100 protein-coding genes (2 of these 100 running past the window's edge) are annotated in these 115343 nt (G+C 56.3%); 47 read left to right on the top strand and 53 right to left on the bottom strand.

Annotation, left to right across the window (positions count from 1 at the left end; all coding sequences use genetic code 11):
* The 6 genes from FHW16_RS18875 to FHW16_RS18850 all read left to right on the top strand — a co-directional run.
* On the top strand, positions 1-510 hold the 3' portion of the coding sequence (locus FHW16_RS18875) for an extracellular solute-binding protein (protein WP_182550818.1). It extends 729 nt beyond the left edge of the window; 510 of the gene's 1239 nt are visible here — the last part of the coding sequence; its start codon lies beyond the left edge, outside the window; the stop codon is at positions 508-510.
* Positions 511-621: 111 nt separating this feature from the next.
* A complete protein-coding gene (locus FHW16_RS18870) occupies positions 622-1503 on the top strand; it encodes a carbohydrate ABC transporter permease (RefSeq protein ID WP_182550817.1) in 882 nt (293 codons plus the stop codon).
* On the top strand, positions 1503-2348 hold the full coding sequence (locus tag FHW16_RS18865; RefSeq protein ID WP_182550816.1) for a carbohydrate ABC transporter permease: 846 nt from the start codon (positions 1503-1505) through the stop codon (positions 2346-2348). Before FHW16_RS18870 ends, FHW16_RS18865 begins: the two co-directional genes overlap by 1 nt.
* Positions 2345-3367, top strand: coding sequence for an SIS domain-containing protein (locus FHW16_RS18860; protein ID WP_182550815.1), 1023 nt, complete (start codon positions 2345-2347; stop codon positions 3365-3367). The genes FHW16_RS18865 and FHW16_RS18860 overlap by 4 nt, the downstream gene beginning before the upstream one ends.
* Positions 3368-3371: 4 nt before the next feature.
* Positions 3372-4307, top strand: a complete 936-nt coding sequence (locus FHW16_RS18855; protein ID WP_182550814.1) for a PfkB family carbohydrate kinase — start codon at positions 3372-3374, stop codon at positions 4305-4307.
* Positions 4304-5380, top strand: coding sequence for an ABC transporter ATP-binding protein (locus tag FHW16_RS18850; protein ID WP_182550813.1), 1077 nt, complete (start codon positions 4304-4306; stop codon positions 5378-5380). Before FHW16_RS18855 ends, FHW16_RS18850 begins: the two co-directional genes overlap by 4 nt.
* A 3-nt stretch (positions 5381-5383) precedes the next feature.
* Here FHW16_RS18850 and FHW16_RS18845 read toward each other — a convergent pair whose 3' ends face one another.
* From FHW16_RS18845 to FHW16_RS18785, 13 genes are all read right to left on the bottom strand, one after another.
* Positions 5384-6286, bottom strand: a complete 903-nt coding sequence (locus FHW16_RS18845; RefSeq protein ID WP_182550812.1) for an AraC family transcriptional regulator N-terminal domain-containing protein — start codon at positions 6284-6286, stop codon at positions 5384-5386.
* 136 nt (positions 6287-6422) lie between these two features.
* Positions 6423-7349, bottom strand: a complete 927-nt coding sequence (locus tag FHW16_RS18840; RefSeq protein WP_182550811.1) for an ABC transporter ATP-binding protein — start codon at positions 7347-7349, stop codon at positions 6423-6425.
* The gene (locus FHW16_RS18835; protein WP_182550810.1) at positions 7346-8161 is read right to left on the bottom strand and encodes an ATP-binding cassette domain-containing protein; all 816 of its coding nucleotides are present in this window, start codon (positions 8159-8161) and stop codon (positions 7346-7348) included. Before FHW16_RS18835 ends, FHW16_RS18840 begins: the two co-directional genes overlap by 4 nt.
* Positions 8158-9036 carry an ABC transporter permease subunit gene (locus FHW16_RS18830; RefSeq protein ID WP_182550860.1) on the bottom strand — a complete coding sequence of 293 codons (879 nt, stop codon included), beginning with the start codon at positions 9034-9036 and terminating at the stop codon, positions 8158-8160. Before FHW16_RS18830 ends, FHW16_RS18835 begins: the two co-directional genes overlap by 4 nt.
* Before the next feature lie 15 nt (positions 9037-9051).
* Entirely contained in the window at positions 9052-10029 is a 978-nt protein-coding gene (locus FHW16_RS18825; RefSeq protein WP_182550809.1) for an ABC transporter permease, read from the bottom strand.
* A gap of 54 nt (positions 10030-10083) precedes the next feature.
* Positions 10084-11736, bottom strand: a complete 1653-nt coding sequence (locus FHW16_RS18820; protein WP_182550808.1) for an ABC transporter substrate-binding protein — start codon at positions 11734-11736, stop codon at positions 10084-10086.
* Positions 11737-11768: 32 nt separating this feature from the next.
* Positions 11769-12794 carry a glycoside hydrolase family 3 protein gene (locus FHW16_RS18815; protein ID WP_182550807.1) on the bottom strand — a complete coding sequence of 342 codons (1026 nt, stop codon included), beginning with the start codon at positions 12792-12794 and terminating at the stop codon, positions 11769-11771.
* 36 nt (positions 12795-12830) lie between these two features.
* Positions 12831-13310, bottom strand: coding sequence for a GNAT family N-acetyltransferase (locus FHW16_RS18810; protein ID WP_182550806.1), 480 nt, complete (start codon positions 13308-13310; stop codon positions 12831-12833).
* A 246-nt stretch (positions 13311-13556) separates the two neighbouring features.
* Positions 13557-13925, bottom strand: coding sequence for a YbaN family protein (locus tag FHW16_RS18805; protein ID WP_182550805.1), 369 nt, complete (start codon positions 13923-13925; stop codon positions 13557-13559).
* A 126-nt stretch (positions 13926-14051) separates the two neighbouring features.
* A complete protein-coding gene (locus FHW16_RS18800; protein ID WP_182550804.1) occupies positions 14052-14477 on the bottom strand; it encodes a hypothetical protein in 426 nt (141 codons plus the stop codon).
* A gap of 165 nt (positions 14478-14642) precedes the next feature.
* Positions 14643-15335, bottom strand: a complete 693-nt coding sequence (locus tag FHW16_RS18795; RefSeq protein WP_182550803.1) for a hypothetical protein — start codon at positions 15333-15335, stop codon at positions 14643-14645.
* 503 nt (positions 15336-15838) lie between these two features.
* Positions 15839-16885 (bottom strand): glutamine synthetase beta-grasp domain-containing protein, encoded by a 1047-nt coding sequence (locus FHW16_RS18790; protein WP_182550802.1) that lies wholly within the window; start codon positions 16883-16885, stop codon positions 15839-15841.
* A gap of 602 nt (positions 16886-17487) precedes the next feature.
* Positions 17488-17742, bottom strand: a complete 255-nt coding sequence (locus FHW16_RS18785; protein ID WP_182550801.1) for a hypothetical protein — start codon at positions 17740-17742, stop codon at positions 17488-17490.
* A 166-nt stretch (positions 17743-17908) separates the two neighbouring features.
* Between FHW16_RS18785 and FHW16_RS18780 the strand changes: the two genes are divergently transcribed.
* From FHW16_RS18780 to FHW16_RS18770, 3 genes are all read left to right on the top strand, one after another.
* Entirely contained in the window at positions 17909-18541 is a 633-nt protein-coding gene (locus tag FHW16_RS18780) for a TetR/AcrR family transcriptional regulator (RefSeq protein WP_182550800.1), read from the top strand.
* Between the two features lie 258 nt (positions 18542-18799).
* Positions 18800-19747 carry a helix-turn-helix domain-containing protein gene (locus FHW16_RS18775; protein ID WP_182550799.1) on the top strand — a complete coding sequence of 316 codons (948 nt, stop codon included), beginning with the start codon at positions 18800-18802 and terminating at the stop codon, positions 19745-19747.
* Positions 19748-20330: 583 nt separating this feature from the next.
* Positions 20331-21419 (top strand): porin, encoded by a 1089-nt coding sequence (locus tag FHW16_RS18770; protein ID WP_182550798.1) that lies wholly within the window; start codon positions 20331-20333, stop codon positions 21417-21419.
* Between the two features lie 48 nt (positions 21420-21467).
* On the opposite strand, the gene FHW16_RS18765 is transcribed toward FHW16_RS18770, so the two are convergent.
* From FHW16_RS18765 to FHW16_RS18750, 4 genes are read right to left on the bottom strand one after another with little or no spacing between them, the layout of a single operon-like run.
* Positions 21468-22541 carry a CaiB/BaiF CoA transferase family protein gene (locus FHW16_RS18765; RefSeq protein ID WP_246711839.1) on the bottom strand — a complete coding sequence of 358 codons (1074 nt, stop codon included), beginning with the start codon at positions 22539-22541 and terminating at the stop codon, positions 21468-21470.
* Positions 22542-22588: 47 nt separating this feature from the next.
* Positions 22589-25678, bottom strand: coding sequence for an efflux RND transporter permease subunit (locus tag FHW16_RS18760; protein WP_182550796.1), 3090 nt, complete (start codon positions 25676-25678; stop codon positions 22589-22591).
* A complete protein-coding gene (locus FHW16_RS18755) occupies positions 25675-26760 on the bottom strand; it encodes an efflux RND transporter periplasmic adaptor subunit (protein ID WP_182550795.1) in 1086 nt (361 codons plus the stop codon). The genes FHW16_RS18760 and FHW16_RS18755 overlap by 4 nt, the downstream gene beginning before the upstream one ends.
* Complete coding sequence (locus FHW16_RS18750) at positions 26757-27902, bottom strand: efflux RND transporter periplasmic adaptor subunit (RefSeq protein ID WP_246711838.1); 1146 nt, start codon at positions 27900-27902, stop codon at positions 26757-26759. Before FHW16_RS18750 ends, FHW16_RS18755 begins: the two co-directional genes overlap by 4 nt.
* A gap of 103 nt (positions 27903-28005) precedes the next feature.
* Here FHW16_RS18750 and FHW16_RS18745 point away from each other — a divergent pair, with 103 nt between their 5' ends.
* From FHW16_RS18745 to FHW16_RS18735, 3 genes are all read left to right on the top strand, one after another.
* Entirely contained in the window at positions 28006-28665 is a 660-nt protein-coding gene (locus tag FHW16_RS18745) for a TetR/AcrR family transcriptional regulator (protein ID WP_182550794.1), read from the top strand.
* Between the two features lie 257 nt (positions 28666-28922).
* On the top strand, positions 28923-30098 hold the full coding sequence (ssuD, locus tag FHW16_RS18740; RefSeq protein ID WP_182550793.1) for an FMNH2-dependent alkanesulfonate monooxygenase: 1176 nt from the start codon (positions 28923-28925) through the stop codon (positions 30096-30098).
* A complete protein-coding gene (locus tag FHW16_RS18735) occupies positions 30095-31486 on the top strand; it encodes an FAD/NAD(P)-binding protein (RefSeq protein ID WP_182550792.1) in 1392 nt (463 codons plus the stop codon). The genes ssuD and FHW16_RS18735 overlap by 4 nt, the downstream gene beginning before the upstream one ends.
* Before the next feature lie 44 nt (positions 31487-31530).
* On the opposite strand, the gene sfnG is transcribed toward FHW16_RS18735, so the two are convergent.
* Genes sfnG through FHW16_RS18705 form a run of 6 tightly spaced genes read right to left on the bottom strand, consistent with a single transcriptional unit; the run spans position 31531 to position 38507 of the window.
* A complete protein-coding gene (sfnG, locus tag FHW16_RS18730; RefSeq protein WP_182550791.1) occupies positions 31531-32631 on the bottom strand; it encodes a dimethylsulfone monooxygenase SfnG in 1101 nt (366 codons plus the stop codon).
* Positions 32632-32670: 39 nt separating this feature from the next.
* Positions 32671-33882, bottom strand: coding sequence for an acyl-CoA dehydrogenase family protein (locus FHW16_RS18725; RefSeq protein ID WP_182550790.1), 1212 nt, complete (start codon positions 33880-33882; stop codon positions 32671-32673).
* A gap of 23 nt (positions 33883-33905) precedes the next feature.
* The gene (locus FHW16_RS18720) at positions 33906-34904 is read right to left on the bottom strand and encodes an ABC transporter permease (RefSeq protein ID WP_182550789.1); all 999 of its coding nucleotides are present in this window, start codon (positions 34902-34904) and stop codon (positions 33906-33908) included.
* Between the two features lies 1 nt (position 34905).
* On the bottom strand, positions 34906-35925 hold the full coding sequence (locus FHW16_RS18715; protein ID WP_182550788.1) for an ABC transporter permease: 1020 nt from the start codon (positions 35923-35925) through the stop codon (positions 34906-34908).
* Positions 35915-37462: a sugar ABC transporter ATP-binding protein gene (locus FHW16_RS18710; RefSeq protein WP_182550787.1), complete on the bottom strand. Its 1548-nt coding sequence runs from the start codon at positions 37460-37462 to the stop codon at positions 35915-35917. The genes FHW16_RS18715 and FHW16_RS18710 overlap by 11 nt, the downstream gene beginning before the upstream one ends.
* Positions 37463-37478: 16 nt before the next feature.
* Complete coding sequence (locus FHW16_RS18705) at positions 37479-38507, bottom strand: sugar ABC transporter substrate-binding protein (protein WP_182550786.1); 1029 nt, start codon at positions 38505-38507, stop codon at positions 37479-37481.
* Between the two features lie 376 nt (positions 38508-38883).
* On the opposite strand from FHW16_RS18705, the gene FHW16_RS18700 reads away from it, so the two are divergent.
* Positions 38884-40113 (top strand): SfnB family sulfur acquisition oxidoreductase, encoded by a 1230-nt coding sequence (locus FHW16_RS18700; RefSeq protein WP_182550785.1) that lies wholly within the window; start codon positions 38884-38886, stop codon positions 40111-40113.
* 15 nt (positions 40114-40128) lie between these two features.
* A complete protein-coding gene (locus FHW16_RS18695; RefSeq protein WP_182550784.1) occupies positions 40129-41520 on the top strand; it encodes an LLM class flavin-dependent oxidoreductase in 1392 nt (463 codons plus the stop codon).
* A gap of 1 nt (position 41521) precedes the next feature.
* Here FHW16_RS18695 and FHW16_RS18690 read toward each other — a convergent pair whose 3' ends face one another.
* The 8 genes from FHW16_RS18690 to FHW16_RS18655 all read right to left on the bottom strand — a co-directional run bounded on the left by FHW16_RS18690 (position 41522) and on the right by FHW16_RS18655 (position 50194).
* A complete protein-coding gene (locus FHW16_RS18690; protein WP_182550783.1) occupies positions 41522-43468 on the bottom strand; it encodes a beta-N-acetylhexosaminidase in 1947 nt (648 codons plus the stop codon).
* Between the two features lie 25 nt (positions 43469-43493).
* A complete protein-coding gene (locus FHW16_RS18685; protein ID WP_182550782.1) occupies positions 43494-43970 on the bottom strand; it encodes a GNAT family N-acetyltransferase in 477 nt (158 codons plus the stop codon).
* A gap of 16 nt (positions 43971-43986) precedes the next feature.
* Entirely contained in the window at positions 43987-44928 is a 942-nt protein-coding gene (locus tag FHW16_RS18680) for an ABC transporter ATP-binding protein (protein WP_182550781.1), read from the bottom strand.
* Positions 44925-45740 (bottom strand): ABC transporter ATP-binding protein, encoded by an 816-nt coding sequence (locus FHW16_RS18675; RefSeq protein ID WP_182550780.1) that lies wholly within the window; start codon positions 45738-45740, stop codon positions 44925-44927. The genes FHW16_RS18680 and FHW16_RS18675 overlap by 4 nt, the downstream gene beginning before the upstream one ends.
* Positions 45737-46639, bottom strand: coding sequence for an ABC transporter permease (locus FHW16_RS18670; protein ID WP_182550779.1), 903 nt, complete (start codon positions 46637-46639; stop codon positions 45737-45739). The genes FHW16_RS18675 and FHW16_RS18670 overlap by 4 nt, the downstream gene beginning before the upstream one ends.
* Positions 46636-47619, bottom strand: a complete 984-nt coding sequence (locus FHW16_RS18665; protein ID WP_182550778.1) for an ABC transporter permease — start codon at positions 47617-47619, stop codon at positions 46636-46638. The genes FHW16_RS18670 and FHW16_RS18665 overlap by 4 nt, the downstream gene beginning before the upstream one ends.
* Positions 47619-49361, bottom strand: a complete 1743-nt coding sequence (locus FHW16_RS18660; RefSeq protein ID WP_182550777.1) for an ABC transporter substrate-binding protein — start codon at positions 49359-49361, stop codon at positions 47619-47621. Before FHW16_RS18660 ends, FHW16_RS18665 begins: the two co-directional genes overlap by 1 nt.
* 257 nt (positions 49362-49618) lie before the next feature.
* On the bottom strand, positions 49619-50194 hold the full coding sequence (locus FHW16_RS18655; RefSeq protein WP_182550776.1) for a nucleoside 2-deoxyribosyltransferase: 576 nt from the start codon (positions 50192-50194) through the stop codon (positions 49619-49621).
* Positions 50195-50420: 226 nt separating this feature from the next.
* Between FHW16_RS18655 and FHW16_RS18650 the strand changes: the two genes are divergently transcribed.
* Positions 50421-51503, top strand: a complete 1083-nt coding sequence (locus FHW16_RS18650; RefSeq protein ID WP_182550775.1) for a porin — start codon at positions 50421-50423, stop codon at positions 51501-51503.
* A gap of 137 nt (positions 51504-51640) precedes the next feature.
* On the opposite strand, the gene FHW16_RS18645 is transcribed toward FHW16_RS18650, so the two are convergent.
* The 4 genes from FHW16_RS18645 to FHW16_RS18630 form a co-directional block, all read right to left on the bottom strand.
* Complete coding sequence (locus FHW16_RS18645) at positions 51641-53038, bottom strand: amino acid permease (RefSeq protein WP_182550774.1); 1398 nt, start codon at positions 53036-53038, stop codon at positions 51641-51643.
* A 271-nt stretch (positions 53039-53309) separates the two neighbouring features.
* Positions 53310-54779 carry an efflux transporter outer membrane subunit gene (locus tag FHW16_RS18640; RefSeq protein WP_182550858.1) on the bottom strand — a complete coding sequence of 490 codons (1470 nt, stop codon included), beginning with the start codon at positions 54777-54779 and terminating at the stop codon, positions 53310-53312.
* A gap of 102 nt (positions 54780-54881) precedes the next feature.
* The gene (locus FHW16_RS18635; protein ID WP_182550773.1) at positions 54882-58034 is read right to left on the bottom strand and encodes an efflux RND transporter permease subunit; all 3153 of its coding nucleotides are present in this window, start codon (positions 58032-58034) and stop codon (positions 54882-54884) included.
* Positions 58035-58043: 9 nt separating this feature from the next.
* Complete coding sequence (locus FHW16_RS18630) at positions 58044-59321, bottom strand: efflux RND transporter periplasmic adaptor subunit (RefSeq protein ID WP_182550772.1); 1278 nt, start codon at positions 59319-59321, stop codon at positions 58044-58046.
* 330 nt (positions 59322-59651) lie between these two features.
* Between FHW16_RS18630 and FHW16_RS18625 the strand changes: the two genes are divergently transcribed.
* Positions 59652-60341, top strand: coding sequence for a response regulator transcription factor (locus FHW16_RS18625; RefSeq protein WP_182550771.1), 690 nt, complete (start codon positions 59652-59654; stop codon positions 60339-60341).
* Entirely contained in the window at positions 60341-61642 is a 1302-nt protein-coding gene (locus FHW16_RS18620; RefSeq protein WP_182550770.1) for a HAMP domain-containing sensor histidine kinase, read from the top strand. The genes FHW16_RS18625 and FHW16_RS18620 overlap by 1 nt, the downstream gene beginning before the upstream one ends.
* Before the next feature lie 57 nt (positions 61643-61699).
* Here FHW16_RS18620 and FHW16_RS18615 read toward each other — a convergent pair whose 3' ends face one another.
* The 11 genes from FHW16_RS18615 to FHW16_RS18565 form a co-directional block, all read right to left on the bottom strand.
* Complete coding sequence (locus FHW16_RS18615) at positions 61700-63850, bottom strand: carboxy terminal-processing peptidase (RefSeq protein WP_182550769.1); 2151 nt, start codon at positions 63848-63850, stop codon at positions 61700-61702.
* Positions 63851-64066: 216 nt separating this feature from the next.
* Positions 64067-64966 (bottom strand): ribokinase, encoded by a 900-nt coding sequence (locus tag FHW16_RS18610; protein WP_182550768.1) that lies wholly within the window; start codon positions 64964-64966, stop codon positions 64067-64069.
* Between the two features lie 18 nt (positions 64967-64984).
* The gene (locus FHW16_RS18605) at positions 64985-65632 is read right to left on the bottom strand and encodes a TenA family protein (protein WP_182550767.1); all 648 of its coding nucleotides are present in this window, start codon (positions 65630-65632) and stop codon (positions 64985-64987) included.
* 4 nt (positions 65633-65636) lie between these two features.
* Positions 65637-66479, bottom strand: coding sequence for a BtpA/SgcQ family protein (locus tag FHW16_RS18600; protein WP_182550766.1), 843 nt, complete (start codon positions 66477-66479; stop codon positions 65637-65639).
* A 52-nt stretch (positions 66480-66531) separates the two neighbouring features.
* Positions 66532-67296 carry a glutamine amidotransferase gene (locus FHW16_RS18595; protein WP_182550765.1) on the bottom strand — a complete coding sequence of 255 codons (765 nt, stop codon included), beginning with the start codon at positions 67294-67296 and terminating at the stop codon, positions 66532-66534.
* Between the two features lie 42 nt (positions 67297-67338).
* Complete coding sequence (locus FHW16_RS18590; protein ID WP_182550857.1) at positions 67339-68361, bottom strand: phosphotriesterase family protein; 1023 nt, start codon at positions 68359-68361, stop codon at positions 67339-67341.
* A gap of 50 nt (positions 68362-68411) precedes the next feature.
* Positions 68412-69413, bottom strand: coding sequence for an ABC transporter permease (locus FHW16_RS18585; protein WP_182550764.1), 1002 nt, complete (start codon positions 69411-69413; stop codon positions 68412-68414).
* Positions 69410-70225 carry an ATP-binding cassette domain-containing protein gene (locus tag FHW16_RS18580; protein WP_182550763.1) on the bottom strand — a complete coding sequence of 272 codons (816 nt, stop codon included), beginning with the start codon at positions 70223-70225 and terminating at the stop codon, positions 69410-69412. The genes FHW16_RS18585 and FHW16_RS18580 overlap by 4 nt, the downstream gene beginning before the upstream one ends.
* The gene (locus FHW16_RS18575; RefSeq protein WP_182550762.1) at positions 70222-71175 is read right to left on the bottom strand and encodes an ABC transporter substrate-binding protein; all 954 of its coding nucleotides are present in this window, start codon (positions 71173-71175) and stop codon (positions 70222-70224) included. Before FHW16_RS18575 ends, FHW16_RS18580 begins: the two co-directional genes overlap by 4 nt.
* 40 nt (positions 71176-71215) lie before the next feature.
* Positions 71216-72238 carry a substrate-binding domain-containing protein gene (locus tag FHW16_RS18570; protein ID WP_182550761.1) on the bottom strand — a complete coding sequence of 341 codons (1023 nt, stop codon included), beginning with the start codon at positions 72236-72238 and terminating at the stop codon, positions 71216-71218.
* Between the two features lie 382 nt (positions 72239-72620).
* Complete coding sequence (locus FHW16_RS18565; protein ID WP_182550760.1) at positions 72621-73256, bottom strand: Spy/CpxP family protein refolding chaperone; 636 nt, start codon at positions 73254-73256, stop codon at positions 72621-72623.
* Between the two features lie 218 nt (positions 73257-73474).
* Between FHW16_RS18565 and FHW16_RS18560 the strand changes: the two genes are divergently transcribed.
* From FHW16_RS18560 to bamA, 4 genes are all read left to right on the top strand, one after another.
* Positions 73475-74200: a response regulator gene (locus FHW16_RS18560; RefSeq protein ID WP_182550759.1), complete on the top strand. Its 726-nt coding sequence runs from the start codon at positions 73475-73477 to the stop codon at positions 74198-74200.
* Positions 74197-75456, top strand: a complete 1260-nt coding sequence (locus FHW16_RS18555) for an ATP-binding protein (RefSeq protein ID WP_182550758.1) — start codon at positions 74197-74199, stop codon at positions 75454-75456. Before FHW16_RS18560 ends, FHW16_RS18555 begins: the two co-directional genes overlap by 4 nt.
* A 231-nt stretch (positions 75457-75687) precedes the next feature.
* Positions 75688-76299: an invasion associated locus B family protein gene (locus FHW16_RS18550; RefSeq protein ID WP_182550757.1), complete on the top strand. Its 612-nt coding sequence runs from the start codon at positions 75688-75690 to the stop codon at positions 76297-76299.
* Between the two features lie 367 nt (positions 76300-76666).
* On the top strand, positions 76667-79024 hold the full coding sequence (gene bamA, locus FHW16_RS18545) for an outer membrane protein assembly factor BamA (RefSeq protein WP_182550756.1): 2358 nt from the start codon (positions 76667-76669) through the stop codon (positions 79022-79024).
* A 10-nt stretch (positions 79025-79034) separates the two neighbouring features.
* Here bamA and FHW16_RS18540 read toward each other — a convergent pair whose 3' ends face one another.
* A complete protein-coding gene (locus FHW16_RS18540; RefSeq protein ID WP_182550755.1) occupies positions 79035-80207 on the bottom strand; it encodes an ABC transporter permease in 1173 nt (390 codons plus the stop codon).
* A gap of 204 nt (positions 80208-80411) precedes the next feature.
* Here FHW16_RS18540 and FHW16_RS18535 point away from each other — a divergent pair, with 204 nt between their 5' ends.
* The 5 genes from FHW16_RS18535 (at position 80412) to FHW16_RS18515 (ending at position 84956) form a co-directional block, all read left to right on the top strand.
* A complete protein-coding gene (locus tag FHW16_RS18535) occupies positions 80412-81926 on the top strand; it encodes a sensor histidine kinase (RefSeq protein ID WP_182550754.1) in 1515 nt (504 codons plus the stop codon).
* Positions 81923-82552, top strand: coding sequence for a response regulator transcription factor (locus FHW16_RS18530; protein ID WP_182550753.1), 630 nt, complete (start codon positions 81923-81925; stop codon positions 82550-82552). Before FHW16_RS18535 ends, FHW16_RS18530 begins: the two co-directional genes overlap by 4 nt.
* 97 nt (positions 82553-82649) lie before the next feature.
* Entirely contained in the window at positions 82650-83018 is a 369-nt protein-coding gene (locus FHW16_RS18525; protein ID WP_182550752.1) for a response regulator, read from the top strand.
* A 132-nt stretch (positions 83019-83150) separates the two neighbouring features.
* Positions 83151-83915: an alpha/beta hydrolase gene (locus FHW16_RS18520; protein ID WP_348643905.1), complete on the top strand. Its 765-nt coding sequence runs from the start codon at positions 83151-83153 to the stop codon at positions 83913-83915.
* Between the two features lie 114 nt (positions 83916-84029).
* Positions 84030-84956 carry an alpha/beta hydrolase gene (locus FHW16_RS18515; RefSeq protein ID WP_182550750.1) on the top strand — a complete coding sequence of 309 codons (927 nt, stop codon included), beginning with the start codon at positions 84030-84032 and terminating at the stop codon, positions 84954-84956.
* 9 nt (positions 84957-84965) lie between these two features.
* Here the strand turns inward: FHW16_RS18515 and FHW16_RS18510 are convergent, their stop codons facing one another.
* From FHW16_RS18510 to FHW16_RS18495, 4 genes are all read right to left on the bottom strand, one after another.
* Positions 84966-87266, bottom strand: a complete 2301-nt coding sequence (locus FHW16_RS18510; RefSeq protein ID WP_182550749.1) for an FdhF/YdeP family oxidoreductase — start codon at positions 87264-87266, stop codon at positions 84966-84968.
* A 21-nt stretch (positions 87267-87287) separates the two neighbouring features.
* Positions 87288-88139, bottom strand: a complete 852-nt coding sequence (locus FHW16_RS18505; protein WP_182550748.1) for a formate/nitrite transporter family protein — start codon at positions 88137-88139, stop codon at positions 87288-87290.
* A gap of 114 nt (positions 88140-88253) precedes the next feature.
* Positions 88254-89480, bottom strand: a complete 1227-nt coding sequence (locus FHW16_RS18500) for an oxalate decarboxylase family bicupin (RefSeq protein ID WP_182550747.1) — start codon at positions 89478-89480, stop codon at positions 88254-88256.
* A 497-nt stretch (positions 89481-89977) separates the two neighbouring features.
* Positions 89978-90496: a DUF992 domain-containing protein gene (locus tag FHW16_RS18495; RefSeq protein WP_182550746.1), complete on the bottom strand. Its 519-nt coding sequence runs from the start codon at positions 90494-90496 to the stop codon at positions 89978-89980.
* A gap of 470 nt (positions 90497-90966) precedes the next feature.
* Between FHW16_RS18495 and FHW16_RS18490 the strand changes: the two genes are divergently transcribed.
* From FHW16_RS18490 to FHW16_RS18445, 10 genes are all read left to right on the top strand, one after another.
* On the top strand, positions 90967-91584 hold the full coding sequence (locus FHW16_RS18490) for a hypothetical protein (protein WP_182550745.1): 618 nt from the start codon (positions 90967-90969) through the stop codon (positions 91582-91584).
* 29 nt (positions 91585-91613) lie between these two features.
* On the top strand, positions 91614-92315 hold the full coding sequence (locus tag FHW16_RS18485) for a glycosyltransferase (RefSeq protein ID WP_182550744.1): 702 nt from the start codon (positions 91614-91616) through the stop codon (positions 92313-92315).
* Between the two features lie 247 nt (positions 92316-92562).
* Complete coding sequence (locus FHW16_RS18480; RefSeq protein ID WP_182550743.1) at positions 92563-92835, top strand: hypothetical protein; 273 nt, start codon at positions 92563-92565, stop codon at positions 92833-92835.
* A gap of 108 nt (positions 92836-92943) precedes the next feature.
* A complete protein-coding gene (locus FHW16_RS18475; protein WP_182550742.1) occupies positions 92944-93852 on the top strand; it encodes a LysR family transcriptional regulator in 909 nt (302 codons plus the stop codon).
* Positions 93853-94035: 183 nt separating this feature from the next.
* Positions 94036-94980 carry an ABC transporter permease subunit gene (locus FHW16_RS18470; RefSeq protein WP_182550741.1) on the top strand — a complete coding sequence of 315 codons (945 nt, stop codon included), beginning with the start codon at positions 94036-94038 and terminating at the stop codon, positions 94978-94980.
* Positions 94977-95795: an ABC transporter permease gene (locus tag FHW16_RS18465; protein WP_182550740.1), complete on the top strand. Its 819-nt coding sequence runs from the start codon at positions 94977-94979 to the stop codon at positions 95793-95795. The genes FHW16_RS18470 and FHW16_RS18465 overlap by 4 nt, the downstream gene beginning before the upstream one ends.
* Entirely contained in the window at positions 95792-97423 is a 1632-nt protein-coding gene (locus FHW16_RS18460; RefSeq protein WP_182550739.1) for an ABC transporter ATP-binding protein, read from the top strand. The genes FHW16_RS18465 and FHW16_RS18460 overlap by 4 nt, the downstream gene beginning before the upstream one ends.
* Positions 97424-97445: 22 nt before the next feature.
* Positions 97446-98990, top strand: a complete 1545-nt coding sequence (locus FHW16_RS18455; protein ID WP_182550738.1) for an ABC transporter substrate-binding protein — start codon at positions 97446-97448, stop codon at positions 98988-98990.
* 57 nt (positions 98991-99047) lie between these two features.
* Entirely contained in the window at positions 99048-100499 is a 1452-nt protein-coding gene (locus FHW16_RS18450; protein ID WP_432652052.1) for a M20 family metallopeptidase, read from the top strand.
* Positions 100500-100682: 183 nt separating this feature from the next.
* On the top strand, positions 100683-101312 hold the full coding sequence (locus FHW16_RS18445; protein ID WP_182550736.1) for a DedA family protein: 630 nt from the start codon (positions 100683-100685) through the stop codon (positions 101310-101312).
* On the opposite strand, the gene FHW16_RS18440 is transcribed toward FHW16_RS18445, so the two are convergent.
* Positions 101309-101575, bottom strand: coding sequence for a helix-turn-helix transcriptional regulator (locus tag FHW16_RS18440; RefSeq protein ID WP_182550735.1), 267 nt, complete (start codon positions 101573-101575; stop codon positions 101309-101311). The genes FHW16_RS18445 and FHW16_RS18440 overlap by 4 nt on opposite strands.
* A gap of 257 nt (positions 101576-101832) precedes the next feature.
* Between FHW16_RS18440 and FHW16_RS18435 the strand changes: the two genes are divergently transcribed.
* From FHW16_RS18435 to FHW16_RS18410, 6 genes are all read left to right on the top strand, one after another.
* Positions 101833-102564: a FadR/GntR family transcriptional regulator gene (locus FHW16_RS18435; RefSeq protein WP_182550734.1), complete on the top strand. Its 732-nt coding sequence runs from the start codon at positions 101833-101835 to the stop codon at positions 102562-102564.
* A gap of 99 nt (positions 102565-102663) precedes the next feature.
* Positions 102664-104169, top strand: coding sequence for an ABC transporter substrate-binding protein (locus tag FHW16_RS18430; RefSeq protein ID WP_182550733.1), 1506 nt, complete (start codon positions 102664-102666; stop codon positions 104167-104169).
* A 72-nt stretch (positions 104170-104241) separates the two neighbouring features.
* Positions 104242-105189 carry an ABC transporter permease gene (locus FHW16_RS18425; RefSeq protein ID WP_182550732.1) on the top strand — a complete coding sequence of 316 codons (948 nt, stop codon included), beginning with the start codon at positions 104242-104244 and terminating at the stop codon, positions 105187-105189.
* Positions 105186-106061 (top strand): ABC transporter permease, encoded by an 876-nt coding sequence (locus tag FHW16_RS18420; protein WP_182550731.1) that lies wholly within the window; start codon positions 105186-105188, stop codon positions 106059-106061. Before FHW16_RS18425 ends, FHW16_RS18420 begins: the two co-directional genes overlap by 4 nt.
* A gap of 18 nt (positions 106062-106079) precedes the next feature.
* Positions 106080-107861 (top strand): gamma-glutamyltransferase family protein, encoded by a 1782-nt coding sequence (locus FHW16_RS18415; RefSeq protein ID WP_182550730.1) that lies wholly within the window; start codon positions 106080-106082, stop codon positions 107859-107861.
* A gap of 4 nt (positions 107862-107865) precedes the next feature.
* Positions 107866-109719: an ABC transporter ATP-binding protein gene (locus FHW16_RS18410; RefSeq protein ID WP_182550729.1), complete on the top strand. Its 1854-nt coding sequence runs from the start codon at positions 107866-107868 to the stop codon at positions 109717-109719.
* 142 nt (positions 109720-109861) lie between these two features.
* Here FHW16_RS18410 and FHW16_RS18405 read toward each other — a convergent pair whose 3' ends face one another.
* On the bottom strand, positions 109862-111172 hold the full coding sequence (locus FHW16_RS18405) for an MFS transporter (RefSeq protein WP_182550728.1): 1311 nt from the start codon (positions 111170-111172) through the stop codon (positions 109862-109864).
* Positions 111173-111577: 405 nt separating this feature from the next.
* On the opposite strand from FHW16_RS18405, the gene FHW16_RS18400 reads away from it, so the two are divergent.
* The 5 genes from FHW16_RS18400 to FHW16_RS18380 form a co-directional block, all read left to right on the top strand.
* Positions 111578-112063 (top strand): DMT family transporter, encoded by a 486-nt coding sequence (locus tag FHW16_RS18400; protein ID WP_182550727.1) that lies wholly within the window; start codon positions 111578-111580, stop codon positions 112061-112063.
* Entirely contained in the window at positions 112060-112527 is a 468-nt protein-coding gene (locus tag FHW16_RS18395; RefSeq protein ID WP_182550726.1) for a DMT family transporter, read from the top strand. Before FHW16_RS18400 ends, FHW16_RS18395 begins: the two co-directional genes overlap by 4 nt.
* A gap of 439 nt (positions 112528-112966) precedes the next feature.
* On the top strand, positions 112967-114199 hold the full coding sequence (proV, locus tag FHW16_RS18390; RefSeq protein ID WP_182550725.1) for a glycine betaine/L-proline ABC transporter ATP-binding protein ProV: 1233 nt from the start codon (positions 112967-112969) through the stop codon (positions 114197-114199).
* 14 nt (positions 114200-114213) lie between these two features.
* Complete coding sequence (locus FHW16_RS18385) at positions 114214-115125, top strand: ABC transporter permease (protein WP_182550856.1); 912 nt, start codon at positions 114214-114216, stop codon at positions 115123-115125.
* 42 nt (positions 115126-115167) lie between these two features.
* A protein-coding gene (locus tag FHW16_RS18380; protein WP_182550724.1) for a glycine betaine ABC transporter substrate-binding protein crosses the window boundary here: on the top strand, positions 115168-115343 show its 5' end (the start). Its footprint extends 697 nt past the window's final position; 176 of the gene's 873 nt are visible here — the first part of the coding sequence; the start codon lies at positions 115168-115170; its stop codon lies beyond the right edge, outside the window.

The raw sequence follows: 115343 nt of genomic DNA, 5'->3' as shown, positions 1-115343 counted from the left end.
TTTCTTGAGGAGGATGTACGCCGCGTGTTCCAGAACGGCGAAGCTGCTTTCGCACTCAACTGGACCTACATGTACAATATGGCCAACGACCCGAAGGACAGCAAGGTTGCCGGCAAGGTCGGCGTCGTTCCGGCACCGGGTGTCGACGGCAAGAGCACCGTGTCAGCCGTCAACGGCTCCATGGGTCTTGGTATCACATCCACGAGCAAGCATCCCGACGAGGCCTGGAAGTACATCACGTTCATGACGTCGCAACAGACGCAGAACCAGTACGCCAAGCTGAGCCTGCCGATCTGGGCCTCGTCCTATACCGACCCGGCTGTGTCCAAGGGGCAGGAGGAGCTGATCGCTGCCGCGAAGCAAAGTCTTGCAGCGATGTACCCGCGCCCGACAACGCCGAAGTATCAGGAACTGTCGACCGCTCTGCAGCAGGCCGTGCAGGAATCGCTTCTCGGCCAGAACAAGCCGGAAGACGCTCTCAAAACAGCCGCAGAAAACAGCGGACTGTGATGTAATGTGAAGGCGGCGCGTTAGCTGCCTTCATCCAACACCTCCCTTTCCGTCATCCTCGGGTCAAGCCCGGGAACGACGGAGAGGGATTAACCGGGCAGGCATTATTTTATGACGAGCAATTGGATTACGACACGCGCCTGGCTTCTGATGCTGCCGCTCCTCATCGTCATGATTGCGATTATTGGCTGGCCTCTAGTCGACACCGTGCGTCTGTCATTCACAGATGCCAAGCTGGTTGGCACTGAAGGCAATTTCGTCGGCTTCGACAATTATGTAAAAATGCTGTCCGGTTCGAATTTTCAGCGGACTTTGATCACCACCACCCTGTTTGCCGTCCTCTCGGTCGGGGCCGAAATGGTGATCGGCGTTCTGGCAGCGCTGCTCCTCAACCAGCAGTTTTACGGCCGGTCCATCCTGCGCGCGCTGATGATCCTGCCATGGGCCCTGCCCACGGTGGTCAACGCCACCCTGTGGCGGCTGATCTACAACCCCGAATATGGTGCGCTCAATGCCGCCCTCACACAGATCGGCCTCCTCGACGCCTATCGCTCCTGGCTCGGCGAGCCCGGAACGGCGCTGACTGCCCTGATCGTTGCCGATTGCTGGAAGAACTTTCCGCTGGTGGCTCTGATTGCACTTGCTGCGTTGCAGGCCGTGCCGCGTGATATCACGGCCGCGTCCATGGTGGATGGAGCCGGCGCGTGGGCCCGATTCCGCTTCGTCATCATGCCCTATCTTGCTGGTCCGCTGATGGTTGCGCTGGTCCTGCGCACCATCGAGGCATTCAAAGTTTTCGATCTCATCTGGGTGATGACCCGCGGCGGACCGGCCAACAGCACCCGCACGCTCTCGATCCTTGTGTATCAGGAAGCATTCTCGTTCCAGCGAGCGGGATCGGGTGCGTCCCTTGCACTGATTGTCACGCTTCTCGTTACCGTCCTTGCCGTGGCTTATGCGGCATTGATCCGCAAAAGCGCAGGAGCCACCTGATGGAACGCCGCAGTCTGACAGCCACCATCTTCGTCTACGCCGCAGCCCTGTTGCTGGCGGCAGTCATCCTCGCGCCGGTGGTCTGGCTGTTCATCATGAGCATTTCATCGACCACCGACCTGATCACCAAGCCCTTGCGGTGGTGGCCCGAGACCATTGACCTGTCGCGCTATGGCGTTCTCCTGTCGAGCGTTGCCAACAGCGCCGGACAGGCATTCGTCGCCTCGCTGTTCAACAGTCTTGAGGTCGCAGGGATGGCAACGGCTGCCGCACTTCTGGTGGCGGTCCCATCTGCCTGGGCGGTGTCACGCACGCCAGCTATCGGATGGTCGCTTTACGCTGTTATCGCCACCTATATGCTCCCGCCAGTAGCATTGGCCGTTCCACTCTACATGGCATTGTCTGCCCTTGGCCTTCTGAACAACGTTTTCGGACTGGCTTTGGTGTATCTCACCATTCTTGCGCCGTTCACCACATGGCTGATGAAATCCGGTTTCGATTCCATTCCACGCGAAATCGAAAGCGCGGCCACGGTCGATGGCGCACGGCTTGACCAGATCCTGCGCCTGATAACGCTGCCGCTTGCCGCGCCTGTCATGGCAACAGCGGCGCTCTTCGCCTTCCTGCTTGCCTGGGACGAATTCTTCTATGCCCTGCTGTTTACCTCCGATCAGCGGGCAAAAACCCTCACCGTCGCCATTGCCGATCTCGCAGGCGGACGGGTCTCCGATTACGGACTGATAGCCACAGCGGGTGTGCTGGCCGCCCTGCCCCCGCTGATCATCGGTCTCTTTATGCAGCGTGCCCTGATTTCGGGCCTGACCAATGGCGGCGTCAAAGGATGAGCATGACTTCTGAACCAAACCGGCCAGCGGGCCTTGTTGCGATTGAAAAGGAAATGGCGCGGCAGAATGCCGATGCAATTGCTTCCTTCGAAGCCGCGAAGCCGCTTGCCGCAACCATTGCCCAATCGCTGCGCAAAAACGGATGCCTCTTGTTGCTCGGCATGGGCGGTTCCCACGCTGTCAGCCGCGCCGTCGAGCCACTTTATCGCAGTTTGGGTATTGATGCGGTTGCGATGCCGCTGTCGGAGCAGCTTGGACAGCCGGTGCCTCTCACCGGCAGGACCATTCTTGTGACATCGCAGTCCGGCGAAAGTGCTGAAGTGCTGCGCTGGTTTGCCGAGGCCGGCATACTTCCCGATACGTTCGGCCTGACACTCGAAGGCGGATCGACACTCGCGCGTACAGTGCCCTCGCTTGTGGGTGCGGGCGGTACAGAAAATGCGTTTGCCGCGACCCGCAGTCTTACTGTCAGCTTTGCACTGCATCTTGCCGTTTTGACCGCGCTGGGTGACGACCCGTCCGCAGCGCTCAATCGCCTTGAAACAGGCAGCGGGATAGAGATCAATGCGGCCGTGACAACACTCAGCGGCGTCTCCTCGGTGGTTGCATCGGGCCGCCGGTTGCAGGGTGTCGCCGAAGCCATCGCATTGGGCCTGACCGAACTGTCGCGCATACCCTGCTTCTCGCTGGAAGGCGGGCAATTGCGCCACGGACCAATGGAAATGCTCGGACCAAAGGTTGGTGTTGTGCTTTTCCGTGCCAACGATGCAACCGCCGAACTGGTTGCCCGAATGGCAATGTCCGCTTCCGAAGCCGGATCGCCTGTCGTGGTGTTTGATGCCTCGGGAGAAGAGCCGGTCAACGGCGTCACCACGATCAATGTCGGTGAAGCCACCGGTATCGCCGCCATTTTCGCGCTGCTGCCCGCCGCGCAACGTTTCATGATCGCTTTTGCGGGTGAACGGGTTACCAATGTCGGGACACCCGTCCGCTCGACAAAGATTACGCGGAGCGAATAGATACATGCGCCCGCTGGCTGTTGTTGGAAATGTGAACGTCGATCTGATTTTGGGCCCTGCCGATCCATGGCCGACGCCCGGAACCGAGATCATGGTCGATTACGATGAACTGCGCGTCGGCGGCTCGGCCGGCAATTCGGCGCTGACCTGGGAAGGGCTCGGGATCGACTTTCAGATCGCGGCCAATGTCGGCACCGACCAGTTCGGTGAATGGCTGCACAAGGAATTCGGCGAGCGCGGCAGGCGCTGGCCGGTTGCACCCACAGGCACCACGCTGTCCGTCGGTATCACGCATCCCAATGGAGAACGCACGTTCTTCACCACACGCGGACACCTCGGCGCGCTGTCCTGGCCGGAAGTCCGCTCGATGCTCGACACGCAGCGGTTGCGCGGCGGCTATATCCTCCTGTGCGGCTCATTCCTGACCGATACGCTGGTTACGGACTACGACGCATTGTTTGATTGGGCCGACGCAAACGATATCCGCGTCGCGCTCGATACGGGCTGGCCGATCGGCGGCTGGACCGAGGCCAACCGCGAGGCGACCCGTAAATGGTTGTCGCGCTGTCACTGCGCCCTGTTCAACGAGGTGGAAACAACGCGCCTCGCCAACAGTATCGAACCCGCGGAGGCGGCGTTGAAACTCAAGGCATTGATGCCGGAAAGCGCCATCGTTGTGGTGAAATGCGGATCGGCCGGTGCGCTCGCCGTCGGACCCGACAATGCAGTAGTCAAAACCGTGGCACCGCTGGTTTTTGTTGCCGACACAATTGGCGCGGGCGATGTCTTCAATGCGGCGTTTCTGGCGGCGCTTGCCCGAGAAATGCCCCTGCAGCACTGCATTGCCGCCGGTGTTCACGTAGCGTCCAAAGCCATCTCGACCGTACCCCGCCGCTATGACAGCCATGACCTCGATACCATACCGGAGAATGCGCTATGAGCGCCCTTGAACTCATCGACATCCGCAAGCGCTATGGCACTGTAGAGACCCTGAAAGGCATTGACCTGTCGCTGGCCAGCGGCGAGTTTCTGGTATTGCTCGGCTCGTCCGGCTGCGGGAAATCCACGCTTCTCAATATAATTGCAGGGCTCGCCGAAGCCACGGAAGGCGACGTGCGTATCGGTGACCGCTCGGTCACGGGCGTGCATCCGAAGGACCGGGATATCGCCATGGTGTTTCAGTCCTACGCGCTCTATCCGAACATGTCCGTCGCCCGTAACATCGGCTTCGGGCTGGAAATGCGCAAGGTTCCCGCTGCGGAGCGCGCGGAGGCCGTTCAGAAGACAGCAAAAATCCTGCAGATTGAAAACCTGCTCGAGCGCAAGCCTTCCGAGCTATCCGGCGGCCAGCGCCAGCGCGTTGCCATCGGCCGGGCGCTTGTGCGCGATCCGCAAATCTTTCTCTTCGACGAGCCGCTATCCAACCTCGATGCAAAACTGCGCATGGAAATGCGCACCGAACTGAAGCGTTTGCATCTGATGCTTGGAACCACGATTGTCTACGTGACCCATGACCAGATCGAGGCCATGACACTGGCAACGCGGATCGCCGTTATGCGCGACGGCCAGATCGAGCAACTGGCAACACCTGACGAAATCTACAACCGCCCAGCCACCCGCTATGTCGCGAGCTTCGTCGGTTCACCGCCGATGAATATGCTGGAAGCCACCGTGGCCGATGGCATCGCCCATATTGATGGCTCGCTGAGCAGCCTCGCCCTGCCCGACGATATCAAGGAGAAAGCCGGTCAGGCGCGCGATGTGGTAATCGGCATCCGCCCTGAAAGCCTGAGCCTCGCAGCAACCGGGGACATGGCCTTTGGCATCGATGCAATGGTTGAAGTGGTGGAATTGACCGGGCCTGAACTGGTCGTCACATCGACAATCGGCAACCAGCGTCTGACCGCCAGCCTGCCGCCAAAGTCCAAGGTTACTGCCGGTACCGCCCAGCGCTTTGCCATCGATGCCGGTGCCCTGCACATCTTTGACAAGGCAACCGGCAAGCGGCTCTGAGGTTTAGCCTTCCAGAAGGTATTCCGGCACATCCTTCAGCCGGGCGATATCGCGCAGCGGCGGCTGACCAAACAGGCGGGCATATTCGCGGCTGAACTGCGACGGGCTGTCATAACCCACCGCATGGCCCGCCGTCGCTGCATCCAGCGACTGGCTGAGGATGAGCCGGCGCGCCTCCTGCAGCCGCAACTGCTTCTGATACTGCAGCGGGCTCATCGATGTAACGGCCTTGAAGTGCTGGTGGAAGGATGACGGGCTCATATTGGCTTCGGATGCCACATGCTCGATGCGCAGGGTCTTGCGGAAATTGCGCTTGATCAGGCCGATGGCTTTGTTCACCTGATGCAGGCGGCTTTCCGACTGGGCGATCTGGCGCAAGCGCCCCGATTGTTCCCCGGTGAGCAACCGGTACAGCAGCTCGCGCTCGGTGAGCGGCGCCAGCATGGGGATGTCTTTGGGCGTGTCAAGAAGACGGATAAGACGGACAACGTTATCGAGCAGTTCCGGTCCCATGGGATTCAACGACATGCCGCGATCGGGGAGCTGATTGCTGAAGCTGTCTTTGGGCGCCTCAAGCAGCAATGCGCTGAGCATGGTGGGATCAAGATCAAGGCGCAACGAGAGATAGGGCTCTTCTTTCGAGGCTTCGATGACATGCCCGACAATCGGAAGATCAACCGATACAGTCAGATAGGTGGCTTTGTCATAATAATAGACCTCGTCACCCAGCATGGCGCGCTTTCGGCCCTGGGCAATGACACAGACGGCAGGTTCGTGCACGACGTGGTTCGGCTCTGACGGAGCTGTAGCCCGTGCGAGATTCAGACGCGGAATATCCGTCGAAAACAGCCCATCGGCGCCCGTGTGCTTTTCGATCAATTGTGCAAGCTCGGTAATTTTTTCCACGGCGGGTCTCCTCGGGTAATGCCCACCCTATCTAGGTGTCATCACACGTACGAACCAGAGCCAAACCAGCGGGTTCGGATCGATTTGGAGGATTGTGCAATCATCCGGCAGTTTCAGTCAATCGCAATAGCGGGCTTTACGCCGCCCTGCTGCTCGCGACCTGGCGGATGAAATGATCCGTCTCGATAGCAACGATGCGATCCTGCGGAACGGCAGATAAACGCCTGATATCCTCGACATCTGTCGATTTGAGCTGTGCTTTCGGATCATCAAATGGCATCTCGGGATCAGGTACCGCCGACAGAAGGAGCCGTGTATAGGGATGCTGCGGGTTGTCGATGACCTTGTTGACGTTGCCCCATTCAACGATCTGCCCCGCATACATGACGACGATGTCCTCCGCGACATACCGAGCCGTGGCAATATCATGGGTAATATAGAGCAGCGCGAGCTTCATATCCCGCTTCATCTCGTTGAGCAGATTGAGGACGCCGAGACGCACGGAAACGTCGAGCATCGATGTCGGTTCGTCAGCAACGATTACTTCGGCACCAACCGCCAGTGTTCGGGCGATATTGACCCGCTGGCGCTGCCCGCCTGACAGTTCATGCGGGTGTTTGTGCGCGACGATTTTCGGATCGAGCTTGACCCGGGTCAACAGTTCTTCGATCGCTGCATCGATCTGTTTGCCCCTGAGATCACGCCGGTGTAACTGCAGCGGACGGCGCAAATGGTAATCGATGGTGTGGGCCGGATTGAGCGAGGAAAACGGGTCCTGAAAGATCATTTGCACGGAGCGGCGATACCTAGCCAGCGCCTTGGCATTGTCGGTAGCAACAGGTTTACCCTTGAACAGCAACTGGCCTTCGCTCGGCGTATATTCCCGCATCACCAGCCTTGCGCAGGTGGTCTTGCCGCTGCCGGATTCACCGACAAGCGCGAGGGTTCGACCCGCATACAGCTCAAAGGAAACCGATTGCGCAGCATTCACCTTGAACGGCGCAGTGCCAAAGGACTTCGACACGCGGTCGAGTTCAAGGATAGGAGTTTCCGGAGCGTTCATGTCGGTGCCCTTTCCGTCGCAGGTTCGCCATGCAGGGAGGGGAAGGAAGCCCAAAGCTTTTTGGTATAGTCATGCTGCGGATCGCCATAAATGTTTTCCGCTGTGTTCTGCTCGACCAGCTTTCCCGCCAGCATGATGCCGATGCGGTCGCAGAACTGCACCATCAGGCCGAGATCATGGGTGATGAACAGCACGGAAAAGCCGAACGTGCGGCGCAGTTCGTTGATGCGCTGCAGGATTTCGCGCTGCACCACCACATCGAGCGCGGTGGTCGGCTCGTCCATCACCACAATCTTGGGGTTCAGCGCAAGGCAGATCGCAATAACGATACGCTGGCGCATGCCGCCGGAAAACTGGTGCGGATAGTCCTTCATGCGATCAGGAGGAATATCGACAAGACGCAGCATCTCCGCTGTCCGCTCGCGGGCTTGCGCCCGGTTCATCTTCTGGTGCGTGCGCAGCACGTCGTAAAACTGTTCCTGAATGCGCAGCACAGGATTGAGCGAATTCATCGCGCTCTGAAATACCATGGCAACTTCGCGCCAGCGAAAATCCCGCAGCTCTACCGGATTGAGATCGAGCACATCCCTGCCCTCGAGTAATATTTCGCCGGACCGGATCAACGCCGGAGGCTTGTGCAGACGGCTGATGGCAAAGGCAATCGTACTCTTGCCGCAACCGGATTCTCCAGCAAGCCCGAAGGTCTCGCCATGGGCGACGTCAAAACTGACATCATCCACCGCGCGAAAATCCGAGGTGTCACCGATATAGTCGACGGTGAGGTTCTTCACCTGAAGCAGCGGTGTGGTCACAGGCGGCCCTCCCCGGAGCGGATGAGCGCCGACCAGCGGCTCATGCTGTTTCCCGTGCGAAGACGCGGATTGGCAATCTCATCGACGGCAAAGTTCAGAAGCGACAGGCCGATCCCGAGAAGCGCAAGGGCAAAACAGGGCGTCAAAATATCCCACCACGCACCGACCGACAGGGCAGACGCTTTTTGTGCATTGTAGAGCATCATGCCCCAGGAAACGGTCTTGGGATCACCGAGACCAAGGAACTCCAGCGTGGCTTCCGTGATGATAGCGAAGATCACACTGCCGATGAAGTTGATACCGACGATGGAAATCAGATTGGGAAAGATTTCAAAGGTCATGATACGCCAGCGCGGCTCGCCCATCATTTCGGCGGATTTGACAAAATCCTTTTGCTTGACAGAAAGGGTTTCGGCGCGGGTGACGCGTGCGCCCCAAGCCCAGGATGTGAAGCCCAAAATGACCGCGATAACCAGCGGGCTGGCCTGACCGATGAAGGAGGCAAGCACAAGCAGCAGCGGCAGATTGGGAACCACCAGCACCATATTGGTGAAGAAACTGATGACTTCATCCGTCTTGCCGCCGCGATATCCGGCAATGATGCCAAGGGCTGTACCCAGTACGGTGATCAACAACCCTGCCCCGAAGCCGACGGCAAGCGACGTTCGAGCCCCATAGATGAGCCGGGCAAAGACATCCTGACCGATACGCGTGGTGCCGAGCCAGTGGTCGGCGGAGGGCGGCTGGTGCGGCCTGCCGACACGAGCTGCGGGATTGTACTCCGTCAGCAGCGGTGCCGCGAGTGCAATCAGGACGATGATCAGAAGAATGATCATGCCGACAAGAGCTTTGCGGTTGCGGACAAGTCCGGCGATGAGGGATTTCATGGCTCATGTCCTCCGCAGGCGCGGATCAAGCAGCACGTAGCTGATATCCACGATGAAATTGGCGACAAGCATGGCGATGGTCATGATCAGCAGTTGCCCCTGAATGACAGGATAATCACGGGCGAGGATGGCCTGATAGAGGATATTGCCAAGGCCCGGATAATTGAACACGACTTCGGTCACCAGCGAGCCGCCCAGCACTGTGCCGATGGCGATAGCGAGACTGCTCACCGTCGGCAGGAGAGCATTGCGTGCTGCATACCAGATCATGACCCGGCTGTCGGAAAGGCCCTTTGCCCGCGCCATGACGATATAATCTTCACCGAGAAGATTGATCATGTTGTTGCGCATGGTGACGGCAAAACCGCCTGTCAGAACGGTGCACAGGGTCAGCATCGGCAGGATGCCGTGGTAGAGGACACTGGCGATATAGGTGAGGGAAAACGAGGGATCGAGCGCCGGATCGGCGGAATAGCCAGTCGGGAACCAGTTGAGGGTGAAGCCGAAGAAGAAAAGTACGATGAGCGATGTGACAACCGCCGGAACGGATGTAGCGAAGATCGCACCAACGGATACAACCACATCAAAGACGCTGCCGCGCCGCCAGGCTGCCAGAATGCCAAGGAACGTCCCGAGCGTGAAACTGATGAGCGTGGCTGTCCCCATCAGGGCCACGGTCCAGATCAGGGCATGACCGAGGACTTCGGTGACCGGCAACGGGAAGTACTTGATCGAACGGCCAAGATCACCCGTAAAAATGCTCTTGAGATAGGTAAGATACTGCTGCCAGAGCGGCCCGTCGACAAAGCCGAACGTCAGTTTCAACGACTCGAGATTTTCCGCCGACAGTTCGGTGCCGGTGCTGGAAAACATGATCTGGATCGGATCCCCCGGCATGAGGCGCGGCAGGAAGAAATTGATCGTGGCAGCCGCAATGAAGGCGGCCAGATAGAATCCGAGGCGTCGAAGCAAAAAAGCCATATGCATCTCCCATCGCGGCGGAGACAGGTTTCACCCGCCCCCGCCTTGCGATGCCTACTTGACCGGCTCAAGCGCCAGAAGGTGAATGAGACGCGCCGGGTTGTTGCGTGTGATCGAAGGATTGACGAATGGATGATCCTTCGTCGACCAGCCGGTGAATCGCTTGGTATTGTACTGATACCAGTTCGGATTGTTGAACACCGGCATCATCGGCAGGTTTTCCGCCACGATACGCTGAGCCTTGTTCATCACGTTCTTCTGTTCAGCCGGATCAGCGGTGCGTGTGAAATCCACGAGCAATTTGGCGAGATCCGGATTGAACCAGCGCTGCGAGGTGAAGCGGGTCTTGCCCTTGTCCTGCTCGTTATAGGCGCGCTGATAGGGATAGTAGGGCGAGGCTGCGGCAGGCAGGCTGTTGATCGCCATATCGAAGCTGCCATTGATCAGGTTACCCGACCATACAGCCTCTTCCGGCGTGGCGATCTTTACATCCAGTCCCGCAGCCTGCATGCCTTCAATCGCGATCTGCACGGTGTCGATCCAGTCCGTCCAGGCATTGGGAACGATCAGCGAGAACGACAGTTTGGTGCCATCGGGATTGTCGCGGAAACCGTCACCGTCCTTGTCGGCATATCCTGCTTCATCGAGCAGCGCCTTGGCGGCATCGGTATCGTATTTGCCGTACTTGCCGAAGTCAGCGAGAACCGAGGGATCAGACCAGTTCTTGTAGAGCTCGCCCAGACCCGAGGGATCATCATTCAGCGTGGGATAGCCATAACCGGCCACATCGATCATTCCCTGCCGGTCGAGCGCCATGCTGACGGCACGGCGGAATTTTACATCATTGAATGCCTTGCGGTTATTTTCATTGGCCGTCTCCAGATTGAACAGGAATGCGACCATGCTGCCGGGCGTATACCAGTAGTGGAAATGCTCGGGGTCCTTAGCGACGTAAGTGTTTTCCACGTCCGGCAGGAATGACACGCCCCAATCGAGCGTACCATTGGCGGTGGCGGTGAGTATCTGGTTGTTGTCGGCCAATTGCGGAAAACGCATGCAATCGATCTTGAGTTCTGCAGCATCCCAATAATTCGGGTTGCGGCACTGGTCATAGGTCTGGCCGGTGAAACGGGCAATCTCGGTCATCGGGCCGCTGCCAACAGGGTTTTCGTTGGCGAAGGTCACTGGATCAGCAATATCCTTCCAGACATGCTCCGGAATGATCGGAACCTGTACCAGTTGATCCGCAGCAAGGGAGCTTGGATTGACCAGCGTGAACCGGACAGTCTGCGCGTCGACAATCTCGATACCATCGATGAACTTCCAGATGCTGACGAAATCGAGCGCCGGGAATTTCTTCAGATAGTCATAGGTGAATTTAACGTCAGCCGAAGTCAGCGGCTTGCCATCCGACCACTTCAAATCCGGACGCAGCTTGAACTCGATGCTCTTCAGGTCATCTGCCAGTTTGTAGCTTTCCGCCAGGCGATAGCTCGGCTTGTTGTTGTCAAAGCGGTTGAAGATGACAAGCGGCTCGTAGATGAAATCAAGCGTGCTCTGACGCGCGGACGTCTGGTTGAATGGATTGAAGTTGCGCACCCAGGTAGTGGCAGGCTCGATATTGACGGTCAGCACTGTCTGCGCCATGGCGGGCGTTGACAGAAGCATCATTGCAGAGGCTGCTGCAAACAAACGGTTTCTCGACATGCGTATTCCCCTGTTTTTATTGATCGATACGGTCAACTGACCAGCGCGCTGGCGAACATGTCTTCGACTTCCGCGTGCGCGGTCTTTACATCCACTTTCAACGAGCCGAGACGGGCATTGGCCGCCGCAATACGGCGGGCTGCGTCATCCGTCAGCGGGCGTGATGCCTTTGCTGCCGCTTCGCTGTCGGCAAGATCGCCGTGGCTGTGCAGGGCAACGTCAAAGCCCGCATCGAGAACCTGCGCGACCCGCTCGGGCATCGTGCCGGTCAGCGAATTCATGAATATGCAATCGGAAATGAGTACGCCGTCATAGGCGAGATCCTTGCGGATGACGTCAAGCATGATGGGCGAAACGGAGGCAGGCTGCTCCTTGTCATAGGCGGAGTAGACCACATGGGCCACCATCGCCCAGGGCGTATCCCTGAGATCAACGAACGGTTTGAAATCGGTCGCAAGAAGGGTTTCCTTGCTGGCGTCGACCACAGGCCGCTCCTTGTGCGAATCCAGCGTGGCACGGCCGTGGCCCGGAATATGCTTCATGACGGGCATGTTGCCTGTCTCAAGAAGCCCTTCGATGACTTCGCGGCCAAGGGCAGTCACGAGTTCCGGATCAGCCCCAAACGACCGGGCACCGATGACATCGCTTGTTGTATCGAACACCAGATCAAGCACCGGCGAGCAACCGCTGGAAAGACCCAATTCCGTCATCATTGTGCCCATGGCACGGGACGAGAGACGCAGGGCTTTTCGTGCCAGTTCAAGATCATGACGGGCAAGGCGGGCAAATTCGCCAAAGCTGCGGAACAGCGGCCAGGGGCCAGCATCCAGATGCTGAACACGACCGCCTTCCTGATCGGTAAAGACGGGCGCGTCGTCACGGCCGACGGCCTCACGGAAACTTTCGATCAACGCCTTGACCTGCTGTGGCTCGCGCTGGTTGCGGCGGCCGACGAAGAGGCCAAGCGGATTGGTTTCGCGAAACAGTGCGATCTCATCAGGCGACAAAGTTGGATTGGGAATGCCGACAAACAAGGCAAGAGGCAATTGGCTGGACACTGTATTCACTCCATAAGGTCTATGATTGAGAAGGGATCATGGTCGCTTGGCGCGCAGCATGCCCTGATAAACGCCTTTGTCTTTGGCTGGAATTTCGATGGCACCGGCCGCCTTGGCATAGAAATCCACCGGCCCGGCATCGCCGATGAAGGCGTAGGCATGACCCAGCGTTTTCATGGTTTGCAAGGCGGCTGAAAAAAGGGCCAGACCATAGCCTTTGCCCTGATTGTCGGGATGCACGCCCGTCGGGCCGAAAAAGCCGCGTGCGGTCGCATCGTAGCAGGCAAATCCCACAAGCTCGCCGTCTTCGATAGCAATGAGACAAGCGGAAGGCTGGCGCGTGATAGCAACCATGACTTCACTGGCCCAATTGGCGCTGAAATACTCCCTCACCCAATCCGTGACCAGTTGCGCCTCGGGCGCAAGCACCGGACGGATGGTAACAGCGACACCTTCGGCTTTGGTTTTCAGCTCCACCAGCTTGTCGGCGTACAAGCTTACAAGTAAATCCGCCACCGCTGCTCCTCATTCAAATAATTCCATTATAATGGAATATATCCCCTTTTAATGTAATAGAGTTGGATTTTTGAATGGGCTTGTCAACTGGTTTTTCCTGATGCCCATTCGTGTGAGCAACTACCGGGCTTTGTATGATCTCGGTCACTTGCGGGACGCAACGTCGCCGCACCACAGAAGGATTTCAATAACATCGAGTGCGCGCAGATCTTTTGATTCGCATCCATGGACCGTCAGGCCTCAACTTTAACCGCTTGGTCGGGAAACGACGTAAACGGCGCAAGCGATGAAGAACAGTGCCACGACAGCACCAAGGAGCGGCGTCGGCCGGGCAAAATACCAGAACGAGCCATAGCCGAATGCCATGCCGCTGCAGGCAATCCATTTTACCCGGACGGGAATGGCACCGTGGCGCTGCCACTGGACCAAGGTCGGGCCAAAGACCGGATGTTCCAGCAGCCATTTCTCAAAACGCGGCGAAGAACGGCCAAAGCACCAGGCGGCAATAATCAGGAAAATGGTTGTGGGCATAACGGGAAGCAGCGCGCCGATAAATCCGAGCGCGACCATCACCCATCCAAGCGCAAAGTAAACCGCGCGTCTTGTCCCGTTCATTGTACCTGCTCCCCCGCCACCCGTGCGGCAGTATAGGAGCGGTGTACCCGGAAAGACGGCGAATGTCAGCCTGTACGCTTGTCGCGTGTTCGACCGCAAACGCATTAATGAATTTACGTCCCGGTTTCAGAAACCGAAATGTCCCTTCAAACCGGGAACTGAGGCGATGATCTTGTCGACCAATTGCGGGTCGGCCGATGCCTTGGCATGGGCGACCACCGCGGAACCGGCCTGCTGAATTTGTTCAACCGTCAAACCGCTGGCTTTGAGCGCCGCAACTCCGTTGACGATTGCCCCGACTTTTTCACCGGCGGCACCGCCCAGAAATCCGGTTATGCTGGAAAGCAATCCACCCGACTGATTGCCTGCAGCCATGACGTCGAAACTTTGTGCAAGCTGTGCCGCGCCCGGTATCTTTGCGAAGAGCGTTGCCGCCTGTTCCGGTGCTTCATGCTGAAGCACGGAAAGTACCGTCCCCGCCGCCTTTTCCGCCACTTGCGGATCAAGATTGGCTTGGGTTGCTATGCTGTCCACCAAATCTTGTATCGGCATGGGATTCTCCTTTTGCGCCCGCAGAACTCAATAGTATTCAGGCTCTATGGAAAATGGATGACGCCAGAAAAAATCAGACGTTGCAAGCAGAAACGCCCGGACAGGGTTAGATCCTGTCCGGGCGTATAAAAGATTCTATAAGCAAACGCCTTGCGGCAGTTGCCCTTATTCAGCCTTCAGGCGTGTGTTGCATGCGCTCCAGTATTGTGGCCAAGTTTGACCAGCAACCTTGTTGGATGCCTTCGCCTTCTGCCATTCCTCACCGCATTCGCGAATACGCGAACGGAATGCAATCTCACCGGCAGACAAAGGCTTGCCGCTGGCAGATGTTTCAGGGGCTGTGGCGGCCTTGCTCGCGGAGGCCTTGGTTGGTGCCACCGTCGGTTCAGGTGGTGTCGCCGCATCGGACTGATCAGACTTCAGGCTGTCGCTACAAGCGGAAAGGAACTGCGGCCACTTCTGGCCATTCAGCGTACCGGCAGATTTGGATGCCTGATACTGTGTGCTGCACTCCTTGGTCACAGCCTTGGCCGACATTGTCCCTGCAGTTGCGGGCGCTGCCGCCTGTGCCTTGGCAGGCTTTGCGGTTTCCTTGGCTTGTTTGGCCGTCGGAGCAGCCGCTGCGGGAGCCGGTGCCGCGGCATCGGTCTTCAAGCTGGCGCTGCAAGTTGACAGGAACTGTGGCCATTTCTGACCATTGAGCGTGCCCGCATCCTTGGCTGCGTTATATTTTGTGCTGCATTCTTTGGTGACGGACTGGGCCGCAGTGGTCTCTGCGGATGCAGGAAGGGCAAATAAGGTCATTCCGGCGCCAACAATCACCGAAGCGGCGAGCGTTTTTGTAAGAAACTGGTTCATTTTCAGATGTTCCTTGCGATTATGGTTCGCGTTTCCCCCGGGCACGCACCATGCGTTCCGGTTTAACAATGCCTCGATGGCTCCCGTCCCTATTGAATGAAACGCGTTCAACGCATCACTCGAAGTCATCGCGCGGAATCTGCGCTTCGATTGTGGCTGAAAATGTCTCGGATTCAGGAATATTTGCAGGTGAATTGCGCATCATTATAATCCCAGAGTCTGTGATCGATGGCATCGCAAACGCAACATGATCTTCTCACCCATTGATTGCAAGCAAGATCATATTCCACTGCAAGTAAGTGTCGGCGCAACGAAATAACCGTCCGGCCCCCAAGACCGGGCCGCGTTAAATCGATTGGCAATTTTTCTTTGAAAATTGGCCCGGTTCGGCAGCTGCGTCTTTAGCTGGATCAGGCGTCCGGGTGCATATTCTGTGAGGGCTGTGCAGCCTGTTTCTACAAAAGTGACATGGCGCAGAAAAACCCGCGCCATGCCAGAATGATTTAAGCCACAGCAGCGAGGCGGTCTTCAACCGGCTCCGGAACCGAGGCGATCGTGCGCAGGATCTGCGAAGCGATCTGGTAGGGATCGCCCTGAGAGTTAGGGCGGCGATCTTCAAGATAGCCTCGATAGCCATTGTTCACGAAGCTATGCGGCACGCGGATCGAAGCACCGCGATCGGCAACACCGTAGCTGAACTGGTGAATCGACTGGGTTTCATGCTTGCCGGTCAGACGCAGATGGTTGTCCGGTCCGTACACGGCAATATGATCGTCGCAGGCGGCTTCAAACGCAGCCATGACGTCCTCGAAGTATTCCTGACCACCGACTTCACGCATATAGGTGGTCGAGAAATTGGCATGCATGCCGGAGCCGTTCCAGTCCGTATCGCCAAGCGGCTTGCAATGATATTCGATATCAATGCAATACTTTTCGCACAAACGCTGCAAGAGGTAGCGTGCCATCCAGATTTCGTCGGCAGCCTTCTTGGAGCCCTTTCCGAAAATCTGGAATTCCCACTGTCCCTTGGCCACTTCAGCATTGATGCCTTCGTGGTTCAGACCGGCAGCGAGGCAGATATCAAGATGCTCTTCGACGATCTTGCGGGCAACATCACCGACATTGCTGTACCCGACACCCGTATAATAAGGCCCCTGGGGAGCCGGAAAACCCGATTCAGGGAACCCGAGCGGACGACCATTCTTATAGAGGAAATACTCCTGTTCGAATCCGAACCACGCGCCCTCATCATCAATGATGCTCGCGCGCTTGTTGGAAGGATGCGGTGTTTTGCCGTCAGGCATCATGACTTCGCACATGACCAGAACGCCATTCTTGCGTTCACTGTCGGGATAGACGGCAACCGGCTTCAAAACGCAGTCAGAACTTCTTCCCTCGGCCTGCAGCGTCGAGCTTCCGTCAAAGTTCCAGAGAGGCAACTGTTCCAGCTTCGGGAATGCATCGAATTCCTTCACCTGAGTCTTGCCACGAAGGTTGGGCACCGGTGTGTAACCGTCGAGCCAGATATATTCGAGTTTGTATTTTGTCATTATGGCTTCTCTCACTACGTCGTTGTGCGCTCTGATCCATTTTGCAGGTCCTGCACCCAATCGTGCGCATTCGCCTGCGGATAAATTCATCAAAGCAAGTTACGTGCCAGTCTTCCCGGCTGCAGCCTGGCCACCGTTCGAAACAGCGTAAAAAAGTGAAACTTTAGCTTGCCAGCGAATGAAATCACGGATGAGCATCGGCAGATGCCTGAATGCACCCGCGTTGTTTACCGGACTTCCAATGGCTCCCTGTTTCAGGAGCAATGTTTCGTAAGAGCCTCGCAATGAACAGCGAAGGCACCAGCCCAACAATTGTACATTGAATGATTATATTTTGGGCAGTTGCGGAAATCCTGTGCAGATGCAACGCGGGAACAAGCGCACCGCATCTGCATTGAGACCCGATCTGTCAGTGGCATCGCCATCCGACCCGGCCCTGCGTGAACCTGCCGGATTCATCCTGCCAAATCGGACAAATGCAATGATTTCGGCGGAATTGTTTGACGGCGCCGCCAACGAATCTCCGGTCAAAATGAAACCGGCAGCCCTCATGGAAGCCGCCGGTTCTTTTCAACGCAACAATTGGATAACTGAGTAAGCCGCTATACCGCACTTTCGCAGCATGCAGTGCGAGCACGCGCACCCAGCGCAAGCAAGCTTTTGGTCACGGCGGGTCGATCCACCGTAAACGGTCGTTGCCAATTGCTGGAAGCGGCTGCTTCGAGATTTTTGCGGGCCACAGACTTCATAAGGAGTTCAAGCTCGCTGCGGGTCACGTGGTCAGCGCTCATAACAGCGTTGATCAAGGGATCTGACAGGGCTTCAGCAAGGGTAAGATCGGCATATGTCTGTGGCATGATGCTCTCCTTCTCAGCGGCAAGAGCGCCGCATTGGCAAATAGAATGTTAAATCCGTACTTTTCTGTGGCGTCGGCCCGAATACCAATCTCAAATAAAATTGACACATGAACCAGATGCGTGTTACCGGTAAGTAACAGCCAATAGTTACTGGACGGTAACATCAATGTCAAGCGCGTTAACGCAGGAAATGTCAAAGCCTCACGAGACTGTTACACCCGTGGAATCCGATGTCGGCCGCATGCCACCGCGGGCGCGCATTGTCGCGAGTGCCATTGAGCTGTTTCGCCAGCAGGGTATCAGGGGCGTCGGGGTTGACGCGATTGCTGAAGCCGCCGAGTCCAACAAGATGACCCTCTATCGCCATTTCGGATCAAAGGATGATCTGGTCTGCGAGACTCTCAAACAGGTTTCGGCGCGTCGTGAGCAGATCTGGCGCGATCTGGAAGCGGCTTTTCCAGACGATCCCCTTGCCCAGATACGCGGCTGGATCGAAGAAGCCGCCGAATGCATATTCAACGATCCCCGTGGTTGCGACCTGGCCAATGCCGCTATTGAGTTAAAGGAAGCAAACCATCCTGCGTTCAAAGTGATCATGGATGCCAAGAAAGTACATATGGAGCGCCTGACCAGCCTTTGCCGACAGGCCGGAACCAAGCAGGCGGAACAACTGGCTGACGCGCTCATGCTGCTTGTCGAAGGCGCAAGGGTATGCGGCCAGAGCACGGGAGCGGAGGGCCCGCAGCAGCAATTGAAACGCGCTTGCGATGCCATGATCGCCGCTTACATCTCTCCATAGTGCAACGGCAATTTGATTCTCGCACCCCTTCTTCACGTCCCTCTTTGTATGCAAAACTCATCTTCAATCCACCGTCATAAGCCGCCATTCGGACCGATAACGGTCAGCGATCTGCTGCTTCACGCACTTGTTATCGAGCTGCGCCCGGCAAAGACCCGGATTACACAAATTTAATTTGCCAGTGCCGCCGCATTGGTCAAAGACCTTCTTCAAGGCCAAGCCCGCAGTCAATGATACTCCGAACGGAAAATTGATCGAATGGGGATAGCATTCACGAACGACAGCATGCCGGAAACGCTTTCGTGCATCAGCCATGAGACGCGTTCGAAATGGCTGCTGCAGAGGGTCGCCATCCTGCGCCGAAATCCAAACTTCGGCGATGCTTCAGCGGACTATGCACGTGGTGCCGTCAGAATTTTCGAGGGCCGCTATATGGCCAACAAGGTCATGGCCAATGTTGCCCGTCAGGTGATTTGCATGTCTATTCTGGCGTTGCATTTCACCCGTGACAACCGGCATCACGGCGCAACAATTTCCGGTATTCAAAACATAACATCCGGCCTGAAGCTGTGCAGCAAGAACACTACTGCCGCGACAATCGATCTTTTGGAAAATATAGGGCTCGTCACCCGCGTGCTCGACGAAAGTGATCACAGGAATCATCTGATCCAGCCAACCGGCAGACTGATATTCGGGATCAGACGAATTACCGGGATCGCTCTCAGTGCAGCGGATAAATTATTTCCCTCGCGGCATTACAAGCAGCTGATCGAGGGAACGGATGATTTCGTCGAAAACTACTTCGCATCCAGCCTGCATTCGCTGCTGAATGTCAGCACCATGATTTCCGAGCTGCACAGTTCCCAATTGTTTGCCATCAGCGATGGCGGCGGCGTTCTGTTGTGCAAGCTGATGTCAATGAAGGAACCACGTACAAACGCTGAAGAAAGCATAGTGTGCTTTCCTTACGACGAAATCGGTCACCTCTATGGCGTATCGCGCACCCACATACGTCGGCTCATGAAACGGGCCGAAGCCGAGGGGCTTGTGCGCCTGCTGGAAGATGGTGGCAGAAAGATCGAAATACTGCCGCCCCTCAACGACGTGTTCGAGAACATGGTTGCGGCGCATATTGCCCGCGCGCAGTTTGATCTCCACCTTGCCAACAAGGACTATGATCTGTTGCCCATGGATCGCTTCGCCTAGGATCAGGTCCGGCGCCAGGTGCTTTAGCTTTTCACGTCAAACATCATGCCCGAAACGAAATGACCCTGCCTTTTTGAGGCAGGGTCTTTGAGCATTGACTGGAGATCAACTGAACTCAATCGCCTTCTTGTCCGACGCAGTCCTTCTACGCCGTCGAGAATATGCAGGATCACGTTGCATCCATTTTTCAAGGCAGTCAAAGGACATAACTGGTCGTTTTTTGCTACCAGTTTGGGATCGTTTTTCTGAAAGAAGCGTCGCTTGGCAAAAAAACATCTGATTTTCTACGCCGCTTCGCACCCTCGCGGCAAAACCGGCCCGCGAAAGTTAACATCTGACAAAAAATTGATTTGCATCCGGAAACATCAATCCGCGCAAGGATTTATGGCACACAACGATTGGAATAGAGCTTTGCAATACGATTTTCCCGGTCAAACGGAATGTAGCAAATTAGCAACAATGGGGATGGTAGCAAGATACGACCAGTTATGTCCTTTGACCAAAAGGGTACCAAAGTAAGACATAAGTGAGGCACTGCAATATGGCTTGCCCCCTTAACAATGATCCTTAACTGGAGATCGACATGAATATAAAAAGTCTTCTTCTCGGCTCCGCCGCGGCACTGATTGCGGTGTCAGGAGCTCGCGCTGCGGATGCAGTCGTTGTCGCCGAACCAGAAGCTGTCGAATATGTTCGCGTCTGCGATGCATACGGCGCTGGTTTCTTCTATATTCCCGGCACAGAGACATGCCTGAAGATCGGCGGCTATATGCGCTATGATGCCGGCGGTGGTGATGATCCGTACACCGGCGGTCACATGGGCGGCCAGAACGACACCTATTACAAGCGCGCTCGCGCTGAGGTGCGTTTTGATGCCCGGTCAGAAACCGAGCTCGGCACATTGCGCTCTTACATCCAGACACGCTTCCAGTACACCGATGGTGATCAGGATGGTGCTTCCATCCCGCAGGCCTTCATTGAACTGGGCGGCTTCCGCATCGGTGTTGCTGACGAAATCTTCGGCTCGTGGGTTGGTTATGCCGGCGATATCATCAATGACGACGTGATCCAGTACAACAGCTTTGCCAGCAACCAGGTCAGCTACACCTATACCGGCGGAAATGGCTTCTCGGCTATTATCGCTGCTGAACAGGGTGAAACAGACCAGGGCTACGATTACCGCATTGATGACTACATGCCACACGCTCTCATCGGCGCGAAGTGGGAACAGAGCTGGGGCAAAATCTCCGGTATCGCAGGCTATGACTCTGCGGTTGAAGAATGGGGCTTCAAGGCTCGGTTGGACGTAAAGGTCACCGATACGGTTACCGCCTGGATCATGGGCGCCTACCAGACCAACTACGACGAACATTCCTTCAGCACCAATCTGAACCGCAACTGGTTCGGTACATGGGAAGGCGATTATGCCCTCTGGGGCGGCATCGCTGCCAAGGTTTCCGATAAGGCAACCGTCAATGCTCAGGTTGCTTACGAAGAACAGGGCACAATTGCTGCTGCTTTGAACGTGGCCTATGAGATTGTTCCAGGCTTCACGATCACGCCGGAAATCAACTACACCAAGTTCGACGGCGAACGTAAGGATGAATCCATTCGCCTTGGCGGCAACGATGATGCCTTCGGTGGTGTTATCCGCTTCCAGCGCAACTTCTGATTATCGTCACGCTTGAATGAACGTCCGGGGCCGAAAGGCCCCGGATTCTTATTGACGGTGATCCGGCTTGTCTGTCAGGTCAAGATCGGAAAACCGCGGCGCCGGGGCTGCTTCGATGAGGCCGGAAGACGTCTCCGTGTAAATGCCGCGTGCTTTGGCGTGAGGATGACCTACCGCTTCCGCGATGCTCAAGACCGGTGCGAAGCAGGCATCTGTTCCTTCCAGAAGATCGCACCAGTGATCGCGCGCACGACTGGCGAACAGGTCCGTGAACCGCCTTTTGAGGCCAGGCCACTCCGTCCGGTCATATTGCGAGGCGGGATCAACGTCAGAAAGCCCCAGCTTGGCAAGCAAGAGCGTGTAGAACTGGTTTTCAAGTGCACCGATCGTGATGAAACGGCCGTCAGCACAGACATAGCTGTCGTAAAAGGGCGAGTCGTGGAACGGGCTTGGGCGAGCTCCATCGATCTGTCCACTTGATCGCGCCAACTGAACGATCGTGCCCAGCATCGCCACCACATCGACAATGGCCGCATCAACCACTCTTCCGCGACCCGTCGCCCGGGCATCCAGCACCGCACTGACAATGCCGAAACACAGACCAAGGGCGCCGGTTGCATCGCCCATGACAGTTGGCGGTACGATGGGCGCCTCGCCGGGACGTGCAGAGAGCGAAAGAAGCCCCGTCAACGCGAGATAGTTCAGATCGTGACCCGCAGACTGTGACAACGGTCCCGTCTGTCCCCAACCGGTCATGCGGCCATAGACGAGCCGCGGATTGCGGGCCGCACATTCGGCCGGTCCAAGGCCAAGGCGTTCCATCACACCGGGCCTGTTGGCTTCGATCAAAGCATCTGCACCGGCGATCAGCTCAAGTGCCCGGGTGACACCCGCCGCTGTTTTAAGATCGAGGGGAATGACCTGCTTGTTCCGGCGCAAAGGATTTTCGCCGTGGTCACCGCCAAATTCGCGCATGATCTGCTGTGGGACCGGCCGGCTGATCACAGTCACCTGCGCGCCAAGACTGGCGAGCATAAGCCCGGCGAGAGGCCCCGGGCCTATTCCTTCAAACTCAATGACACGAAGCGTGTGCAGGGGATTTTGCGGTGCCTGTTCGCTCATGCTCATTCCCGTTGCCTGGCGGGAGCGCCGAGCCCCCACCCTACCCATTATGCATTGACAGCCGCTGGTTCCTGATGCCCCTCGGGTGGAGCGTTATGATCAGGCGCCTTGATACGGAACCAGGCGATATAAAGAGCTGGCAGGAACAAGAGTGTCAAAACCGTTCCAACGATAATGCCGCCCATCATCGCATAAGCCATCGGACCCCAGAAAATCTCGCGGGCTATCGGTATCAGCGCGAGACTGGCAGCGGCGGCTGTCAGCATGATGGGACGCATTCGATGCTCGGTCGCTTCGACCACCGCACTCCAAGGATCCTTGCCTTCCCGTCGCAGATCCTCGATCTGGACGACAAGAATGACGGAATTCCGGATCAGAATGCCGATCAACGCCAACACGCCGAGCAATGCCACAAAGCCCAACGGCGAGTTGCTGGTAAGCAGTGCTGCGACGACACCAATAATGGCCAGAGGTGCAACCGCAAAGACCAGAAACAGGCGCTGGAAGCTTTGCAGCTGGATCATCAGCAGTGTCACCATAGCGAACAGCATCAGAGGAGCGACGGCGGCGATCGGCGCCTGGGCCTTGCCGCTTTCTTCGACAGCACCGCCGACAACGACGCCGTAGCCGGGGGGCAGTTTGTCGGCAAACTCCTTCACTTTTGGCGCCAGTTGCGTCACCACTGTCGCGGGCTGCAACGCGCCAAGAACACCCGCCTTCAACGTGACGGTGGGCTGGCGGGCACGCCGCCAAACGATGGGCTGCTCCAGCTCGTAGCGGAAATTGGCAACAGCTGCAGCCGGCACAGACTGGCCATTGCTGGTTGGAAGCTGGAGATTGCGAAGCTGATCGATCGATCCGCGTTCATCAGCGCGTGCACGGACAACAACGTTGATCAGATAGATGGAATCCCTCACCTGCGTGATCGTCGATCCGCCAACAACGGAGTTCAACGAAGAGGCAATCGATTCCGAGGTGATGCCGAGCTGCCGTGCTTTATCCTGCAGCACATCAACCTTGATGACACGCGATGGCTCGTTCCAATCGAAGGTGATGTCGCCGATGGATGGATTGCCGGCAACGAGATTGGCCATGTCGTGGGCGTAATCGCGCACCTTTTGGACATCCGGACCGCTGACACGATATTGAACCGGGCGACCGACAGGCGGGCCGATGTCAAGCAGATGCACAAACGCGTCCGTGCTCGGAAATTCGTTCTTCAGCCATGCCTGCAATTTCGTGCGCAACCGGTCGCGAGCCTCCAGACTTTTCGTCACGATGACCGTCTGTCCAAAGAACGGATTCGCCGGCTGTACGTCGAACGACAGAAGGAATCGGATGGCACCCTGCCCGACATAGGAACTCCAATGGTCGATATCAGCGTTACCAACCAATTGCTCTGCCTCGAACTTGTCCATCTGCGCCTTGGTTTCAAGGATCGATGCATTCTGCGGCAGATTCCAATCGACAACGAGTTCATGACGATCGGAATTGGGGAAGAATTGCTGCTGAACATGACCCATTCCATAGACGGAGACCGCAAAAATCACGACTGTTACAGCAATGGTTACCCAGCGGAACCGCATGCAGAGCAGAAGAATCCGCTGGAACAAGAGGGTAAATCGGCCAGGATTTTCGTGCTTGTTCTTCATTGTTTTCGGCAGCAATGTCACACCGAGCAACGGTGTAAAGACGACAGCTACAATCCAGGAGACAACGAGAGAGACGGCGATCACCACAAACAGTGTGTAGGTGAATTCACCCGCCGCACTGCTGTTGAGACCGACGGGAATGAAGCCGGACACTGTCACCAGCGTGCCTGTCAGCATCGGAAAAGCCGTGTGCGTGTAAACATAGGTCGCTGCTTTTCGCAGATTATCCCCCGCCTCAAGCCGCGCCACCATCATCTCGACCGCAATCATTGCGTCATCGACGAGCAGTCCAAGGGCAATGATCAGCGCACCAAGTGAAATGCGCTGGAGCGAGATGCCCATATACTCCATCACCATGAAGGTGATCGCCAGAACAAGCGGTATGGCCAGCGCAACCACAAAGCCGGCGCGCATGCCCAGACTGACGAAACTGACGGCCAGCACAATGGCAACGGCTTCAAAAAGGGCTCTCGTGAAGCCCGATACGGCCTCTTCAACGATTTGCGGCTGATCTGAAACGAGATTGATGCCAACGCCCACGGGCAGATCCGCCGTGATCTGTTGCATCTGTTCTTTGAGCTTTTCACCGAATTTGAGCAGATTGCCGTTCGGCTTCATGCCGATGGCAAGACCGATGGCTTCTTTGCCGTTCACACGAAAGAGACTGGTCGGGGGATCCTGATAGCCACGCGTGACTCGCGCCACGTCACTCAAACGGAAGAAACGATCATTGACCCGAAGATTGATGGCCTGCAGGCTTCTCTCCGATACGAACTGGCCATTGACCCGGATCATCACCCGCTCTGGACCGGTCTCAATCACACCCGATGGGGTGATCGCATTCTGGGCCTGCAAGGTGCTGATGATCGCCTGTTGATCCAGACCCAAAGCCGCAACCTGTTTGGGGGAAAACTCAAGATAAATGGCCTCATCCTGCGCACCGACCAGCTCGACCTTGCCGACGTCGGGAACGGTCAGGACTTTTCGTCTGACATCCTCAACATAGTCGCGCAGTTGCCGTTGGCTCAGCCCGTCAGAGGTAAATCCGTAGACGTTTCCGTAGACGTCGCCGAAATCATCATTGAAAAACGGGCCAACGACACCCTGCGGCAGTTCAGATTGAATGTCGCGAATAAGATTTCGGGCGCGAATCCATGTCTGGGTGACCGCTTCGCCGCGTACGGTATCCTTCAGATTCAGGAAAATCGTCGTCGAGCCGGGTGAACTGACACTCTTGGTATAGTCGAGTGTATCGAGCTCTTCGAGCTTCTTTTCGATCCGGTCGGTGACCTGCGTTGTCGTATCTTCAATCGACGCGCCCGGCCATTGAGCCGAGATCACCATGGTCTTGATCGTGAAGTTCGGGTCTTCTTCACGGCCAAGATTGAGGTAGGAGAAAATCCCCGCAATCGTGAAAACGATCATGAAATACCAGACCAGGGACTTGTGATCGAGCGCCCATTCGGAGAGGTTGAACGTCTTCATAGTGAATTCCCGTCAGTCAACTTGATCTTTTGGCCTTCGGCAAAGCTATGAGCTCCCGCCGTTGCTATGCGGTCACCATCGGTCAGCCCGTCGGCGACAATTGCCTCGGCGTTGGTGCGGCCTTCCAGCCTGACTTCCTTGGTAGAGACCGTTGCCTGCTTTTCATCGATCAGCCAGACAAATGTCTTGCCGTCCTTGTCAAGAATGGCGGTTGCCGGAATGCGTATTCTCGGGTCCGCAGCGGTGGTCAGATAGGCCGTGACAGTTGTTCCAAGGCGAAATCCTTCCGGCGGCTGCTCGAGGGTAATGCGCGTGCGGCGCGTGCGTGTCGCTTCATCAGCTTGCGGGGCTATTTCCCTGACAACACCGGATGTCTGTATCGTGGGATCCGTTTGCAGCGAAACCCCGAACTTGCTGCCGATCTTAATCGGGTTCGCCACTGCCTCCGGTATATCGACCACGGCTTCCCGTACGTCGGGGCGTGCAACCACGGCAACCAGTTGCCCGGCAGTCACGGTCTGTCCCACATCGGCCTGCAAGGATGTGACCACCCCGTCGAAATCAGACCGAAGCACCGCATAGCCAAGCTCTTCTCGCGCCTTTGTCAGATCGGCATCCGCACGCACAACCGCAGCGCTTGCCGCGGCGTTGGCCTGCTGAGCTTCATCAAACGTCGCTTGCGTCGACGAATCCTTGCTGAGAAGCGCCTTCTGGCGATCTTCCGTTGATGCCGCATTGACCAGTTGGGCCCTTGCAGATGACAGACTGGCTTCCGCCGCCTGCACGGCCAATTCAAGTGCGAGCGGGTCGAGCGCTGCGATCTCCTGCCCGTTCGAAACCAGGTCTCCAACCGAAACATCGCGGCGCACAATGCGCCCAAGTGTGCGGAAGCCAAGCTGGGTCTGGAAACGCGGCTCAACCTTTCCGGCAAATCCCCTGATCTGCAACGACTGTGACTTGACCGTGGTAGACAGGACGGGTCTGATAACCTCGGGTTTCGCGGCCTCGTCCTGTTTTTGGCAGGCAGCAAGCATCAGGCTCAGACAGACAAGGCTTGCGCCGTAAACATGAACACGCCTCATGATGGATCACCGTCCTTGACTGCAACAATCTCGGTCGAGCGCAACCGGGTTCCGCCTGATGTCACGACCTGTTCGCCAGCCTGCAAGCCGCCACCGATTGCGACATTCAATGACTCGTAAGCTGTTACCGTGACGTCGCGCAGACTCACTGCCTTTGTTTGCGGATCAACAACCCATACTGCCGGTTTGCCATTGTCCGAGGTCAATACCGAGGATGGCAGGACCGCCGCCTTGACGGCCGCCAGTTTGACAGTTCCGATGACCACAGAGCCAAGAGTCATTTCGGGAGGAGGATTTTGCACGGCGACCTTGACGCGCACGGTACCCGAAGCATCATCGACGGTTGGCGAGACTTCGCGAATTGTGCCGACGGCCGTGATTGAAGGATCGTCGAGCAACACGATCTGAATCTGGTGATTACCGATATTGCGCGTCACCAATCCTTCATAGACATTGAAGATGGCATCGCGTGGTCCGTCTACAGCCACTGTAAAGGCAGTCGACGCGATCTGCGTGACCTGCCCCACCTCGATGTTGCGGGCGGTCACGACGCCGGATGCATCGGCTTTCAGCTCCGTATAGGACAGCGTTTCACGCGATGTATCCAGTTGAGCCTTGGCCGCGTCGAGGGACCCTTGCGCCGTACGCTGGGCTTCTTCGGCGCCGTCATAGGCACTCCTTGTGGTGAAGCCTTGCGCAAGAAGTGTTTTCTGGCGGTCAAAGGCTGAGGTTGCCTGACGAACCTGCGCCTCGGCCGAGCGCACTGCAGCCTCAGATGCCGCGACATCGGCTTGCTGCTGCGTCGGATCGATACGTGCCAGCACGTCACCAGCCGCCACATGATCACCCACATCAACGAGCCGCTGGGTTACCTTGCCGCTCACGCGGAATGAAAGATTACTGTCGATCTTGGCACGTATTTCGCCACTCACCGAAACACTCTGCGAATAGTCCGTAAACTCAACCTTGGCTGCATTCACCGGCGCCGGGGGTTTTTGTTCTGCGGCCTTTTCGGGCTGACAGCCTGCGAGAAGGGCAAGTCCAAAAACCATGATCATCATTTTGCAGGTGTGGCGGGTAATACGCTGGGGCAATTGCCGCTCAACCGCACATTCCGGGGAGTAAAAGTCAGGCCGCATCATTCAACCAATCCATGAAAAGGTGTGACGGGTATATTATTGACTGATTATTCAGTCAATGTATAATCTCGTACAAGTCGACTTCAAAGCTCCGTTGGAAGAAATCATGGCTGAAATAAAAAATGCGTCAAGCGCAGCAGCGGCGGATAACGCACCTGGCGTACGCGCGCGCCGCAAGGCCCAGCGCCCACAGGAGATACTGCATGCCGCATTCGATGAGTTCGTCGAACGCGGTTATACCGCAACCCGCATTGAAGACGTGGCCAAACGGGCCGGCGTCACCAAGGGCACGATCTATCTCTACTTCCAGAACAAGGAAGAACTGTTTCAGGATGTCGTTCGCAAGCTATCACAGCCCATTTTCAATGAGGAACAGTTTTGGCTCGAGCACCAAAGCCGTCCGTGCGATCAGCTTGTGCGGTTGTTTCTGGATACCGTCTATGAACATATGACCGTCAACCCCTATTCGCGCGAAATCCTCCGATTTCTCATTTCCGACGGCCGGAGTTTTCCCGAACTGACCGCGTCGCATTATGACGAATTCGTCAAACCGACACTGACGATCTTCGAGCACATCCTTGAGAAAGGCATGCGCGAAGGGGTTTTCCGGGCGGATGCAGCCACCAGTCAGATGAGCTATATTCTTCTAAGCCCCGCCCTGACATTGACGATAGATAAATTGCTGGACTGCCAGACAGACCTGCCGGAGCTGAACGATTATGTGAATGCGCACTACGAAATGATCATGCGCAACATCCGCAAATAGCGCCATCGCGTTTCGACGCTGTCGCTAAAATCACCTCGATTTCAAAATTTCTGTTCCAGCTAGGCCGTAAAGTTAGCAAATCATTCCTTCTTGGCCTTCTTCGACCACTTTAATCTTGTCATGCGCAACTGATAGGCGCGCAGCTGATGACGCTTGTTCATTTCTTGCGAACGGATGTAGCGGCTGCGCATCATCGGACCTTTATCAGCCCATCCCAGAATTGCCGAACAGGCCAGAATCGCCGAACAGGATTGACCATGACCATAGCCATTTCAGACAAGATCAAGGTTCTGTGGTTTTTGCCAACCCACGGTGACAGCCGTTATCTCGGAACATCTGAAGGCGGGCGGGCGGTGGATTTACCCTATCTGAAGCAGGTGGCTCAGGCGGCCGATACGTTGGGTTATTACGGTGTTCTCCTGCCGACGGGCCGCAGTTGTGAAGACAGCTGGGTTGTCGCGTCAGCCCTCGCACCTCTTACGGAACGTTTGCGCTTTCTGGTTGCAGTCCGTCCCGGACTGCAGTCTCCGACACTGGCAGCCCGCATGACGGCAACCCTGGATCGCATTTCAGACGGGCGCCTTTTGATCAACGTTGTCACCGGCGGTGATCCCGTCGAAAACAAGGGTGACGGCATTTTCCTGTCGCATGATGAACGCTACGAGGTCACGCGCGAGTTCCTCGACATCTACAAAGCCGTCCTAAGCGGAGAAACGGTTGAATTCACAGGCAAGCACTTCAGGATCGAAGATGGCCGCCTGCTGTTTCCGCCACACCAGACACCGCACCCGCCCCTCTATTTCGGCGGCTCTTCCGAAGCGGCCAATGCCGTTGCCGCAGAACAGATCGACAAATATCTCACCTGGGGCGAGCCACCTGCCGCCGTTGCGGAGAAGATCAACGGCGTCAACGCTCTGGCGGAAAAAGCCGGTCGCAAGGTCAGCTTCGGCATTCGTCTGCACGTCATCGTGCGCGAGACCAATGAAGAGGCTTGGGCGGCAGCGGACAAACTGATCAGCAAACTCGATGACGACACGATTGCTGCGGCCCAAAAAGTGTTCGCGCGCATGGACTCCGTTGGCCAGTCCCGCATGAGCCAGCTGCATGGCGGACGACGGGACCAGCTGGAAGTTAGTCCCAATCTCTGGGCGGGCGTCGGCCTTGTGCGCGGCGGCGCGGGTACAGCACTTGTAGGCGATGCGGCGACAGTGGCCGAGCGCATGGATGAGTACCGCCGTATCGGCATCGATACATTCATTCTCTCCGGCTATCCGCATCTCGAAGAAGCCTATCGTTTCGGCGAACTGGTTTTGCCAAATCTGCCGCTGGATCATGAAATCCGGGCCAGCCCGACCTCGGTCAATATGGGTCCGTTCGGAGAAACCGTAGCCGGAGATCACCGCCCGGCCAGCGTCAGGGCAAGCCAGTCGTGACACCGACCCCGGTCGTTGCGATCATCGGCGGCGGCTTTTCGGGCACCACCATCGCCTATCATCTGGCAAACCGGACGGATCAAAACCAGGTCGAAATTCTCGTCATCGAACCAAGAGAACGATTAGGCGGCGGCCTGGCCTACTCAACTGATGATCCGGCCCACCGCATCAATGTTCCGGCCGCAAAGATGACAATGGTATCGGCGGAACCGGCGCATTTTGCACAATGGTTGGCCAGAGATGCGGGGAACGCAAAAGACCATCTCGCCCGAACTGCCAAAGGGGATGATTTTCCGCAGCGCTCTGTTTTCGGGCGCTATGTGAATGATCATATCCGGCCGCTTCTACAGAGCGGTCGAGTCAATCACATCAACAGCGCAGCACGGGGGCTTGCACCGGCTGGCGGATGCTACCGCATCGTTCTTGCTGACGGGAGGATACTCAACGCCGATATCGTCGTGATCGCCACGACCCATCCCTTGCCATCCGTCCCCGCAGCTTTGCAGCCGCTCGCCGGTACGCCGCATTTAATCGCCGATCCCTATGCTGCGGATGCACTTGATGCGATCCAGTCAGACCATTCGGTGCTTGTGGTGGGAACAGGACTTACCGCCGCCGACATCATCGCTTCCCTTGACCGGCGCGGGCATCACGGGCCTATCACCGCCCTGTCACGGCATGGGTACCGGTCGCGTGGGCATGCAGAAAAAGCCACCGACCCCATTGGCCGTTTCGGTTGCGATAGAACAGCCCGCTCCCTGTTGCGAAGCGCAAGAATTGCATTGAACCAAGCACAGCGCGAAGGCGCGAGCTGGCATCCCGTTCTGGATGCCCTGCGGGATCAGGCACCTGCCATCTGGGACGTGCTGCCAGTACAGGAGAGACGTCGGCTGGTTCGACATTTACGGTCGTTGTGGGATGTGCATCGCTTTCGCATCGCTCCACAGGTCGAGGCGGTTCTCGACCGGCAGCTTCATGAGAGAACGCTGACCATTCGCGCTGCATCGCTACAGTCGGCGTCTTATGCCGAGGGTCAATTCAAAGTGGATTACAGACCGCGTCATGCCCAAACCCTCGAAACCGGCCTGTTTGACGCGGTTATCATCACGACAGGCCCGGCCCATACGGCGATAGGCCGGAGCAATCCTCTCATTGCATCCCTGTTCGAACAGGGGCTGCTGAACAGCGACCCGGTGGGGCTCGGGCTGCACACTGCCCGGACAGGTCAGGCCATCCGTGCCGATGGCAAAACCGTTGAAACACTTTACATCGGCGGGCCTTTGGCGCGTGGTACATTCGGTGAATTGATGGGCGTTCCCGAGGTCACACGCTATGCGGAATTCATCGCACAGTCGCTCGAACGGCAGGTGGCGCGCTGGCATGGCTGAGAGACAGGCAAGCCTCATAACCAGAGAGACCTGCCGTCGTTTACTCACTCAGCAGCTATACGTTGCGCGTCGCGCTTGGCTTCCAGCTCGCGCACCAGAGGAATGATGTTTTTGCCGAAGAACTCCACCTCCTCCTGGAAATGCAGAAAGCCGAGCAGGATGAGATCCGCTCCTGCATCTTTCAGCGCAATGATCCGCCCGGCAATCTGCACCGGCGTTCCGATGAGATTGCTGCGGAAACCGTCATTGTATTGGACAAGGTCCTCAAGTGACGACTTCGCCCAGTTGCCCTCACCTTCCGGCGAGGCCTTGCCGGCATTCTTCACCTGATCCGCAAAGCCCTGCACCGCTTCGGGATTGGCTTTGGCAACAATCTCATCGAGGACAGCGTGCGCCTCTGCCTCCGTCTCGCGCGCTATGGCAAAGGCATTTACCCCGATCTTGACGGAATGGCCGTTGGCTGCGGCCTTGGCCCGGATGTCATCGACCTGCTTGCGGATTTCCTCCGGCGTATTGCCATTGGTAAAGTACCAGTCGGAGACCCGCGCTGCCATGTCGCGCGCTGCACGGGACGAGCCACCCTGAAAAATCTCAGGCTGCGGATCCACCGGTTTCGGTTTCATCGAATAGTCGTTGAACCGGTAGAAGTCGCCTTTGAACGTAAAGTTGTCTTCAGTCCAGATACCGCGCAGCGCCCGGATGAACTCTTCCGAGCGGCGATAGCGCTCATCATGGTCAAGCCAAAGTTCGCCGATGGCCGCAAACTCACCGCGGAACCAGCCACTAACGACGTTAACTGCGACACGGCCATTGGTCAGGTGACTGATCGTGGCGATCTGCTTGGCGGCCAGTGCCGGGTTCCAAGGTCCGGGCAAGAGCGCGGCGATAACCTTGAGTTTGGTCGTGGCTGCCAGAAGCGCATGGCTGAACGATACCGATTCATGCTGATTGTCCGCACCGTAACCAGCGGTGAAGCGGATCTGGCTGAGTGCATAATCAAAGCCATTGGCTTCGGCGATCTGTGCCAGCTTGCGATTGTAATCGATATCCCAGCCCGTTCGCTGTTCGATATTGCTGATGACAAGGCCGCCCGAAACATTGGGAACCCAATAGGCGAATTTCAGTTCATCGCGTGTCTGGCTCATGGTGCTATCCTTCCGTGATGGTGAACATTCTGAAAACTCTCAGCTGTAAAGGCTGACCTGCGGTATCTCGCCATTCAGCACGAAATTGCCGACTTCCCTGGCCTTGTAGAACACCGGGTCATGCAATGTGTGGGTGCGGACGTTGCGCCAGTAGCGATCAAAACCGTAGCGGGCTGCTGTTGCCCGGGCACCCATCAGTTCAAAGACTCGTGCTGTGATTTCCAGCGCAACATGCGTCGCATGCACCTTGGCGTGATAGGCTTCGATGGCTGCTTCGCCGCGTTCCTGCGCCGTGACGGCAGAACCTTTCGCAAGGGCGCCCTGCACGGCGAGTGCCGCATTTTCCGCAAGCGCCACCGAGGCCTTCAGGGATGCGGAAAATTCCCCGAACCGTTCCAGAATGTAGGGATCTTCGGCAGCACGGCTAACACCCGAAGTCTCCCACGGTTTTGTCGTCGTGCGCACATAGTCGAGCGCCTGTGCCAAGGCACCTTCCGCGGTGCCGAGGTAGAAATTGACGAAGACCAGTTGAATCAGCGGTGTATTGAATGTGGCGAGCGGCGGCAGCGGTGCATCGGGAGCAGCCAAGGGAACCAGAAAGTCAGCCTCCGTCACGGCGTAGTCGCGAAATTCGACACTGCCGCTGTCCGACAGACGCTGGCCGATATTGTCCCAGTCATCCGCCGGGAAATAACCGGGTCTGTCCGTCGGCAGCACAAGACTGGCAACCTCACCGTCCAGCAAGGCGATAACATTGATGCGGTTGGAGATGTGTGCAGCCGTACTGAACGTCTTGCGGCCATTGAGGCGATATCCGTCATCAGCACGGGTCAGTGTCAACCCGGCATCTCGCGGATTGACCACCGCGCCCCAGTAATGGCCCTTCTCGACGGTCTCCACACCAAGTACATGGGCTGTTGCTTCATTCGCAGCGATATAGGGCACGTAGGCATTGACATAGTGGTAGCCCAGCAACTGGCCAATGGAGCTTTCGCCGCGTGAAATGATCCGTACCAGCCGCAGAGCATCCGCCCAGCCGATACCGCCGCCGCCGATCTCCTTGGGGTGCAGCGCGGTGAGAAGCCCGGCATGCCGCAGAGTATCGATTTCCGCTTTGGGTACGCCTGCCTCTCGGTCACGCTCCGCGCCGGTTTTTGCAAGGTCCTCTGCAATGATCAGTGCACTGGCGGCAAAATCCTCATAGGTGGCTGAAGCCGGGTGAATGAGTTTCAGGGATGAACGATCAGACATGGGACACCTTTTTCGAGAGAAGTTCAATCGACGCGTCCGCGCCGGTTGAGGAAACTGGCGGCAAGCACGATAAAAATGAGCAGGCCGGTACCGACCTGCTGCCAATAGAAACTGAGACCTGTCAGGAGCAGCCCATTGGCAACGATGCTGAGCAGAAGAACACCCAGTACCGTGCCGGGAACATTGGGGCGTCCCTCGCGGCTGAGCGTGGTACCGATGAAAGTCGCCCCGATGGCATTGAGCATGAAGGCGCCGCCCGAATTGGGAATGTAGACCGAGACGGTCGATGTCAGGATGATACCGGCGATCGCGGCGATAAGACCGCTGATCACATAGATCAGCCCGATATGGCCCGGCACATGCAGGCCTGAATAGCGTGCCACGCTCTGCTGTACACCGATGGCCAGCACAACCCGGCCGAAACGTGTGCGGAACAGGAGCGTTGCAGCGACGATGATCAACAGTCCGACGATCACGAGCGGAACCGGTACGCCGATGATATGGCCATGGCCGATAAAACTGAACAGCGGAGAGATACCGGTTTGGGGCAGATAGACGGGATTGCCGCCATTGGTCAGCAATTGCTGGGTACTGCGGCCGATGAACAAGGTCCCGAGCGTCGCGAGAAACGGTGTGATTCCGGCACCTGATATCAGCAAGGCGTTGAAACCGCCAACCGCCGCCCCACTGACGAGCGCCAGGAGAATGGCCAAACCCACGGGGTAACCCGCAAGCACCAGCGAGACAAAGGTAAAGCTGGCAAAATCCACCGACGTGCCGACCGACAAATCGATACCCCCCGCCGCGACGGCAAAGGTCATGGCGACAGCGACGATGGCGAGCAGAGTGAAGTTGTTGACGAGTATGCTGGTGAGATTGGCCGAGGTCAGGAACGTCGTTGTGGCGAATGAGAAAAATGCAAAGACCCCGGCAAGCGCCACGATGACTGCGTAGCGAAGCAGATATTGTCCGACGGATTGCAGACCAAAGGGGTTATGATCCGGATTTGCAGCGATACTCATCTCACGCCGCTCCCTTGCCGCGCTGCAGCGATGTCGCCGCAACAACCAGCAGAATGAGAATACCCTGAATGCCGCTGACCAGCGTGCTCGAAATATTGAGAAGCTGGAAGCCATTGGTCAGGAAACCGACGAGCAGGGTCGACAGCAGAGTGCCGCCGATTGTCGGCACCAGACGGCGCGAGAACACGACGCTGAGGAGTGCTGTCACCACGACCGGAAGCAGCATCTCTCCCGCACCGGTTGTTGATCCGCTGAGATAGGAGACGGAGAGTATCCCGGCCACTCCGCCACAAAACCCGCTGGCAACATAGCTGCCAGCAACCATGCGTTTTACCGGTAGGCCTGCAGCTCTTGCAGCCTCCGGAAAGGCGCCGACCGCATAAAGCCGCAAGCCAAGCGGTGTGAACTGTATGATAGCAGCAGCAATACCGGTGAAGATCACCAGCACATAGGCCAGAACAGGAATGTCAAACGGGCCATAGGCAGACAGCAATGACAGAAAGTCCGATGAAGCCGACACCACCGTGTTCTGCGTCAACACCAGTTCAAGCCCGGCCACGACATTCATGACAGCCAATGTCGCCAGCAACGGCACGATACCAAAGACGACGATGGCGATCGCATTGACAAGACCAATCAAGCTGCCGGTCAGCAATGCACCTGCAATGGCCACACCATCGCCATAACCTGCCGAAACCAGCGTCGCATAAACGGCAGCGCTCAAACCAAGATTGGCAGCGAGTGACAGGTCAATGCCGCCTTTGACGACATTGGCGCCGCCACCGATAATGACGATTGTCAGACCAATCGCGAGCACGCCGAGAATGGCCGACTGCCCCAGCACATTGCCGATATTGCCAAGCGTGAAAAAGAATGGCGCGGCAACTGAGAAAAACACCAGCAAAGCTGCAAAGGCCAACAGCGAACCGCCGCGCAAGGCAAACCCGGCCAGCCAACGCACGATGTGCCCGGTGCCGTTCCCCGAGGTATAGCCAGGAAGTGTATCGATATCAGCCGACATGGCGTTCTTCTCCATGATGCGGGGTCAACGCGCCTGTTGCCTCGGCAAGAACATCATCCGGGGTTGTTTCAGAGGACCGAAATTCGCGAACAACGGAGCCGCGAAACAACACGAGAATGCGGTCGGTTATCCCGATGAGCTCGGAAAGATCGCTGGAGAGAACGAGGATGCCAGCCCCCCGTTCGGCAAGTTTGCCGATGAGGTTATAAATCTCGACCTTGGAGCCAATATCGACGCCGACCGTTGGTTCATCGAGAATATAGAGACTTGATTTCCGGCTGAGCCATTTGGCCAACGCCACCTTCTGCTGGTTTCCGCCACTCAACGTCCGCACAGGGGCGAAGCGGCCGTTGGTCTTGATCGCCAGCTGCTCGATGAGCCTGTCGACCTCCGCATGTTCGGCATTCCGTTGCAGAAAACCTGATCTGGTGAAACGTTTCAAACTGGCGAGTGTGGTGTTCTCCGCCACACTCAGGCCGAGGGCAACACCATCACCGCGCCGGTCTTCCGGCACCAGCGCCAGACGTTTGGCTACTGCTGCGACAGGCGAACGCGGACGCCCCTGCTCACCTTCGATTGTGATCTCGCCGCTATCGGCTGTGTCCAGTCCGAAGAGGACACGCACCAGATCCTTGGCCCCAGATCCGAGCAACCCCGCCAATCCGACGATCTCGCCTTGCCGCACATCAAGAGAGACATTCCGGAATTTGCCCGCCTTGGATAGTTTTTTCGCGGTCAAAACCGGCGCGCCGATTGTGGTGGCGACCTTCGGGAACATCTCGCCTATATCACGCGCCACCATCAGCGAGGCAATTTTCGATGCGGGGGTAGACCGCGGATCGACACTTGCCACATCCCTCCCGTTGCGCAGGATCGTTGCCCGGTCGCACAACGCCTCGATCTCATTGAGATAATGCGAGATGTAAATGATCGTGATGCCGTCCGTGCGCAGCCGCCCGATCAGGTCGAACAGGATATCCGCCTCCCGCCGCACCAGCGCCGCCGTCGGCTCATCAAAGACAAGGATGGATGGCTTGTCCAGCAGCGCGCGGGTGATCTGCACGATCTGCTTTTGGGCGGTCGTCAACTCACTGATCAACGCATTGGCGGGCAATCTCAGATTGAAATATCGATCAAGAATGTCTTGGGCACGCTTGCGCATGGATCGTCGGTCGAGAAACGGCAGCCTGTTCAAACGCGGCTCGCGACCTAGAAACAGCGACTCGCCGACGTTAAAACTCGGCACCAGCAAACGATCCTGATGGATGAAGTGGATGCCAAGCTTTTCCACTTCGCGCGCGGTCAGGCGCTCATGGCGAATGCCGTTGATTTCGATCACGCCTTCATCCGGCTGATATAGACCGGCGAGAATTTTGATCAGCGTGGACTTGCCCGCGCCGTTCTGGCCGATCAAGCCATGCACGGTGCCGCGCTCCACTTCAAGCGTCGCGCCCGACAGCGCTTCGACGCCACCGAAGCGCTTGACCAGCCCGCGCAGGCTCAGCGCGTATTTGCTGTTTTCCGTTACCGGGCTCATACGCCTGTTACCGTCATCAACCGAGACGCAGGGTCTTGGTGACTTCTTCGATGTTCTTCTTGTTGGCGATCAGCGCGGGCACATAGGTCTCGCGCGGCAGTTTCTGCCCAGCAAGGTAACGTGCCACATTGCGGATAGCCGTGCGGCCGATCTCCTCTGGCTGCTGGGCCGCGTTGCCAGCGGCTGGCGAGTTCGGATCACGTACCAGCTGCAAAACCTCGGGACTGCCGTCGACGCCATAGGTGCTGATTTCCGTCCGTCCCGCCGCCACCAGCGCCTGTGTTGCGCCAAGCTGCGGAATATCCCAGGCGGACCAGATCGCCTTGATCGATCCCTTTTCCGGATATTTGTTGAGGATCGCCGTAATCTGGCTGAATGCGTCCTGAACCGTGTTCGGGATGACGTCCCGCAGTTCCGGTTCGATGATCTTTACATCGGGATAGTATTTGATGACGGCCTTCAGCTGATCATAGCGGATAGCACAAGGCACAACGCCGTAGAAACCGTTGAACACGACGATATTGCCCGCGCCGCCAATGTCCGACACCAGCTGCAGAGCCAGATCCGAACCGATGCGCCAGTTGTCCGATGTGGTGTTGTTGAGCGAATTGGGCGTGCCGACATCAATGGTGAAAACGGGTATCTTGGCGTCCTTGGCGCGCTTCAACCAAGGGTCGACGACAGTCAGCGTTCCCAGCAACTGCACCAGCGCGTCGGGACGCTGCGCAATCAACGTCTGCAGCTGCGAAACGAGCTTCGTATCGTTGCGCTGTGCATCGACGGCAATGGGCTCGCCCCCCAGCTTCTTCACTTCGTCGATCTGGGCATTATAGGCGGTGAGATCAAAATGATGATCTGTACCGGTGGCGCTGATGGCGATGCGCTTGCCCTTGAGCGAGGGAATCTCTTCTTCAGCGGCGGCGGCACTCCCGGCTCCGCCAAGAAGCCCGGCATTGGCCACAGCGATCGTTGCACCCGCCGCCAGACCGGCCTTGAGCAGGTTGCGACGGCCAATGGCCGGTCCGGAATCTCTGTTCTCGCTCATTCGTCTCTCCTGATACCCATCCTGTGCCGGTTTGATGAATGACCGGCATCGTCAAATCTGGCATCAGGGTAGTTACTCTACTCGTTTAATCGAGATTAAACTTTTCCCACTTGGCGAGTGGCGCGAAAAACCGTCCTCATTTTGACGCCGGAGCCACATCGATATTCTCGAGAAGGCGGTGTTTGAGGCGCATGGGGCGCACCAGCCGGCCAAATTCGAGATCTGTTTGCCCTCCCATAAAGTGTCGGGCCTAACACGCGTTTTGCGCGATTGTCGCGATTTATAGAAATTCGTTTCTTCCAACTTTGCCCGGTCCGAAGAAAACTCCGCACCAGCCAGCGCGCATCCTGCACAACAAGCATCATGAGAAGATTCAATGACGAGTATACCGCTTCAACGCTTTGATACCGGCGAGGCATCTTCCGTGGCGGCACACCGGATCGCCAGTGACAGGGAAGCGCTGCAGACTGCAAAGCAATTGGCAGAAACGTTCGCCAAAGGTGCCGCTGAACGCGATCGCGACCGCCGCCTGCCATATCAGGAGCTGGAAATCCTTTCCCATTCCGGACTGCTGGCCATCACTGTTCCCAGAGAGTTTGGCGGGATTGACGTTGCTGCGGCAACGCTCGCAGAGGTAACGGCTATCCTTTCCCAGGCGGACCCTTCCATCGGGCAGATACCCCAGAACCATTTCTACATTCTGGAGGCTCTGCGTGTAGATGGTACACCGGAACAGCAGGCCTTCTTCTTCGAACGCGTGTTGCAGGGGGATCGCTTTGGCAATGCCCTCTCGGAGAAAGGTACGAAGACCGTCGCGCACTACAATACGCGCATTGTACCGGATGGTGCGCACTACCGCATCAATGGCCAGAAATTCTACTCGACCGGCGTCCTCTTTGCCGACTGGGTGGTCATCTTCGCCACGGACCCGCAGGACCAGATCACCATGTCATTCGTTCCGCGCGACACACCGGGTCTGACGCTTGTCGATGACTGGGCCGGGTTTGGACAGCGCACCACCGGCAGCGGTACGACGATCATTGCGGATGTGATCGTGGAGGCTGCGGCGGTCGTCCAGCATCATAAGGGGTTTGAACGCCCGTCAACCATCGGTTCGGTTGGCCAGATCATCCATGCCGCTGTCGATCTTGGCATTGCCCGCGCTGCCCTTGATGAAACGGTCAACTTCGTGCGCACGAAATCCCGTCCATGGATGGACAGCGGCCAGGATCGAGCTTCGGAAGACCCGCACACCATCGCGCGGGTCGGCGATCTCGCCATCCGTATCGACGCAGCAACCGCCCTGCTCGCCAGGTCCGGCGATCTTGTCGACAAAGCCAAGGAGAGCCCGAGTGAAGACAATGTGGTTGCCGCTTCCCTTGCCGTTGCCGGTGCGAAGGTCCTGACGACAGAGGCCGCGCTGCAGGCAACCAACCTGCTGTTTGAACTGGCGGGCACGAGTTCCACCCAGTCGGACCTCAACCTTGATCGCCATTGGCGCAACGCCCGTACCCATACCCTGCACGACCCTGTTCGGTGGAAATATCACGTGGTCGGCAATTACCTCCTGAATGACGTGGCACCTCCCCGCCACGGCGCCCTTTGACCGGAGCCTTCCCGCATGACCCGAGAAATTCGCCTCAACGCCTTTGACATGAACTGCGTCGGGCACCAGTCACCCGGCCTCTGGCGCCATCCGCGCGATCAGGCGTGGACCTACAAGGATCTCGATTACTGGGTAAGCCTTGCCAAGACGCTGGAACGCGGCAAGTTTGACGGGCTGTTCATCGCCGATGTGCTCGGTATCTATGACGTTCTCAACGGCAGCAAGGATGCCGCCATCCGCCATTCCGCACAGGTACCGGTCAATGATCCGCTGCAGCTGATCCCGGCCATGGCCTACGCCACCGAGCATCTTGGCTTCGGCCTCACCGCCTCGCTGTCCTTCGAACATCCCTATACATTCGCGCGCCGGCTTTCGACGCTGGATCACCTGACAAAGGGCCGCGCCGGATGGAACATCGTGACCTCCTATCTTGAAAGCGGGGCGCGCAATGTCGGGCAGAGCAATCAGGCCCGGCACGATGATCGCTATGATGTGGCGGAAGAGTATCTTGCCGTCTGCTACAAACTCTGGGAAGGTAGCTGGGAGGATGGCGCCGTTCTGCGGGATCGCCAGTCCGGCATTTTCACCGATCCCGCCAAGGTCCACGAAATCCGCCATGAGGGCAAATACTTCAACGTCCCCGGCATCCATCTGTGCGAGCCCTCGCCGCAGCGCACGCCGGTACTGTATCAGGCGGGCGCCTCCAAGCGCGGCAAGGACTTTGCCGGCCAGAACGCCGAATGCGTGTTCGTGGCCGCGCCATCCAAGTCGGTGCTCAAGAAATACGTCGCCAATGTCCGGCAGGCCGCCGAGGAAGCCGGGCGTAACCCACGGGAAATCCTGACCTTCAACCTGCAGACGGTCATTCTCGGCGAAACGGATGCGCAAGCCAAAGCCAAGTTCGACGAATACCGCAAATACGTTTCATACGAGGGTGCATTGACCCTGATTTCCGGCTGGACCGGCATTGACTTCGGTCAGTTTGCACCGGATGAAGTGCTGCGCCACCGCTATACTGATGCCGTTCAATCGGCGGTCGAGACCTTTACAACCGTCGATCCGAACAAGTCCTGGACCGTCCGGGAAATGGCTGACTGGGTGGGCATCGGTGGCTTTGGGCCTGTCTTCGTCGGTTCGCCTTCGACAGTCGCCGACCTCCTGCAGGAATGGATCGAGGACACCGATGTCGACGGCTTCAATCTGGCCTATGCGGTGACGCCGGAAACGTTCGAGGATGTGGTCAACCTGCTGGTGCCGGAATTGCAGAAGCGTGGTGTCTACAAGACCGATTATCGGCCCGGCACACTGCGCGAAAAGCTGTTCGGAGCGGGTCCGCGCCTGCAGGCTCCGCATCCCGCCGCCAATTATCGTGACCTTCGTGCTCTGAGCTCAAAGGCCGCCGCCTGAATCAGACAGACTCTGAACGATAGCCATAAAGGATCGGCATCAGCCCGGCCAGGCCCTTGAACCGGTTCCAGGATTTCGCTTCCGGCCTTGTCCATCCGGTTTCGGCCAGAGCAGAAATGCGCGGGAAAACCAGCCGGTCGAAAACGGCGCGATCTGTCATGGGTTCAGACCAGATGCAAGTCTGCACACCGAGGAAATGCTCTCTCTGTGGTGCACTCCAACCCTCGACAGGATCAAAATTATAGAGCTTTTCCGGCTCCGACCATCCGGCCCATCCGGCACCCGGCTCCGACCAGTCGGGGCTGTTCGCCATATCAAGATAATAAACCGGACCGGGACAGACCACGATATCATAGCCTTCGTTCGCCAGTTTTGCGCTGATCTCGACCGTATGCCAGCCGTTGAGGTAGCAATGCGTCTTGTCAATGCCGCCGCCATGGGCCGCTTCTTCCCACGCTCCGGTCGTACGGCCACGGCGTGTCAGCGACGCCTGGACCCGTTTCAGGAAATCCGCCTGAAGAACGGCGGCGCTATCGCTGCCCAATTGAGCGAGCCGTGCTTTTGCCTGCGGCGAGCCGGTCCACGCATCGGAGGGTACTTCATCGGCACCGACATGGAACGTTTGCGACGGGAACAGTTCGAGCAGTTCGTCCAGAATGGTCTCGACGAACTGATAAGTTTCCTCGCGCGCCGGGTTGAGACAATTGTTGGGAAAACCCTGAATTGAGAAATACTCGCCTCTTTCTTCGGGATCGCGCAGCCAAGGCAGAGATTGCAGAACGGAATAGCAATGCCCCGGCATGTCAATCTCCGGCACGACATCAATGGCAAGCTCATCCGCCAGACGGATAATCTCCCGGATGGCGGCTTTGGTATAGTAACCTCCCGTGGCCTGCGGACCGGATCCCAGCAGCGGCGGAATGGGCAAGCCATGCCCGCGCCATGCACCGATGGACACAAGCTCCGGATAGGCATCGATCTCGACGCGCCAGGCTTCATCGTCAGACAGATGCCAGTGGAAACGGTTGAGCTTGTTCCACGCGAGAATGTGCAGAAACTGACTGATCTCCGCAGATCCGTAGAATTGCCGCGAGACATCAAGATGCGTGCCCCGCCAGCGCATTGCCGGTTCGTCGCGGATTTCACCTTCGAGCGGAAACACGAATGTCTCCGGATGAAGCCGTGCGCCGCGCAGAATCTGGCCAAGCGTGATCAATCCATAGAGCAGCCCCGAACGGGTGCTGGCGGTCAAGTCAACACCACCGTCCGAAAACTGGATCGCATAGGCTTCGGCTTTAAAACCTTCGGATATGCGGAGCACCACCGGCAATCCGCCTTCCGCCTCCGTCCGCACAATTCCCTCGACCGGGAAAAGCGCCTGTACAGATGTTGCGAATGCCTGCACGGCGCGTTCGGCTTCGCTGCCTTGCGGCTGGGGAGCAAGACCAAGAGGCAGCGAACGTGATCCGGAAACCGAGACGGTATGCGGCCACGGCACAACGGAAACCGGAACATCGACATGGGCAGGAACCGGATAGATTTCAGCGCCGCGCTTCAACGGCGCATTGTCACCAACAGCCCGGGTCGGTGTAATTGCCACCGGCACGGTTTTGCCATCAGCCAGCGCGATATAGGCCGTGGTGGCGCCGTCGGTCCAATGGCGCAAAGGGTAGCTCAATCCGCGAGCGGTGATTGTCCACGATGCCTTGGGTTGAAGAACAAAATCATCGGCAGGCGTAAATTCCGAATGATTGGAAAGCCGAACCGCGAGGACCCCGCCCTCCACGGTGGCCGCCGGATCAATACGACCGGGGCCATTCACGCACAGTCGAAAATCCCCGATGGGCTCATTCGAAAGATTGGTAAGGATCAGCGAATAGGCGAGAGGTTCATGGTCAGTAGCCGGGTGCCACGTGGTTGTCAGCCGGAATGCATGTTGTTTTGTCATGGATGAACTTTCAGAAATGCCGGGTTTAATCTGGATATCGGAGCAGACCGGCAACAATGCCGGGTGTGGAATCGGTGATCGGGGTTGCCCCGACCGCACGCACATAGAAGTCAACGGGGCCGACATCGCCGATCACCGCATAGCCATAGCCTTGGGTCCGCATATCCAGCAGGCATGCGAGCAGAAGGCCGTGACCGATACCGGCGCCCCTCGCGACCTCGCTGACACCGGTCGGCCCGAAGTAGCCGCGCGCGATCGCGTCGTAGCAGGCAAACCCAACGGGTTTTCCATCCTTCGCCGCGATAAAACAGGACGGCGGCTGCCGGGCGAAAGCAGCTGTTGTCTCGCTGGCCCATCCCGGGCCAAATTCCTGCTTGATCCAGTCAACGACAAGGGCAAACTCGGGCGCAAGAACCCGGCGAACCACAATACCAGCATCCGCCAGACGCCGGTCGAGCTCCAGTTTCGGTTCAAGCGCATATAGTCTGACAAGAAGGTCCATCAGATCTCCCTTTCACTCAGGCAGCTTCTCCAAGCGTTCGGACAAAGTGGTTGGACCCGACCTTCTCCACGCCATCGGACGTGGGCCGGGAAACACACCGGATTTCTTCCGCGTGCTGCAGAAACCGCGCGCTGTCTCCCGGCACAAAGGGCTTGTACGGGTCGGGCACGGCGGACAGAAGCAACTTGGTATAGGGATGGCGCGGATCGGTGATAACAGACGTGGTTTCACCCCACTCCACCATCTGACCGGCGAACATCACCACGATTTCCTCTGCAACATGTGCAGCGGTTGCGATGTCGTGGGTGATGTAGAGCAAGGCCAGATTGCGCTCGCGCTTGATACTCGAAAGAAGCTCCAGAATACCGAGCCGGATGGAAACATCGAGCATCGACGTGGGCTCGTCGGCGACCAGCACTTCCGGCTGCACAGCCAGTGCCCGCGCAATATTGACCCGCTGGCGCTGGCCGCCGGAGAGTTCATGCGGAAACTTGTGGGCCGTCAAAATGGGGTCAAGCCCGACACTTTCCAGCAACGTGTCGACCCTATCCGTGGCGCCCTTTCTGCCCTGGACATGACCGTGCAGTTTCAGCGGCCGCACCAGATGGTGCCCCACCGAAAATACCGGATTGAGCGAGGCGAAGGGATCCTGAAAGACCATCTGCACCGCACGGCGATAGGCCCGCTCCTGTGCCCCTGAACCTATGGCAGTGACGTCATTGCCGCGAAACAGCATCGTGCCGGACGTGGGCCGATCCATCCGTGCGATAATCCGGGCGCATGTGGTCTTGCCGCAACCGGATTCGCCGACAAGAGCAAGTGCCCTGCCCGGCACCAATGAAAAGGAAATACCGCGCAGTGCATGAACAAGACCGAAGGACCGCGTGATATTTTCAAGCGCGATCACCGGCGATACATCAGCCGTTGCAGCGCGAACGGGATCCGGAATGGCATTCATGCGAGCCTCCCCTGCATGGAGCCGAGGGTCGGTAGGTTGGGAATCGCACCCCACAATCGTTTGGTGTAATCATGCACAGGTGCCCGACTGACCTGACGAACGTCCCCAACCTCGACCAGTTCACCCTTGAGCATGACGCCGATGCGATGACAGATCTGTGCCATCAGATGCAGATCATGCGTGATGAACAGGACGGAGAAACCGTGGCTCTTCTGCAGGTCAACCACCTGCTCCAGAATTTCCCGCTGCACCACCACATCCAGCGCCGTGGTTGGTTCATCCATGATGATCAGCTCCGGGCTGAGGGCAAGGCAGATTGCGATGACGATACGCTGACGCATACCTCCACTGAACTGGTGGGGATAGTTCGACAGCCGGTCCGTCGGTATGCCGACAAGCCGGAACATTTCTTTTGCACGGGCCCGTGATTTCTCGCGGGTGCAGCCGGTGTGCCGGGACAGGACATCATGGAATTGCGCCTCGACCCGCATGAGAGGGTTGAGAGAGTTCATGGCACTTTGAAACACCATGCCGATGCGTTTCCACCGAACGGTTTGCAGGGCACGCTCGGTCATCCCCAGTAGGTCGTGCCCATCAAGCAGTATTTCTCCGCCAGCCACCCAAGCCGGCGGCTTGGCGAGGCGCGTGATGGCGTAGGCAATGGTACTCTTGCCACAGCCGGACTCGCCGGCAAGGCCAAACAGTTCACCGCGGCCAATGTTGAACGATACGTTCTTCACGGCATTGAAGACGCCCTTGTCGAGCAGGTAATCCACGCTGAGATTGCGAACTTGCAGGAGCGGACCGGTCATCGTGCTGCCTCCAGTTCGCGTGCGCGCTGGCGGTTGAGACGCAGCCAGCGCCGGAGTGCAGGCCCGGAACGCAATTGCGGATTGGCGATTTCATCGAAGGTGAAGTTGAGCAGGGAAAGCCCGAGCCCGACCAGAACGATACCCGCACAGGGCATGGCAATATCCCACCAGGCACCCACGATGATGGCGGATGAATTCTGGGCATTATAGAGCATGGTGCCCCATGTCACGTTCAGGGGATCGCCAAATCCGAGATATTCCAGGGTGGTCTGGGCAACGATGGCATAGATGATGCTGCCGACGAGATTGAGCGCGATGAGCGGCAGCAGATTGGGCAGGATTTCGACAAACACGATCCGCCAGTTGGGCTCACCCACCATGCGGGCCGCGATGACGAATTCCCGGTTGCGCAAGGCGAGCGTCTGCGACCGCGTCATGCGCGCGCCCCATGGCCATGATGTCAAAGCGATGATCGCCATGATGGCTATGGGCCCCACCGTACCGGCAAAGGAAGCCAGCAGGATCAACAGGGGAATATTGGGAATGACGAGCACCGCATTGGTCAGAAGGTCGAGTATATTGTCGGTACGTCCGCCGAAATAACCACCAGCGAGCCCGATTAACGTGCCGAGCACGGTGATGAATATGCCGGTGGCAAAACCGACAGCCAGCGATGACCGGGCACCCCAGACAAACTGGCTGAACACATCACGACCCATCTTGGTCGTACCCATGACGTGGCTTATGCTTGGAGGCTGATGCGAGCGGCCGACACGTGCCGCCGGATCGTTCGGCGCAAGGATTGGCGCAAAAAGCGCCATCAGGCACAGCGCGACAACGATGACCAAACCGATAACGGCTTTTTTCTGCCGCAGCAGGAGTTTGACTCCGGAATTCATGTGCGTGCCTCCCCGATGCGCGGATCGACGATTCCATAGATCAGGTCGACCAGAAGATTTGCACCCAGCGTCGCCAGTGTCATCAGCAGGAGCTGCCCCTGAATGACCGGATAATCGCGGGCCACACTTGCCGTGTAGAGGGTGAGACCAAGACCGGGATAGTTGAAGACGATTTCCGTGACGATGGAGCCGCCGAACACCGCACCCAGCATGAGTGCGAGGTTGGTGAGGACGGGCAGCATCGCATTGCGCGCCGCATAGCCGAACATAACAGCGGTTTCGCTCAAACCTTTGGCGCGTCCCATGGTGACATAGTCCTCACCAAGAACCGAGATCATACTGGTGCGCATCGTTGTCTGAAACTCGCCGATCAGATAGGGCGAAAGGGTAAGCACCGGCATGATGGCGTGTAGGAAGACGCTGCCGAAGAACGTGAAGCTCAACCCCGGATCAAGATTGGGATTATAGGCATAGCCGACGGGAAACCACCGCAGCGCAACGCCGAAGGTAAAGAGTGTAGCGACCGCGATGACCACCGGTGGGACAGCAATCATCATGATGGAGAACGGCGAAACGAATGAATCGAACCGGCCACCGCGCCGCCACGCAGCGAGCGCGCCGAGGGATGTCCCGATACAGAGCGAAAAGGTAATGGCTGTGATAACGAGAAATGCCGTCCACCCCGCCGAGCGGCCAAGAACTTCCACAACGGTCTGCGGGTAATATTTTACCGACACACCGAGATCGAGGGTGGCGAGCCCCTTCAGGTAATCAGCGAACTGTTCCCACAGGGGCTGTTCCACGGCACCGAACCGGGCCTTGATCGCCTCGATAGCGGCCGGTGTTGCGCGTGGTCCGAGCTGGGCGATCATTCCATCGACCGGGCTCCCCGGCATCAACCGGGGAACGAAGAAGTTGACGACAATGGCGAACAGGAATGCCACGCCGTAAATTGCAAGCCGGCGGAGGGGTAGCCGCATCAGCCGTTATCTCCGGCCTTCTCATCGACGGGATGCAGGCGCAGGAGATGAATGAGCCGCATCCGGTTATTCTCGTGATTTTCCGGGTTCATTGCCGGATCTTCCTTCGATACCCAGCCGGCGAACCGCTTGGTGGAAAACTGGTACCAGGTCGGGCCGTTGAAAAGCGGAATGACCGGGAAATTGTCGGCCACCACAAGCTGGATCTGATTGAAGATCGTTCGGCGCTCTTCAATAGTCGTTGCTTTCTTGTAATCGCTGAAAAGCTTGTCGAGATCAGGATTCGAGTAACGCGAGGGAGCGCCTGTGATGCGGCCGCCAAATGCCGTTGCCAGTGACTGATAGTAACCGCGGAAAGGAGTCGGACCATCAGCACGCGAATTGATCAGTGAGTCGAAATTGCCTTCGACAATCTGTTTGCCCCATTGTTCATATTCGGGGGTGGCGACGGAAACGTTGATCCCGACCTTGCGCAAGCCTTCGGCAGCAATCTGCACCGCATCGATCCAGTCGGTCCAGCCATTGGGGACCATGATCGAAAAGGCGATCGGCTCGCCTTTCGGTGTCGCGCGGAACCCATCCGCGCCCTTCTTGTAGCCAGCCTCATCAAGCAGTTTGTCTGCCTTGTCGGTATCATAGCCCATCCACTCATCCTGGGCTTTCTCAGCATCAGGATTGCGCCAGCTGTCGAAACGCGGAGGCAAACCACTGGCATGCAGATTGACCACGGGATAACCGAAGCTCGCGATGTCAACCATTGCAGTCCGGTCCATCACCAGACTGATCGCCCGGCGGAACGCAATATCATTGAATGCAGCCGCATTGCCTGGCTTTTTCGTCTTGAGGTTCATCTGGAACGCAACCGTTTCAGCAGGCGGCTGCCAGTAATGATTGTGCTTGGGGTCCAGTGCGACGTAGGTCTTTTCGATCTCTGGAATGAATGATCCGAACCAGTCCATCTGCCCTTCCGGCAAAGTCGCCAATATCTGATCGTTTCCTGAAATCTGCGGCAGTTTCAGGCAGTCGATCTTCAGCGAGGCCGTATCCCAATAATTCGGATTGCGGCATTGCTCATAGACCTGCGGGGTGAACCGGCGAACTTCCGTCATCGGCCCGGAACCCACAGGCGTTTCGTTTTTGAACGCCAGCGGATCTGCGATGTCTTTCCAGATATGCTCTGGCACGACGGGCAAATCAGACAATGATTCCGGAAAATGCGTATCGACATCCTTGAGAGTGATCTTCACCTCGGTTGCCGAGGGCGCTTCCACAGAGGCGACGCTGTCTGCCACCCCGACAAAATCAAGCGCCGGATTCTTGCGCATCATTTCGATGGTGAATTTCACATCGGCAGCGGTCAGCGGCTTGTCATCCGACCACTTCACCCCGTCACGAATGGTGTAGGTAATGGATTTCAAGTCATCGGCGAATTTGAAACCCGTCGCCAGTCGGTAAGTGGGCTTGCCGTTGTCGAGCTCATTGAACACGACGAGCGGCTCGTAAATGAAGTCGAGCGTACTTTGGCGACGGCCGCCAACATCAAAGGGATTGAAGTTTCGCACCCAGCTTGTCTGTTCTTCAATGTGCATGGTGAGGAGCACTTCAGCCGATGCGGGCGCTGCGCCGGCAAGAGGGCTGGAGGCAAGAAGCGCAAGGCCGAAGGTGGCCGCGGCGGGAAGATAATCGGTTATTCGGGAAGCAATCGAGAGCCGGCGTGTTACAGCATTCCTATCTGCAGTCATGTCTCATTCCCCATTTTTCAAATGATTGTTTTGGTTCCGTCCCTTTTAGGTCAATCAATTTGATTTAATGCTAGGCATGGAGATGTGCGGTTGTCAACAGCCACAATTTTGCCACACAATTCGATCCCAAATTTCGCGAGAAATGGAAGAAAAGTAATCAATCAGCGCTTGTTGGAAGCTGGGGAGAATCACTTCGCGGGGTCAATTGACACCATTGTTTAGCGGCACACACGATAGTGCAGGTACCGCGAGCCTGCTCATCGCAGATATTTTTCTGCAGCCAGGATGAGGCACTCTTTAAAGCCAGCCAGATCGGTGAGAACCCTCCCATCCGGCACAGCTTTTCTGACGAACACACCGCCGCGCGAGATGATTCCACCTTCGAGCATGAGATTGTCAGCCATGTCAAAATCCTCGATGCTGAGACCGTCAGAACCAGTCAGTTTTCCACTGGCGTCAGAATTGATCATTCCTTTGTAATAGTCCCGGCTGGTGCGCTCGAGATAACTTGCGGCCACGTTTGTGTAACCATAGACCTGTCGGCCCAAAGCACACATGAAGCCGAGTTCGAAGGAGGTTCCGACATCGGCGCTGATACCACGAAAAGGCGTCAGATTGGCGATTATCAGATCAGAAGCCAGCATAAGCTGTTCATCGATAGCGCTGATTGCAATTCCACGTTCATACTTGCTGTCGGTACGGGGAATTTCGAGATCTCCCGGTGCAAGCGGCGTAAATCCGGCGGCGCGGGCGAGCTCGGATTTATGCGCCAGAACCTCTTTGGCATTGCTTAGAAAAACTTCGGGACCGGCAAGATATACCTTCATGGTCATGTCGCCTTCACTCGTTTACATGCGTTCCGGCTATTGCCGAAATGTCACACTGACACAGCCAAGCGTTCGCTTTCAAACGAAAATATCCATTGTCCGCGAGCGCGGTCAGTTGCGTGATAAAACCGTTACATATCTCCATTAACGACGACGCAGACAGCGATTCCACTGTCGGTTGTGAAGCAATACGGCCTAGCAACCTTTCCCATAGATTGTTTGGAGATCACCCATGACCATCAAGAGCTTACTTCTTGGCTCGGCTGCAGCACTCGTTGCAGTAACTGGTGCACGCGCTGCCGATGCAGTTGTCGTCGCAGAACCGGAAGCCGTTGAATACGTTCGCGTTTGCGATACGTACGGCAAAGGATTTTTCTATATTCCGGGCACGGAAACATGCCTGAAAATCGGTGGATACCTGCGTTATGACGCCAAGGGCGGCGATGACGCCTACAAGGGCGGCGAATTCGGAACCTGGCAGAAGAAGACCCGCGCCACCGTCCGCTTCGATGCCCGTTCGGAAACCGAACTCGGCACTCTGCGTTCTTTCATCGAAACGCGTTTCGACTACACGAACGGTTCCAACAGCGGTGGCTCTATTCCTCAGGCTTTCATCGAGCTGGGCGGTTTCCGCATCGGTGTGGTTGATGAAATCTTCGGCACGTGGACAGGCGACGCCGGCAACATCGTCAACGACGATGTGATCAACTATCAGTCCGGTTACAGCAATCAGGTCAGCTATACGTTCAACGCTGGAAATGGCTTTTCTGCCATCATCGGCGCGGAGCAGGGCCAGACACAGACTGCCAGCTATTTCAACTACGACTACCGTATCGACGACTACATGCCGCATGTCCTCGCCGGTGCAAAGTACGAACAGTCATGGGGCAAGATCTCCGGCATCGTCGGCTATGACTCCAAGATCGAAGAGTGGGCCGGCAAGCTGCGCCTGGACGTGAAGTTTACCGACACAGTGTCGGCATGGGTCATGGGTGGCTATCAGTCCAACTATGACGACGCAGCCCGCGGCCAGCGCAACTGGTTCGGCACATGGGAAGGCGATTATGCGGTTTGGGGTGGCATTGCTGCCAAGGTTGCCGACAAGGCAACTGTCAATGCACAGGTCGCTTATGAATCCGAAGGCACCATCGCAGCTGCTTTGAACGTGGCTTACGAAATCGTCCCCGGTTTCACGATCACACCAGAATTGAACTACACCAAGTTCGATGGCGCTCGTAAGGACTTCGCTGAAAGCCAGCGCGGCGGCAAGGACGATGCATTTGGCGGCGTTATCCGCTTCCAGCGCAACTTCTAAAACCTGATAAAAATTTGGCGATGCAGCGCTTTGAAGCTGCATCGCCAGATAGCAAAGTTGATACGATCTCCAGTCAAATCCTTTGCAGAGACGGCGAGCTTCACGGCTCGCCGTTTTTTGTTTCCGTCAAGACACCATCAGGTGGTCAAAACAGGTGCCCGCTGACGCTTTGTGAACTGATAGGCAATTGCCAACAGCCCAAACCAGATTGGCGCCACATAAAGCGCGACACGGGTTGATGGATCAAAGCCCAGGAAGACAGCGACCATCAGCAGGAACGCCACGACCAGCCAGTTGGCAACCGGAGCTCCCGGCATGCGGAAATGCACGGGGTTCGCCTCGCCTCTGGCGACGGCGCGGCGATAGCCGAGATGCGCGATCATAATGATTGACCAGGTCCACAGGCTGCCAACCAGAGAGATGCTGGTAATCCAGATAAAGGCCTGTTCCGGCACGACATAGTTCAGCACCACGCCGATGGACATGACCGCTGTTGAGGCCGTGATGCCGTAGAATGGCACATGGTTGCGGCTGACCCTGCCAAATATGCGGGGCGCCTGACCGGCACGCGCCAATGTAAACAGCATGCGGCCATTGCTGAAAATACCGCTGTTGCATGATGAGGCAGCAGCGGTGATGACAACGAAATTGATCACATCGGCTGCGATGCTCAGTCCGAGTTTGTCGAACACGAAAACAAACGGGCTGGTATTCGGGTCGAGCTGATTCCAGGGCAGAAGAGCCATGATAACGGCCAGAGCACCAAGATAGAAAATCAGGATTCGCCAGATGATGCCGTTGGTAGCACGCGGCAGTACATCTTCCGGGTTCTCGGCTTCACCCGCGGTGACGCCTATCAGCTCCACGCCCTGATAGGCGAACATGACCATCTGCAGGGCCAGAACAGCACCGAGCGCGCCGAAAGGCAAAAACCCGCCATGCGTCCACAGATTGGAGAAACTGGCCTGCTGTCCAAGTTCGCCGATCCGAAAGACAATAACGGCAAGCCCGCCAAGGATCAACGCTACAATCGTGACAACCTTTATGAGGGCGAACCAGAATTCAAGCTCACCAAACAGCCGCACCGCGACGACATTCACGATATAAAGCACCGCCAGGGTCACCATAGCGGGCACCCATTGCGGCACATTCGGCAGCCAGTAATGGATATAGACGCCGACGGCCGTGATCTCGGCCATGCCGATAACCACCCACATGAACCAATAGGACCAGCCCGTGGCAAAACCGGCAAAAGGCCCGACATATTCTTCCGCGTAGGTGGCAAATGAACCGGCAACAGGCTTGTGCAGAAGCAATTCGCCGAGTGCCCGCATAATGAAGAACACGGCAATACCGCCGACGGCATAGCTCAGCAACAACCCGGGTCCGGCCATTGATATGGCCTTCCCGGATCCAAGAAACAGACCAACGCCGATGGCGCCGCCAATGGCTATCATATGGATATGGCGGCTCTTGAGTTTGCGTGCCAGATCACCGTCACCGGACAGATTCTCTGATTGGCTCGACATAGTCATAGCGGTCCCTCCTCCTGGCCGATGTCATGATGCAATCGTCAATGCGACTCTAAAGTCGGCGGGATATTACATGGATCGGCGCATACGGGAGCACAGTGTAGGTCAATAATGTTGACCTATTGAAACCTAAGTTGATGAACACTTGTATCACTAAAAATCCAAGTGAAATCAGCGCCCGAAATTTGGACGGCGGCTGCGGGACATTGGGGTACATACCGGCTTTTATGCCAGAGAACCCCGCATAAATGAGACACCATCATTTTAAACCAGACTATTGCTGTTGCGCGAGTTGCCGGTTGCTGGTCGTGATATGCGGCCCGGTGTTGGTATCCTTGACCTCTGGTTTGCCGGCATCAATCAAACCGCTCCAGCCGCCGCCAAGTGCCTTGTTGAGAGCGATATAGTCGGTCGCAATGGCCACGCGGCTTTGGAGGAGTGCATCTTCCGCAGTATAGAGAGACCGCTCTGCGTCGAGGACATCAAGAAAGCTCGATGTTCCGCTTTGATACAATGACCGCGACAGGCTGGCTGCGTCGCGATAATGCTTGGCCGAGGCGGCAAGCTTTCCATTTCGGATACGCTCCTGCGCCAGCGACACGATGGCATTTTCCACATCCTCCAGCGCGGTGAGAACGGAAGATCGATAGGCAACAAAATATTGATCCCGCTGTGCCTGCGCGACTTCAACAGCCGCCTTCTTCTGGCCGCCGCTGAAAAGCGGTACGCTCAATGTCGGACCGAACGACCACCCGATGCTGGAGTTTTTGCCGAGATCCCCGACGTTCAGCGCTGTCGTGTCAATATTGCCTGTCAGGCTGACACTGGGATAACGCGCCGCCTCGGCCTGACCGACTTTTGCAGTGTATTGCGCGTATTGGCGCTCTGCCATCCTCACATCAGGTCGCGTCAAAAGAATATCTGCCGGAACACCTGTGGGCACAGGCAAACGCGGTGTGGGGATAGGGGTACTGCGTTTCAGCCTTTCGGTCAGGGCAGCTGGCGGCCTGCCCGTCAGCACCGAAAGGCGATGCACCGCTTCTGCATAACTTGTCTCAAGCGAGGGTATTTCCGCTTCAGTGCTGTTTGCGAGTCCCGAGGCATTTGCCACGTCAACTGCCGACGATGACCCGGCTTCAAATTTCGTTCGCGTGAGAGCCGCTGTTTCCCGCTGCGAAGCCGCAGTCCGCCGGGCCAATGCGATACGCGCCTGATAACCCCGCGCCTGAGCATAATAGGAAGTCACATCACCGACCAAAGTCAGCGATGTGGATCGAAGATCCTCGCCCGCTGCATCCAGCCCATATTTCGCTGCTTCGGTACTGCGCTTGTTCGCGCCGAAAAGATCAAGTTCCCAGCTGGCATCAAAGCCCGTCTCGAACTGGCTTGAAATCTGTGCGGACGTGCCTGTACTAGCGGCGCTCGTTCTCGTGCGGGTTGCTGATGCCGAACCGTCAACGGATGGCAGAAGCGTGCCGGCCGTCTGCCTATACGTCGCGCGTGCTTCGCGGATTTTTGCCTTGGCAGATGCGACGTCCAGATTGCCTGCCACGGCCTCTTCAACAAGTGCATTCAGCTCGGGATCGCGCAGCCGCTGCCACCAGTTGGACAGCTCGGCCGGCTTCGGCGCTTTTGCCTGTTTGCTGCTTCCCCATTTGCCGGGCATCGAGATCAACGGCTTCTGGTAATCCGGCCCAACGACGCAGCCGGCCAGACAGGAGCTCAAGACAAGAAGCCCGAGCATTTGCCTGATGCGAAATTGCTGTTTTCTCAAAAGGCCCGGATCACCGGCAGCTGATGTCATTTTTGTCATTTCATCCATCTTGGAAGTTCTCATTGGGATGGCCTAGTTCGAACCGAGTTTGGCTGTCTGTCCGTCTTCGGTTGTTTCATTCACCTCGGCAGACCTGCGGCTGAACAAGCGCCTGACTGCAACGAAAAGCAGCGGTACAAAGAACACGCCGAGCACTGTCGCCGCGATCATGCCGCCCATGACACCGATACCGATGGAATTCTGGGCACCTGACCCAGCACCGCTTGCCGTGGCAAGGGGCGTCACGCCCAGGATGAATGCGAAGGATGTCATCAGGATCGGGCGCAGACGCTGGCGCGCGGCCTCCAGTGTCGCCTCCACCAGCCCCAAGCCGGCGGTTTGCCGCTCGATGGCAAATTCCACGATCAGAATGGCGTTTTTTGCGGCAAGACCGACCGTTGTCAGCAAACCGACCTTGAAATAGACGTCGTTGGTCTGGCCAAACAGACTCGCTGCCAAAAGCGCTCCGAAAATGCCAATGGGGACCGACAGCATCACGGCAAATGGGATCGACCAGCTTTCGTAAAGCGCTGCCAGACACAGGAAAACGACAAGCACAGATATGGCATAGAGAGATGTAGCCTGATTGCCAGAAAGCTTTTCCTGCGCCGAAAGACCGGTCCATTCATGGGAATATCCCGCCGGCAACTGGGCCATGAGGTTGTCAATCTCGTCCATCGCCGCACCGGAACTGACGCCCGAAGCGGCAGCACCCTGAATATCAACAGCGGCAGAGCCATTGAACCGCTCGAGCCGGGGCGAGCCGAACGTCCAGTGACTGGAGGCAAAGGCCGAGAATGGCACCATGTCACCGGATGCGTTGCGTACATGCCATTTGTCGAGATCCTCCGGTTGCATGCGGAAATCCTTGTCCGATTGCAGATACACGGGTTTCACACGGCCGCGATCGATGAAATCATTGACGTAGTCGCTGCCCCAGGCGGTGGAGAGTGTCGTGTTGATGTCGGAAAGACTGACACCGAGCGCGCTGGCCTTCTCCTGGTCGATGTCGATCGCGAACTGAGGCTCGTCCTCCTGGCCATTCGGACGCACATTGGCGAGAAGCTTGTTCTGGCCCGCAAGAGCCAGCAGCTTATTGCGCGTCTGCATCAATGCATCGTGGCCAGCACCATTGACATCCTGGAGGTAGAACTCGAATCCATTGGAATTGCCCATGCCCTGGATCGCCGGCGGGTTGAAGGCGAACACGCGGGCATCCTTGATTTGGGAAAATACCCGCATGGCCCGGCCGGACACTGCATTCGCCGCGAGCTGCTTGGACTGACGCGAAGCAAAATCCTTGAGCCTGACAAAGGCGATACCGACGTTCTGACCGGATCCGCCGAAACCGAAACCGGCGGTTGTGAAGACACCGTCGACCGCATCCTTCTCATCGTTCAGGAAATGGTCGGACACCTGTTTGAGCACGCGCAATGTCCGATCCTGCGTGGCACCCACCGGCAACTGGACACTGGTGATCAATATCCCCTGATCCTCTTCGGGCAGGAATGAACTTGGAAGGCGCACGAACATCCAGCCCATGGCAATTGCGATGGCAAGGAAGATGATCAGGAAGCGTTTTCCGCGATGAATGATGCCCTGCGCCCCATTGCGGTAAGCCGTGGTGCTACGGTCAAAAGCCCGGTTGAACCAACCGAAAATACCCTTGCGTTCGGCGTGATCTGTTGGCGCACGCAGGATCGTTGCGCAAAGTGCAGGCGTCAGCACCAGCGCAACCACTACGGAAAGCACCATAGCGGCAACGATGGTAATGGAGAACTGGCGATAAATGATACCGGTTGAACCGCCGAAGAAAGCCATGGGTACAAACACCGCAGACAATACGGTGGCGATGCCGACAAGCGCGCCGGTAATTTCCTTCATCGATTTTTGCGTGGCCTCTTTGGGAGGCAGCTTTTCCTCCTGCATGACGCGTTCGACATTCTCGACAACGACGATCGCGTCGTCCACGAGGAGACCGATGGCCAGCACCATGGCGAACATCGTCAGGGTGTTGATGGAATAGCCCGCCATGGCGAGCACGCCAAACGTCCCAAGAAGCACCACCGGCACGGCGATGGAAGGGATAAGCGTTGCCCTGATGTTTTGCAGGAAGACAAACATCACCACGAAGACAAGGACAATAGCCTCTATCAGTGTCTTGACGACCTCCTCAATCGAGAGAAGAACGAACGGCGTGGTGTCGTAGGGGTAGTAGACCTTCACCCCTTCCGGAAAGGTTGACGAAAGACGGGATATGGCGGACTGCACCGCTTCAGCAGCATCGATAGCGTTGGCACCGGTGGCCAGATTGATAGCAAGACCAGCAGCAGGCATCCCGTTATAGGCAGCGCTTGTCGTGTAACTCTCCGCACCGATCTCCACTCTTGCCACATCGTTGAGACGGACAAGCGAACCATCCGTTGCGCTTTTGAGAATGATATTGCGGAACTGTTCAGGTGTCTGGAGACGGCTTCTCGCCGTCACCGTCGCGTTGAGTTGCTGCCCCTGCCGTGCCGGCAAAGCACCGAGCTGCCCGGCGGAAACCTGCGTATTCTGCGCCTCAATTGCCGTGGAAACATCGCTCGGCATGAGCGCATATTTTGCCAGTTTATCCGGATCAAGCCATATCCGCATCGAATAGCTGGCACCGAACAACTGGGTTGAGCCAACGCCTTCGACACGCTTGAGCGTATCGTTGAGGGTGCTGTCGACATAATCCGCAAGATCGGTGGACGTCATTTTCCCGTCGGTCGAAACAAACGCGACAACCATGAGGAAACCTGTCGACGATTTGGTGACTGTCAGTCCGTTGCTCTGAACGATTTGCGGCAGTTGTGACGTGACAAGCTGCAGCTTGTTCTGAACCTGCATCTGAGCCACGTCAGGATTAGCGGCACTCGTAAAGGTCAACGAGATACTCGTGCTTCCCGTCGAGCTTGATGTCGAGGTCATATAATCCAGATCATCGATACCGGTCATTCCCTGCTCGATGACCTTCGTCACTGAGTTTTCAACGGTTTGCGCGTCGGCGCCGGGATAGGAGCCGCTGATGCTGACGGTGGTTGGAGCGATCTGGGGATAGCGCGATACCGACAGGGAATTCAGCGCAAGCAGACCACCAAGCATGATGACGATGGCAATCACCCAGGCAAAGATCGGACGGTTGATAAAGAAGCCGGACATGGGGGACCCTCAGTTCTTGGCTGTGGCGTCTGACGCCGGCTTCTGTTCAGGGTTGGCAGCGTCAGCCAGCGCCGGCTGAGGAAGAGCGGCCTGCTTCTGCTCCTTGACCTCGCCAGTCACATCGTCAATCGTCACTTCGACGGGTGTTGCACTCTGGCCGGCGCGGGCGAACTGGGAGCCCTCCACGATGACCCGGTCACCGTCGTTGACTCCCTTCTCCACCAACCAGTTGTTGCCGACCGTGTTGCGAATGCCGAGTACGCGCTCCTCGACCTTTCCGTCAGCGTTGACGACAAGAGTCGTCGCCTCACCCTTGGCGTTGCGGGTAACCGCGCGCTGAGGCACAACGAAGCTGTTCTCGGCGATACCTTCCTCGACAACGGCACGCACATACATGCCGGGCAAGAGCAACCGATCCGGATTGGGGAACTGTGCGCGCAAGGCAAAGGTGCCCGTCGTCTGGTCGACATTGGCCTCGGCGAATTCCATCTTGCCCGTGTGCACAAAGGTTGTGCCGTTGTCGAGTTTGAGCTTTACGCTCACATTGGTTCCGCTCAGTTTCACTCGGCCGTCCATGATAGCCTGACGAAGATTGAGCAGGTTCGTGCTCGACTGCGATACGTCGACGTTGATGGGATCAAGGGTGCGAATGGTTGCAAGCGCCGTATCCTGGCTCGCAGTCACCAGCGCACCCGGTGTCAATGACGACTTGCCGATGCGGCCGGAGATTGGGGCGGTGATTTTCGTATAGGCGAGATTGATGCGCGCTGTTTCGGTGCTGGCTTTGGCAGAAGCCACGTCAGCATTCGCTTGCGCAAGCGAAGCCACGGCATCATCGAGATCCTGCTTGCTGATTGCATTCTGCTTGATCAGGCCCTGGTAGCGCTCCAGTTTGGCCTGGGCGCTTGGCACAGCGGCTTCGGCCTTCTGCTGTGCCGCAATCGCGCTGTCGTAGGTCGCCTGATAGCTTGCCGGATCGATCTGGTACAAAGCCTGTCCGCCCTGCACCTCCCCGCCCTCTTCGAAGAGCCGCGACTGAATGATGCCTCCTACCTGCGGACGTACATCGGCACTCAGTGACGCCGAGGTGCGGCCCGACAATTCGGCGGTGACAGCAACCGATTGGGGATGCAGCGTCACGACACTCACTTGCGGGCGTGTCTGTGCGGCAGGCGGTTTGGCCTGTTCCGAATTACATCCACCGAGGACGAGAGAGAGTGCAAACAGACCGGCATATCCCCATTGGATGCGAAATATTCCAACAGTTTTCTCTGATTGTCCTAGCATTTCTGGTCCACACTCTTTCTGTTGCACAGCGCTCAATCCATCCGTTCAAAGGACTCTCGCGCCGTTCTGCTTCCGTAAAAGCGGAAACCGGGCACAGACGCGCTCATCAGCCGTTCAAAGTTCAGGGATTTGGGAAAGGGCCACACGATATGGCGATGGGGCGGGGATTTGCGCACGATAAAGGCCTTCTCACACAACGTTCTCCCCGCTGGCCTCTATAAATGGTTGGGTGTGAAGCAGCGTTAAGTTTGTGTAAAGTTATGTAAAATCGGGCCCACGCCGGATGAGAGCGGGTATAGAAAAGATTGAATTCAGGGCGCGAGGCGGATCATGACGAAAGTCTTGCTGGTCGATGATGATGTGGAGCTGACCAGCCTCCTCTCGGAGTATCTCAGGGAAGAAGGTCTGGATGCCAGCGCCGTGCATGACGGGAAACGCGGCATCGAGGAAGGCATCTCTGGTTCCTACGATCTGGTCGTACTGGATATCATGATGCCTCAGCTCAACGGCATTGAAGTCATGCAGCGGATACGGCGCTCCAGCGAGATTCCAATTCTGATGTTGAGTGCGCGTGGCGACAATATTGATCGCATAACCGGGCTGAATCTCGGCGCCGACGATTATCTGGCAAAACCCTGCTCACCGAGTGAACTCGTGGCCCGTATCCGCGCGATCCTGCGCCGGACCGGCCGTCACAAGCAGGATCAGGAAGAGCATCTGCTGCAGTCCGGTGCGCTCAAGCTGTTTCCGCGCTCGCGGACAGCGGAGTGGCAAGGACACCACCTGGAGCTGACCGGAACGGAATTCAACCTGCTTGAAGTGCTCGTCCGGAGCGCTGGTCAGATGGTCTCCAAACAGGACCTCTCCAAAGGCGCATTCGGCCGCCCCCTGACGGCCTTCGACCGCCGCATTGATGTGCATATCAGCAGCATCAGACAGAAACTTGGAAAGGCAGCAGACGGCCAGTCCTGGATTCGGTCAGTACGCGGCATGGGCTATCAACTCGTCGAGGACCAGTAATGGGTCGCGTCTTCTGGCGATTTTTCTGGACGCTCGCACTGACCATCGCGGGGGCGATACTCGTCGTTATCGCCATCAGCACCATATTCGACCTTGCACCACCCAAGGGAGCGGCGCAGGACCTGATTGAGACAGCGGTCCTGGATTCAGCTGCCACCGTACTGAAAGATTCGGGGCCCGATGCATTGGCCAAATTCGCCACATCGGCTGCATCGTTCGACAGACCCGTTGACCTCATTATCACCAAGGTTGGACTTGGTGCCTGCCAACCCGACCCCACGACGACGGCAATATCAAGATTGATCCAAACGCCCGAGGGCTGCACCAGCATCACGGCGGCACGAACAACCTATTCGATTTTCGACAGGATGCGCGGCATCTGGCTGATTGTCTTTGCCGGAACCATCACAAGCCTTGCGTCGGCACTCTGGCTGGCCAGATATCTGCTTCAGCCGCTGAAGACTCTACAGGCAGGATTAAGGTCTCTTGCGAAGGGTGATTTCAGTGTGCGGATCGGCAAGACATTCGGTCATCGCAAAGATGAGATAACGGCGGTCGGCCATGACTTTGATATTGCCGCGACCAAGCTTGATGATTTTCACCACAGCCAGCAACGTCTGTTTCACGATGTTTCCCATGAACTGCGATCGCCGTTGTCACGTCTGCAGGCGGCGACCGGTATTCTCAGGCAGAACCCTGCCCGGTTGCCGGATCTGCTTTTGCGCATCAACCGCGAGATCGACAGGCTCGATGAACTGGTCGAAGAAATATTGACACTTGCTCAACTGGAATCCGGCGAACCCTACGAGTTTGACAGACAACCGGTCGATCTCGTCGAACTCGTCAATGCTATCGTGGAAGACGGAGCATTTGAGGGACAAGCTCAAGGCATCAGCCTTGAGGTAACCGGCATTGACTCAGCGGTTTCCTACGCCAACGGCGAACTGATCTACCGGGCAATTGAGAATGTCATTCGCAATGCCATCAAGTACAGTGCGACTGGCGGCAGGGTTGTGATCCGTACGGCAATACTGAGCGATGGCAACGCGCTGCTCATCCGTGTCGAAGATTCAGGTCCGGGTCTTCCAGAATCTGAAATGGAAGCGATTTTTCGGCCATTTGTGCGGGTAGAGGGTACAGGCGGCCCGAGGGCGGGTGTGGGCTTGGGTCTGGCGATCACCCGGCAGGCCGTGGAGCTTCACGGCGGATCGGTGAGAGCCGAAAAGGGGCAGCCCAAAGGCCTCGTGGTGGAGATTGTCATTCCACTTAAACCAGACCCGTTCAAACAGGATCAAATCTAACCGGGATTTGCCGAAACGGCGGACGCGATGGCCAGATGGCAATCGCGTCCGGAACCATTATTTCGCGGGAGGGCTTCCCGGTTGTTGCGCTGCCATCTTCGGAACACCGGCGAGCAGAGCTGCTTCATCTGCTACAATACTGGCAGCCTCGTTCAGCAACACGTCCTTCGCACTCTTTCGTGCTTTCTCGATGGCGATGTCTGCACTCAGGCTACGCTCATTGGCCTGCAGGCCGTCATCCTGCGTGTTCAGATCGGCGGAATCGTCATCGTCACCTGTTCCGGCTCCATCGGTGATCTTTTCGCGGGATTTGAGACGGTTCGCCTGGGCGTTCATCTCATTGCGGCGGTCAGTCTCATTGAGTGAGATAACACGCTTTTCGCGCTGCTTTTTCAGATCCGCCATATCTTCCACAAAACGCTGGAAAGCAGGATCCTTCTGAACCCGTGCTTCGTGACGGGTCTGCAGTTCCGGAATCAATGCCTTCAGATCAGCAGAAGGGGTATAATTTGCCGGCGGAACCTGCGTCCATGGCAGAGCATTGTCGTAGCTCGACTCGCCAAAGCTCTTGGGGTCCGAGAACCCGGGCAGGCTGACATCCGGCGTTACGCCGCGCAGCTGCGTTGTACCACCGTTGACGCGGAAGAACTGGGCAACGGTCATCTTCAGCTCGCCGAATTTCGGCTTGCTGTTGTGGGCCAGCTGATCAAGATTGACCACCGTTTGCACGGTCCCCTTGCCAAAGCTGGGTTCACCGACAATCACACCACGCCCATAGTCCTGAATCGCAGCAGCAAAAATCTCGGAAGCCGACGCTGAGCCCCGATTGATCAGGACGCCAACCGGACCGGTCCACGCCGGTGCCGGCAGGTTGTCGCTCTCGACATTCACCTCACCACCGGCATTGCGTTCCTGCACCACGGGCCCTTTGCCGACAAACAGGCCTGTCAGATCGATGGCCTCTGCGAGTGAACCGCCGCCATTGTTGCGCAGATCAATCAGGACACTGTCGATCTTGTCCTGCTTCAGTTCCGTCAGAAGCTTGGCAACATCGCGGCTGGCGCTGCGGTAGTTCTTGTCGCCCTTGCGGCGTGCCTCGAAGTCTTCGTAGAAGGCAGGCAGAGTGATCACGCCGATTTTACGGGTAGCGTCACCATCCTTTACGGACAGAATGGTCTTTTTCGCCGCCTGTTTGTCGAGACTGATCTTGTCGCGCACCAGATTAATCGTGCGATGCTTGCCATCGGGTCCGGCATCGGCCGGCAGTATATCCAGCCTGACAACCGAATCCTTGGCGCCGCGGATCATTTTGACAACTTCATCAAGGCGTGTGCCGACCACTTCCTTTATCGGGCCGCGCTCGCCCTGGCCAACGCCGATGATCCGGTCACCGACCGCAAGCTTGTTCGACAGCTGCGCGGGACCGCCAGCCATCAGTTCGCGGATGGTCGTGTAGTCGTCGCGCTCCTGCAAGACGGCCCCGATCCCCACCAGCGACAGTTTCATGGAAATATCGAATTCGGCCGAAGCCGTTGCACCGAAATAATCCGTATGGGGTTCAACCGAGGTGGTGTAAGCATCCATAAATATCTGGAACACGTCGTCGCTTTTGTATTTATAGGCGCGTTCCTGCGAGTTTTGGTACCGTTTGTCGAGCGTGTCGCGAATGCCGTCATCGGTCTTGCCCGCGAGCTTCAGGCGCAACCAGTCGTTCTTAACGCGCTTACGCCAGATTTCGTCGCTCTCTGCCTGTGTTTGCGGCCATGGCTCCTTGTCACGTACGAAGGGATAATCTTCCTTCACACTGAAATCAAAACCTTGTTTCAGGAGCCCACGCGCATAGGTCAAACGTTCAACAACGCGCTGTTCATAAACATTGAAAATGGAAAAAGGAATCCGCAAGTCTTCCTGATTGATACCATCATCGATCTTCGTGCTGTCAGTCATGAACTTGTCGATGTCTGCCTGAACGAAAAGGAACCTATCGGGATCAAGCGCCTTCAGAAACCGATCCATGATTTTGGCGGAAAGGGCATCGTCCAGCGGAACAGGCTTGTAATGGTACCGCGTCAAAAACTGAGCGCTCAAACGAGCCGCCTGTGCCTGTTGTTGCAACGGCGTCAGGGCCGGGGGTGAACCGGCTTCCAGCGCGTGGGCAGAGGGCGCGATTGCCAGAAACACACAGAGCAAACCATATTTCATACGCATTAAAGCTTCGATCCGATTTTTAACGTTCAGGTTTCGATATTCAATTTCGTCAATTGAATGTTGTTGGAACAATTATGGTTTTTTTGGCAACCGAACACCAGATTAATCCGGACTTCATCCCGATTATTTCTTTTTTTCGCTGCAGTACTGCAGCAGATTTGCCAGATAACAGTGGTTGGCAGTTTGAACTTCACCGGGCGGCCGCAGCAAGAGGTGCTAGTGTGATGCCAACAGCGTTTCAAGCTCGTGCGACGTGGGAAAAGCCGACTGCGTTCCCTTTCTTGACACTGTGACAGCGGCAGCTTTCACCGCATGTTCAATCGCCAGCCTATCCAGGCGGCACGTGCGCCTGGCCGATGACGCGAGGGCCACGGACATGAATGTATCGCCTGCACCAGTCGTATCAACAACGACAGACGGATGGGCCGGCACTGCGATCATTTCCTCAGCGTTTGCCAGAATAGCTCCATTATGACCCAGCGTCAGAACCACGTCGCGCAGACCGCATTCCAGCAGATACGCCGCAGCTGCATTGCCGGTTGTTCCTGTAAGAGCAAGAGCCTCGCCCTGGTTGAGAAAGACCACGTCGACCAGGTCCCAAAGGCCAGAGAAATATGGGCGCAGGGGCGATGGATTGAACGCCGTGATCATTTGAAGACATCGGGCTTGTTCAAGAATTTCGCGTGTCGCCTGATGGGACAGGTTGCCCTGCAGGATCGCCAGATCACCCGGCTGAGCGCCTTGCAGCAGCGGAGCAACGTCGGATGCACTCAGATTCCGGGCAGATTCCGTTGTCGTGACAATCGCATTCTCCCCATCGGGAAGTCGAAAAATAATGGAAACATCACTGGCTTTTCCCTGCAGTTCGACCAGTTCGGCAACAAGGGGTTCGTTCTGCAGGCGTTGGCGTATCGCCGTAGCGCGTGCATCATTCCCGACGGGTGTGACCAATGTCGTTGCTACGCCGCACCGTGCCATGACAATGGCCTGGTTCGTTCCCTTGCCTCCAAGATCGTGTGCCCCGACCTCGCCAAGGATGGAGGCTCCCGAGGTTGGAAGCGCGTCCACAATGATCGTTTCATCAATGGTGACATTGCCGATTACATAAGCGCGCATTGCTGGGCCTTTGGAATGCTAGAGGTATGGCGCGTCATGAAAATCGATCTCGAGCTGCATGGCATGGCCGAAAATAGTGCTTAACCGCGAACATGCCTGCTCGGACAGATCTTCACCTGCCAGATCAAGCTGACGCTTCAGCCACGATGCCTGTTCCGCGAACCCCTGGCTCACATGCAGATCAATCCACTCCTTGAGCATGGGATCGCTGATGTGGCATGCGGACGCCTCCTTCGACCACGACCAATACATCCATTCCGCTGCAAACATTGCGGCAACGATATCAAGGAATCCGCCTTCTGCTGCAATGCAGAGCATCCCGGAGCGAAATGCTGCAACCGCAGGCGTATTGACGTCGAATGCGGAAGAGTCGATTGCCCGAAGCGCGAAGGTTCGCTCGAAATAGACGATCTGCTCATTGGCAAGTGCATCGAGAACGGCAATCATCCAGCGCTTCTGCTCCATGGTTTGGGCTGTCGCCGCAGCATAGGCAAAGATGGAAATTGCCGTCTCGACGAAAGCCCCCTCATAGACGAGATAGCGGTCAAACACGTCCTTGCTCAACGCATCGCTTTTTATGTCTTTGACAAACCGGTGGTCCAGCATCGTTTGCAGAACGATCGCATTTTCACGCAGGATTCGGTCGGAAAGGCTTTCTTTGTCCATCCTCTCAGTGCTCCAGTCCCGGTTCAGCGGCAGCGCGAAATGCCTTGACCCGCTCGACGTCTACAGGATTCCACCATACCCCGCCCTGCTTCAATGAAGAGGCAACGATGACGCCGTTGGTCCGGCTCAGTATCTCCACGATATTGTCCCGGTTGACGCCTGATCCAACGAGAAGCGGCAAATGGGTTGCCGAACCGATTTCCTCAATTTCCTCGATCGTCGCGGCATTGCCCGTACGCTGGCCGGTTGCGATAACGCCGTCGGCATCAAAGAACGCAAGGTCGCGCGTCAGCTCCTCGATCGTACGGTCTGCAACGATAGCGTGGCTGCCGTGCTTCACATGGCTGTCGGCAAAGACCTTGATGTGCTCAGCGCGCAGCATCGACCTGTAGCGCATCGCCTCTGCTGCCCTGCCCTCCATGAAGCCTTCATTCGCCACATAGGCATTGGCCCATTGATTGACACGAATGAACTTGGCACCGCCGGCCATGGCAATGGCGAATGCCGGGATCGGCGCATTGGCGAGCACATTGATCCCGAGCGGAATGCCGACGGCGCGGGCAATGCGATCCGTCACTACGGACATGAATCCTGTTGTTTCAGGCCCGATATCATCCGGCTTGGAAAAGGGAATATCGCCATGGTTCTCGATAACGAGCCCGTGCAATCCCCCTTCCACACAGGCCTCGGCATCCCGCATGCAGGCATCATAGATCGTATTCATATCGCCCCCCTTATATCGGGGTGCGCCGGGAAAGGCCGGGCAATGAATCATTCCGATGAGTACCTTGTTCGCACCGAATATCTCCTGAACGGCATTGGAGCTACGATCCGATATTTCCTGCATGTTGTTCCCTTTCATACGTATTTTGCGATGGTGGTTGGCGCGCTTGCGGATGTCAGCGCGTCAGCCATGTCAGAATGTTTTTCCAAAGCGTGCCATAGCCTTCCCATTCACAGAAAGCCGGGGAGAGCCAATGCGGACCAATATCGGACGTCCAAACTGCGGTGTTGCCTTTGCCATAATGTCCGAGAACCAGCAGCGGATGCCCGCCCTGATCGTCCGGCAAGGTTGCAATCACTTCGACATCCGACCGGTCGCGAAGCTCGACCTCATTGACGCCCAGGAGCACCGGCCAATCTCCACCGAGACCCGCCATGACTGGGTGATCCGGCTTGACGATCTTCGCCGTCGTACCTTCAGGGATTTCAACCCGGTCATCATAGGGAAGACAGGTCACCGGAAGCACGTCTTCAACGGCGGTTCGCCGCCAGCGCGCCTTGCCATCAATGCCCTGGAACGAGAAATAGCCCCCGACCATCAACAGCGCACCTCCCTTTTCCACCCAGGTCTTGATCAGCTTCAGCCGGTTGGGAACAGTGCGCGAATGCAGCCATACATCAGGCGGCAGCAGCAGCGAGTTTGCGCCGATGTCAGACAGTATAATGACGTCATAGACGTCCAGCCCTGCCATATCGTAGGGGAATTTATCGACCGCTTCATGCGCGGGCATATAGGTCAGATCGAACGCACTGCCTGCCAGCGCCTTGACCAACGGTTCTGCACCCAGGTGAAATGTAACACTGCCGAATTGATCGAAACCTTTGTAGTGCGTGGCCGAACTGACCCAGCTTTCACCAACCAGAAGGACTTTCTTTGTCATGGGATCACCAAACTTTCATGAATTTCAAAATAAGGGTTAACCTCAGGCCGGAGCCTGAAAGACAGCGCGTGGATTGGCCCGCATCATCTGATCGAGGGCGGTTTCATCGAGACCGTGCCGCTTGACGCGCGGCAGGAAATGCCTCAGCACGTAGGCGTAGCCATTGCCGCCATAGCGGGTCAGCATCATCTTCAGAAACACGTCATGTGACAGAAGAACCCGGCCGAGATAACCAGCTTCCGCCAGCCGCACTATTGCCCTGGCAGCTTCTTCATCACTTGGACACTGCACCTGCTGATCCGCATAGAAAAAATCCATGCCAATCATGTCATACTCAATGAATGCGCCACGGGCAGCGAGTTCACTCTGATAGCTGAAATCGTCATGGGAGGGGTTCATGTGACAAAGAACCGTGTGCCTGATATCGGCACCCTCCTGCGCTACGATGTCGAGCACGCGATGACCAAGCCGGAACCAGCCCGGCAGATGCACCATTAGGGGAAGCCCCGTTCGCACCTGTGCCTGTGCCGCACCGCGCAAGGACTTCTCTTCTTCAGCTGTAAAATCCGAGGAGACGCCGATTTCACCGATCAACCCGATCTTGACGTCGGTACCGTCTACGCCTTCCACCGCTTCCCGCACGATCTCATTGGCAATATCGTCAACGGTCATGGCTGCAACTTCGGCCGGATGGGATGAGCCCAGATAATATCCCGCACCCATCACAACGTTGAGACCCGCTGCCTTCGCGATACGCCGGAGGGCCAGCGGATTGCGACCAATGCCTCGGCATGTGGGTTCAACCACGGTCTGACCGCCTGCATTGGCAAAGGCGCGCAGTTCTGAAATCGCCAACGGTTCATCATCAAGTGTGATGTTGTGCTTGTTGACGAAGGGGTCCTGCTTCAGTTCACCCAGTATCTCGATGCAGACGAAACCGCCGGCGAGATACTGCCGCTCCGGCGTTTTCGGCGCATGCCACCAGCAGCGGCAATCATTGAGAATGTGCTCGTGCATCAACGTGATGCCGAGCGCTTCCGCTGCGATGGGACCATTGACCGTCATCACCTTGCCCGAACGTATATGAGTTTCTGACAGATCGTTGCTCACGGCGCTCACCTCTTCTTGCCGCCAAAGCGGAAGTTTGCGGTGAATATCCGCGTGTTCAGCCAGATAGCGATGAGGATGATCGCGCCGGTGACGATCTGGGTGAAGAACGGCGAGATATGCATGAGGATCAGTCCGTTGCCGATGACCGCGATGGTCAGCGTGCCGAGAACTGTGCCGAGGATGGTGCCACGGCCACCCATGAGAGACGTGCCGCCGAGAACGACGGCAGCGATCACCTGCAGTTCGAAGCCAACGGCCGCATTGGAAGAACCGGAACCGAGACGTGCCGCGATCAACAGCCCGGCGGCAGCACATGCAACCCCGGAAATGATGTAGACCGATGCGATGATCCATTTGGCGGGCATGCCAACACGCCGTGCCGCCTCCATATTGGATCCCACGGCCACCACCTGCCGGCCATATTTCGTCGCCGTTATGGCGACATAGCCGAGCACAGCAACCACAGCAGCTATGATAGCGGGAACGGGAATGCCGCCGACGACACCCCGGCCAAGTGCAAAGAAGCCCGGCGCATCCTGAATCGGGATCGAATAGCCCTGTGTCAGATAAAGCGCATATCCCCGCAGGATAGAGAGCCCGGCAAGGGTGACGATAAACGCTGGAATCCCCTGATAGGCGACGAACCAGCCCTGAGCGAATCCCAGTCCGCCGCCCAGAATGAGCATTGCGACAACAACCAGCGGCCAGGGATATCCCATGGCCATAACCACAGCGGCAACCGCATTGATAAGCGCCACTTGCGAACCGACCGACAGATCGATACCGCCCGTGATGATCACGAAAGTCATGGCAATCGCAACGATCAGGATCGGAGCTGCCTGACGCACAATATTGAGAATATTGCCCGTGGTCAGAAACGTATCGCTGCCGATTGAGAAAAAGATCATGCATGCGGCAAAGAAAATTGCGATGGACAGGACCTGCGCATGTTCGCCGAAGAAATCGGCAACCCGCGATCCGTGACCGCGCTCCGTATAGACGGTCATTGTCTTGCTCCTTCGCCGACAATCAGTTTGACAAGATCCTCAAGGTTCGTTCCGCCGATCTGGCGTTCTGCAACCTTTGTGCCTTCGTACATGACCGCGATACGGTCACAGACGCGGAAGAGGTCCTGAAGGCGATGCGTAATGAGGATGACCGAGACGCCGTTGGCCTTGACGCGATTGATCAGGGCAAGCACCGCTTCCACTTCGGCTACCGCGAGCGCCGACGTCGGTTCGTCCATGATCAGAACCTTCGGTTTGAACGATGCGGCGCGGGCAATGGCGATGGCCTGCCGCTGACCGCCCGAAAGTTGAGCCACCTTTCCGGTCAGTTTGGGGATACGAATCTCGAGCGCATCCAGCATTTTTCGCGCCTCGGCCAGCATGGTCTTGCTGTCGAGGAAAATGCCCTTGCTGCGTTCGCGCCCAAGAAAAAGATTACCGACAACATCGATCTGGTCGCAGAGACTAAGGTCCTGAAAGACCATTTCAATATGCCTGCTACGAGCGTCTGCTGGACCGGAAAGCCGGACTTCTTCGCCCTCGATGGTCATGGTGCCGCCATCCGGGATGTAGGTACCGGAAATGATTTTCGTCAGCGTCGATTTGCCCGCTGCATTGTCACCGACAAGGCCAAGGCATTCGCCCGGATAAATATCGAGATCGACGCCGCGCAGCGCCTGATGCGAGCCGAATGACTTACGGATGCCACGCAGGGAAATGCGTGGGGCGGAAGGGGAACCGCTGGCGCTTCCGGAGAGGTTTCCCCCTCCGGAATGACCGGCAGCAGATCTCTGCTGACCGTCCTCGATCATTTGAAGACAGCCCGGTATGGATCGACGTTCGCCTTGGTAACAATCGTTACGGGAACGGCGATATTTTTCTCGACAGACTGGCCGGCTGAAGCTTTCTGCAATGCATCCACGGCTGCAGCGCCCATGGCCGACGGGTCCTGCTGGATAACGGCAGCAACAAACCCCGCATCAATGCCGGCAATGGCTTCTGCGGTCAGATCCCAACCAAACACCTTGATGGAGTCCTGCTTGCCCTGGCTCTGCACGGCAGCAATCGCGCCCATCAGCGCGGGCTCACCCGTTGCATAGATCGCGGTCAGATCCGGATTACCGGTAATCAGGTTCTCGGCCGCAGAAAGCGCATTGTCCTGCACGTTCTGGCCATCGACGACACCGGCCATTTCAATACCGTCAACGCTCTTGACCGTCTTTTCAAAACCATCCTGGCGGACATTCTGAATATAGGAATTCAGCGCACCGACAACACCGATCTTAGCCTTGCCGCCCATGTTGGTCTTGACATAATCAAGGAAGAACTTGCCCATGTCGGCCCCGGCCTTGGCATTGTCGACGCCGATCTGCGCCTTCTGCGGACCGTCGGGGAGTATCGCGTCAATGGCAACAACGGGAATGCCTGCATCGGCTGCCTGCTTGACGGCGGGCATGAGCCCGTTGACGTCGATTGCAACGACGGCAAGGCCCGATACCTTTTCCTGAATGTAGGTCTCGATGGCACTGTTCTGTGCCGTGGGTTCATTGTTGGAATTGAAGATAACCAACTTTACCCCGGCAGCATCAGCAGCCTTCTGCGCACCCTGGTTCATCTGGTTGAAGAAAAGCGCCTGCTGGTTGATCTGCACGAGCGCAATCGTCTTTTTCTCCTGCGCCAAGGCTGTCGACCCACCCGCCGAACTCAACATCGTCAAGCCGGCCAGTGCAATCAATGTTCTCCTGCTCAAATTCAAAGTCATGTTCTCATCCTCTGTTGGTTTTTTTTACCGTTACATCTTGTTATTTCGCCGGCGGAGCAACGGAGTTCCGCACGACGATTTCGACTGGCAGCAGCTCTTCCGAAGCGGAAGGCTTCCACTCCTGCCAGTTTGTTTCCAGAAGCAGTTCCAGCGCCCGGCGCCCGAGTTGCCGGACCGGCTGACGAATGACTGTCAGCGGAGGTGCAAAAAGATGCAGTGGGCCGACATCATCGAACCCGATGATTGAGACGTCGTTCGGAACCGATACATTACGGTCCTTGAAAACCTCGATCAGACCGATGGCAATTTCGTCGGAACTGGCGAAAATGGCGGTTGCTTCGTGCCGTTCTTCCAGATAGCGGACAGCCGCTTTGCGCCCATAATCGATGGTGTATTCACCGGCATACCGATCAACCTTCGCCTTATCCCCATGCCGCTCGTGCAGGGCTCGCATCAGACCATCAAAACGCCGGCGCGCACTGATCATGCGCTCATCACCCCCGATGAAGAGAACATGGCTGTGCCCATGTTCTGCCAGATGAAGTCCCGCGAGATACCCGCCATGATCATTGTCGCAGAACAGCTTCGGTGCCTTTGAACCCGGAACGTCTTCATCGACGATGATGACCTTGCCGGAGCGGTTGATGAGGCTGGCCAGCGCACCGTCGTCCGGGTGGTTGGTGATGAAGATCAGCCCGTCCACATGGTTACGCTCGATCAATTGCAGGTATTCAATTTCTCGCCCCGCACGATTGAGCGTCGCGTGTAGCGAGACCGCGAGTTTGCGCTCGTCCGCTGCCTGCTCGACAGCGGCCACCAGTGTTGAAAAGAACGGATTGGCAATTTCAGGGACAACGAGGCCGATGGTATCCGAACGCCCCATGCTCAAACGCCGCGCATGCGGATTTGGCCTATAGTTGAGCGATTTGATCGCATCCTCGATACGCTTCTTTGTGTGATAGGGCAGATCGAGACTGCCATTCACGAGCCGGGAAACGGTGGTTACGGACACACCGGCAGCAGCAGCAACATCTTTCAGACTTGGATTCGTCTTCTTGATCACGCGCATTCCCCTTGTAAAGCGGTTTAGTAAACCGCTTTACAAGGCAACATCACTTGATGTCCATTGTCAACTGGAATCAAACTGTCATACAGATTTTGCCGGAAAACCCCGCTTCAAACGCGCTTCTTAGCGGCGGAAGCGCGCTCTTTGACGGGCTCGCAATGAGCCAAATCAGTAATACTTCTTGCGGCATCCCGATCCGACCGTTTCTGCGGTCCCGCCGGGAAATAGCTGCGCAGGAAGCGCAGAGCCCGCCAGATATACGAAAGGGAGACAGCATTGAAAAAGGCAACCGCCAGACTGCAAAAGGTGAACATCAAGTTGGCGTCCATTTCAAAACTGCCTCGCTGAAACCCACCAGGTTGCACATAGGACGATCGTCTCACTCCGCACCGGGCATCCTCCTGTGCGGCACCCATGGACCCTTGCGACCAGCGTCAGCAAACTTTATGCGCTGCTCCGGTGTCAGGATATCGAGCAGCGCCTTCGCGGCCTGCTTCAGGGTCTGGGCTTTCTCACCACGCTCTATCGCCATATCCGCCATGCGATCCATCGTGAGCGGTTCGTTTTCCCGCGGTTTGGCGGGATCATCACCCTCATTGCCCGGGCTGGCTTCATCCCTGAAATGAGGATGAGGTCCATCAGCAAATGCCAACAGCGCAGAACTATAATTCCGCCAGGCGTCGAGCTGTTCACTGCGAATGCCCACAATGGTCTCCTCGGCTGCCAGCCGGCCTGCTAGAGCCAATGCGCGGTCCTTGGGATGGGGAAAACGGGCATCGTGCTGATGTCTGGCTTCGTCAGCTTTCTCGAGCTCTTCACGGCATGCGTTTTCCTCATCATACTCCTTGTCCTGGCCAAGAAAGGACTGGGCCAGCTGGGTGAAGGATACACCGGCAATCTCATCCTTCGGGGTCACCGCATCCGGGTGCTGGATGAGACCGGCCCAGCTTGGCGTTGCTGTCAAAGCATAGATAATCGTTGATACCAATGTCCCTGTCAGAACTGTACGTTTCATTTGTCGCCTCGCATCATGAATGAGTATTTGCTGCGGGAACCTGAAACGCGCGAGCGTCCGAAATCCGTCTCAATCATTTCGGAAACTTGCTGACGGCATTATTTTTGTAAACGAACGTAACTGAGCGCATACCCAGCAATGTTTCGTTACAAATTTATTCTGCCGAGCTTCGGAAAAAGCCGTTAGGAACGGCGATGCAATTAGAAATGCGTTGAACAATGCAAACTGTACCCAACATAATGGTCGTCGATGACGATGCTGAAATTCGCTCGCTTCTCGGGCGCTATCTCCGGGAGCAGGGATTTCGCGTGTGTGTGGCCGCCAACCGGCGGGAATTTGATGCCCTCTTCGCCGAGCGCAATCCGGACCTGCTCGTGCTCGACGTCCTGTTGCCTGACGGATCCGGTCTCGACATTTGCCGCGTCATGCGCAGCCAGAGGCAACAGGTTCCCATCATCCTGTTGACAGCGCTGAAGGAAGACGTCGATCGCATCATCGGCCTCGAAATCGGCGCTGACGATTACATGAGCAAACCATTCAACCCACGTGAACTGACCGCCCGGATCAAGGCAGTCTTGCGACGATCAAACGGAGAGAAGTCGACAACCGAGGAAATCAGCACTTTCGAGTTCGCCGACTTTGTTGTCGAACCGAGATTGCGCAAAGTGGCCGGTCGTTCGGGCTCCGCAATTGATCTGACCGGCGCGGAATTCGACCTCTTGAAGGTTTTCCTCGAGAGGCCCGGCAAACTGTTGTCGCGCGACCAGTTGCTTGATCTGACCCAGGGGCGCGATCGGGATCCGCTTGACCGCTCTATCGACGTCCTGATGAGCCGTCTGCGTAAGAAACTCGGCGACTCTGAAGATCGCCCGTTGTTCAAGACCATCCGCAATGGCGGCTATCAACTGACAGTACCTGTCACAGTGATTGTCACCGAAGCATGAATTCGTTGCGCAACCGGATTGCCCTCCTGCTGTTTCTGGCGATCGTCACGGTGGTGCTGTTGGCTACGCTTACGGCCGTTACAGTGCTTCGCGGACCGCCGCCTGAAGCGGTCCTGTCGCCCGTCATCCAGCGGATCGCTCCGATCATCCGCACGATCGAAGCAAATCCGGCTAGCGCGGCGTCACAGGAATTTGCAGTACGACCCATGCAGGCCGCCGGCTTTGACGACCGGAGATTGTCCGGCATGTTTATGCGCGAGCTTGGCCAAGCCGGACTTGTCCGCACGGTTCTTGTTACACGGAACGCGGGACGGCAGGGCCTCGCAGCTTCGATCAGGCTGGAAACGGGTATGTGGCTGATCGTTGATGTTCCGGACATGACGCCGCATACATGGTGGATATTAACGGGATGGATAACGCTCATCACTCTGGGCAGCACCGCCGTGGCGGTCTTTGCGGCCTCGAAAATCACCAAGCCGCTTCTTTTGCTGGACAACGCGGTTACGGCAGTGCGCGCCGATGGTACGTTGCCTCATGTTCCGGAGACCGGCTCACAGGAAGTCCGTGCCACGGCACAAACGATCAACAGACTATCCGAGAGACTGAAAACCGCCACCGAAAGCCGTATGCGACTGATTGCGGCGGCCGGTCATGACATGCGGACCCCCATGACCCGCATGCGGCTGCGTGCCGAATTCCTGCCCGATGACCCCGATCGCCAGAAATGGCTGAATGATCTGGAGGAACTCAACAATATCGCTGACAGCGCAATCAGTCTTGTACGGGAAGAAACGGTCAAGGATACATTTGGCAGTACACGGCTCGACCTCACCATTCAGGAGATCGCCGAAGAACTCTCCAGCATGGATATGAAGGTGAATGTTCAAGGACTGGCACCGTTGTCGATTGCGGCAAGCCCACTTGCGTTGAAGCGGGCCTTGCGGAACCTCATTATCAATGGAGCGACGCATGGCAATGGCGCTGATATCGCTGTGGAGCAGAGACAGCGAACCGCTGTTATCACCATAAAGGACAATGGCCCCGGAATTCCTCCTGAGCTCCTGGACAAGGTGTTTGAGCCGTTTTTCCGTGCTGACAAGTCACGGCGCAAAACTGTCTTTGGGGCAGGTCTTGGTCTGGCGATTGCCAAGGAGATCATCGAGCGTTTTGGCGGCACCGTCATCATCACCAACCGAAAACCTTCGGGCCTGCTCCAGACCGTATCGTTTACCATCGAAACACTTTCGCAGGCCTAAGTCAGGACCTGCCTTGCGAGAAACACTCGTTAACGAAAATTCCACGGCCAGAAATCTTCTGAAACAGCCGGGACGCATTCCCAACATTGTGTACTGCGACTTTTGACCAAGAGAGCACGACCGAAGAGTTACCCTTCGGTCGCGGTCAGTGCAGTCAAACGGGCCGCTTGAACGCGGTGCAAAGCGATTTTGCGGAACACCATGACACGCCATAACCGATACCAGAACACAATGAGGCACGTCAGAGATTTGGGCCTTGGGCTTGTGCTCGCCGGTTTGGTCTCTGTCCATGCCTATGCAGGGGTCGACAATAGCCCCTTGCTTGATCAAGTTCTCAGTGATCGCAAACAAGCCTCCACGCCCATACAGACTGAAGCAAGTCTGCATGAACCGTTGACCGTCAAGTTATTGGCGCAGCCCCGGGAGGAAACATTTCAGAACTGGTCCCTGCTTTGCAGAGCGCTGGAGTCAGGCAATGACTGCTTCCTGTCACAGATCCTTGTGGATGACCGGGTACCCGACGGAAAAATGCTGCTTCAGATCAGCGCCATTGATGAGAACGGTGTTAGCGGACACGTGATGCTGCCTGCTGGCTTCCTGCTGAAGGAAGGCATCACCGTCCGTGTTGGCGAAGCGTCCCTGCAATTTCCGCTTTTGTCCTGCATACCTGAAGGCTGCGTTGCCGATATCCGCTTCAACAGCCAGCAAGTGGCATTGCTGCAAACCAGCAATCAAGTCGATATCGCAATCGTGTTGCAGTCGGGCGAAGCCATGCATTTCCCGTTCAAGCTTCAGGGGTTTCAGTCCGCGTTCCAAAAGATGAGCCTGATCGCCCACCCCTAGGACGCTTGTTCAAGCGTATCGCGAACAGTTTGCGTGACAGGAAAATGGCCAGAAACATTCGATTACAAAACAGCCATCCGCAGCAAAATTTCGAGACAATACGGACTGATTTTGGACATCCCCCGCAGGGAATGTCGGGGAGAAGCAGTGCAAGAAGCCAGAGGCGGCGCATATGGAAGATGTTTCCAGAAAGGCAGATTTTCTTGAGCATAACCGTCCCGCCGCCGTCACCTGTGGTCAACGTACTTTTTCAGCATCGATATTGATTGAGCATCTTCGCCGGGCAGACAGGCTCGGCGCGAATATATCCGATTGCCGCAATCGTTGAGTGCCTTCCCGTAATGAAAACACAGAGTTTGGATGACTGATGGCGGCAAGTTCAAAATTCGTTGGTGCAGCGTCGGCGCTCGCCATTTCAGCAGCGCTTGTGATGGTTGCAGGGATTACAGCAGCCCATGCAGCAACCGTGAGCCGCATTGAAGTGCGCGGGAATACCCGCGTGGATGCCCAGACGGTCAAGGACAACCTCGGCATTACACCAGGTAAGCCGTTCGGCAACAATGATATCGATGCCGCGACCAAGCGCCTGTTCGCGACGGGCCTGTTCAGTGACGTGCGCATCACTCAGGCTGGTGGTGCGCTTGTCGTTACCGTATCGGAGCATCTGGTGGTCAACCAGGTCATTTTCCAGGGTAACAAGAAGATCAAGGACACGCAGCTCGCCGAAGCTGTAAAGCTCAAAGCCCGCAGTTCGTTTGATCAGCAGACACTTGATGCCGACACCGAAGCTGTCCGCGCGGCTTACCGCAACGCCGGCCGCAACGATGCCACGGTAAACTCACGCCTCATGAATCTGGACGGAGGCCGCGTCAACATTGTCTACGAGATCAACGAAGGCGACCGCACCAAGATCGCTAACATTGTCTTCGTCGGCAATCAGGCTTTCAACACGCGCCGTTTGAGAGACCTGATGACAACGAGACGATCGAATTTCCTCTCCTGGCTGACGCGCAATGACGTGTACAGTGAAGACCGCATGCGCGCCGACGAAGAAATCTTGCGTCGATTTTACTATGAGCATGGTTACGCTGATTTCCGTGTGATCTCATCGACGGCCAATCTCGATACGGCAACCCAGGAGTACACGATCACCGTCACGGTTGAAGAGGGTGACAAGTACACGTTCGGTGGCGTCGAGATCCAGAGCTCCGTCGAGGGTGTCGATACATCCAAGCTCGGTGGTCTCATGGCGTCCCGGGAGGGTTCCACTTACAACGCCAAGCAGATCGAAGATTCCGTCAACAAGCTGTCGGAGCAAGTTGCCGGCCAGGGTTATGCCTTTGCCAAGGTTGAGCCGCGCGGCGACCGCAATTTCGAAAACCACACGATTTCGGTTGTCTACAACATCGATCAGGGACCCCGCGCCTATCTTGAACGTATCGAGATTCGCGGCAACGAGAAGACACGCGATTACGTCATCCGCCGTGAATTCGATGTGAGTGAAGGCGATGCCTTCAATCAGGTGCTCATCCAGCGCGCCAAGAAACGTCTTGAGGGCCTCGATTTCTTCCAGACGGTCAACATCTCGACCGCTCCCGGTTCGCAGCCGGATCAGGTCGTCCTTATTGTTGATGTCGTGGAAAAATCATCCGGCGATTTTTCAATTGGTGGCGGCTACACCACAAGCGGCGATGAATCTGGACCGAGCGTAGAAGGTTCAATTACCGAAAAGAACTTTCTTGGACGCGGCCAATACCTGCGCCTGTCGGCAGGAACGACACTTTTCAACGATCAGAATTATCAGTCCTATGGCCTGTCCTTTACCGAGCCGTATTTCCTCGGTCAGCGCATTTCCGCGGGATTTGATATCTACAAGCGGCAGTCCGGGGTGACCGATAAATACCAGACAGATGTGACAGGCGGGTCGATCCGTTTTGGTCTGCCAATCGGTAATGATCTGACTGCCGGGGTCGCCTATAATCTCACGCGGCAAACCATAACCATTGACGACGCTGCACTCACCGCAGACGGAGTTCCGGATCCGACCCTCGTGTCGCAGGCATATATCGATGCAGCAGAAGAAGGCGCGTGGGTAAAATCATCCCTGAGTTGGTCGCTTGTCTACAACAGCATCGACGACGTGAAGAACCCGCATGATGGCATCTATGCAAAGTTCGAGCAGGAAGCTGCCGGACTTGGCGGCGATGCCAGCTTTCTCAAAACCACATTCAAGAGCAGTTTCTACAAAACGCTCTCCACGGAACAGGATATCGTCGGGCTGGTTCGCGTGGGTGGCGGCTATATCAAAGAGCTTGGGAACAACGGTCTCAGCGTCTTCGATACATTCCAGAACAACACCGACATGATCCGCGGCTTCAGCTATGCCGGCATTGGTCCGCGTGATTCCCGTGTTACGGACTCTGATGGCAGCTTCGTTGGCGGCACGACCTACTTCAACGCAACAGCGGAAACCCAGTTTCCCGTACCGCTCATCCCTGAAAGCGTAGGACTGAGAGGTGCCGTCTTCACTGATGTTGCCACGCTGTTCGGAAATGACAGTACCTACGCCACCAATACGGACATGCAGTGGCGGGCATCGGTGGGCGCAAGCATTATGTGGAATTCGCCGTTCGGGCCCATACGGTTCGATTACGCAGTCCCTGTCCTGAAGGTTGATGGGGACCAGGTGCAGAACTTCAATTTCAATATGTCGAGCAAGTTCTAGCGCGCGAATATCAGAAATCGATCGAGGCGTAGAAGATCGCAAAAACACCGTCCAGTACGATGACGATGAAAATCGATTTCACAACCGAGGCGGTCACGCGCAGGCCCAGCGATTCAGCACTCCCGCCGACTTTCATGCCTTCCACGGCTGCGATGGTACCAATGATCATGGCCATGAAAGGGGCCTTGATCAGGCCTGCCAGAAAATACTGGACGCTGATGGCATCGCGCAAATTGGCCAGATAGATGCCCGGTGACACATCGGAATAGAGCCAAAGCGCGACCGCTCCGCCCGCCAGACCGGCAAAATCCGCAATAATCGTCAGCAATGGCAGGGAGATGCTCAGCGCAACCAGACGCGGGAACACCAGCACGCTGATGGGATTAAGGCCAATGACGTGAAGGGCATCAACCTCTTCGCGCATCTTCATTGAGCCGAGTTCCGCCGTGATGGCGCTACCGGAACGGCCCGCAATCATGATGGCCGTCAAAAGGACGCCGGTTTCACGCAGCACCAGGACACCGACAAGATTGACCGCATAGGTCTCCGCGCCATACGTGCTGAGCATGTAGGCGCCCTGCTGCGCGACGATTGCACCCATGATGAACGAGATAAGCACCACGACCGGGATTGCACCGACGCCCAGCCGGTCAATCTGGTGAAAGAATGCGGGATACCGGATCGGGCTTCCCTTGCCACCTCGCATTTGGGAACCTGTCACCACGGCACCCAGCACATGCATGGACTTGATAAAATCATCCCCGAAATTGACAACGGTTCTGCCAATCGTATCGAGAATCTGAATTCCGATGTTCATTCTGTGCGGCGCAGCATAGGCATCCGCCGGTGCGGATGCCGTTTTGCCGACAGCATCGAACAGAGTCTCCCAGTGCGTCTTCAGCCCGCGGATCTCCACCTTTTTGCCAGCACCTTCGAGAGCAACACGCAACCGGTCCACCAGCCATGCGCCTGCGGTATCCAATGCATCCACAGCGGACAGGTCTATGACTGCGCTGGAGAATTCTTTTCTGTGCTCGATCTTATGCATCTGAGCGTTGACACGTCCGACATAACGGGTGATCCAGGCACCTGCGAGCACAACCGTTGCCCGGTCATTTTCGGCACTGAAACTGACATTCAGCGGCTGACCGGAAGCGCCGGATTCGTGTGTCGCATCAACCATGGCCGAAATACTTTCGATTCTTGAATTCGCTGTTCGAGCAGAGCAGGCTGCTTTATCCCCCGGCTGCGCCGTTCTGGCAAGCACTCATGGTTCCTATCGCCTGCAATGCCGCTTTCCTCCACCGGACGGTATGCATTATTTCTCGCAAGGCATGCGGTTGATCTGCTATTGCGGGTTTCAGAGTATCTCTTTTCGGGGAACCGCATGTCACGATTTGCGCCACTCGCTGCCCTTGTCATAGCGGTTGTGATATTTGCTCTTGATACGCTGACGACCTTTGATATGGCCATTGCCGTGCTCTACGTCACGGTCGTGCTTCTTTCCCTTTCATTTGCCGCGAAAAAGGGGCTCCTGTTCATCGGCGTTGCGTGCATGGCCCTCACATTGCTCAGCTTTGCCGTTTCTCATGGTGAAAATCCGACGTCAGATTCCTTTGCCCGGTGTTTCGTAAGCCTTGCTGCCATTGGCATCACAACCCTGCTGGCATACAGGGTCAAAACAGCGATTGCAGTGCTCGGCGAAAGTGAACAGCGCTACCGAACCATCTTTCTTGCCACTGGTGTCGCTATCCTCGAAATGGATTTTACCGCCGTCAAGGCGGCGATTGATCGCCTCAAGACCAATGGATTCCCTGATATAAGGGCCGCGGCAAAGGCCAACCCTGACTTTGCACGCGAGGCAATCGGGATGATGAAGTTGACCAACGTCAATAACACCACCTTGACCACATTCGGGGCGAAAGATCTCGATACGTTCAGAACAGCCTTGCCAGTACTCATCGGCAAGGAAATGGAAGGCTCCATCTGGGCATTGCTGGAAGCCATATGGGACGTCCGCACATCCTACGAATCCGAAACGATCATGAACGACGTGGACGGCAACCGTATCGCTATTCTTTACAATGTCGCCATGCCGCATGACCGCCCGACGCTCGACATGGTCCTGGTCAGCATCATGGATGTAACAGCCCGGCATGAAGCAGAAAACGAGTTGCATGAAACCCATGCAGAGCTCGCCCATGTCACCCGCGTCGCCACGCTTGGGGAACTGACCGTCTCGATCGCCCATGAAGTCAACCAGCCGCTCGCCGCCATTGTGACCAATGGAGGAGCGGGCTTACGCTGGCTCAAGCGAAGCGAACCCGATCTTGACGAGGTCGAGACATCCATGCAGCGGATGATTGCCGATGCCGGCCGGGCCAGCGAAGTGATCAAGCGCCTGCGGGCACTGTCGAGCAAGACAGCGCCGCAATCCGTCCCGATCAATATCAACGACGTGATTGCGGAAACCATGATGCTGGTTCAACGGGAAGTCATGAACCAGCGGGTCGATCTGAAACTGGAACTTGCTGCGGATCTTCCGCCGGTTTCCGGCGATCATATTCAGCTCCAGCAGGTCATCATCAATCTGATCCTCAATGCCGTGCAGGCGATGTCCGACCCATCAGTCAAAACCCGCCAGCTTCTCATTCAGACCGCTGTCGGCGAAGGCGTCATCGTCGCGAAAATACGCGATACCGGTCCGGGTTTTGCTGCTGAGAAATCTGCAAACCTGTTCGACGCCTTTTATACAACGAAGTCGAACGGCATGGGCATGGGCCTGTCGATCTGCAGGTCGATCATCGCGGCCCATGGCGGACGGATCACTGCAAACGCGGAGCCCGGCAAAGGCGCCAGCTTTGAATTCACCATTCCATTTCATGAGGAAACTGCGTCATGACCCAAGACACGTCACCCCTGGTGTTTGTCGTTGATGACGATGCCTCCTTGCGCGAGGCGCTGGGCAGCCTTTTCCGGTCGGTGGGCATGCAGGTTGAATTGTTCGGGTCACCGTCCGAATTTCTGGACCGCGGACCCGTCGCTGCAGGCGAAAGTTGTCTGGTGCTCGACATACGCTTGCCGGGTGTGAGCGGGTTGGATTTCCAGAACCAGCTTGCAAAACTTGGCAACGCCATTCCGATCATTTTCATGACCGGGCACGGTGATGTTCCGATGTCGGTGCGCGCCATGAAAGCTGGAGCAATCGACTTTCTGATCAAGCCGTTTCGGGATCAGGATATGCTGGACGCCGTGTCCAATGCCCTGGCGCTTGATCGGGAACGTCGGACAGCGGATGGTGAATTATCCAATCTGAAAGCCCGCTACGAAAGTCTCACCGCGCGCGAACGCGAAGTCATCGCCCTCGTCACCACCGGGCTGATGAACAAGCAGATTGCCGGAGAACTGGGTGTGAGCGAGATTACGGTCAAGATCCATCGCGGCCATCTGATGGAAAAGATGGGCGTCAGGACACTTGCTGAACTGGTCAAGATTTACGAGGCTCTGCGCCCGGTCCTCGGCAAATAACACCGGGACGCCGGATAAAGACCCTAAACCTCTGTATGATAGCATTTGACCGCTCAAGGGTGCATCTAGGAGACAAAACCTTCCAAGAGGACGCGTTGTGTCTGAAGCAAAATCCATAGCCATTATAGACGATGATGCGTCGGTGCTTGATGCCACCGAGAATCTCGTCCGCTCCTATGGATTCAAGGTCCGCAAATTTGCTTCTGCCGAATCCTACCTTGCCTCCATAGGTGATGTCAGGATCGACTGTCTCATAACCGATGTGCAGATGGACGGGATCAGCGGCATTGAATTGTCGCAGATAATGCGGGAAACCGGCGTCAAAACTCCGATTATCTTCATCACTGCTTTCCCCGATGAACGGATACGCAACCGCGTCATGGCAGCGGGTGCCATCGGTTTTCTCGGCAAGCCCTTCGACAGCAAATCCCTGATCGACTGTATCGAGCGTGCTCTGCTCAACTGAGCGCCAGACGCGTGCCCCGATCTCTCCAATACTGGCATGACCCGACCAACACGTAAGTATAATTACCCAGCCGATGTATCGGACGTATCAATCGATCACTGCAACCCGCAGATTGTCGACAGGAGATATGTCGTGACATTAGGTAAAATCCTTGTTCCAGCATTCGTTGCCGGGGTTCTTTCCCTCGGTGTTTCAAGCGCCGCATACAGCGCGCCCCTCAAATGTGTCGTCCTCGTGCACGGTGCTTTCGTCGATGGATCCGGCTGGAAGCCGGTATACGACATCCTCAGCAGGAAGGGTTACGACGTCAGCATTGTCCAGCAACCGCTCACATCAGTTGCGGACGATGTTGCTGCAACCAAGCGCGTGCTCGATCTCCAGCAAGGTCCCTGTGTTCTCGTCGCTCACAGCTATGGCGGTGCAATCATAACGGAAGCTGGAAATGACCCTAAAGTTGCGGGGCTTGTCTACGTTGCGGCCCATGCGCTGGATAAGGGCGAAACCGAGGTCGGAAACGGCAAGCTCTTTCCTCCGGCTTACAAATCCCTCGTGAAAACCCCTGATGGATTTACCTATATCGACCCGGCTCATTTCCACGCCGATTTTGCGGCGGACCTTCCCGCCAGGCAGGCGGATTTTGCTGCTCATTCACAGATGCTGACCGCCGCTGCGGTGTTTTCAACACCGGCGACAGCCCCCGCATGGAAGACCAAACCAAGCTGGTATGTCGTGGCAAAGAGTGACCGGATCATCAATCCTGATCTGGAACGGATGTATGCCAAGCGCGCCGGCAGTCACACGATCGAAATAGCAGGGGCGAGCCACTCCGTTTACGAAACACATCCAAAGGAAGTTGCCGTGTTGATTGAACAGGCCGCGCAGCAGTCAGCAAAATAGATTGAATTCCGAACAGCATTCCCGCGAAAAACGTCTCTTTTCGCACCTTAAAATCAGCGCAATGCAGGCTAACATCCAGCAAAATGAAACTCTTGAGCCCGAAGGAAGCACACGATGTTGACGCGTCGAATGGTACTGGCTGCAATAGGTGTGGCCGCCCTTCCAACCAGGCTGCTCGCCAGTACTGTCGACACCGTTCTTCCGTTATGGCCGGCAACGCCACCCGGCGGGGGTGGACCGACTGGTCCCATCAGCGAGAATGCCAAAGGCGCCATCAGCAATATTGCCGTCCCGACGATGCAGGTTTTCCAGTCCGCCAAGCCGAATGGCGCCGCCGTACTGGTTGCGGCGGGCGGCGGCTACAAGCGGATAGAAGCAGGAAAGGAAGCCCTTCCGGCCGCCAATTGGCTGACAGACAGGGGCTTCACGACCTTTGTCCTTACCTATCGGCTGCCGGGAGAAGGATGGAGCGAGGGGCCGCTTGCACCATTACAGGATGCCCAACGCGCACTGCGTTTGATCCGTCAGAACGCCAAGCGTTTCCAGATTGATCCGGAACGCATTGGCGTGCTCGGATTCTCCGCCGGTGGCCATCTGCTCGGACTGGCGTCCACCCGGTCAGCCTTCTCGTCCTATAATGCTGTCGACTTGATCGATAGCCTCTCAGCCCGGCCAGCATTTTCGGCCCTGATCTATCCGATCATCACGCTGGAGCCTCCGTACGACCATACATCGACCCGCCGCATTCTCGTCGGCAAGCATCCAAGCCCGGCCGAAAGTGCCCAGTGGTCGGTTCAGACCCACGTTCGCAGCCAGTGCCCGCCCATGTTTCTCGTTCAGGCGAAAGACGACCCCATTTCCGACCCCGCAAACACTCGCATCATGGCCGATGCCTGCAAAAAGGCCGGCATCCCAGTTGAACTTCATCAACTGGCCAGCGGCGGACATGGCTTCGGGATGGGCCGGAAAGGTACACCAACCGGCACATGGCCGGACTATTTCTCTGCGTGGCTTGCAACGGCGGCAGCGCCGCGCGGCTGAAGCAAGGGATCACGCGGCGCGCGTGATCCTGATTGGGATCGACTTGAAGGAGGGTGTTCCTGACTGCTGGTCGTAATGGGACAGGGCAACCAGTGTGTTCAGTTCAGGATAGTAGCCAGCAGCAGAACCGCGAGGAATATTATACGCTACGGCTGTCAACCGTTTGACCCGGCGCGGACGGTCATCAGGTTCGTCATGATTTCGGGCTGCTTCTATGTCCAGCGTATCACCGTCCGACAGTCCTCGTTCGGTGAGATCCTCGGCGTTCAGAAAGATCACGTCGCGCCGACCGAATACACCACGATAGCGGTCATCCATGCCATAGATCGTCGTGTTGTACTGATCGTGGCTGCGAATGGTCGTCAAGGTAAGTACATTGGGTTCCAGAACACGCGGATCTTCATTCAGGCCTTTGACCACCAGAAAACAAGCCTTCTGGTTCGGTGTTTTCCATTCGCGATGTGAGGCTGGTACACTCAGGCGGAAACCGCCCGGTTCCTGGATCCGCGCGTTAAAGTCCTTGAAATCAGGAAAAACAACTTCGATCTTGTCCCGTATCAAACCGTAATCCGCGATCATGGCATCCCATTCGATACCATAGCGGTCACCCAGTGTCGCTTTGGCCATGCCTGCTATGACAGCTGGTTCTGAACGCAGATCACCACTTGGAGGATTGAGAAAACCACGCGACGCATGCACCATCGACATGGAATCTTCGACGGTAACGGATTGCCGGCCCGTCGCCTGAATATCTGCATCGGTGCGGCCAAGCACCGGTAGAACAATGGAGGTCTTTGCCGTCAGCAGATGTGAACGGTTGAACTTGGTTGTCAGATGCACGGCAAGATCCAGCTTGCGCATTCCCGCGAAGGTGGCATCAGGGTCTGACATGGCGACGGCAAGATTTCCGCCGAGACAAACGAGTGCTTTGGACCGGCCATCGATGATTGCCTCGATCGCTTCGATGGCGTTGTGTCCCTTGTCAGCGGGAGGCCTGAACCCGAACGCCCGCTCCATACCGTCAAGCAAGGCAGCGTTGGGGATTTCCGTAATGCCAACCGTACGGTCTCCCTGAACATTGGAATGACCGCGCAGAGGGCAGATCCCGGCGCCTTCCCGGCCAATATTGCCGCGCAGCATCAGAAAATTGGCGATCTGCTGGACATTGGCAGTGCCATTCCTGTGCTGGGTAATGCCCATGCCATAGCAAAGGATGACATTCTTCGATTTTGCATAGACATCACCGGCACTCTCGATGGCAGCCCGGGTAAGCCCGGACATCAGCTCGATGTCTTCCCAACTCGTCGCCTCGATGTCATCCCTCAGCGCTTCGATACCCGACGTATGTTCGGCAATGAAATCGCGATCCAGCACACCATTTCCGCCACGCTCCAGATCAAGCCTGTCAAGCTCGAACACGCGCTTCATCATGCCCTTGAGCACCGCCACATCGCCGCCAATGCGAACCTGATGGTAGGCCGAAGCAATATCCGTCGAACCAAGAGTGACCATCTCCACGGGACTCTGCGGTGAGGCAAAGCGTTCGAGCGCCCGTTCTTTCAGAGGGTTGAAAACGATAACCGGCGCGCCGCGCTTGGCGACCTCGCGCAATGTCGTCATCATGCGTGGATGGTTTGTACCGGGATTGTGACCAAAACTGAAAATGGCATCGGCATGATCAAAGTCTTCAAGCGTAACAGTCCCTTTTCCAACGCCAATCGAATGCGGCAGACCCACACTTGTTGCCTCGTGGCACATGTTCGAACAGTCGGGAAAATTGTTGGTTCCATAAGCTCTGACAAACAGCTGAAACAGAAACGCGGCCTCGTTCGAGGCTCTCCCTGACGTGTAAAATTCAGCCATGTCGGGATCAGGCAGCGCATTCAATCCCGCACCGATAATTTCGAAAGCTCTACTCCATTCGATGGGAACATAAGTGTCGGTCGCCGCGTCATAAATCAACGGATCGGTCAATCGGCCCTGGTCTTCGAGATCGTGATCCGACCAGTCCCACAATTCCGAAACCGTGTGCTCGGCAAAGAAAGACGGCCCGACCCGTTTTGCCGTGGACTCCCACGTGACCGCCTTGGCGCCGTTCTCGCAAAACTCGAAGGAGGACGTGTGTTTCGGGTCCGGCCAGGCGCAGCCAGGGCAATCAAAGCCATCGGGCTGGTTGGCCTTCAATAGTGTTGCTGCGCCTTGTGTAACAATCTGCTGTTGGGCAAGACTTTCAGCAACTGCCTTCAATGCACCCCAGCCACCGGCCGGTGCATCATAACGCTCGATACCTTCAGGTCTCTTCTTGGCCATGTCACATTCCTCAGAGCTTGATCAACGATTGGCAGATACGCCGTGTTTTATTGTATCAGATAAAGGGGGTGTTTGATGCTGCGCCTGGGTAGATGCAGCCACATTTTCCCGCGAAGCGGAGGCCTGCACCCAATATCCCGCCGCAATCATCAATGCGCCACCACACAGATTTCCAAAAGTTACGAAAACGAGATTGTATAATGCACCCTCGAACGTGACAGTCGCCGGATGCGTGCTCAACAAAGCCAATGAGAATGCAAACATATTGGCCACACAATGTTCAAGGCCCGCAGCAACAAAGATCATGATCGGCCAGAAAATAAGAATGGCTTTGGCCGCATCGTTCTGGGTGCGGTAGGTCATCCAGATAGCGAGACAGACAAGCCAGTTGCAAATCAATCCGCGCGCAAACAACTCGGATGCAGATGCATTCATTTTGGCAACGACTGCTGCCATGAAAGCCGGGTTTCCATCGCCCAGAAGGACGCCGCCCCCACCCATCTTGAACAACAGCGCAAGCACGAACGCTCCAAGCAGATTGCCAAGCCAGCATACGGCCCAGACACGCAGCGTATCCATGACACTCACCTGTCTGCTCAGGAGCGCCAGCGGCATGTACATCGCCATTCCGGTGAACAGTTCAGAGCCCGCAAAGATGACGATCGTCAACGCCGAAGCAAAGACTGCTCCCATCACCAGATGGGACCAGGCCGGATCCGCGTGGGCACCGACAGTGAACATGACAATATCGCCGAACCCGATATAGGCGCCAGCCATTGCCGACCCCACGATGAAGGCAAGCGAACTGCGTTTCAGCGTGGCGGATTTGGATTGACCTGTCTCGGCGAGCTTGCCGATTGTTTCTTCGTACATGGGAGTTTCCTTGCGAAATCCTGGTCGTATCGATAGCGATGAACCTGCACATTTCTGATTGATCCGGACGGTGACCGTGTATCTTCGCCGTCCGGAACATTCTTTGAAGAACAGTCAGCTTCCGCTCACCACGGGCTCTTTTTCCTTTTTCAGCGCGGCCATCGTTGCCGCATCGAAGTTGAGATGACCGGAAACCACTTCCGGTGGTGTCAGCGCCAACCACTGGTTGAGAGACACGTCGGCGTAATGATCACTCTTGAACATCTCGAGAAACTTGAGCGGCGTGTTGCCGGTGTTCTCGATGTAATGACCCATGGCGAACGGAACATATCCGACATCGCCGGCAGCAAAGTCGAATGTACGGGAATGGCCGTTTGCCGCAAAGACACCCATGCGTCCGGAACCTTCGATATAATACTGCCATTCGTCCGTGTTCGGATGCCAATGCAGTTCACGCAGGCCGCCCGGCTCAATCTCAACAAGCGCTGCCGCAATCGTCTTTGAAACAGGGAAGTTCTTTGAATCGGTGATGCGAACCGTGCCGCCGCTCGATTTGATCGGTTCCTGTGCGCTCATTCGATGCACCAAACCGTTGGAGACAGCTGTTGCACCAGCAATCTTGTCGCTTTCCAGACTGCCAGGGACAGGAAGGGGAAATATATAGCGTTCACTGGGAGACGGGAGGTTGTTGAAATGCGTTTCAGCTACGCCGAAATTCTTGCTCAGTACACTTTTGGGCACGTGCTTGAACCAGTCGCTCACAACGAACGTACTGTCCTCGTCAAAACTGCCGTCATCAAAGACAAGGAGAAACTCGCATCCGTCTGGTTCCAGCCCTTGAATGGAATGCGGTATTCCGGAGGGAAAATACCAGATGTCGCCTGGCCCCAGATCACCAACAAAATTCTTGCCATCGGCATCGACGGCGGTCACGCGGGCGTTTCCATAGAGCATGAAAGCCCATTCCCCCTCCTTGTGCCAGTGCAACTCACGCATACCACCTGCATTGAGACGCATGTCGACACCTGCGATACTCTTGGAGATTCCAAGCTCGCGGATGGTGATCTGGCGTGTCCAGCCGGCCGCGTATTCCTTGGTCGGCGCATCGGCAAACGAGAAGCGCAGATTCGGCAAGGTTCCGGCATCGGTGACAGGCTGATTGAGAATATCAGGGTTCTGCATGTCGCGCTCGACATTGCGCGGTCCGGGGTCGTCACCGCCAAAGCCCGCCCGGCGCGGTTGTGGCACATCCGCAGCGAATGCCTTGGACGATGCGGCAGCGGCGGCAATCCCTCCAGCTGTCAGTGTTACGAGAGCATCACGGCGATTGAATATTGTCATGGTTGTTTCCTCCTCACGTCAGGTCAGCAACAGAATGAAAGAGATAGACAAGCGGCCATCAGGCGATCCACTTCGCTGCTTGAGAGAAGTGTTCTGATCGTCTGTAAGGTCGTTTTGGCGGGTTGTTCGACGATAACAATCTACAATCGCGAGCCTATGCCGCGTTGTGTGACCGGGATATCGGATGTTGGTTTCGACCTACCTATACATTGGTATATGTCGAGTCTGTCGACTGGCCATTCCGGGTGTCACGGGCACGATCCCGATCGCCGGCCCAGCTTCCGGAAAGCACCGGGGTATTAGGTCGTACACTCATAAATCTGGTTGAAATGGTATGAGACCATTTCAACCAGATTTATGAGTGTACGACCTAGATTGATGGCGAGAGACGCAGCAGTGCGGCCCCGCATAAAGCAAATGGGCACCACTGAAATCTGTTCAGCGGTGCCCATTCAAATGCAATCCCCGCACCGAAGTGCTGGGAAAACAGACCAGTCTTAGTTGGCCGAAGCGAGTGTCATCGACGTGCCAGTAGCAGCGATGTTCAGGCCGATCTGACCCGTTACACTGACTGCCTGCAGGTGAACCGAACCAGCGGTACCGCCAAACAGAACGTTGGTACCAATGCCGGCGCCGAGTGTCGCCTCTGCTGTCGCACCGCGGTAAATGCCGCTCAACGAACCCTGGTGATAACCGGCCGTCGGAGCAAAGACAGCCCATACGAGCCGGCTGCGCGTTGTGAAACCAAGATCAACACCGAGCTTCTTGATCGCACCCGTGTAATGATCCGAACGTTCACGGCCGACAGTCGACCGGAAGACACAATCAACTTCCTTGGCTGAACCAAGCACGTAGCCAACGCCGCCATCGATATCGCAAGTAAGATACCCGATTCTCACGCCGTTGCGTGCATCTGGCTCCTGATAGGGCGCCTGCATATCAGCCGCAGTGGCAGCCGTTACGCCAGCAATGGCCAAAGCCGTGGTCGCGAGTGCCATAGCAAGTGTCTTCTTCATCATTCTCTCCTTCTCAAATTGTGACCGGTGCACCGCAATCGATCCTCCAGCCAACAAATTCAGCAACAGATTACAGATGTTATCGCAAAGCGATCTCAATCGATGCAACTGAAGCAGCACATGTCGAGGCGTGCCGGGAATGCGCAAGTGACAGACCGGCCCACAGTTCGCCTTATAATGGGACATTTTGAAGGCATGGCGCGAAATGTTTACACAAAATTAACAGTTTAGCCTCCGCCTCCGCGCCGCTCCATTGATAGATCGACGCCTCCACGTCGGGCGCAAAATTGTGGATTGCGTCAGCAGTAACGGACATTTCATTGACCAACAGCATTTGTGGAGGTTCAAACTACACTTTTAGATTGATCTCTCATCCGCGATTTGCAACGAAACAATTGTGTTTTCTGTTCAACCGGTTTCCCTTACATGTTCTGTTTCGGCCCGTTTCGTGGATACCAAGGCTGCTCTTTATGACCAAAAAAATGTATATTGTCGGCAATGGACCAATAAAAGAGGATCTGTCAGCCGCTATCGACAGATCTGACTTTGTTGTGAGATTCAATGAACCCAAGAGCTCCATTGGCATGTCCGGCACGAAAACAGACATCCTGTTCATGTGCAATGCGGGCAAACCGATGCAACGCCGACTGGCTGATCCAAGTTTTATCGCTTCGCCCATCGTTCGTGCTGCCAGCCAGATTGTCCTCGCCTATCATCCGTTCATTATCGAACGCTATTTTCCAAAGCCGAATATTCTGTCGCGCATCAAAGGCCGCCGTTCTGACTGGACCATGGCAACAATCAGGGCTCTGGGTGGGGTAGGCAAGACGAATATTGTTCTGCCGGAGCAATTCTATCTCGATGGCTGCCGGGAGCTTGGATTACCAGATTCCAAGATGGCGGAAGTGTTTCCAAGCACAGGTTTCTTCGGTATTTATTATATCCTCAATCACCCTGATTATGCGGGCTGGGATATATCGGTCTGCGGTTTCAGCTGGCAAGGATGGAAACGCCATGCCTGGGCGAATGAACAGGAATGGGTGAAGGACAAGGTCGATAGAAAATTGTTATCTGTTATCGACTCGTAAAAGCAAAAGTCTCTCGGAAGGAATCCAATATGACGGAACAACTCGACATCTACATAGGCTGGGATTCACGCGAACCGATAGCCTATGAAGTGGCGAAAAGTACCATACTGAAACATGCATCGATTCCTGTTGGTGTCGAACCGATCGTGCTTGAGAATCTGGTGAGCAGGAACGCCTATACGCGTGACATCGATCCGCTTGCATCCACGGAGTTCACCTACTCACGCTTTTTCACACCTTGGCTCGCCAACTACAAAGGCTGGGCGCTGTTTTGCGACTGTGATTTCCTGTTCTTCTCAGATGTGGCCGATTTACTGCAGTACCGCGACCCGCAGAAGGCCGTCTACTGCGTGAAACACGACTACACGCCAAAAGAAGGTACGAAAATGGACGGTAAAATCCAGACCAGTTATCCCCGAAAGAACTGGTCTTCGTTCATGCTTTTCAATTGTGAACATCCCTCCGTTCGCAAGCTCACGCCCGAACTTATAAACCGGGAAAGCGGTGCCTATCTTCATCGGATGCAATGGGCGGCCGATGATGAAATCGGAGAGATTCCAACGGCATGGAACTGGCTGGAAGGATGGAACGAGAAACCGGCTACCGGAACACCGAATGCTGTGCATTTCACCAATGGCGGTCCTTGGTTCAAAGATTGGCAGGACGTTGAGTATGGCGATGTCTGGCGCAAGGAAGCGCTGAAAATCGATCCGGATTTCAAACCGATCTAAGACAATCACGATTACCAGTATCCCGGCGTTTTGAATGCCGGGATACTTTTTTATCTGCTCGAATGCCGAGACTTATCGCCGCTGAATGCGCACGCTTTGATTTCAGTTTCGCCTCAGCCTCATGTAATTCTCCACTCAGCCATCTCTGCTAAAGATTCTCCATCATCCGGAAGGACTTCTCTTGTGCGGGCGGGAGCAGCCAACCGGAAAACCTGTCTGCTTAGGCAGCGATCCGGAGAAAATACGAATGCTCTTTGCACTATCCGCCCGCGATTGGTTTGTGATTCTGGCCACCATTGGCGCAAGCCTGAGTGCCCTGAAAGCTGCCTGGCACTGGCACACATCCACAGAAATATTGACCAGAGATGAAGTCGCGGGCCTGTCCGATGGGCGAAATATCATGGATGATGTGCTCGACATCGCACTCGCCCAGAGCCTGGCCAACGCCAAGGCGGCGCAAGCCGCAATCTTTGCTGCCCTGTTTGCGATCGTTGTATTCGTTACGTGTGTCTCAGGCTGATACTCTTCTGAATGAGCACTTATCCGATTGACAATCGTCGTCCCAGACGTTGCAGTCATGGCTACAGGCATAAACAATGCCCGTACTGGCCAGACCTATGGGAACCTTATGAATTTTCGACAGCTTGAAGTTCTGCGCACATTGCTTGTTACGGGCTCCACGACAGCAACGGCGCGGGCCATGGGTCTCAGTCAGTCAGGCGTGAGCCGGTTGCTGCAACAGCTGGAAAGCGATCTATCGATGCAGCTTTTTGCACGGGATAAAGGCCGGCTTATCCCGACCCCGGAAGCGGAGAAACTTGCCTATGATGCTGAGCTTGTCCTTGCAGGAATAGACCGGTTCACCAATCTTGCGCAGGATTTGCGCAGCGGCGCGGTTGGTCCGGAATCAGTCCGTATAGCCCTGCCCAACAGTCTTGCAGACCAGTTTACGCCGGATCTTTTGGCCGCATTTGACAAGGACTTTCCGCGCGTCCGTATCGAAACTTTCTTTGACACCTCGATGGCCATCACCCGTCTCATAGAGCAGCGAACCGTGGATTTTGGTTTCCTCCGCTACGAGGGGCAGCAAAGCACGGGCGTCGAACTGGAAGTGATCGTCAGCGGCCGGAAAGTATGTGTGATTCCGGCAAAACATCCTCTGGCCGCATTCGAGACAATCACGCCCAAAGATTTGCGCAATGTTCCCCTGATACTCACTGGCCGCAACCGGCCGAATCGCATGAAACTTGATGAGATTTTCCGCCGTGCCAGTGTTGCGCAAACGGTCAAGATTGAAACACACAGCAACAACTCTGCCTTCGCCTATGCAGCCCACGGTCTTGGTATTGCGATCATCAGCAGCTTCTTCGCAAATCTGACCAGAGATTCAAGAGTTGTGATACGGCCTTTCGATCCGCCACTCCGGCAGAGTTTCGGCCTTGCCAAAGCAGCCGGCATTCCTCTTTCCATCGCCGCAGAAGCCTTGAGCACCCGGATGAAGGAAATGCTTATGCGCGTGGAAGATATCAGAATATAAATCGGCCGGACGTGGTCTTTTCCCATGTGCAATGACGGTAAGGACCAGCACTTTCACGCATAACCCTATGACGTTTACTCATAATATTGCGCTCAGTTTCTACATATGCTCATAGTCTGCCCCGTAATGGCCAGATGATCGCAGGACATTCTCCCGCGATCAAAAGAGCAGAATGGGAACAACGTGATCAAATTTATACTCGGCCGAATGCTGATGGCTGTGCCCACGCTTGTCATCGTGGCAGTGGCAGTATTCACGCTTATACGCTTCATTCCGGGAGATCCTGCAGCGCTCATGCTCGGGGATCTTGCCGATCCCCAACAGATCGCCGCCTTACGTTCCACACTGGGTCTCGACCAAAGCATCCCGGTGCAGTTCATGATCTGGGTCGGGCATCTTTTCAGCGGCGATTTCGGCAAATCGATCGTTACGGGTGAACCGGTCCTGCACCTTGTTCTCTCGCGCTTTTTCATCAGTTCCCAGATCGTGGTTCTTGCTGTTCTCATCGCCAGCATCATCGCGGTTCCGGCGGGCGTTATCGCGGCATGGAAACAGAATAGCCTCACTGACCTCGCGCTCGTCGGTACGGCAACCGTTCTCCTTTCCATTCCGACATTCTGGCTCGGGCTTTTGCTACTGCTGTTCTTCGGCCTGAAGCTCGGCTGGGTACCGGTGCTCGGTTACGTCTCTGTAACAACAGACTGGAAAGCCGGACTCATCTATATGGCGCTGCCGGTTGCAACGCTTTTTATCCACGAGATGGGCGTCATCATCCGCATGGCGCGCGCATCGACCCTGGAAGTTCTTCGTCTCGATTACATCACCCACGCCCGTGCCAAGGGTTTGTCCGAACAGGCTGTTCTCTGGCGTCATGCATTCAAGAATGCCTTCGGCCCGACCTGGACGATGATCGGCCTGATCCTCGGCAATCTGCTCGGCGGCATTGCGGTTATTGAAACCGTCTTCTCCATACCTGGCCTCGGGCGTTTGCTCGTCGACAGTATTTTTCAGCGCGACTATCCCGTTATTCAGGGCTGCCTCCTGCTCGTTGCTCTTGCATATGTTCTCGTCAACCTTGTCGTTGATCTTCTCTATCCGCTCTTTGATCCGCGTGTGGTGGCAGAATGAAAAAGCTCACATTCAACGGGGTCATTGGCGGCACCATTATCGCCCTCCTCTTTATCGTCGCGGCGCTCGGCATGGTCTGGACACCGTTCGACCCGATGAAGCTGAGTTTTTCCGCCCGTCTCGCTGCACCGGGTGAACTGCATCTTCTGGGTACAGATGAGTTTGGCCGCGATGTGCTGAGCCGCCTGATGGTCGGGGCACAGGCAAGTGTCTGGATTGGCTTTGCAACGGTCTGCTTTGCCGTGGTGTTTGGCACCCTGATCGGCCTGGTCAGCGGCTATGCGCGCGGCTGGGTCGACGGCATCATCATGGCTTTCAACAACGCCCTGCTGGCATTTCCCGGCATTCTTCTTGCACTGGGCCTGCTCGCGGTTTTCGGCGCGAACCAATACGGCATCATATTTGCGCTTGGAATTGCTTACACCCCATCAATGGCACGTATTGTGCGCGGCGCAGTCTTGTCCCTGCGCGAACGGGAATTCATCGAAGCCTCGAAAGTTATGGGCAACAGTGAAATCTATACGATCTTCCGGCACGTCCTTCCCAATTGTCTCGCGCCCATCACCGTTCTCGCGACGTCGATGTTCGGCTGGGCGATCCTTTCGGAAAGTGCACTGAGCTTCCTTGGTCTCGGCGTTCCGCCACCCGCGCCCACATGGGGAAACATGCTTGCGGCCGGCCGGCCATTTATCGAACAAGCCGCATGGCTCGGCTTCTTCCCCGGTCTTTGCATTGCGCTGACACTTCTCGGGATCAATCTTCTCGGAGATGCCCTGCGTGACAAGCTCGATCCCCGCATGAGAGGTTTGAAATGAGCAATCACGGTGCACTTCTCAGCGTCCGCGGGCTGACACTTGAAGTCATCCACAATGGCGGGGCCGTCGTCAAAGATGTCAGCTTCGATGTCTCGCCCGGAGAGATCGTCGGTATCGTCGGTGAATCCGGGTCAGGCAAGACCCTCGCGACACGGTCCATCATCGGACTGATTGCACCCGGCATCCGGCATACCGGCGGCTCGATATTTTATAAGGGTCAGGACACGCTGCGAGCCGGGGATCGCATGTTGCGGCGGTTGCGCGGCGGTGAAATCGGCGTCGTCTTTCAGGAACCGATGACCTCTCTCAATCCTTCGATGACCATTGGCCGCCAGTTGGAAGAAGGGCTTATTCTCCACACCAAACAAACACCACAGGAACGCCGGACCAATATCTTGCGTATGCTCACCCGCGTCGGCCTCAAAGATCCGGCGGCTGCATTGACGGCTTACCCGCACGAGTTTTCCGGCGGCATGCGTCAGCGCATCATGCTTGCCTCCGTCATGCTTCTGAAACCGGCCCTGCTCATTGCCGACGAGCCGACTACCGCGCTTGATGCCGTCGTGCAGCGCGACGTCATGGAGCTGATGGTGGAACTGACCAAGGAACAAGGCACCGCGGTGCTCCTGATCAGCCATGATTTGCCGATGGTCGCCCGATACACAAATCGTTTTGTCGTGATGGAACGGGGTGTCGTCGTCGAGCAGGGTACGACAAAGGAAATCCTGTCAAAACCGAAACATCCCTATACGCGCAAGCTGTTGTCCTCCCTGCCCTTCCGCGGTGATGTGCGCGCCATTGACACAAGCGTGAACCCGATCGTTTCTGCGCGCAATATCGTTGTTGATTATCCCGGACGAAAGAGCCTGTTCAAGAAGGGCACTGCAAAACGCGCGCTCCATGGCATCAGCATCGATATTCATCCCGGGGAGGTCGTCGCCCTGGTTGGCGGCTCGGGCTCGGGGAAGACCACACTTGGCCGCACCATCGCAGGACTGGTTAAGGAAACGAGCGGCGAGATCCTGTTCCAGGGCAAAAGCCGTGACAGTGACTGGTTCGACTACCGCATGAACTGCCAGATGGTTTTTCAGGATCCCTATTCCTCGCTCGATCCGCGCATGACCATTATTGCTCTTGTCGAAGAGGCGCTAAGACTTATTCCCGACCTGACCGCGACCGAAAAGAAACAGCGCGCTGCCGAGACGCTCGAAGAAGTCGGTCTTGGGACGCCCTTTGCCGATCGCTATCCGCACCAGCTCTCCGGTGGTCAACGCCAGCGCGTTGCCATTGCAAGGGCGATTGCCCGCCGCCCCAAATTTCTCATCGCCGATGAACCCGTATCAGCACTCGATGTAACGGTGCGCGCGCAGGTTCTCGAACTCTTTTCAAATCTGCAGAAGCGCTATGGCTTTTCCTGTCTTTTCATCAGTCACGATCTCGGGGTCGTCGAGCAGATCGCCGACCGGGTGATTGTCATGCAGGATGGTCAGATCATTGAGCAAGGCGATCGGAACGCGATCTTTGACGCTCCGAGGGAAGCCTATACGCGCAAGCTGCTTTCGGCCATTCCCGCACTGGATCTCAACGACAATGGCGGCGTCAAACTCAAATGGCGGCTGGACGCCTGAACTTATGGAAAAAGAGTGGAACATGAAAAAGATACTTCTAGCAGGCACAATCCTGATGGCGGCCGGAGGGCTGGCTCAGGCCCGTGACATCAACATCGCGCAGAGCTCGGATATTCGCAGCAACATTCCCGGCGTCAACCGCGATGGCAACACCGACTCTGTCATATTTCATCTGGTGGAAGGATTGGTCGGCTACACGGAGAATGGCGATGTGAAACCCCTTCTCTCCCAATCAGTGAATGTGTCGGCGGACGGTCTAACCTATACGTTTCCGTTGCGTGACAATGTGAAATTCCACAACGGTGACACCCTGACAGCGGCGGATGTCGTCTGGAACTGGAACCGCTATATGGCAGAGGATACGAAATGGACCTGCCGCGCAGATTTCGATGGCAGCCGTACCGTCAAGGTGACGGGTATTGAAGCTGTCGACGCACATACTGTTGCAATGAAAATTGCATCGCCTTCTGCCGTGTTCCTCGGACTCATGGCGCGGCCGGAATGTGGTTACACAGGTATCATCAGTCCAAAATCAGTCGCTGCGGACGGAACCTTTGTCGCTCCTATTGGGACAGGACCATTCAAGTGGGATGAATGGAAGCGCGGCGAATATGTTCGTCTGGCAAAGTTTGATCAGTACGCGTCACCCCCGAACGACGGCAAACCGGACGGCATGGTTGGCTCCAAGCGGCCGCTGGTGGACGGCGTGAAATTCACTGCGGTTCCCGATGCTTCGACGGTCAAGGCAGCATTGCTGTCAGGCGCACTGGATGCTGCAGAAGTGCCCGCCGATCTCGTCCCCGAACTCAAGGACAGTAGCGCAATCCAGCTCATCATGAAGCGCAACAACGGCAAGAACCTTCTCTATATCCAGACACGCGATCCGGTCCTGAGCAAGGTCGGGGTTCGCCGCGCCATGGCAGCAGCATTGGATCTGGATGATCTGGTCGGGGCCGTTTCCAACGGCACCGGGGCCGCAAATACATCCATGGTTTCTCTGGACTCGATTTACTATTCCGACGTGCAGAAGAAGCGGATTGCAACCGATCTGGAACAGGCAAAGAAAGAGCTCGCTGATTCCGGGTACAAGGGAGAGATCATCAAGATCATTGCCAACAAGCGCGGCAATGTTCCGAGTTATCCCGTTGCCGTTGTCGCTCAGGCGATGATGCAGCAGGTTGGACTCAACGTGCAGATCGAAGTTCTGGACTACGCCACCCAGGTCGACCGCCGCCGCAGCGGCAACTATCAGGTTATTTCGCAATCGGTAACGCCCCGTCTCGACCCGGCCCTGATGTACAGTTTCTATGTGGGCAACAAGGACAAGAATGCCTCTCTCATGTGGGACAATCCCAAGGCGATTGAACTCATGGACGCCGCCTACAAGGAAACCGATCAGAGCAAGCGACAGGCCATCTTCGACCAGTTCCACGAACTCATGTTGCAGGATGTGCCGGGTATTTTTCTCTATGACCTGATGGATCTCTGGGGAGCATCAAAAAAACTGCACGGCACGCCGGTATGGCAGTCGAATGCGCGCGTTTGGGAAGTATCGCTCGACGATTAATTCGAAGGTTTGTTCGCGGGCTTTCGCACACGGACATTGAAGAACCAGAAGGAAGACATGATGACCACCAAGCAAACTGTTGCAGCCATCGCTGCAACTGTCGATCAGTTGCAGCCTGAATTTGCAGCTATGAGCGATGCCATCTGGGACTATGCAGAGCTCAGTTTTTCCGAACACCAGTCTGCACAGATGCAGATTTCCATGCTGGAAAAGCATGGTTTTCGCATCCAGCGTGAGATCGCCGATATCGAAACCGCCTTCATCGGGGAGTCAGGACACAGCAAGCCGGTCATCGCCTTTCTCGGCGAATTTGATGCTCTGGCCGGGCTAAGTCAGAAGGCGGGCATTGCCATCGAACAACCGGAGAAAGCCGGCGGTACGGGACATGGATGCGGACACAATCTGCTTGGAACCGGCTCAATGCTGGCCGCGGTCACCCTTGCGAAGTATCTGAAAGAAAACAATCTGCCAGGCACTGTGCGTTATTATGGCTGCCCCGGCGAAGAGGGCGGATCCGGCAAGACGTTCATGGCACGCGCGGGCGCCTTTAACGATGTGGATACCGCGCTGACATGGCACCCTGCCCCGTTTAATGGCGTACGGTCGACAAACAATCTGGCTGTGCTGGAAATCTATTATCGTTTCAAAGGCGTAGCGGCACACGCGTCGAACGGCGCGCATCTGGGCCGCAGTGCGCTCGACGCACTGGAACTTATGAATGTCGGCGTCAACTTCCTGCGCGAACACATGCCGCAGGATTGCCGCGTTCACTACGCCATCACAGACGCCGGCGGGAAAGCCGCCAACGTGGTTCAATCCCGCACGGAAGCGCTCTATCTCGTGCGTGCGCCGGAACTGCCGACCGCTCTTGAGCTTGCCGCCCGTGTTGATCGCATCGCCAAAGGCGCAGCAATGATGACGGACACCGAGGTTGAAATCGTATTTGATCGGGCGGCAACGAATCTTCTGCCGAACATCACGCTGGAAAGCGCGATCCACGCCAATATGGCCGAACTCGGTCCTGTTCCGTTTGATGATGCTGACGTTGCGTTTGCGCAGGCGATACAGAATACATTGACGCCGGAAGCCGTCAAAAGCAGCGTAAGGCTCTATCAGATAAAGAAGGACGTGTTCCTGAACGGCAAGGTCGACGGTTCCAGCCCGCTGCATCTCGGCTTGCGCGATTTCGAAGGCGAATCCCATTTCCGCGCGGGTTCGACCGATGTTGGTGACGTCAGCTGGATCACACCGACTGCCCAGTGTTGGGCGCCCGCATGGGCGATCGGCACCGCGCCGCATACCTGGCAAGTGGTCGCTCAGGGTAAGAGTTCCGCAGCACACAAGGCTTTTGCTCATGCAGCAAAATCCCTGGCCGCAACTGGCCTTGATCTTGTTCTCAACCCCCATCTCCTGGCGCAGGCAAAGGCCGAGTGGCTGGAAAAAACCGAAGGACGCCCGTATCAATGTCCAATTCCGGCGCATATCGGGCCAAAGATCAGTCACCCCTAGAATTCGGTGCCAATCATGATTATCTGCCGGATGCACTCAGTGACCTATTGTAACGGCCATCACATTGCTCTGGCAGTCCCAGCGCAATTGCCGTAGAGGTTCTGGCGCAACGGGGCCGTCAGAGACCTTGTTGGAGGAAAGACAATACACCGCCGACCTCGGCATAAAAGATCGTGAACAGGAATGCCTGCAGCAAACATAGCCGCCGAAGCGCCCGGAACCATTGCGACTCTTCTGAGCTTTGGTCTGGTCGGCTTTGGATCTCTCGCACTCCTTGAGAAGTTTATCCCGGTCATTCCATCCTATGTTCTCTTCATGCTTCTGGGGATGACGGTGCCCGATGGCAGCGGATTGGGCCTGGCCATTCTCGTCACCACGATCGGGTCTGCCGCCGGTGCATTGGGCTGGTTTTCTCTTGGATGGCTGCTCGGGCCACAAAGAGCGGCCAGGATCGTCGAACGCTATGGCAAGTACGTGTTCCTGAAGCCTTCTTTCTACGAGAAGATGACAAACTCGTATCGCAACAACCATTTCTGGGTAACGCTGACAGGGCAGGTGATCCCCACAGTCCGGATCTACCTCGCCTTGCCCGCCGGGGTTCTGCGGCTGGATCCGCGCTCGTTCACCGTAGCAACGGCCGTTGGCACGTTTCTATGGAACACGCCGTTTCTCTGCCTTGGCTATGCATTGCGCGGAACACCCTACAACCCGGTTCATGTCGGGTTCTGGGCATCCGTCATCCTGTTCATTGCAGAGGGCTCGATTATTCTGTTTTTCAGCCTGCGCAGAAAACGCCACGCCAGTCAGAGTTAAGTATTTCTCTGCTGCCGATGCCACTTTGACTGCAGGATGAACCAAAGATCGGGCATGATGCCCAGCGACCGTTCTATACGGACCGCGATATCAAGCGTGATGGGATGCTGTCCGCCGATGATGGCATCGATAGTCTCCATCGGGATTTCGGCGACCCGGGCGAACGTCTCCCGTGAGAGGCCATGTGATCCGATACAGGCAGCCAGATGCTCGCCGGGGTGTACGGCCCAATGTGGGTTCCATTGATCTGCTGTGGAGTGCATGTCCTATCACCGATTCAGTTTTTCTTCGGTCGCTGATTCCTAGCAGCAGCTCATGTCAGGTCCATGTAGAAAAGGTGGCCTCAAAGTGGCGGCCTGTTAACAAATGTTTCGACACCAGTGCATCTGAATCCGCGGTACCGCCAGCGAAATATGTGCACAGATTTTGAGCAAAACCATAAATGCTCAAAATACCATCTTGACGCCAACTCAAAAATGCCATCGACTGAACCAATACCTCCATTGGTCCGGACCAATACATGGCGATCAACCAGTCACAGGAAAACTCGAACTACGCACTCAACAGGTTGCGCCGCCTTTTGGTGTCCGGAGAATTCGGAACAAACGACAAACTGCCCACAGAACGGGCCTTGTCGGAAACACTTGGCGTCAGCCGCCGCTCTGTACGACGGGCGCTGGAGGTTCTGGAAGCTGAGGGCCAGATTTGGCGACGCCAAGGCCACGGGACGTTTGCCGGCCCCGAACCCGATGGCTGGGGAGAGCATGTCGATACGATAATCGCCGGTACGAACTTCATGGAAATCATGGAGGTCCGGTTAAGGATAGAACCGCAACTGGCACAACTCGCAGCCATGCGGGCCAAAGCATCTGAAATTGCCCGCATGCGCGAACTCGCACTGAAGTCACGCGAAAGTCAGGACGCCGACTCGCATGAACTGTGGGATGGATCATTGCACCGGCAAATTGCTCAGAGTGCCGGCAACCAGTTTTTTCTGACCATTTTTGATGTCATCAACCGGGTGCGCCAGAACGAGGCCTGGCAGATCAACCGCGAGCGTGCGCGCAGCGGCAACAATGCAGGATCAACATCCTACGTCCATCATTCAGCCATCATTGACGCCATCGAAGCCCGCGACCCGCTAAGGGCGGGTGAAGCCATGCGCCAGCATCTGCTGATGCTGCAGGAATGGCTGATCCGTCTGACATCACTGGACGGCATTGAAAAGGAACAATCCGGCGAAGCACCTTAAATACCGACCACCGCCATGATCAGGACCGGAGCATAACCGGCCATCAAAACGGAACAACCAAGCGGATTTGACCGCTCTGACGAAAAGAGGAGAACTTCAATGAACAAGGCAAGACTTCTTGCATCCCTATTCGCTGGCATTCTTATAGCCAGCCCGGCAGTCGCAAGCGAATTGCGCATCGGCCTTCAGGACGATGCCGATGTGCTCGACCCCGCACAGTCCCGAACCTTTGTCGGCCGAATAGTCTACACCGCATTATGCGACAAGCTTGTGGACGTCAGTCCGAAGCTCGAGATCGTACCGCAACTGGCGACGGACTGGAAATGGTCGGATGACGGTTCCGAATTGACCATGAACCTGCGCAAGGGCGTGGTTTTCCACGATGAGACGCCATTCAACGCTGCGGCTGTTGTTGCCAATATCCAGCGGTCGCAAACCTTGCCGGAGTCGCGCCGCAAGAGCGAACTCGCTTCCGTGAAGAGCATCGAGGCAACGGGCGATTATCAGGTCAAGTTCACCCTCAAAAGCCCCGACGCATCCCTGCTTGCCCAGTTGTCTGATCGCAGCGGCATGATGGTTTCGCCAAAGGCCGCTGCAGAACTCGGTGCAAATCTTGGCAGCAAACCGGTGTGTTCCGGCCCATTCAAGTTCGTCGAGCGCGTCCAGCAGGATCGCATCGTGCTGGAAAAATTCCCGCACTACTGGAATGCGGCCAACATATTCATCGACAAGGTCACGTTCCTGCCCATCCCGGATTCGACGGTTCGTCTCGCCAATCTGCAATCCGGAGATCTTGATATGCTGGAGCGGCTTGCGGCGACGGATGCTGCAGCGGTGAAAGCGGATTCAAACCTGACATATGCCGACGCAATCGGCGTCGGTTACATGGCCTTGTACACGAACGTTGCCAATGGTGCGCGTGCTGATAATCCATTCGGCAAGGACAAGCGGCTGCGTCAGGCCTTCTCTCTGGCCATTGACCGGGAAGCAGTCAACCAGGTCGTCTACGAGGGCACATCGGTTGCCGGTAACCAGCCTTTCCCGCCGAGCAGCCCATGGTACGACAAGGATATTCCCGTCCCGGCCCGTGACGTGGAGAAAGCCAAAGCCCTGATGAAAGAGGCAGGTTTTGAGACACTGGATATCGATCTGCAGATCGCGAACAACCCCGTTCAGATGCAGATGATGCAGATTATCCAGTCGATGGTTGCGGAAGCCGGATTCAACGTCAAACTGCGGACGACGGAGTTTGCAACGCTGCTGTCCGAACAGACAGCCGGCAACTATCAGCTTGGCCGCTCCGACTGGTCAGGACGCGTTGATCCGGATGGCAATCTGCACCAGTTCGTCACCTGCAAGGGCGGCATCAACGACACCAAATACTGCAATCCGGAAGTGGACAAACTTCTCAACGACGCCCGCAGTTCCACCGATAACGCTGTGCGCAAGCAGAAATACGATGCAGCGGCGCAGATTCTCAATGACGATCTGCCGATCATCTATCTTGGTCATCAGGCGTGGATCTGGGCACTGAAGAAGAATGTGACGGGCTTTGTCCCCTCTCCTGATGGCATGATCCGTCTGCAGGGTGTCAAGAAGAGCTAACGAAACCGCAACCGGCAAGGCTGCAGGCAACTGCAGTTTTGCCGTCAAGTGACGCGTCAGGATTTTCAGGTCATGTATACTTACATCGGAAAGCGGCTTTTGCTGGCCATACCGACACTGATCATCATATCGATCTTTGCATTTTCGCTGCAGAAGCTGCTGCCGGGCGATCCGATTCTGGCCATGGCAGGAGAAGAACGCGATCCGCAGGTGCTTGAGTTCCTGCGGGACAAATACCGGTTGAATGACCCTGTCATCGTCCAGTATTTCTACTGGATCGGTTCCGTCCTCAGGGGTGATTTCGGCATATCGTTGCGGACCAATCAGCCTGTGCTTTCCCTCATCGCCGAAAAACTGCCCGTAACCATTCAACTGGCCGTCATGGCCATGACGTTCGCCTTCGCTATCGGGGTCCCCATTGGAATAGTGGCGGCGGTCAAGAAGAATACGGTCGTTGACTATATTGCCAATATCGTCGCGCTCTCCGGCCTGTCCGTACCGAATTTCTGGATGGGCATCATGCTCATCCTGCTTGTGTCGGTGAAACTCGGCTGGCTTCCCGCATCCGGCTACGAGCCGTTCTTTCGTGATCCAATACGATCATTGCAAACCATGATCATGCCGGCCTTCGTTCTCGGATTGGCGCTGGCAGCAACCCTGATGCGCCACACAAGATCGTCCATGCTGACCGTACTGGGCGCCGACTACATCCGCACGGCCCGCGCCAAGGGTGTTTCCGAAAGATCCGTCATTCTACGTCACACTTTTCGCAATGCCCTTCTTCCCATCATCACGATGACGGCGTTGCTTTTTGGCGAGCTGCTGGCGGGCGCCGTGCTGACGGAGCAGATTTTCACCATTCCCGGCTTCGGCAAACTGATCGTCGATGCGGTTTTCAACCGTGACTATGCTGTGGTTCAGGGTGTTGTCCTTTGTACCGGAGCAGGCTTCATTCTGATGAACCTCGTCGCTGATGTGCTCTCCATCCTGCTCAACCCGAGAATGAGGGCTGCGCTATGACAATGCCGCAAACCATGCCAATAGCCCCGCGGCAGAGCCGCTCAAATAATCGCGCATGGAGAAAGCTGAAGGCAAACAAGAGTGCCCTCGCCGGACTTCTCATCATCAGCTTCTTTCTGATCCTTGCCATCTCGGCACCCCTGCTGCCAATCGCCGATCCGGTCGCCACAAGCTGGTCCGCCATTCGCAAGGCGCCCTCCGCCGCGCATTGGCTGGGAACCGACGATATCGGCCGGGACATTCTTTCCCGTATGATCTGGGGCGCCCGTGCTTCGCTGATGGCCGGTGTATTCTCGGTCGGTATCGCTGTTGCCGTTGGCGTGCCGCTCGGACTGATATCCGGTTACTTCGGCGGCTGGATCGACGTCATCATTTCGCGCATTACCGAGGCATTTCTCGCCATGCCATTCCTGATTACGGCCATTGCCCTCGCCGCCTTTCTCGGGCCAAGCCTGGGCAATGCGATGATTGCGATCGGCTTTTCCGCCATGCCGCTTTTCGTGCGGCTGACCCGTGGACAGGTCCTGACCGTAAAGACAGAAGACTATGTGGAGGGCGCACGCTCCGTCGGGCTAGGACACTACAGGATCATAACCCGATATATCCTGCCCAATGTTTTCTCGCCGCTTCTCGTTCAGGCCAGCCTGACAATCGCAACCGCAATCATAGCGGAGGCCAGTCTTTCCTTCCTTGGGCTCGGGCAACAGCCTCCAGCGCCAAGTTGGGGATCAATGCTCAATGTAGCCAAGAACTTCCTCTCCCAGGCGCCATGGATGGCCATGTGGCCGGGCGCTGCAATTTTCCTCGTTGTTATCGGTTTCAATCTCCTCGGCGACGGCCTGCGCGATGCTCTCGATCCGCGCGAAGCATAAATCTGAAAGGACACTTCAATGAACGGTTTTACCACCCGGCCCGAAATTCTTGGAACCTTTGGCGTCGTCGCGTCCACCCATTGGATCGCCACTGCTGTTGGCATGAGCATTCTGGAAAAAGGCGGCAACGCGTTTGACGCAGCCGTTGCGACAGGTATGGTTCTGCAAGTGGTGGAACCGCACCTGAACGGCGCAGGCGGCGATATGCCTGCAATCTTCTATTCAAAGAAGAACAACAAGGTGGAGGTCATTTGTGCGCAGGGACCGGCACCGGCGGGCGCGACAATCGACCATTACAAGGGCGAAGGTCTGGACCTGATCCCCGGAGATGGTCTTCTGGCCACTGTGATCCCCGGCGCATTTGACGGCTGGATGCTGATGCTGCGCGACTACGGCACGATGTCTGTGCGGGACGTGCTCGAACCTGCAATCTATTATGCGGAAAATGGTCACCCTGTTCTGCCGCGCGTCGCCGCGACCATCCGTGATTTGGGAGAATTTTTCCGCAAGGAATGGCCAACATCCTTCGCAACGTGGCTGCCGGGTGGGGCAGCACCCGAGCCACATTCCAATTTCAGGAATCCCGTCCTTGCGTCGACCTGGAAGCGTATCATCGCCGAAGCCGAAAGCAGGAAGGGTCGCGAAAATCAGATCGAAGCGGCACGCGATGCGTTTTATCGCGGCTTTGTTGCCGAGAATATTGCCGGCTATCTGCAAAGCGCCGAAGTCATGGACGCCAGCGGCAATCGTCACAAGGGCGTCCTGACCGCCGACGATATGGCGAACTGGCATGCAACGATCGAAACGCCGCAAACCTACGAGTACCACGGCTGGACCGTCGCCAAGACAGGACCGTGGGGTCAAGGTCCTGCCCTGCTGCAATCGCTAGCCCTGCTGAAGGGATTTGACATTGCTGCAATGGACCCCAGCGGCGCAGAGTTCGTTCATACGGTTGTGGAGGCCATGAAACTCGCCTACGCGGATCGCGAGGTGTATTACGGCGATCCCCATCATTCCGACGTGCCGATAGGCCATCTCCTGTCGGATGCATACACGAACGAGCGCCGCAAGCTGATCACGGGAGAAGCGTCCCGTGAGCTTCGACCGGGCAAGATACCGGGCTTTGAAGCGCAATATGATTTGACGATGCACATGTTGAGGGGCATGGGCGGCGGCGTTGTTTATGAGCCGACCATGGCGCACCTTTCGGAAAAGCGCGGCGATACAGTTCATATCGACGTGATCGATCGCGAAGGCAATCTGGTATCGGTCACCCCATCCGGCGGCTGGCTGCAATCCTCGCCCATCATTCCCGGACTTGGCTTTTGCCTCAATTCGCGCGCGCAGATGTTCTGGTTGCAGGAAGGCTTGCCGACATCGCTGGCTCCGGGCAAGCGCCCGCGCACAACCCTTACCCCCACGATCGCCCTTTTCGAAGGACGGCCAACCATGGCCTTCGGCACACCCGGCGGCGATCAACAGGACCAATGGCAACTGCCATTCTTCCTGCGTCATGTCCATCACGGCCTCAACCTGCAGGAAGCAATCGACCAGCCGCTGTTCCACACGGCGCATTTCCCAAGCTCCTTTTATCCCCGGACAAGCGAACTCGGAAATATCACCGTCGAGACCAGCATCGGGACAGCTGTATTGAACGCACTGGAGCAAAGAGGCCATCTGGTCACGCGGACAGATCCTTGGACCGTAGGGCGTCTGACCGCGGCAAAACGCGAACAAAGCGGACTGTTACGGGCAGCGGCGACGCCGCGCCTGATGCAAGCCTACGCGATAGGGCGCTGACGCGATGAGAGCCAACCCGTCCATTACAACTCAACCAGATCGGATCGCCGGGATCGTCGGCCCGGTTCTTTCCGTGGACGGGCTCACCACGTCCTTCCTCGTTGACGGCGTCTGGAAAAGCGTGGTGCGCAACGTCTCCTTCGAGGTCATGCCCGGCGAGACTGTCGCGATTGTCGGGGAATCCGGCTCCGGAAAGAGCGTTACCTCGCTTTCCATCATGCGTCTGCTGGCAAAGGCAACCAGCCGTATCGAGGGCAGCGTTATCCTCAACGGGCAGAACCTTCTGTCACTGTCCGACAGACAGATGCGCGATATCCGTGGCAATGACGTCGCCATGATCTTTCAGGAGCCGATGACCAGCCTCAATCCGATTTTCACTATCGGGCGGCAGATATCCGAGGCCTTGACCTGTCACAGCACCATGTCACAGCCAGAAGCACGCGCCGAAACGATACGCCTACTGGAGAAAGTGCGCATTCCCAACGCGGCGGCGCGTTTCGACGAATACCCGCACCAGTTCTCCGGCGGGATGCGCCAACGTGTCATGATCGCAATGGCCTTGGCTAGTCGTCCGAAACTCCTCATTGCCGATGAACCGACGACGGCCCTCGACGTCACAATTCAGGGACAGATTCTCGATCTGATCAAGGTCCTGCAGGAAGAGGAAGGCATGGCCGTCCTCTTCATCACCCACGACATGGGTGTGGTTGCCGAAGTCTCGGATCGAACCATCGTGATGTATCGGGGAGAGGCAGTCGAGAGCGGCCCCACCGCTGATATTTTCCATCGTGGCCAGCATCCCTATACGCGGGCGCTACTCGCTGCCGTACCCAGATTGGGCTCCATGCAGGGACGGAACTGGCCTTTGCGGTTCCCTATTGTCGATATCAAGACCGGGGAAACCACCATTCCGATTGAAGTGGCGGATACGGTCGACAAGCGCAAAACGCCAATCCTCGAAGTCAGGAACCTGACCACCCGTTTCGATATTCGTACAGGGCTCTTCTCGCGCAAGACGGGCGCTATTCATGCGGTCGAGAACGTATCATTTGATCTGTTTCAGGGAGAGACGCTGTCGCTCGTTGGTGAATCCGGCTGCGGAAAATCCACCACCGGTCGATCCATCACCCGTCTCGTACAACCCAACAGCGGCGAAGTTCTACTGGACGGATACAATGTCCTCAACCTTGATCCGATCGCCCTGCGCAATATGCGCAAGAGCATCCAGATGATCTTTCAGGACCCGTTTGCCAGTCTCAACCCGCGCATGAGTATCGATGCGACCATTGCAGAACCTTTCATCGCGCATCGGCTGGGCACCCAGAAGCAGGCCCGCGAGAAAGCCGTGGATCTGCTGGAGCGGGTTGGCCTGTCCGCCGACATGTTCTCGCGCTATCCGCACGAGTTTTCCGGCGGACAACGCCAGCGCATCGCCATTGCCCGTGCGCTTTCCCTTGATCCGAAGGTTATTGTTGCTGACGAGTCCGTTTCCGCACTCGACGTGTCGATCAAGGCGCAAGTGGTCAACCTCCTCCTTGATCTCCAACAGAATTTCAACCTGTCGTTTCTGTTTATTTCGCACGACATGGCCGTCGTCGAACGGGTAAGCCACCGCGTGGCCGTTATGTATCTCGGTGAAATCGTCGAGATCGGACCGCGCGCAGCTGTCTTCAACAACCCGCAACATGCCTATACGAAGACGCTGATGGACGCCGTTCCCATACCTGATCCGGCGCGGCGGGCTATCAAACGAAACACTGTCACTACTGAGTTGAAAAGCCCGGTCCGCCCGGTCGACTACGAAATACCACAACGCGCCTATCTGGAGGTGACGAAAGGGCACTTTGTTCAACAGTAACGGGAATGCCTGATCTCAGCATTTCAATGGTTCGATATTCCCGTTTGCTGCATGAAACGTACAATGACTGAAACGATCTCTGCATCCCGGGCATGAAAGCCGAATGAGCTCGGCATTCTCTCGCCAAGCCCATCCGCTAGTATCATTTGGTCACTTTACTGACTGCTGCGGAAAGCTGCCCGGCGCCCGGACGGAGTAGAATCAGCAAAATCACAGCCAGAAAGCTCAAGGCAGAAAGTACGTAGAAGCCTGCATCACCATTTCCGGTCAAATTATCAATGTAGGCTTTGATCTGGGGGGACGCGAAGCTGCCGAGATTTCCCAATGCAACAATAAATGCAATCCCGCTCGCTGCTCCTATTCCACCGAGATACCGGGTTGGCAGGCTCCAAAAAACGGGTTGAGATGCCGCAAGGCCGGATACCGCCACGCAGGCTGCAATGACCATTATAACTGGATTCATTGTCAAACCGACTACGCCCAACGCTATGGTGCCGCTTGTTATCATGCAAATGCATACCAGACGGTGATTATCACGGCGGTCCGCAAAGACCGTGAAGAAGCGGGTTGCAATCAACGCACATAGCCAAGGTAACGCCAAAAGAAGCCCGACACTCACATCAACACCATTGCCGATGGCTGCTCCCAGCCGGGCGGGAAAATAAAACGTGAGAGGACCAACACCTATCTGGATAAACAGATAAATTCCAACAAACGTTAAAACACGCCAGTCTCTCAAGACCCCAAGTGCAGTATGACGAACTGTGTCCAGTTTCCCCAGCTCCTCCAACTCAATCGTGTTGGTCAGCGCGTGTTTCTCTTCGTCAGTCAGCCAACTTGCCTGGCTGGGTTTGCTCGTCAGGAAAAACAGAGCCACAACACCAACCACAGTGGCTGCCAGGCCCTCCACGGCAAACATCCATTGCCAGTTTGTCAAACCCAGCACATTGTGATGGGTAAGAAGCCAGCCGGATAATGGACTTCCGATAACGAGTGAAAAGGGAACGCCCAGATAGAACAGACCTGTAGCTCGCGCCCGCTGTTTTGCCGGGAACCAGTAGGTGAGATACAGAAGTACACCCGGGTAGAAACCAGCTTCGCATACTCCCAGTAAAAATCGGATGATATAGTAAGTCATAGCGTCATGCGCGAAGACCATGCAAGCCGACACAATCCCCCACGTTATCATTATCCGCCCCAGCCAGAACCTGGCTCCTACGCGCTGGAGTATAAGGTTGCTTGGCACTTCGAAGGCGGCATATCCAATATAAAGAATGCCGGCCCCAAACGCGTAGGCAGCGTCTGAAATGCCCGTATCGGCCTGAAAAGCATTCTTTGCAAAGCCGACATTAGCCCGGTCCAGAAAGTTCAAAACCAACATTAATCCAAGAAATGGCAACAGTCTCCATGTTGCCTTTTTTACAGCTGAATCCGCAGCGGCACTATTGATCATTAGTCTCCTCCAGTTCTCCCCAACAAAGGAATTAAATTCAGATGACTCATATGTCAATAATTAATCCATATATAAATACTGCAAATGGGTACCCTGCGGAGCTGAAGACTCTCATTGCAAGCACACCGTTCCTGCAGGAAAAATAGCTCGCTCCTATTTGCGCGCAGTGCGGTCAGCATTGTTTGGTGATCTGTCTCTCGTGGAGAATTGCGGAACATTGGAACGGCGGGGGACAGCAAAAACATGAGCTGTAAGGATGACGCAGTGTTCAAGCGCTTGTGTCAGTTACACGCTACCAGTATTCGGTTGGTAGGCAGCTTTCTGAAATCCAATTCCTTATCGGCGGACTTCGTGGCAGGCTGAGGAGAAGATCGACAGACCTAGTTTTTGGGCAAGGACGGTACAATGACCACCGAAGCAGCAAGCAGTTCAAATCCCGCCCACTTCATCGCCGCTTTTGGTACGGGTGGCCTTCTAACCCTGATGGTGCATTTCAATGGTGAACTCGCACATTATGGCAATGCCCTGTTCGCATCCTGGACTGCTCATGGCACGGGCACCGTCGCGGCAATCATTCTTCTCTTAATCTTCTATCGCGGGCGCATCAGCAATCGAGTGAAAGCGTCCGGCGCACCGCTTTGGGCCTATCTCGGTGGATTGTCTGGCGCCGCCACGGTTATTCTAACGTCGACCACGGTGAACTCGCCCCTTGCGCTTTCAGGCACGTTGGCCCTCGGCTTGGCAGGCCAAGTCGTCTTTAGTGTCGCTGCCGACCGGTGGGGATTGTTCGGTCTTCCAAAACGGCGACCGGATGTACGCGACATGGCCGCGCTCGGCCTGGTCATTTCTGGAAGTGCTCTCATCATCCTGTTTGGCCGAGGCGGCGTATGACGCTGTTCATCCTTCTGGCTTGTCTTGCGGGGGTACTCGTTGGCGTAAGCCGTCAGCTCAACGGGCGGCTCAGCATGTCGACCTCGCCGCTTGTTGCATCATTCTGGAATCATGCCGTGGGCTTTGCAATTCTAACGGTCCTTGGTTTCTTTGTCGGCGGACTCCTTCCCTCCGGTGCTGGCAATGCGCCTTGGTACGCCTATCTTGGTGGACCGGTCGGCGTTATTTTCGTTGCTGCGGGCAGTTGGGCAATCTCACGCATAGGTGCGGTTAACACTGCGCTGCTCATCATCGGAGGACAGATGGTGTCAGGAGTCATACTTGATTTCCTGCAATCTGCTCCAGCTTCATTGTGGGCCAGTACTTTTGGAGTAGCCCTCATACTCGGCGGAATGACGATTAGCAGACGTCGGGGAAAGGGCGCCGGTACGCCGCAAAAGGCGGACGTCACATTAACTGAGTGAGGACGTCTCTCCATTGCATCACGCGGGCCATTTTTCATCGAGGGCCAAAAGTGTCATTGCATGGCACTGAAATCAACGTGCCGGAAGGGCCCTTCAGAGAAGGCAGATTAGGATAGCTGCACCAGCCGACCAGAACGCAAACGGACGCAAGCTGCAGCGCGCACAAGGATATCCCGTCACAAGCGGTGGACTTCTGCAACTCGATATGTTATTGTCGCTTTTAGAATACTAGGCCATGCGACTTACAGTCGGCCAAGTCCAATCCCTTTGGGCGTTTACGCTAAATCCCGCATTTTATGCTCGATTTATTCCTTAAAGCAGCGATTTTGAGCCGCTTACGTTCTATTTGTGTGACATACACAACTGGATTTCAAGCGGATCGTTTTTGCGAGCCAAACGAAGGAGATTTTCAACTGCAGTCGCACGTTGAACATTGCCCATGATATCAGATACAAGAATCGACGATAAAAACCTCTCCGCAAATGTCAAAATTCGCATCAAGAATGTCTTCAAAGTCTTTGGTAAAAAACCCGATAAGGCACTCGCCCTCTCGCGATCAGGCAAGCAGAAGGCAGACATATATGCCGAAACGGGCAGTACGATCGGTGTCAATGATGCCAGCCTCGAAATTCGTGAAGGTGAGATATTCGTCATCATGGGTCTGTCGGGCTCAGGTAAATCTACGCTGCTTCGCCTTCTCAATCGCCTGATCGAGCCATCTGCCGGCAGTATCGAGATCAATGGCACCGACATAACGAAAATGTCTAATCGCCAACTCATCGAATTGCGTCGGCGCGATATGAGTATGGTTTTCCAATCATTCGCGTTGCTGCCAAACCGCAATGTCATCAATAACGCTGCCTTTGGACTGGAGGTGGCCGGAGTTGGCGAGAGCGAGCGCAACGTCAAAGCTCTGGCTGCCCTTAAGGCGGTCGGGCTCGAAGCCTATGCTACAAGCAGCCCCGATGAACTATCGGGCGGCATGAAACAACGTGTAGGTCTGGCAAGGGCGCTAGCGAGTGAACCGACCATCCTTCTGATGGATGAAGCCTTCTCGGCATTGGATCCGCTGATCCGGACCGAAATGCAGGACGAACTTATACGTCTTCAGGCTGAACACAGCCGAACCATAGTGTTCGTGAGCCACGACCTGGATGAAGCCATTCGTATCGGCGACCGGGTTTGCATCATGCAAAATGGCCGGATTATCCAGATTGGCACCCCTGATGAGATTATCCTTAGACCCGCCAATGACTATGTTCGCTCCTTCTTTCGCAATGTGGACGTTTCGCACGTATTCAAGGCGCGCGATGTTGCTCGTAACAATCAGATCACAATCTTTGACAGACAAGGAGTGGCTGCGCCTGTTGCGCTCGGTCGCATGCAACAGGACGATCGTGATGTGGCAATCATCATAGGTACTCGAAAGGAATATTTGGGCATGATCAGCCTGGAATCTCTGCTCGATAAGGTGAATGCCGGTGACGCCGATCCTTATCGCAGCGCATTCCTGCGGAACATTGATCCAATCCTTGCCAATGAGTCGCTGTCTGATGTGATGGGCCGGGTGGCTGACAGCCGTTGGCCCGTCCCTGTGATCGACGAACAGAAGAGATATGTCGGATCGATCAGCAAATCCTCCCTCCTTGAAGTGCTTGATCGCGCGCATTAAAATTGGATATTCTCATGTCTTTCGACTTTAGCGTCGGCCGAGGCGCCGATACCACCGTCAATTTTATTCTGGACCATTTTACACCCGCTCTCGACACGATTGCGATGATTATCGGCATTGTTACCGATGGCATTGAGGGTGGGTTACTTTTCATCCCGCAGCCGGCCGGAATTGCGTTACTGGCTGTCGTTGCACTGTGGCGCGTTGGTTTAAGCTTTGCTGTGTTCACGGTGCTCTCCCTCTGGCTCGTTGGCCACATGGGACTTTGGCCAAGCATGATAGAAACATTAGCGCTGGTGATTGCGGCAACCCTGATTGCTGTTCTTATCGGAATTCCCACCGGCATAGCCATGGCGAGAAACGACACTGTGGCTTCAACGGTGCGCCCTGTGCTCGATCTGATGCAGACAATGCCAGCCTTCGTGTATCTCATTCCCGCAGCGATGTTCTTTGGGCTCGGAGCAGTGCCAGGCACAATTGCCACGGTCATCTTTTCCATGCCCCCGGTCGTGCGCCTTACCAATCTTGGTATTCGACAAGTTCATAGTGAATTTGTCGAAGCTGGCCTGGCGTTTGGCTGTACGCGGATGCAGTTATTGACCAAGGTACAGGTTCCCAATGCCATGCCCTCGATAATGGCGGGTATTAATCAGACAATCATGCTCTCACTTTCAATGGTTGTCATCGCGTCCATGATCGGCGCCGGCGGTCTGGGTAATACCGTACTAACGGGCATCCAGAGACTGGACATCGGCACCGGATTTGAAGGCGGACTGGCGGTCGTTATCCTAGCTGTCATCCTGGATCGCATAACCCAGAGTTTTGGCAAGAAACGCCCCAAGCTGTTTGGCTTCCCAGCATTCAGCAAGAGGTCGCGCAAGGGCATACAATCATCCTTTGAGCCCCTTGTGCAAAATCAAAAATAGGGCCGCTCCTGGCCATATTCACTAAAACAATAAGGAGAACCTATGTTCCGCAAAATAGTATCAATAGGATTGGCTGCCATCCTTGCAGCGTCGCTTTCGACGGTAGCTTTTGCCAATGAGCAGGCCAAGCCGGTCAAGCTCGGCTGGGCCGCCTGGTCCGACGCAGAGTTTGTCACAAAGCTCGCAGCAAAACTTATAGAGGATAAGCTTGGCCGCAA

The sequence above is a fragment of the Phyllobacterium myrsinacearum genome (assembly GCF_014138285.1).
GTDB lineage: Bacteria > Pseudomonadota > Alphaproteobacteria > Rhizobiales > Rhizobiaceae > Phyllobacterium > Phyllobacterium myrsinacearum_A.
The sequence above is the reverse complement of the archived record's forward strand: the minus strand, read 5'-3'. Positions and strand labels throughout refer to the sequence as shown.

What these genes read in the sequence shown, in the direction of transcription:
- FHW16_RS18870 (WP_182550817.1), top strand. Translation starts at nt 622, where the DNA reads ATGACGAGCAATTGGATTACGACACGCGCCTGGCTTCTGATGCTGCCG.
- FHW16_RS18865 (WP_182550816.1), top strand. Translation starts at nt 1,503, where the DNA reads ATGGAACGCCGCAGTCTGACAGCCACCATCTTCGTCTACGCCGCAGCC.
- FHW16_RS18860 (WP_182550815.1), top strand. Translation starts at nt 2,345, where the DNA reads ATGAGCATGACTTCTGAACCAAACCGGCCAGCGGGCCTTGTTGCGATT.
- FHW16_RS18855 (WP_182550814.1), top strand. Translation starts at nt 3,372, where the DNA reads ATGCGCCCGCTGGCTGTTGTTGGAAATGTGAACGTCGATCTGATTTTG.
- FHW16_RS18850 (WP_182550813.1), top strand. Translation starts at nt 4,304, where the DNA reads ATGAGCGCCCTTGAACTCATCGACATCCGCAAGCGCTATGGCACTGTA.
- FHW16_RS18840 (WP_182550811.1), bottom strand. Translation starts at nt 7,349, where the DNA reads ATGAACGCTCCGGAAACTCCTATCCTTGAACTCGACCGCGTGTCGAAG.
- FHW16_RS18825 (WP_182550809.1), bottom strand. Translation starts at nt 10,029, where the DNA reads ATGGCTTTTTTGCTTCGACGCCTCGGATTCTATCTGGCCGCCTTCATT.
- FHW16_RS18820 (WP_182550808.1), bottom strand. Translation starts at nt 11,736, where the DNA reads ATGTCGAGAAACCGTTTGTTTGCAGCAGCCTCTGCAATGATGCTTCTG.
- FHW16_RS18805 (WP_182550805.1), bottom strand. Translation starts at nt 13,925, where the DNA reads ATGAACGGGACAAGACGCGCGGTTTACTTTGCGCTTGGATGGGTGATG.
- FHW16_RS18800 (WP_182550804.1), bottom strand. Translation starts at nt 14,477, where the DNA reads ATGCCGATACAAGATTTGGTGGACAGCATAGCAACCCAAGCCAATCTT.
- FHW16_RS18795 (WP_182550803.1), bottom strand. Translation starts at nt 15,335, where the DNA reads ATGAACCAGTTTCTTACAAAAACGCTCGCCGCTTCGGTGATTGTTGGC.
- FHW16_RS18790 (WP_182550802.1), bottom strand. Translation starts at nt 16,885, where the DNA reads ATGACAAAATACAAACTCGAATATATCTGGCTCGACGGTTACACACCG.
- FHW16_RS18785 (WP_182550801.1), bottom strand. Translation starts at nt 17,742, where the DNA reads ATGCCACAGACATATGCCGATCTTACCCTTGCTGAAGCCCTGTCAGAT.
- FHW16_RS18780 (WP_182550800.1), top strand. Translation starts at nt 17,909, where the DNA reads ATGTCAAGCGCGTTAACGCAGGAAATGTCAAAGCCTCACGAGACTGTT.
- FHW16_RS18775 (WP_182550799.1), top strand. Translation starts at nt 18,800, where the DNA reads ATGGGGATAGCATTCACGAACGACAGCATGCCGGAAACGCTTTCGTGC.
- FHW16_RS18770 (WP_182550798.1), top strand. Translation starts at nt 20,331, where the DNA reads ATGAATATAAAAAGTCTTCTTCTCGGCTCCGCCGCGGCACTGATTGCG.
- FHW16_RS18765 (WP_246711839.1), bottom strand. Translation starts at nt 22,541, where the DNA reads ATGAGCGAACAGGCACCGCAAAATCCCCTGCACACGCTTCGTGTCATT.
- FHW16_RS18760 (WP_182550796.1), bottom strand. Translation starts at nt 25,678, where the DNA reads ATGAAGACGTTCAACCTCTCCGAATGGGCGCTCGATCACAAGTCCCTG.
- FHW16_RS18755 (WP_182550795.1), bottom strand. Translation starts at nt 26,760, where the DNA reads ATGAGGCGTGTTCATGTTTACGGCGCAAGCCTTGTCTGTCTGAGCCTG.
- FHW16_RS18750 (WP_246711838.1), bottom strand. Translation starts at nt 27,902, where the DNA reads ATGATGCGGCCTGACTTTTACTCCCCGGAATGTGCGGTTGAGCGGCAA.
- FHW16_RS18745 (WP_182550794.1), top strand. Translation starts at nt 28,006, where the DNA reads ATGGCTGAAATAAAAAATGCGTCAAGCGCAGCAGCGGCGGATAACGCA.
- ssuD (WP_182550793.1), top strand. Translation starts at nt 28,923, where the DNA reads ATGACCATAGCCATTTCAGACAAGATCAAGGTTCTGTGGTTTTTGCCA.
- sfnG (WP_182550791.1), bottom strand. Translation starts at nt 32,631, where the DNA reads ATGAGCCAGACACGCGATGAACTGAAATTCGCCTATTGGGTTCCCAAT.
- FHW16_RS18725 (WP_182550790.1), bottom strand. Translation starts at nt 33,882, where the DNA reads ATGTCTGATCGTTCATCCCTGAAACTCATTCACCCGGCTTCAGCCACC.
- FHW16_RS18720 (WP_182550789.1), bottom strand. Translation starts at nt 34,904, where the DNA reads ATGAGTATCGCTGCAAATCCGGATCATAACCCCTTTGGTCTGCAATCC.
- FHW16_RS18715 (WP_182550788.1), bottom strand. Translation starts at nt 35,925, where the DNA reads ATGTCGGCTGATATCGATACACTTCCTGGCTATACCTCGGGGAACGGC.
- FHW16_RS18710 (WP_182550787.1), bottom strand. Translation starts at nt 37,462, where the DNA reads ATGAGCCCGGTAACGGAAAACAGCAAATACGCGCTGAGCCTGCGCGGG.
- FHW16_RS18705 (WP_182550786.1), bottom strand. Translation starts at nt 38,507, where the DNA reads ATGAGCGAGAACAGAGATTCCGGACCGGCCATTGGCCGTCGCAACCTG.
- FHW16_RS18700 (WP_182550785.1), top strand. Translation starts at nt 38,884, where the DNA reads ATGACGAGTATACCGCTTCAACGCTTTGATACCGGCGAGGCATCTTCC.
- FHW16_RS18695 (WP_182550784.1), top strand. Translation starts at nt 40,129, where the DNA reads ATGACCCGAGAAATTCGCCTCAACGCCTTTGACATGAACTGCGTCGGG.
- FHW16_RS18690 (WP_182550783.1), bottom strand. Translation starts at nt 43,468, where the DNA reads ATGACAAAACAACATGCATTCCGGCTGACAACCACGTGGCACCCGGCT.
- FHW16_RS18685 (WP_182550782.1), bottom strand. Translation starts at nt 43,970, where the DNA reads ATGGACCTTCTTGTCAGACTATATGCGCTTGAACCGAAACTGGAGCTC.
- FHW16_RS18680 (WP_182550781.1), bottom strand. Translation starts at nt 44,928, where the DNA reads ATGAATGCCATTCCGGATCCCGTTCGCGCTGCAACGGCTGATGTATCG.
- FHW16_RS18675 (WP_182550780.1), bottom strand. Translation starts at nt 45,740, where the DNA reads ATGACCGGTCCGCTCCTGCAAGTTCGCAATCTCAGCGTGGATTACCTG.
- FHW16_RS18670 (WP_182550779.1), bottom strand. Translation starts at nt 46,639, where the DNA reads ATGAATTCCGGAGTCAAACTCCTGCTGCGGCAGAAAAAAGCCGTTATC.
- FHW16_RS18665 (WP_182550778.1), bottom strand. Translation starts at nt 47,619, where the DNA reads ATGCGGCTACCCCTCCGCCGGCTTGCAATTTACGGCGTGGCATTCCTG.
- FHW16_RS18660 (WP_182550777.1), bottom strand. Translation starts at nt 49,361, where the DNA reads ATGACTGCAGATAGGAATGCTGTAACACGCCGGCTCTCGATTGCTTCC.
- FHW16_RS18655 (WP_182550776.1), bottom strand. Translation starts at nt 50,194, where the DNA reads ATGACCATGAAGGTATATCTTGCCGGTCCCGAAGTTTTTCTAAGCAAT.
- FHW16_RS18650 (WP_182550775.1), top strand. Translation starts at nt 50,421, where the DNA reads ATGACCATCAAGAGCTTACTTCTTGGCTCGGCTGCAGCACTCGTTGCA.
- FHW16_RS18645 (WP_182550774.1), bottom strand. Translation starts at nt 53,038, where the DNA reads ATGACTATGTCGAGCCAATCAGAGAATCTGTCCGGTGACGGTGATCTG.
- FHW16_RS18640 (WP_182550858.1), bottom strand. Translation starts at nt 54,779, where the DNA reads ATGCTCGGGCTTCTTGTCTTGAGCTCCTGTCTGGCCGGCTGCGTCGTT.
- FHW16_RS18635 (WP_182550773.1), bottom strand. Translation starts at nt 58,034, where the DNA reads ATGTCCGGCTTCTTTATCAACCGTCCGATCTTTGCCTGGGTGATTGCC.
- FHW16_RS18630 (WP_182550772.1), bottom strand. Translation starts at nt 59,321, where the DNA reads ATGCTAGGACAATCAGAGAAAACTGTTGGAATATTTCGCATCCAATGG.
- FHW16_RS18625 (WP_182550771.1), top strand. Translation starts at nt 59,652, where the DNA reads ATGACGAAAGTCTTGCTGGTCGATGATGATGTGGAGCTGACCAGCCTC.
- FHW16_RS18620 (WP_182550770.1), top strand. Translation starts at nt 60,341, where the DNA reads ATGGGTCGCGTCTTCTGGCGATTTTTCTGGACGCTCGCACTGACCATC.
- FHW16_RS18615 (WP_182550769.1), bottom strand. Translation starts at nt 63,850, where the DNA reads ATGCGTATGAAATATGGTTTGCTCTGTGTGTTTCTGGCAATCGCGCCC.
- FHW16_RS18610 (WP_182550768.1), bottom strand. Translation starts at nt 64,966, where the DNA reads ATGCGCGCTTATGTAATCGGCAATGTCACCATTGATGAAACGATCATT.
- FHW16_RS18605 (WP_182550767.1), bottom strand. Translation starts at nt 65,632, where the DNA reads ATGGACAAAGAAAGCCTTTCCGACCGAATCCTGCGTGAAAATGCGATC.
- FHW16_RS18600 (WP_182550766.1), bottom strand. Translation starts at nt 66,479, where the DNA reads ATGCAGGAAATATCGGATCGTAGCTCCAATGCCGTTCAGGAGATATTC.
- FHW16_RS18595 (WP_182550765.1), bottom strand. Translation starts at nt 67,296, where the DNA reads ATGACAAAGAAAGTCCTTCTGGTTGGTGAAAGCTGGGTCAGTTCGGCC.
- FHW16_RS18590 (WP_182550857.1), bottom strand. Translation starts at nt 68,361, where the DNA reads ATGACGGTCAATGGTCCCATCGCAGCGGAAGCGCTCGGCATCACGTTG.
- FHW16_RS18585 (WP_182550764.1), bottom strand. Translation starts at nt 69,413, where the DNA reads ATGACCGTCTATACGGAGCGCGGTCACGGATCGCGGGTTGCCGATTTC.
- FHW16_RS18580 (WP_182550763.1), bottom strand. Translation starts at nt 70,225, where the DNA reads ATGATCGAGGACGGTCAGCAGAGATCTGCTGCCGGTCATTCCGGAGGG.
- FHW16_RS18575 (WP_182550762.1), bottom strand. Translation starts at nt 71,175, where the DNA reads ATGACTTTGAATTTGAGCAGGAGAACATTGATTGCACTGGCCGGCTTG.
- FHW16_RS18565 (WP_182550760.1), bottom strand. Translation starts at nt 73,256, where the DNA reads ATGAAACGTACAGTTCTGACAGGGACATTGGTATCAACGATTATCTAT.
- FHW16_RS18560 (WP_182550759.1), top strand. Translation starts at nt 73,475, where the DNA reads ATGCAAACTGTACCCAACATAATGGTCGTCGATGACGATGCTGAAATT.
- FHW16_RS18555 (WP_182550758.1), top strand. Translation starts at nt 74,197, where the DNA reads ATGAATTCGTTGCGCAACCGGATTGCCCTCCTGCTGTTTCTGGCGATC.
- FHW16_RS18550 (WP_182550757.1), top strand. Translation starts at nt 75,688, where the DNA reads ATGAGGCACGTCAGAGATTTGGGCCTTGGGCTTGTGCTCGCCGGTTTG.
- bamA (WP_182550756.1), top strand. Translation starts at nt 76,667, where the DNA reads ATGGCGGCAAGTTCAAAATTCGTTGGTGCAGCGTCGGCGCTCGCCATT.
- FHW16_RS18540 (WP_182550755.1), bottom strand. Translation starts at nt 80,207, where the DNA reads ATGGTTGATGCGACACACGAATCCGGCGCTTCCGGTCAGCCGCTGAAT.
- FHW16_RS18535 (WP_182550754.1), top strand. Translation starts at nt 80,412, where the DNA reads ATGTCACGATTTGCGCCACTCGCTGCCCTTGTCATAGCGGTTGTGATA.
- FHW16_RS18530 (WP_182550753.1), top strand. Translation starts at nt 81,923, where the DNA reads ATGACCCAAGACACGTCACCCCTGGTGTTTGTCGTTGATGACGATGCC.
- FHW16_RS18515 (WP_182550750.1), top strand. Translation starts at nt 84,030, where the DNA reads ATGTTGACGCGTCGAATGGTACTGGCTGCAATAGGTGTGGCCGCCCTT.
- FHW16_RS18510 (WP_182550749.1), bottom strand. Translation starts at nt 87,266, where the DNA reads ATGGCCAAGAAGAGACCTGAAGGTATCGAGCGTTATGATGCACCGGCC.
- FHW16_RS18505 (WP_182550748.1), bottom strand. Translation starts at nt 88,139, where the DNA reads ATGTACGAAGAAACAATCGGCAAGCTCGCCGAGACAGGTCAATCCAAA.
- FHW16_RS18500 (WP_182550747.1), bottom strand. Translation starts at nt 89,480, where the DNA reads ATGACAATATTCAATCGCCGTGATGCTCTCGTAACACTGACAGCTGGA.
- FHW16_RS18495 (WP_182550746.1), bottom strand. Translation starts at nt 90,496, where the DNA reads ATGAAGAAGACACTTGCTATGGCACTCGCGACCACGGCTTTGGCCATT.
- FHW16_RS18490 (WP_182550745.1), top strand. Translation starts at nt 90,967, where the DNA reads ATGACCAAAAAAATGTATATTGTCGGCAATGGACCAATAAAAGAGGAT.
- FHW16_RS18485 (WP_182550744.1), top strand. Translation starts at nt 91,614, where the DNA reads ATGACGGAACAACTCGACATCTACATAGGCTGGGATTCACGCGAACCG.
- FHW16_RS18480 (WP_182550743.1), top strand. Translation starts at nt 92,563, where the DNA reads ATGCTCTTTGCACTATCCGCCCGCGATTGGTTTGTGATTCTGGCCACC.
- FHW16_RS18475 (WP_182550742.1), top strand. Translation starts at nt 92,944, where the DNA reads ATGAATTTTCGACAGCTTGAAGTTCTGCGCACATTGCTTGTTACGGGC.
- FHW16_RS18465 (WP_182550740.1), top strand. Translation starts at nt 94,977, where the DNA reads ATGAAAAAGCTCACATTCAACGGGGTCATTGGCGGCACCATTATCGCC.
- FHW16_RS18460 (WP_182550739.1), top strand. Translation starts at nt 95,792, where the DNA reads ATGAGCAATCACGGTGCACTTCTCAGCGTCCGCGGGCTGACACTTGAA.
- FHW16_RS18455 (WP_182550738.1), top strand. Translation starts at nt 97,446, where the DNA reads ATGAAAAAGATACTTCTAGCAGGCACAATCCTGATGGCGGCCGGAGGG.
- FHW16_RS18450 (WP_432652052.1), top strand. Translation starts at nt 99,048, where the DNA reads ATGATGACCACCAAGCAAACTGTTGCAGCCATCGCTGCAACTGTCGAT.
- FHW16_RS18445 (WP_182550736.1), top strand. Translation starts at nt 100,683, where the DNA reads ATGCCTGCAGCAAACATAGCCGCCGAAGCGCCCGGAACCATTGCGACT.
- FHW16_RS18440 (WP_182550735.1), bottom strand. Translation starts at nt 101,575, where the DNA reads ATGCACTCCACAGCAGATCAATGGAACCCACATTGGGCCGTACACCCC.
- FHW16_RS18435 (WP_182550734.1), top strand. Translation starts at nt 101,833, where the DNA reads ATGGCGATCAACCAGTCACAGGAAAACTCGAACTACGCACTCAACAGG.
- FHW16_RS18430 (WP_182550733.1), top strand. Translation starts at nt 102,664, where the DNA reads ATGAACAAGGCAAGACTTCTTGCATCCCTATTCGCTGGCATTCTTATA.
- FHW16_RS18425 (WP_182550732.1), top strand. Translation starts at nt 104,242, where the DNA reads ATGTATACTTACATCGGAAAGCGGCTTTTGCTGGCCATACCGACACTG.
- FHW16_RS18420 (WP_182550731.1), top strand. Translation starts at nt 105,186, where the DNA reads ATGACAATGCCGCAAACCATGCCAATAGCCCCGCGGCAGAGCCGCTCA.
- FHW16_RS18415 (WP_182550730.1), top strand. Translation starts at nt 106,080, where the DNA reads ATGAACGGTTTTACCACCCGGCCCGAAATTCTTGGAACCTTTGGCGTC.
- FHW16_RS18410 (WP_182550729.1), top strand. Translation starts at nt 107,866, where the DNA reads ATGAGAGCCAACCCGTCCATTACAACTCAACCAGATCGGATCGCCGGG.
- FHW16_RS18405 (WP_182550728.1), bottom strand. Translation starts at nt 111,172, where the DNA reads ATGATCAATAGTGCCGCTGCGGATTCAGCTGTAAAAAAGGCAACATGG.
- FHW16_RS18400 (WP_182550727.1), top strand. Translation starts at nt 111,578, where the DNA reads ATGACCACCGAAGCAGCAAGCAGTTCAAATCCCGCCCACTTCATCGCC.
- FHW16_RS18395 (WP_182550726.1), top strand. Translation starts at nt 112,060, where the DNA reads ATGACGCTGTTCATCCTTCTGGCTTGTCTTGCGGGGGTACTCGTTGGC.
- proV (WP_182550725.1), top strand. Translation starts at nt 112,967, where the DNA reads ATGATATCAGATACAAGAATCGACGATAAAAACCTCTCCGCAAATGTC.
- FHW16_RS18385 (WP_182550856.1), top strand. Translation starts at nt 114,214, where the DNA reads ATGTCTTTCGACTTTAGCGTCGGCCGAGGCGCCGATACCACCGTCAAT.